This window comes from Nocardiopsis mangrovi (genome assembly GCF_042653925.1).
Taxonomy (GTDB): domain Bacteria; phylum Actinomycetota; class Actinomycetes; order Streptosporangiales; family Streptosporangiaceae; genus Nocardiopsis_B; species Nocardiopsis_B mangrovi.
This window is the reverse complement of the sequence record NZ_JBHSFQ010000028.1, coordinates 1-95781: the sequence shown is the minus strand read 5'-3', so window position 1 is coordinate 95781 and position 95781 is coordinate 1. Positions and strand designations below refer to the sequence as shown.

Below are 95781 nucleotides of genomic sequence, written 5' to 3'. Positions count from 1 at the left end.
TGTTCCGTGATCTTCCCTCCCCCCTTTTTCGGGGCGCCGGCGGCGTGCTGGTGGGCGCGTATGACGGTGGAGTCGACCCCGACGTCCCAGGTGATCAGCCCGCCGGCGTCGGCGTGTGCCTGGAGTCCGGCGAGGATGCGGGCCCAGGTGCCGTCCTGTTTCCAGCGGCGGAACAGGTCGTAGACGGTCTGCCAGGGCCCATAGCCTGCGGGGAGGTCGCGCCAGGGCGCCCCGGTACGGGTTCGCCAGCGGGCGGCGTCGATGAGGGTCCGCTTGCAGCGCACCGGCGGCCGGCCGGTGGCCGCCGGTGCGGGGAGCAGGGGTTCGAGCAGGGCCCACTGGGCGTCGGTGAGGTCACCGCGCCCGGGGCCGGGTAGGGTCGGCACGAAGCCTCCGGCTGACAAGGTCTTCTTGGTCGTTGACCCGTCTACCGGAGGCTTCGCTCATCTGCGGGGTGACACGCCCGACTATGCCGTTGTGATGCCGTTCATCCCTACATGACCCGGTTTCCAGACACGACCTAGGCCACGGTGGGCGTCGCCGCGGACGCCCGGAGGCGCTTCAGCTCCGCAAGGTCGGCGGCCTGGCGCTCCACAGGCCCCGGTGTCTCGCAGACCAACGGCACCCCGGCGCTCACGGGGTGGCGGAACAGCTCGGCGAACGGTTCGGCGCCGATCTCGCCGGCACCGATGTTCTGGTGCCGGTCCTTGTTGCTCCCGCACACGGAGGCGGAGTCGTTCGCGTGGATCAGCCGCAGCCGGTCCGCGCCCACCACCTCGCCGAAGCGGTCGAGCACGGCGCCCAGGAGCGGTGCCGTCGAGATGTCGTGGCCGGCGGCGAACAGGTGCGCGGTGTCCAGGCACACGCCCACGTGGGGGTGGTGGCCGAGCGCGCCGAGGTAGGCCGCGAGGTCGTCCACCGTCGCGCACAGCACCTGCCCCTGCCCGGCCATGGGCTCCAGCAGCACCGGCGGGACGCGGTCGCCCAGCTTCTCCAGGAGCGGCAGCAGCCGGGCGCGCACCCGGTCCAGCCCCTCGGCGCGCGTGCCGCGCACCGCCGACCCCGTGTGCACCACCACGCCGCGCGCCCCGATCTCGCCGCCGCGGCGCAGCGAGTGCTCCAGCGACGCCGTGGACTTCGCCGCGATCGCGTCGTCGGGGGAGCCGAGGTTGATGAGGTAGGGCGCGTGCACGAACACGGGCAGGTCCGCCCGGGCGCGCAGCAGCGCGTCCTGCGCGGGGTCGCCGTCGTTGACGGCCCACCCGCGCGGATTGCCGACGAAGACCTGGATCGTTTCGGCGCCGATCCGCGCGGCGTTGTCGAGCCCGCGGGTGGCCAGGCCGCCGGCGACGGGCACGTGCGCCCCGACGGGGGAGATGGGAAGTCCGCTCATGATCACCGTTCAGCCTAGTGGGCGGTCGCGGGCGGCCGCCCGCCGGGGCCGGGCCGGGCGCAGTGCCCGGCGTGCGCGGGCCTGCCGCGCGGCGGCCGCGGATGTCAGGATGGACGCATGACGACGACACACCGGTTGGCCCCGCGCTGGGGCGAGATCGTCCGCGGCGCGGCCGCCGGGGCCGGCGCGACCCTCGCCGTTGGCTTGGCCGCGCTGGGTGCCGGAGCCGTCATCGGCCCGCTGGCCGCCGGCGACGTTATCGGCGCCAACATCGGCCTGGGACTGGCCCTGCTGGCGGTGCGGCTGGTGGGGACCGCGCTGCTGTTCTGGTGGCTGGTGCGCCGGCTGGGGGTGCCGCGGCCGGGCCCGGCCACGGCGGCCGGGCTGGTCGTCTACCTGCTGCTGGGGGTGGTCAGCCCCCTCGACCCCGCGCCGCCGGGGGCCGTTCTCGCCTGGGCGGTGCAGGGCGGCCTGGCCGGCGCTCTGGGCGTCTACATCGCCGGGGCCAGCGTCGCCCGGGGGGACACCGGCCCGCTGTAGGCCGGCCGGGCGACCGCGGACGCGCCCCGACGGCAGGGCCGGCCCGGGGCGCCGGCGCCGTCCCACACGTGCGGATCCCACCCCCGGAGGGAACGAGGGGGGACCCCGGCCGGCCCGGGGCCGGGGGCCGGTCGGCGTGCAACGGGGATCGGCCCCTACTCGTCGTCGCCGTCCTCCCCGTCCTCGCCGTCGTCCTCGGTCAGGGAGTCGACGCAGACGGCGACGCCGATCACCAGCGGCACGTCGCCCCCGGCGTCCTGGCGGAAGGTGTTGACGTCCACGGCATAGGTGTCGCGGATCCGGAACCACTTGCGGGAGATGTGCGCGATGGGGCCGTCCTCGTCGCCGACCACGTACTCCTTGCCGAGGAAGTCCCCGGTGATCTCCCATTCCCGGTCGTCGGCGAGCTCGACGATCAGTTTGTCCTTGATGGGGTTGAACATCCGCTTGCGGACCGTGGCGACGGTCTCGCCGTCGCGCTCGATGCGCATGGTGTCGCGCACCGCGAGCAGCTTCTTGCGGATCACCAGCAGTTCGTTGCCCTCGGTGTCCTTCAGCTCGAAGGTGGTGCGCAGCCGCAGCGCCTTGCCGTCGACCAGGAAGACCCGGTTCCCCTCTTCGTCCTCGACCCAGAAGTCGTCACCGATGTCGAAGAGCCGTTCGCGCACCAGGAATTTCACGGCGGGATACCTTCCACGCTCTCCGCATCCCCGAGTGGGATGCGTGGAAAGACGACGGTATTGGACGCCATGGGCGCGGGGCCACTCGGCCGCGCCCGCGCGGCCCCGCGGCGGTCCGCGCCGTCCGGGGGGCGGGGCGGCGGCGGTTCGCGCGAGCGCCCCGATGACGGTCGCCGGCGCCTGCCGCGCGATCATCGCCAATGGTGAGATGTCCTGTCGAGTCGGATTCGATGCCGGAGGGGTCCGGCGCGACCCTGCGCCGGGCCGGAAACCGCTAATCTGCCCTGCGTGACTACCGCAGACGCCCCGTTGACCTTGCACGACGTGACCGCCGCGTTCGAGTCGGTCTACGACCCCGCGTGGGCCGCCCCCTGGGACGCCGTCGGCCTCGTATGCGGCGACCCCGATCAGCCCGTCAGGCGGGTCCTGTTCGCGGTCGACCCGGTCGCCGCGGTCGTCGACGAGGCCGTCGCGTGGGGCGCCGACCTCGTCATCACCCACCACCCGCTCCTGCTGCGCGGGGTCACCACCGTCGCCGCCACCACCCCCAAGGGCCGCGTGGTGCACCGGCTGATCGGCTCCGGTACCGCCCTCTACACCGCCCACACCAACGCCGACACCGCCGACCCGGGGGTCTCCGACGCGCTGGCCGCCGCCGTCGGCCTGACCGGCCCCCTGGTGCCCCTCGACCCCGACCCTGCCGACCCGAGCGGACGGCGCGGGATCGGCCGCGTCGGCACCCTGCCGGCCCCGGTGCGGCTGCGCGAGTTCGCCGCTCGCGCCGCCGAGGGGCTCCCGGACACCGCCGCCGGCATCCGCGTCGCCGGCGATCCCGACGCCGAGGTGCGCCGCGTCGCGGTCTCGGGCGGGGCGGGGGACTCCCTGCTCGGCGCGGCCCGGTCCGCCGGCGCCGACGTCTTCCTCACCTCGGACCTGCGCCACCACCCCGCCTCGGAGTTCGCCGAACAGGGCGGCATCGCCCTCGTCGACGTCCCCCATTGGGCCGGGGAGTGGCCCTGGCTGGCGGACGGAGCCGACCGTCTCGCCAGCGCCCTCGGTCCCCGAGGGGCTACCGTGGAGATCCGCGTGTCCACGACCGTCACCGACGCCTGGTCGTGGACGGAGCGGGTTTGAGCGCACCCCCACACCGGCACGACCGTCCCGGGCACACCGCCGCAGAAATGGAGTCCTGAGCCCCAGTGAAAGCAGAACCCGCCCAGCAGATCCGCCTGCTCGACTTGCAGGAGATCGACAGCAGGTTGGCCCAGCTCACACACCGCATCCGCACCCTGCCCGAGCTGACCGAGATCCGCCGGCTCGACGCCCGCCTCACCGAGCTGCGCGACCGCCTCGCGGTGGCCGCCACCGAACTCTCCGACCTCGACCGCGAGCAGCGCAAGGCCGAGTCCGACGTCGACCAGGTCCGCGCCCGCTCCGAGCGCGACACCAAGCGGCTCGACGCCGGCCGGGTCTCCTCCCACAAAGAGCTCGAAGGGCTCCAGTCCGAGATCGCCTCGCTGCGGCGCCGCCAGGCGGAGCTGGAGGAGATCGTGCTGGAGGTGATGGAACGCCGCGAGGCCACCGAGGCCCGCGGCGCCGACCTGGACAAGGAGATCGCGGCCGCCGAAGCCGACCGCGAGGCCGCCGAGGAGCGCCGCTCCTCGGCCGTGCTGGACATCCAGGCCGACCAGGCGACCGAGTCCGACCGCCGCGCGCGGGTCTCGGCCGACGTGCCCGCCGACCTGCTCGCCCTCTACACCAAGCTGCGCGACCAGTACGACGGCGTGGGCGCCGCCGCCCTGCGCTACGGCCGCTGTGAAGGCTGCAAGCTCGCGCTGAGCACGGCCGAACTCGCCCGGCTCCGGGGCGCGCCGGCCGACGAGGTGCTGCGGTGCGAGGACTGCCGGCGCATCCTCATCCGCACCGACGAGTCCGGCCTGTGACGGGCCGGCCGCGGTCGAGAGCGGGGCGCGGATGAGCCGCCGCCTGGTGGTCGAGGCCGACGGCGGCTCCCGGGGCAACCCGGGCCCGGCCGGCTTCGGCGCGGTGGTGCGCGACGCCGCCACCGGCGCGGTGCTGGCCGAGGTCGCCGAGCCGATCGGCGTCGCCACCAACAACGTCGCGGAGTACCGGGGGCTCATCGCGGGCCTGACGGCGGTGGCGGGCATCGATCCCGGCGCCCGCGTCGAGGTCCGCATGGACTCCAAGCTCGTCGTGGAGCAGATGTCGGGCCGGTGGAAGGTCAAGCACCCGGCGATGCGCCCGCTCGCCGACCAGGCGCGCGAACTCGCCGGGGGCCTGGGCGGCGTGACCTACACCTGGATCCCGCGCGCCCGCAACGCCGATGCCGACCGGCTCGCCAACGAGGCGATGGACGCCGCGGCGGAGGGCCGTCCGGTCCGGATCGACTCCGTCCCGGCCTCCCTGTCACCCGATGCGGCCGGTGCCGAGCCCGCCGCATCGGCCGCGGTCACCGCGGCGGCGTCGGCCACCGGGTGGGCGGCGCCCGACTCCACCCCCACGCGGCTGATCCTGCTCCGCCACGGCGAGACCCCGCTGTCGGTGGAGCGCAGGTTCGCGGGGACGGGCGACATCGGGCTGACCCCCGCGGGGCACGACCAGGCGCGCGCGGCGGCCCGCCGGCTCTCGGCGGGCCCCGACCGGATCGACGCCGTCGTCGCCTCGCCGCTGCGGCGTACCCGCGACACCGCCGACCATGTCGCCGGCGCCCTCGGCCTGCCGGTGGAGGTCGACGACGACCTGCGCGAGACCGACTTCGGGGAATGGGAGGGGCTGACCTTCGCTGAGGTCCGCTCCCGCTGGCCCGACCGGATGGACCGGTGGCTCGCCGACCCCGGCGCCGCTCCGGCGGGCGGCGAGAGCTTCGCCGCCGTGGCCGAACGCGTCGCCCGGGCCCGCGACACGCTGCTCGCCCGCCACACTGGGCGGACGGTCCTGGTGGTCAGCCACGTCACGCCCATCAAGACCCTGATCCGCCAGGCGCTGCTGGCCCCGCCCGAGGCGCTGCACCGGATGCACCTGGACGTGGCGTGCCTGTCGCGGATCGACTGCTTCGCCGACGGACCCATGCTGGTCCGGTCGGTCAACGACACCGGCCACCTCGCGCGCACGCCCGCCGCGGCGGACGACGCCGACCGCGGATCACCGTAGAATAGGGGGCGGGAGAGTCGGCCAGGCGGTCGCGGCACCGCGTGCGGTGTCGAGGAAAGTCCGGACTCCACAGGGCAGGGTGGTCGGTAACACCGACCCGGGGCGACCCGCGGGACAGTGCCACAGAAAACAAACCGCCACCGCGCTGCGGTGGTAAGGGTGAAACGGTGGTGTAAGAGACCACCAGCGGCCGGAGCGATCCGGCCGGCTGGGTAAACCCCACCCGGAGCAAGGTCGAAATGGGGGACCCAGGTCCCCTGCGCGGATGTTCGAGGGCGGCCCGCCCGAGTCCGCGGGTAGACCGCACCGAGGTCACCGGCAACGGTGGCCCCAGATGGATGACCGCCCGGCCCGCAAGGGCCGACAGAATCCGGCTTACCGGCCGACTCTCCCCCTGAATCGCGTTTTTCCGCTGTGCCGCCGCCCTGTCCCGGAATCGTCCCGGGCCGCGGCTGAGCGGCGCCTCCGGTACCGCGCCCTCCATGGTCGCCGGCGGGGCGCCGCGCTCATTCGTAGTGCCACAGCTCGACGATCTCCCAGGAGCCTCCTTCGTCGGAGGTCGACACGACGCACGTGTAGCCCTTCGGAGTCACGCGGGAGCCCCAATCGATCGACCCCCGCACCTCGAACTCCCACGCCCACGGGTACGCATGGGCGACGGTGACGCGCGGCGGGCCGATGGGCTCCGGGGCCGGCGGCCCCTGGTCGCTTTGCCGGATGCGGTCCTCGCACGCCGTAGCGGCGCGGGCCGCCCCATCCTCCGCTGCGGGCGCCGAGGGTCCGCCGCATGCGGCGGCGAGGGCGAGCAGCGCGGTACCCGCAACGGGCAGAAACCGGCGCATAGGGCTCCTCCCGCGCGGTGGGGGAGTCCGAGGCTACGGCCGGATCCGCCGGCGGTGCGGGTGGTGGCCGGTCGTGGTCGGCGTGTGCACCGGGCGGCGGTCGGGGCGTCGTCCCTGCTGCCCGCAGACCCGGACGGCGTTCGGGCTCCGGGGCGCCGCAGACCGGGGCGGCGCCGGTTCGCGGGTTCCGGAGTGTCCGGAGGTGTTCCGGTTGCGTGACAAGCCCATTGTGGTCGAACCGGGGGGTGCGCCGGGCGGCGTCGTGCGGGAAACGGCGTTAGATTGGGATGGTCATCTCACCCCCGCGGCCGGAGCGGGGACGAAACGCGGGTGCCCCGGCGCCCGTGCCGCCTGCGAATCGGGTATCGGTCTCATGGAAATGTCCACGATCTGGGTGATCATGTTCGGTGTGCCCATCATCGCGATCGTCGTGATCATCGGGTTCGCCCGCTACCAGTCGTCCGAGGTGCAGTCGGACGAACGCGACGACCGCCCCAAATCGGAATGAGCGGCGCCCCGCCCGGCCCCCGCTGAACGCGGACCGGTCCCGGGGCCCGACCTGAGCGCGGCGGCGCGCCGTCGCACGCCCCATCCGCCCCCGCGTCCCCGAAGAGCCGCATGTGGCGCCCTTCGATGCGGCCCACAGGTGTCCGAAACGCGTTCGCCCCCGCAGGTCCGCGGGGGCGAACGCGTCGATGGGCTAGCGGAAACCGCCGTCGCCGTAGCCGCCCTGGTCGTAGGGGCGGGTCCGGCCGTCGGCGGGGTTGCGTCCGTCATCGGTGCGGAAGGACGGCCACTCGCCCGAGGGGGCGTCGTAGCCGTACCCCTGCTGCGGGGCGGGGGCGCCATTGTGCTCCGGGCCGCGGCCCCCGGCGTGGCCGCCGAAGGCATCGGGCAGGCCGCCGTAGCCGGGTGGCTGCGGTGCCGCCCCGGGCCCGCCCGGCAGGCCGCCGCCCGTCCCGGCCCCGCCGGGCAGGCCGCCCGCTCCGGGCCCGCCCGGGAAGCCGTTTCCGCCGAGCGGTTCGCTCTGCGGGTAGCCCGGCGCGGGCGGCGCGGCGTAGCTCCCGGTGTCGTAGGGGTCGCGGCTGAACGAGCCGGTCGTGTACGACGGCGGGGCGTCGAACGTGTTCCGCGGCGCCGCGGCCGGCTGCTCCCCGGTGGGGGCGCCCCAGACCGGCGGCTGCTCCCACGGGGCTGGGGCGGGGGCGGGGGCGGGGGTGCCGCCGTACCCGAAACCGCCGGAGCCGCCATAGCCCCCTTGCCCGGGCACCCCGCCCCCGCGCGCCGGTGCCGCCGGGTCCTGGGGTGCGGGCACGCCCGTGTGCGGTGCGCCGGGGCCGCCGGTGTCGTAGGGGTCGCGGGCGAACGATCCGGTGGTGTAGGCGGAGTCGGGCCCGCTGCGCGGCGCCGGAGCGGGCTGTTCCCCGGTGAGGGCGCTCCATGCGGGCTGTTCTCCCGTGCCCGCGTTCCACGCCGGCTGCTCCCCGGTCACTCCGCCCCAGGCCGGCTGCCCGGAGTTGGGCGTGCCGAAGGGGGCCGCGGCTCCGTTCTGGCCGGGGGACGGCTGGGTCGGCGGAACAGCGGGACGCTGGTGCGAACCGGTGTCCATGCTCGACCAGATCGGCGACGCGGACTCCGGAGCGGGGCCGAACGCCGGATCGGTCAACGGGTCGCCGCCCGTGGCGCCGCGCTTCCCGGTGTCGTAGGACGGCCGGGTGTGCGACCCGCTGTCGTACGACGACCGCGAGTGCGACCCGGTCTCGTACGAGGACGGCCCGCCGGTGTCGTAGGACGGGCGGGTGTGGTTCCCGGTGTCGTAGGAGGAGCGGCTGTGGTCGCCGGTGTCGAAGGGCGAGGGGGCCGGGGTGCTCCCCGCATGGGGCCGCCGGGTGTGCGATCCGGTGTCATAGGGGTCGTAGGGCGTGCCCGCCGACGCCCCGCCACCGAACGGCGAGCGGCTGTGGTCCCCCGTGTCGAAGGGCGACGACGGGGCCGCGCCGGGCTCGTAGGCCGGGCGGCTGTGCGCGCCCGTGTCGAGCGGCGACGGGGCCGGTCCCGGATCGTAGGCCGGCCGCGAGAGCGACCCGGTGTCGTAGGACGACCGCGCGTGGTTCCCGGTGTCGTAGGAGGAGCGGCTGTGGTCGCCGGTGTCGAAGGGCGAGGGGGCCGGAGCGCCGCCCGCGTAGGGCCGCCGGGTGTGCGATCCGGTGTCGTAGGACGAGCCCGGCGCCTGACCGCTCCCGCTGGGCGTCGAGGGGGCGCCCAGCGGGTCGTCGGCATAGGAGCCGGTGGTGTCCCACGACGGCGACGGCGCCGACCGGCGCGGCGGCGGGTTCCACGACGTGGTGGGGGCCGACGCGGCGGAGTCGCGGGCCGTGGGCACGCCCAGCGGGTCGCCGAGCGGATCGCGCGATGGGGCCGCGGCCGCGGGCGGGAGGGCCGGTGCGGGGGCGGGGGCCGGCGCGGCGGGGGGCAGCGCCGCCGGAGCGGACGGGGTGCCCGAGGCCGGCGTCGACGGCGCGCGGCCGCGGGACGGCGGTTCGGCGGGAGCGGCGTCGTCGGCGGGGGAGGGGCCCTGGCCGAGGCTCGCGAGCATGGCCAGGCCGTTGTCGCCGCCGGCCCGCGCCGCGGCCACCGCGGGGGTGTCGGCCGCGGGCTCGTCGGCGGATCCGTCGCGCGCGTCGCGGTCGGCGGCGCGCGAGCGGCGCCCGCGGGACCGGCGGGGCGGCTCCGGCTCGTCGTCCGCGTCGTCGTCGGCGATGGCCGCCATCGCCGCGGTGGATTCGGCCCGCGTGTCGCGGCGCTCCGAGGCGACGGGCCGGTCGTCGGCGGGCGCCCCGCGCAGCCCGGGCCCGTCGTCATCGTCGGAGAGGCTGGACCAGAAGGCGTTGTCCGACATCCCGCCGGAGTCGTCGTCGTCCCAGTCGTCGTCGCCCCGGCCGCCGCGCCGCTGACGCCGCGCCGGGCGCGGCTCGTCGTCGTCCTCGGGCGCGCGTGAGCGGCGGTTGCGGGAGCGCGGCGCGGGCCGCGGGTCGCGTTCGGCTTCGCGGTCGCGCGGGTCGTCGTCGTACTCGTCGTCGTAGTCGTCGTCACCGGAGTTGCTGACGCTGAGGGCGCGCATGCCCAGCAGGATCAGCACCAGGACGACCAGGACCACGATGATGGCGATGATCGCGATTAGCGCAATGGTCATGGTGAATGCACCAGCCTAGGGCCCGTGGCCTTATAGAGGACAGAGGTGCCGCCGGCAGGGGTGATGTGACTGGCCGGTTCGGGCACGCGCGCGGCATGCGGTCGGCGGTGCGAGGCCGGGGGGACCGGTTCGCATGGGGCGCGCAGGAGGGGTCGTGCCTCCGTGCCGGGTGCCGCCGGAGTGTCCGGACGGACCGAAAGGGGCACGCGGTACCCGCGGGGGCGGGCGGAGTCGGCGTGGCCGAGGGGCGGCCGGCGATCGGCGTCCGCCCTGGACCGGGTGCGGTGGCGCCGGTGCTCTGCTGCGTGCTGCACGGATTCGGTCATCAGAAAATCGACGGGGGGCACGGACCCACTTTATGCATAGATGCGCCATGAGTGCAGAGGGCGACAAGGGGTTCCTTCCGGGTGCATCGCGGGTGGATCGCCATTGATCATCCGATATGCCGGTCGGTGCGGGGAGCTCTCACGTGGCGCATGTCACTACTCGCTGGTAGCCGTCAGCGAGCCCCGCGCGATCGAGCGGTCGGCGATCGCCTGGAGGGAGTCGTCCAGCGGCGCGTCCTCGGGCAGGTCGATCTCGCTGCTGAGCGCGTACAGGCTGAACCGGTACTCGTGGGGGTGGCCCTCCTCGGGGCACGGCGGTTCGAAATCGGCCGTCCCCGCGCTGTTGAGCCCCTGCCGGCCCGGCTGCGGGACCGTGTTCTGCCGGATCTCGGTCGTCTGCGGGTCCAGCCCGTAGATGACCCAGAACACGGTGGCGTCCTCGGGGGCGTCGACGACCACCGCCAGCGACGCGACCCCCTCGCCGCCGGGCAGCCCCGACCACTGGAGGGTCGGCGACAGGCCCTCGCCCTTGCACGTGTAGGCGTCCGGCAGCGGCTCGCCCTCCTGCATCATCGTGCTGGTGAGGTTGATGTCGGGGTTCAACTCCGCGTCGGTTCCCGACGGCAGGGAGACGCAGCCGGCGGCCGCGGCCAGGACGACGGCCGCCCCCGCGCCCGAGGCGGCGGTGCGCACACGCGCGCGGGCGCCCGGGGGCAGGGCCCCGCGGCGCGAGCCGGATGATCGGTGGCGTTCGACCGAGAACATGGGGCTCCTGCGAAAGGGTGGGTCGGATCATGCTCCTGGGGGTCGCCCGCGCGGCCCGGAGCGGCGTGCGCGCCGGCTCCGTGTCGCTCCCGCGGCGACCACCCATGCGACCTTACTGCGGTCCGAGTGGCGATGAGCCGCGTATGCGCGGAGTGTGCGAAGACGTGCGCATAGCGTCGCCATCGTCGCGCCGGCCCTCCGGCCACAACCGGCCGCCGAGGGGCCGCCCCGGAAGAGTTCCCCGGTCACATCAGCGATCATGGGTACGTGCGGTTCTCCATTCTCGGACCCCTGTCGGTGCGCGGTGCCGATGGGCGGCCCCTCACCGTCGGCGGTGCGCGCCTGCGCCGCCTGCTCGTGCTGCTCCTGCGGTCCCCGGGCCGCACCATCGGCACGGCCCGGCTGATCGACGGCGTGTGGGGGGACGACGCCCCCGCGTCGGCCGGCAACGCGCTCCAGGCGCTCGCGTCGCGGCTGCGGCGCACCCTCGGCGCGCCCGGCCTGCTCCACGGCGACGCCACCGGCTACCGGCTCGACGTCGCCCCGGAGCAGATCGACCTGTTCGTGTTCGAGGACCTAGTGCACCGCGGCCGGCAGGCCCGCGCCGACGGCGACCCCGGGACCGCCGTGCGCCTGCTCGGCGAGGCCCTCGACCTGTGGCGCGGCCCGCCACTGGCCGAACTGGGCGAGGCCGGCGCCGACACCGCCGTCCGCCTGGCCGAATCGCGCCGGGGCGCGGCGGCCGACCGGCTCGCCGCCCGGCTCGACCTCGGCGCCCACACCGAGGTCCTGCCCGAGATCGAGGAACTGGCCGCGCGGGAACCGCACGACGAGCGCACGGTGGAACTGCTCATCCGGGCCCTGGCCGCCGCGGGCCGCCAGGCCGACGCCCTCGCCGCCTACGAGCGGCTGCGCGCGGGCCTCGCCGGGGAACTGGGGATCGACCCTTCGGCCCGGCTGCGCGACCTCCACCTGCGGCTGCTGCGCGGTGAACTGGACCCGCCCGCCCGCGCCGCCGCTCCCGCGCCGCCCGCGCGCCCCGCCGCGGCCCACACCCCCACCACCCGGCTGCCGCACACCCTCACCAGCTTCATCGCCCGCGACGGCGAGATCGCCGACGTCGTGGCGCTGCTCGCCGACGAGCGGCTGGTCACCCTCATCGGGCCCGGCGGCGCCGGCAAGACCCGGCTGTCCATCGAGACCGGCGCCCGCTTCGCCGAGCGCCGCCCCGACCTCGCCCACGACGGGGTGTGGTTCGTCGAACTCGCCCCCATCAGCGACGGCGCCGACATCCCGCGCGCCGTACTGACCACCCTCGGCCTGCGCGACCACACCAGGGTGGGCCTGCACGCCACCACCCCCGCGCCGCCCGCCGATGTGATCGACCGCATCGTCGACGGCCTCGGCCACCGCGAACTGCTGGTCATCCTGGACAACTGCGAGCACCTGATCGCCGACGCGGCGGCGGTCGCCGACCGCCTCCTGGCCGCCTGCCCGGGGCTGCGCATCCTCACCACCAGCAGGGAGCCATTGGGCGTGGCCGGCGAACGCCTCCAAGCGGTGCCCTCCCTGGCGCTGCCGCCCGAGGGCACCCCGGCCGACCGCGCCCTCGACTACGCGTCGGTGCGGCTGTTCGCCGAACGGGTCTCCGCGGTGGTGCCCGGGTTCACGGTCGACCCCGCCAACGCCGAGCACGTCGTGCGCATCTGCCGCGAGCTCGACGGCATGCCGCTGGCGCTGGAGCTCGCGGCGGCCCGGGTCCGCGCGATGCCGGTCTCCCGGCTGGCCTCGGGGCTGTCCGACCGCTTCCGGCTGCTCACCAACGGCACCCGCTTCGCCCTTCCCCGGCACCAGACCCTCCAGGCGGTCGTCGACTGGAGCTGGGACCTGCTCGACGCGCCCGAACGCGCCCTCGTGCGCCGGATGTCGGTGTTCAGCGGCGGCGCGACCCTGGAGGCGGCCGAGCGCGTCTGCGCCGACGCCGACGGCACGGTGGGCGGCCGCGACGTGTGGTCGGTGCTGTTCATGCTCGTCGACAAGTCACTGGTCCTGGCCGATCCCGCGGGCAGCGGCACCGAGCCGCGCTACCGGATGCTGGAGACCGTGCGCGCCTACGGGGCCCAGCGGCTCGCCGAGACCGGCGAGGACGCGGCCGTCCGCCGCGCCCACGCCGGCCACGTACTGGCCCTGTGGACCGAGGCCGACACCCACCTGCGCCGCGCCGACCAGCTCACCTGGCTCGACCGGCTGCGTGCCGAGCACGACAACTTCACCGGGGCCCTGCGCTGGGCCGTCGACGCCGGAGAGGCCGCCCTCGCGCTCGACCTCAGCCACAGCGCCATGTGGTACTGGCAGATGATCGACGGGTGGGCCGACGCCACGCGCTGGGCCGCGGAGATCGTCCGGCTCGTGGGCGACGATCCCCCCGAAGGGCGGGCGACCGCCTTCGCCGAGTGCCTGTTCACCATGGGCGCCGGCGAAGTCGCCTCGCCCGAGGGGGAGAAGCGGGTACTGCGCGCCGACGAGATCCTGCGCGCATCGGGGGAGGCGGACCAGAGCCACGCCTCCCTCCTGCTGATCCCCGGCTACCTGGCGATGCTCGGCCACGACCCCTGCGCGATGCGGGACCGGATCGCCGAGACCGCGCAGCACCCCGATCCGTGGGTGCGCGCACTCGGCACGATGACGACGGGGCTGCTGGATCTCGCCTCGGGCGCGATCGCCCCGGGCCGCGACCGGATCGGCGCCGCCCTGGACGGGTTCCGCGCGCTGGGCGACCGCTGGGGCATGTGCCACGCCCTGGTGATCGCCTCCGAACTGGCCCGCCTCGACGACCTCGCGGCCGAGAGCGACATGCTCGCCGAGGGCGCCCGACTGGCCGAGGAGCTGCGCCTCACCGATCTGGGCGCGCTCCTGCGGTCCCGGCGCGCCGTCGCCCACGCCGTCCAGGGTGACATCGAGCGCGCACGCGAGGCGATGGCCAAGGCGTCCGCCGCGGGCGCCGGCCACGGGACGCGGACGATGCTGGGCCTGGCCGAAGCCGAGGTCGAGTGCGAGGCCGGCGCCCCGGCGCGCGGCAAGGCCATCCTGCTCGGCCTGGCCGACGAGGTCGAGGAGGGCACGGACCGGGCGGTGCGCTACCAGATCCGGCTGCTGTGGCTGGGCCTGCTCGCCCGAGTGTCGCTCCGCCTGGGTGAGGACGGCGACGCGCGCCGGTACGCCGCCGCGGCCTGGCGGGCGCTGGCCGGGAAGCGGTCCGCGATCCACCGCGCGGCGGGGATCGAGCTGGTCGCCCAGGTACTGGCCGACGAGGACCCGGAACACGCCGCCGTGCTGCTCGGCCTGGCCGAGGCGTCGCGCGGGCTCGCCAACCGGGCCGAGCCCGCTGTGGCGCGGCTCCGCCGGCGCCTCCGCGCCGAGCTGGGCGACCCCGGTTTCGACCGGGCCTACGCGCGCGGCGCGCGGACCCCGCCGAACGAGGTCGTCCCGGCCGTCGACGCCTGGATCGAGCCCTGGGAGCCCGCCGCGAGCGCGCGGTGAGCGCGCCCGGCGGCGCGGCACCGTTCAGGACCGGCGGCGGTAGGCGCGCGTCGCCAGGGGGAAGAACACCGCGGTCAGACCGACGGTCCACACCACCGTCCACAGCAGCGGCTCGGCGAACGGTCCGCCCTCCAGCAGCCCGCGCATGGCGTCGGTGACGTGGGTGACCGGGTTGATCTCGGCGAAGGCCGCCATCCACCCGGGCATGTTCTCCGGCGAGACGAACGTGGAGCTGGCGAAGGTCAGCGGGAACATCCAGATCGACCCGAAGATGTTGACCGCCATCGGGGTGCGCAGCAGCAGCCCCATGAACGCCGACAGCCAGCACAGCGAGAAGGCGAACACCAGCACGACCGCCGCCGCGGCCACGACCCCGATCGGCCCGCCGGCGGGGCGGTAGCCGATCAGCATCGCCACGAGCAGCACCATGACCACGGTGAGCATGTAGCGCGCGAGGTCGCCGAGGATGGCCCCGATCAGCGGTGCGGAACGGGCGATGGGCAGCGAGCGGAACCGGTCGAAGATGCCCTTCTCGATGTCGGAGTTGAGCGAGACGCCCGTGCCGATCGTCGCGAAGATCACCGACTGCGCGGTGATGCCGGGGATGATGAAGTCGCGGTAGGCCTGCCAGTCGCCCATCATGGCCTGGCCGAACACGAAGACGAACAGCGCGACGAACATCAGCGGCATGAACGTCAGCCCGAGGACCTCCTCGGGGTTGCGCTTGATCTTGACCAGGCTGCGCCACGTGAGCAGCGCGCCGTGCTGGACCGTGCTCAGCGGGGTGATGCGCGGCGCCACCTTCGGCCCGGCCTGGGCGGGCGGGCGGGCGGCGGCGGTGTCCACGGCGCTCATGCGGTCGTCCTTTCGGGGGAGGCCGCGGGATCGGCGGCGGGGACGTCGTCGGCCGGGCGGCCGGTGAGGGCCAGGAACACCTCGTCCAGGCTGGGCTTGCGCAGGGTCAGCTCGGCCACGGCGATGCCGCCGTCATCGAGCCGGCGCACCACCTCGGGCAGGACCGCGGGATCGGTGACCGACGCGCTGGCCGTGCTCTCGCCCGAGCGGACCTCCGACCCGCTGACCGCCTCGACGATCGCGGCGACCCGGGGCAGCAGGCCCGGCTCCACCGGGCTCACCTGGAGCACCTGCGACCCGGCCCGCATCTTCAGCTCGTCGGGGGTGCCGCGGCTGATGACCTTGCCGTGGTCCAGGACCATGATGTCGTCGGCCAGCTGGTCGGCCTCCTCCAGGTACTGGGTGGTCAGCAGCACGGTGACGTCGTCCTGGACCAGCTCGCGCACGACCTCCCACAGCTCGTTGCGGCTGTGCGGGTCGAGCCCGGTGGTGGGCTCGTCCAGGAACAGCAGGCTGGGCCGGCCGACGAGGCTGGCCGCGAGGTCGAGCCTGCGGCGCATGCCCCCCGAATAGGTCTTCGCGGCGCGCTCGGCGGCGTCGGCCAGCCGGAACCGCTCCATCAGCTCGGCCGCGCGCGCCCGCGCGTCAGGGCGCGAGTAGCCGAGCAGCCGGGCGATCAGCACCAGGTTCTGGGTGCCGCTCAGGTCGGCGTCGACGGCCGCGTACTGGCCCGTGAGCCCGATCAGCCGGCGGACGTCGTGCGGGCGCTTGACGACGTCGAACCCGCCGACCGCGGCGTGGCCGGCATCGGGCCGCAGCAGGGTCGCCAGGATGCGCACCGTCGTGGTCTTGCCCGACCCGTTGGGGCCCAGCACCCCCAGGACGGCGCCGGACCGTGCGACGAGGTCGACCCCCGCCAGCGCGGTCTTCCCCTTGAACTCCTTGACCAGGCCCTCCGCGCGGATGGCGTCCGTCATCTACCCCTCCAGCAATGTGCGTTCACGGATCCAGTGTCCGCACGTCCACTGACAAACCGCTGATACACGGTGGTCGCCCTCCCGCCCGCACCGCGCGGCCGCGCACCACCTCCGCACCTCCACCGCTACAGCGTCCGGGGGCGCCGGCCGCATTCCGCGGGAGGCCGTACCGCGAACTTTGCCGGAACTTCGGGCGCGGTTTGGCGGTGCGGGGCAAAGGTGCCGCGTCGCTACAATCGGGCGCGTGACGACCACCCGGATCCGGCCCCCTGAGAATCGCGTCTCACCGCGCGCCGTCCCGATGTGGACGCTGCAGACAGCCCTGGGGGTCGTCGTCCTGGCGGCCGTGCTCAGCGGCGCGGCGTGGGGCGCCACCGCCCTCGACTGGGACTGGATCCCGCAGGTCGTGCGCCGATACGCCTGGGCGGTCCCCGCCGTGTACGGGATCTACGGCATCGCCGAGATCGTCGTCGCGCCCCGCTGGCGCTACCGGGTGCACCGCTGGGAGATCACCGCCGATGTCATCTACACCCGCACCGGGTGGCTCAGCCGCAAATGGCAGCTGGTCCCGGTGAGCCGGATCCAGACCGTCGACCACAGCCAGGGCTGGCTGGAGCGGCTGTTCAAGGTGGCCACGCTCGAAGTGCAGACCGCCTCGCACGCCGGCTCCTCCACCATCGCCGGGCTCGCCGCCGACGACGCCCAGCGCATCTCCGAGGAGCTCGCCGAGCGCGCCGCCGAACTCCGGGACGACGCGACGTGAGCGACACTCCCCACGGACCCCGGCACGACGACGGCGGCGCGCCGGCCACCGGCCACGACGCACCGTCCGGACCCGCCTTCCCCGGACCTCCCCCGGCCCCGGGCGCACCGCCGCCGGACGGCGCCGGTGCGTACCCCCCGGAAGGCGTCCCCGGGGAGCCCCGGGACGCCGGCGGCGCGGCGGCCGCCTCCGCCGGGGAGCCGGGCGAGGAGGACGCGGCGCCGGCCGTCCCCCCGGCCGAGCCCGAGCGCGCGCTGAGCCCGCTGACCCTGGTCACCGCGCCCGTCAACTACCTCAAGAGCTTCATCGTCCCGCTGATCGCCGCCATCGTCGCCGGCAGCTTCAACCCGTGGGTGCTCGCCAGCGCGGGGGTGGCGATCGCCGCCATGCTCATCGGCGGGTTCGTCACCTGGTACACCTTCCGCTACCAGGTGGGCAGCGAGCGGCTGGAGATCCGCCGCGGGCTGATCAGCAGGTCGCGCCGGTCGATCCCGCTGGAGCGCATCCGGGGCGTCGACGTCACCTCCCACCTGCTGCACCGCATGCTCGACCTGGCCGTCGTCAGGATCGAGGCGGCCGCCGGGGGCGGCGGCGAGGGCGAGGAGGGCAAGCTCGACGCGGTCTCCGTCGCCGAGGCCGAGCGGTTGCGCGGGGTCCTGCTGCACCGGCGCGCGGTGCTGCGCGGCGATCCGGCGGGCGCCGTCCTGAACGCATCCGCCGGCGCCCACGCCGCGACGCCGCCGGCCGGCGACACCGCTGAGCGCGCCGAGGCCCCGGGCGCCACCGCCCCGGCCGAGACCGTGTACTTCACGATGCCGCCCGGCTGGTACTTCTACGCCGTCCTCAGCCTGGGCTACCTGCTGACCCCGTTCGTGGCCCTGGCCACGGTGCTCGGCGCGGTCGGGCAGAGCCTGGACGACCTCACCGCCGGCACCGACGCCGGAGACGCCGTCCTCCTGGCCTACGAATGGGCGAGCACGATGAGCGCCCAGGCGCTCACGATCCTGGCGGCCGCGGCGGTGGCGGTGCTCGTGCTGCTGATGCCGCTGTTCGCCGTGGTGTCCTACGCGGTCTCCCACTGGGGCTTCACGCTGCGCCGGCGCGACGCGTCGCTCGTCGTCGAGCGCGGGCTGTTCACCCGGCGCAGCGTCACGCTGGAGCACCGCCGGATCCGCGGGCACGAGTTCCTGGACAACCCGTTGGAGCGGGTGCGCCGCGTCGTGCGCCTGCGCGCGATCGTCACCGGGCTGGGCGACTCCACCACGAGGGCCGTGCTCCTGCCCATCGGCCCGCGGTCCCGCGTGCGGCAGGTGGTCGAGCAGGCGCTCACCCCGTTCCGGGGCTCCCTCACCCCCCACCCCCGCGCCGCGCTGGGCCGCAGGCTGTTCCGCGCCGTGGTGCCGTTCGCCGTTGCGGCGGGCGCCGCCGCCTACGCCGGCGTGCTCTGGCTCGCGGTGCCGCTGGGAGCGGCGGCCCTGCTGGGCGTCCCGCTGGCCTACGACCGCTACCGGGCGCTGGGGCACGGCCACGACGGAGCGCAGGTCAGCGTGCGCTCGGGGTCGCTGCGCCGGGTGCAGCCGGTGGTGCACCGGTCGGCCGTCATCGGCTGGACCTGGACCCAGACGCTGTTCCAGCGCCGGGCCGGCCTGGTCCACGCGAAATTCGCGGTCGGCGCGGGGGAGGGCGGCTACACCGCCGTCGACGCCGACTTCGCCGAGTCGGTCGCCTTCGCCGCGGGGGTCACCCCCGCCATGGTGCGCCCGTTCCTGGTCACCGAGCCCGGCCCCGCCGCCGCGCCCTCGCCCGACCCGGCCTGAACCGGATACGGCGACGGCCCCGCACGCAGGTGCGGGGCCGTCGCCGTATCCGGTTCAGGCGTGCTCAGTCCGGCTTCTTCGCCCCGAACATGATCTCGTCCCACGAGGGGACCGAGGCGCGCCGTCCGCGTCCCTTGCGCCGGGACGGCGCCGCGGCGGAGCCGGGGGCCTGTGCCGCAGCCGGTACCGAGGGCTCCTGCGTGCGCGGGGCGGGCCGCTCGGGGTCGGGGGCCGCGGGGGCGGGCGTGCTCGGCGCCGGGGGCCGGAGCGCGGGGGAGCCGGCGGGATCGGCGGCGGGGTGCCCCAGGCCGGGGCGCTCGGGCCGGACGGGCTCACGCGGGTCGGCGCGGCCGGCGGCCGGGAGCGGTTCGCCGCTCAGCGGCGACCGGGGCGGGCGCGGCGGGGCCTGCGCGTCCTCGCGCGCGGCGGGGTGGGTGCGCTCGGGGACGATCGGGACCCGCCCGGTCACCGGGGTGCGCTCGTGCCGGGCCGCGGGCGCGGGCTCCTCGGGCGGTGCGGCCGGCAGCGGGCCGTCGATGTCGTGGCGCGGGGGCTCGTGGCGCGGCGGGGCCGCGGCCGTCAGCGGTTCAGGGCGCTGCGGCGCGGGAGCGGGCGGGGGCGCCGGTGCCGGGTCCGGGCGCACCGGTTCGGCGGGCGCGCCCTGCCGGCGCGGGACGAAGGGGGTGACGTTGGCGCCGCCGCCGAGGCTCCGCGGGCCGTCGGCCTCGGGAGAGGAGAAGCGGACGGCTTCGTCGTCGGCCGGGGTCACGCTGCGGCGGCGCGGCTCGAAGACCCAGTGGGCCACCTTCTCCTCGCCGGCGGCGAGGAAGGCGAGCTTGAGCTGCCAGGTGTTGTCCTCCCGCTTCCAGGAGTCCCACACGGCGTCGCCGGTCTCCAACTGGTGCGCGCCGATGCGCGCGGCCACGATGTCGCCCAGGACGGGCCCCGGCGCGGACTCGCCCTGCCGCCGGACCGTGGCGCGCTGGGCCTGCTGGGCGATGTACTCGCGCTCTTGCAGCACCGGGCCCTCGAACCAGCGCACCCGCTCGATCGGGATCCCCGCGTGCTCGGCGATCGCCTCCGCTGTCTCACCGGAGCGGATCCGGGCCTGGATTTCCTTGGGGCGCAACGGATTCTCCACTTCGATCTCGTACTGGCCGAGCCGGGAGAACTGGCCGCGAACGGCGGCGCGGAGACGGTCGTCGACGGGCAGCATGAAACGGGTTCCACGGCCGGCACTCGCCAACACCAGGTAGGTGCCGTCCTCGCTGACGGCGACGAGGCGAAGCTCCTGCATCGCCCTCCCTTTCGCGTCCCGTCGAGGGTGGGTCCTCGGCCATCCCCCACGTTCCCAGTCTCATCGGCATCCGGTCGTTCGGCCAGTACCGCGCCCGGCATGTCCGAACTGTGTGGCCCTCCGGGCGCATGCGGCACCGCCCACGGGCATCGTGGCGTTTCCTATCGTGCCATCTTGGCACGGCATCGATCCGTGACCCGAGGCGCGATCAGGGTGCCGGCCGGTTTCCGGCCGGAGCCCTGCCGGTGATGGTATCTCCCGTGGCCGCCGCCGCCCGTGTGCCGGTCCGGTGCGTTCCCGGAGCGGCCGGCGATGTGATCGGGCCCCCAGGACGGTGTCCAGGTAGGGGTTGGCGAACACGCGGCGCGGGTCCACGCGCTCGCGGACCTCCAGGGCGTCGCGGAGCCGCGGGTACACCCCCTCCAGGTAGGCGCGGTCGCGGGTGTGCACCTTGCCCCAGTGGGGGCGCCCGCCCACCGAGGTGAACACGGCCTCCAGATCGGCGAAGTAGCGGTCGTAGGGAGCGCCGCGGTAGACGTGCGCGGCGACGTAGGCGGTGTCGCGGCCGTAGGCCGTGGACAGCCACACGTCGTCGGCCGGCGCGAACCGCACCTCCAACGGGAAGCTGATGCGGTGGCGGCCCGCGCCGATCGCCGCGCGGATCTCGCGCAGGACGTCGGCGAGCGCGGCGGCAGGGACGGCGTACTCCATCTCCACGAACCGCACCCGGCGGGCGCTGGTGAAGACGCGGTGGGAGACGTCGGTGTAGGACCGTGCCGACAGCGCCCGCGCGGACACCTGGTTGACCGCCGGGATCACCGCGGGCGCGCGCCGGCCCAGCCGGTTCACCGCCTCGAACAGGATGTTGGACAGGAACTCGTCGTCCAGCCACGCCCGCAGCGGCGGCACGGGACCGGCCGGCCCCGCGCTCCGGTTGTTGCGCTTGGTGTTGGTCCGGCCGGTGTGCGGGAACCAGTAGAACTCGAAGTGCTCGTTGCCCGCGCGCAGCTCCGGCAGCCGCTCCAGGACCAGGTCCAGCGGCATCGGCTCCTCGCGCGCGTGCAGCAGGAACGACGGGACGACGGCGAGGGTGAGCGCGGTGACCACACCGAACGCGCCCAGCCCGACCCGCGCCGCCTCGAACAGCGCGGTCTCGCGCCCGGCCGAGCACTCCACCACGGTCCCGTCGGCGAGCACGACCTCCATGCCGCGGACCTGTGCCGCCAGGCCCCCGATGTCGCGGCCGGTACCGTGGGTCCCCGTCTGGATCGCCCCCGCCACCGTCTGCACGGCGATGTCGCCCATGTTGGCCAGGGCGAGCCCGCGCGCGTCCAGCGCCGTGTTCAGGTCGCACAGCGGCAGCCCCGCCTCGACGGTCACGGTGCCGGCCCCGGGGTCGGCCGAGCGCACCCGGGTGAGCGAGGTGGGGGAGAGCAGGGTTCCGTCGGTCACGGCGATCCCGGTGAACGAGTGACCGGAGCCGACCATGCGCGCCCGCGACCCCGCGGCCGCGGCGGCGCGGACCGCGGAGACGACGTCGCCGGTTCCATTGGGGACCGCCACGCGGCGCGGCCGCGCCTCCTGGGTCCCCGACCATGTGCGCCACACCACATTCGTCATGGCCCCGAACGCTACCCGCCGGTAGCCCGAGGGGTAAGCGGCCCTCGGCTTCTGTCGCGCAACGGTGACCTGCGCCACGCCGGGGCCGATACGGAGGGTCGCGGCCACCTGGTTTCATGGATCGCATGAGGCCCTACGACGCGTTCCTGCTGATCTCCTTCGGCGGCCCGGAGGCCGCCGGCGACGTCATCCCCTTCCTGGAGAACGTCACCCGCGGGCGCGGCATCCCGCGCGAACGGCTCGCGGAGGTCGGCGAGCACTACTTCCTCTTCGACGGGGTCAGCCCGATCAACGGGCAGTGCCGCGAGCTGATCGCCGCGATCCGCGCCGACTTCGCGGCCAACGGTGTCGACCTGCCGATCTACTGGGGCAACCGGTTCTGGGACCCCATGCTCGCCGACACGGTCGCCCAGATGGCCAAGGACGGCGTGCGCCGGGTGGTCGCGCTGGCCACCTCCGCCTACAGCAACTACTCCAGCCACCGCGCCTACCTCAACGACATCGAGGCCGCGCGCGCGGCGGTGGGCCCCGACGCCCCCGAGATCGAGCTGATCCGGCCCTTCTACGACCACCCGGGGTTCATCGAGCCCCTGGCCGCCTACGCCCGCGAAGCGCTGGACCGGCTCCCCGAGGCCGAGCGGGCCGGCGCGCGCCTGCTGTTCTCGGCGCACTCCATCCCCACCGCCATGGCGGACACGAGCGGAGCGCCCGAGCACGGATTCGGCCCCGGCGGCGCCTACGCGGCGCAGCTCGCCGAGGTGGCGCGGCTGGTCTCCGAGCGCCTGGGCGGCGGCCACGCCTACGACCTCGTCTACCAGAGCCGCAGCGGGCCGCCGAGCCAGCCGTGGCTGGAGCCCGACGTCAACGACCGGCTGGCCGAGCTGGCGGACGAGGGCGTGTCGGCCGTCGTCGTCATCCCCTACGGGTTCGTCTCGGACCACATGGAGGTCAAGTACGACCTCGACCACGAGGCGCGCGACACCGCCGACCGCCTCGGCCTGGCCTTCGAGCGCGCGCTGAGCCCGGGCACCCACCCGCGCTTCGTCGCGATGGTCCGCGAGCTCGTCGCGGAGCGTGCGAGCGGGGCCGGACCCGTGGGCCTGGGCGACCTGCCCCGGTGCCCCGACGGCGGATCCGACTGCTGCATGCCGCGCTGACCCCCCGATCCGGCCGCCCCGGTCCCGCCGGAGCGGCCGTTCCCGCCCGGCGCCGCCGCGACCCGCCCCGATAGGGTCGGTGAAACGGTAGGCACCGTCGCCGAAGTGGGAGGGGAAGTCGTGGTTCGTTCCTGGTATGAGCTGTCGGACTACGTCGGGCTGCGCCGCGTCAACGGGTTGCGCCTGTCACCGGACGGGAGCCGCCTCGTCGCGCCCGTCAGCGAGCTGAAGCCCGACGGCTCCGCGTTCACCACCGCCCTGTGGGAGATCGACCCCCAGGGCGCGGCCGAACCGCGCCGGATCACCCGGTCGGCGACGGGGGAGTCCGCCCCCGGCTTCCTCCCCGACGGATCGCTGCTGTTCACCTCGGCGCGTACCGACCCCGAATCCGCCGACACCGCCAAGGGCGCGCCGCCCGCGGCCCTGTGGCTGCTGCCCGCCGACGGCGGCGAGGCACGCCGCGTGGCCGCCCGCCCCGGCGGGATCACCGGATTCGCCGTCGCCCGCGAATCCGGCACCGTGGTCTACGGCTCCGAGGTGTTCCCGGGCGCGGCCGACGGCGAGGCCGACGACACGGCCCGGACCGGGCGCAAGGACGCGGGCGTCACCGCCATCCTCCACGAGGAGTCCCCGGTGCGCTACTGGGACCGCGACCTCGGCCCCTTCCGCCCGCGCCTCTTCGCCGCGGCGCCGCCGGCCGACCCCGCCGCGGGACTGGGCGACCCCGCCGACCTCACCCCCGACCCCGGGGCGGCGCTGGTCACCCAGTCCTGGGACGTCACCCCCGACGGCGGCACCGTCGTCACCGGCTGGCGCGTGCCCAAGGGCCGCGGGACCGCCCGCAACGAGCTGGTCCTGATCGACGCCGCGACCGGCGAGCGCAGCACCCTCGTCGCGCAGCCCGGCCACGACTTCTCCGGCCCCAGGGTCTCCCCCGACGGCCGCTACGCGGTCGCCGACCGCGGTTTCGACGGCGACATCGACGGCGAGCCGCGCGACCACACCCTGTGGCTGGTGGACCTCGCCACCGGCGAGGGCCGCGACCTGCTCCCCGGCGACCACCTCTGGCCGCGCGAGTACGCCTGGGCCCCCGACTCCTCCGCCGTGCTCTTCACCGCCGACCTCGACGGGCGCCGCCCCGCCTTCCGCGTGGACCTGGAGACCGGCGCCCTCACCCGCCTCACCGCCGACAACGGCGCCTACAGCGCGCTCAACCCCGCCCCCGACGGCCGCACCCTGTACGCGCTGCGCGACTCCTGGGACGAGCCGCCCACCCCGGTCCGGCTCGACGCCGCCGCCGAGAACGCCCCGGTCCGCCTCAAGACGCCCACCCCCGCCCTGGCGGCGCCGGGGACGCTCACCGAGGTCGAGGCCACCGCCGACGACGGCACCCGCGTGCGCTCCTGGCTGGTGCTGCCCGACGGCGCCTCCGCCGACTCGCCCGCCCCTCTCGTCCTGTGGGTGCACGGCGGCCCCTACATGAGCTTCAACGGCTGGTCCTGGCGGTGGAACCCCTGGCTGCTGGCCGCCCGCGGCTTCGCCGTGCTGCTGCCCGACCCCGCCCTGTCGACCGGCTACGGGCCCGACATGCTCCGCCGCGCCTGGGGCAACTGGGGCGAGCGCACCTTCGCCGACCTGATGTCGGTCACCGACGCCGTCTGCGCCCGCGACGACATCGACCCCTCCCGGACCGCCGCCATGGGCGGCTCGTTCGGCGGGTACATGGCGAACTGGATCGCCGGGCACACCGACCGGTTCGACGCCATCGTCACCCACGCCTCGCTGTGGGGGCTCGGCGGATTCATCGGCGCCACCGACTTCCCGGAGGTCTGGGCCGCCGAGTGGGGCGATCCCCGCATCCGGCCCGAGCGCTACGACCGCGCCTCGCCCGACCGCCACGTCGACGACATCACCACCCCCATGCTCGTCATCCACGGCGACAAGGACTACCGGGTGCCCATCGGCGAGGGGCTGCGGCTGTGGTGGGACCTGGTCTCCCGCGAGGTCGACGCGAAGTTCCTGTACTTCCCCGACGAGAACCACTGGATCCTCACCCCCGGCAACATCAAGGTCTGGTACGAGACCGTGTTCGCCTTCCTCGACCACCACGTGCTCGGCAAGGACTGGCGCCGCCCGGAGCACCTGTGACGTCCGCGGCGCGGCAACGAACAAAGGGGAGCGCATGACCACTGCCGATCCGGCCGCACTACTGGCCCTGGCCGCCGCCACCGCCCAGGAGGCCGGCGCGGTCGCCGCCGACGGCCAGGCGGGCATCGGCGTCCTCGACACCAAGTCCTCGCCCACCGATGTCGTCACCGCGATGGACCGCGCCGTCGAGGAGCTGATCCGCAAGCGCCTGCTGGCCGCCCGGCCCGACGACGCCGTCCTCGGCGAGGAGGGCGGCGCGGCCGCGGGCCAGAGCGCGGTCCGGTGGATCGTCGACCCCATCGACGGCACGGTCAACTACCTCTACGGCCGCGAGGACTGGGCGGTGTCGATCGCCGCCGAGGCCGCCGGCGAGGTCGTCGCCGGCGTCGTCGCCGTTCCGGCGCGCGGCGACGTCTACACGGCCGTCCGCGGGGGCGGCGCGTTCTGCAACGGACGGCCGATCACGGTCGCGCCCGCCGTGCCGATCGACTTCGCCCTGGTCGCCACCGGGTTCGGCTACAGCTCCGCGCGCCGCGCCCACCAGGCCGAGGTGCTGCGGCAGGTGCTGCCCCGGGTGCGCGACATCCGGCGCGGCGGTGCCGCGGCGGTCGACCTGTGCGGGGTGGCGCGCGGGCGGAGCAACGCCTACTACGAGCGCGGGCTCAGCCCCTGGGACTGGGCGGCGGCGTCGCTCATCGCCCAGGAGGCGGGCGCGCGCGTGGGCGGCCTCAACGGGGCGCCCGCCGGCCCCGACCTGTTCATCGCGGCGCCGGCGGGGCTGTTCGAGGAGCTGCACGACCTGCTGGAGCCGCTGGGCGCAGACACCGACGGCTGACCGTACGGCGGCGGGCGGCCCGCCGCAAGCGCCCCCGGCCATGGGACGGCGGAGGCCGGCCGGATCCCTGCCGATCCGGCCGGCCTCCGGCGGTCGCCCGCCGCCGCGCCGCCGCGTACCGTCCGCTCGCCGGTCCGATACGGGCGGCCGGGCCGTCAGACGCCGCCGGTGTCGACACCGTTGCGGGCGGCGATCCGGTGCAGGTCCTCCAGCTCCGACGCGTGCGTGTCGGCGAGGAAATCGTCGCCCGCGGCCTGCGCCGCAAGGAGAGACATGCGGGTTTCCTTGATGCGGCCCTGGATCTCCGCGAAGAACTCGCCCATTTCACCTCACTCTGTGGTCATGCGCGCACTACATGTGGTCACGCCGGCGTGGCCACGGGGGGCGCCGAGCGCGCTTCGGCCCGCGTCCCTGCGCCATACCCACCGCGGCCGCGCGGCCAAACCCGGCCGCGGGCCCGATACCGATCCGTGACCGCGCCGCTGTAGGGCGGGCGCCGCGGCAGGTCGGAACGGGTGGTGCCGGAGCCGGGAGGGGCGTGCGGGGGCGGCGGAATGGGACGCGCCGCAAAGTCGGCACCGGCCCTTATTCGGTTCTTACCCGGGTCGTGGCACCTTTGAAATGTGCGGGGTGAACGTCGCTGCCGGCGGTTGGGGGATTCGCCGGCAGCGACGCCTCGCTTTCAGGAGGGACATCGGCGGCCCCGCCCTCCGGGGCCGGCCGCCGACCATCCGCTCCCCGGCGCCCACCGGGTTGCCGCGCATCGCGCACTGGCCCTACGTTGGCCGGTGCGGGGTGGGGTGAACACCGCGTCCGCGCGGTATATCCGCAGCGTAGCCGCTGTGGTGGTTTACTTCATCCTTATTCGGTGTGTGCGACAAAGGTAGGCGCAGCCGGGGGTAAGCGCCGCTGCCGGTGTGTTGGGGGATGCGCCGGCAGCGGCCCACCCGGGCTCGCAGGGAAGCGAAGGACACAGTGCGCGTACTCGTGGTCGAAGACGAGCAGGTGCTCGCCGATGCGGTCGCAGTAGGGCTGCGCCGCGAATCCATGGCGGTCGACGTCGTCTACGACGGCGACAGCGCGCTGGAGCACGCGGGCGTCAACGAGTACGACGTCATCGTCCTCGACCGCGACCTCCCCGGTATCCACGGCGACGACGTCGCGCGCAGCCTCGTCGGCCAGAGCTACGCGGGCCGCATCCTGATGCTCACCGCCTCCGGCGAACTGGAGGACAAGGTCGAAGGCCTCACCCTCGGGGCCGACGACTACATGGCCAAGCCCTTCGCCTTCGCCGAGCTGATCGCGCGCGTGCGCGCCCTCGGCCGCCGGGCGGCCCCGCCGCTGCCGCCGGTCCTGCGCCGCAACGGCATCGAGCTCGACCCCGCCAACCACACCGTGGAGCGCGACGGCCGCCTCATCACCCTGACCCCGAAGGAGTTCGCGGTGCTGGAGGTCCTGATGCGCGCGGGCGGCACGGTCGTCAGCGCCGAAGGGCTGCTGGAGAAGGCATGGGACGAGAACGCCGACCCGTTCACCAACGTCGTACGGGTCACCGTCATGACGCTGCGCAAGAAGCTCGGCGAGCCCCCGGTCATCCAGACGGTCCCGGGAGCGGGGTACCGCATTTGACCGCCCCGGGCGGCGAGCACGCGTCCGCGGTGCCCCCCGGGGAGGTCGCCCCGACCCCGCCCGGCGACACCGGGACCTGGCGCCGCCTGACGACCCCGCCCGCCCCTTCCGCCAAGCAGCAGGGGCCGGTCACCGGCGGCATGGACCGCCTCACCGACAACATCAGCCTGCGCTCGCGGCTCACCCTGATCTACGGCATGCTCTTCTTCGCCGCCGGGTCGCTGCTGGTGCTGCTCAACTACGTGATCGTCGCCGCGCTCCTGGACAACCTCACCTTCACCGTCGCGCCCGACTCCCCGTACTTCGACGACCCCGCGGCCCTCGAAGAGGTCAAGAACACCTACATCGAGACCGTGCTCGCCGAGGTCACCCGGTTCTCGGTCCTCGCGCTGGTCGTCGTCGGGCTCCTCGCCGTGGGCCTGGGCTACGTGGTGGCCGGCCGCGCGCTGTCGCCGCTGCACAAGATCACCCGGATCGCGCGCCGGCTCTCCGAGCGGTCCCTGCACGAGCGCATCGCGCTGGGCGGGCCCGACGACGAGATCCGCGAGCTCGCCGACACCTTCGACGGCATGCTGGAGCGCCTGGACCACGCGTTCGACGGCCAGCGCAGGTTCGTCGCCAACGCCTCGCACGAGCTGCGCACCCCGTTGGCGATCAACCGGACCCTGCTGGAGGTCGCCATCGGCGACCCCGAGGCGTCGCCGGACCTGAGGACCATCGGCCGCACCCTGCTGGAGACCAACGCCCGCCACGAACACCTGATCGACGGCCTGCTCTTCCTCGCCAAGAGCGAACGCGAGCTGGACGTGCGGACCCTGGTCGACCTGGGCGAGGCCGCCGAGACCGTGCTCAGCCAGCTCTCCGCCGAGATCGAGAAGTCCGGGCTCGCCCTGCGCTCCGACCTCCGGGCGGCCCCGGTCAGCGGCGACCCCGTCCTGCTGGAGCGCCTGATCGCCAACCTGGTCGAGAACGCCCTGCGCTACAACGTCGCCGACGGCGAGATCACCGTGCGCTCCGGTATCTACGAGGGCGCGCCCGCGGTGCAGGTGGAGAACTCCGGCCCGGTGATCCCCGGATACGAGATCGAGGGCCTGTTCGAGCCGTTCCGGCGCGGCTCCGGCGATCGGGTGCGCTCCAGCCGCAGCGCCGGGCTGGGGCTGTCCATCGTGCGCTCCGTGGTGCGCGCGCACGGCGGCACAGTGAGCGCGTGGCCGCGCGCCGGCGGGGGACTGGTGGTCACCGTGGCCCTGCCGGCCGAGGGCCGCGACACGCTGCCCGGAAGCCGCTGAGGGCGGCGGCCGCGCCGCGGCGCGCAACGGGCTGCGGGCGCCGCCGCGTCCGTGATATCTATACGTGTCCGATGACACGGCCACCCGGGGGCGGAGCAGCCTTCCGCGGTGGGTATGCTCTCCGGGCGTGAATGCGGCGGGAATGTTTCCCGACGCGGACGTGTCCGTTCCGACCTCGCCCCTCGCGGAGTACCCGCGCTCGGCCGGTGCGAGTAAGGACGAAGAAATAGGTCGGAATCCTTCAGGCGTTGGGTAGCACATGAGAACAGGCGGATCCAGGGCGCGCACGCGTGCGGCCGGGATCGGCCGTTCGATGCCGCCAAGAGGTGTGACGGCACCCGGGAGGGGTCACAGTCCACTTACGCCTTCGGAGTTTTCCACCGTGTACGGGCACAAGAGGCGTCTCTCAAGCGTTACAACCGCGCAACGAGGCATAGATCGAGGGGGATGGAGTTAGCAGAATGGCCACCGATTACGACAGCCCGCGTAAGACCGACGAGGACATCAACGAGGACAGCCTGCAGGAGTTGCAGGCCCGTCGGGTCGACAAGGGCACCAGCACCATCGACGTCGACCCCGACGAGGTCGCCGAAGGGATGGAGCTGCCGGGTGCGGACCTCTCCGGAGAGGAGTTGGCCGTCCGGGTCCTGCCGCGGCAGGCCGACGAGTTCACCTGCTCGCGCTGCTTCCTGGTGCACCACCGCAGCCAGCTCGCGGAGGAGCGGAAGGGAAAGCTCGTGTGCAAGGAGTGCGCCGCCTGACAGGCGTGGACTCCCTCTCACCGTGTGTCTCGACGGCCGGTGCGCCGCGGTATCTGATGCGTCCCCGATGAGGGGGCGCATCGTCCTTTGACCGGGGGCGGCCGGAGCCTTACCCGCGCATTCGATTATCCGCTTCCCTTAGCTTTGTCGTAGAGGATCGGCAAAGACTGGGAAATCGCTGGGAATTGGATGTGGGGGGTCATGGTGCGAAGAAGAGCCCGTCGCCGCGGCGACGGCCACGGGCGGCACACCGACGTCCCGGGCGCCCCGCGCCCGGACGGAACCGCGGAGGACGCGCCGGGGCCCGCGGCGCTCGCCAGTGGCGGGGGCGGCGCCGATGCCCCGGGCACCGATCCGGTGCCCGCGGGCGGTGAGGCCGCGTCCGACGACGTCGGGGAGCTGGTCGGCCGCATCATCGGCGACGAAGGCGCCGATCCCCGCGTCCGCGCCGGGCTCCTGGGGCGGCTCACCCGCGCCCTGGCCGCCGGCGCCCGCTCGGCGGGCGTGCGCGGCGCGGCGGGCGGCCGGTGGCTCACCGAGCTGTTCGCCGACGACATCGCCCCCCGCATCCCGGTGCGCGACCGCGCCACCCTGGTCCGCCACCACAAGGGAATCGACGGCGAGGACCTGGCCGATGCCCTGGTCCGCAACGCCACCAACGCCACCACCGCTGTGGGCGCCGCGGGAGGGGCACTGGCCGCGGTGCAGTTCACCGCGCCCCCGCTACTGCTGACGGCCCCGGCCCAGATCGTCGCCGAGACCGTCGTGGTCGCCGCCATCGAAGTCAAGCTGATCGCCGAGCTGCACGAGGCCTACGGCTCCCCGGCGCCCGGCTCCGGGCTCCAGCGCACGTCGGGCTACCTGGCGGCATGGGCCAAGAAGCGCGGCGTCGACCCCCTCCAGGCGGCCGGCTCGCTCACGGCGGCGCTGGGCGGTGCCGCGAAGGCGGCCCTGCGCAAGCGCCTCATGGCCGTCATGGGCCGCCATCTCACCACCCTGGGCCCCTACCTCACCGGCGCCGTCGCCGGCGGCACGCTGAACCGCGCCGCGACCACGGCCCTCGCGCGCTCGGTCCGCACCGACCTGCGGGCACGGGCGCTCCCGGCCGGACCCGCCCCGCTGCGCGTGATCCGCGGCACGGACCCGGCGGCCGGGCGGCTGCCGGTCGGGGACTGAGCGGTCCCGCGCACCCGGCCGGCCGGCCCGGACGCGCGCGGGGACGGCACCCCCGGCGCCGCCCCCGCGCGTCCCGGCCGGCGCCTCTCAGGCGCCGTCGATCCCGGCCCGGGACGGGCCCAGCCGGCGGTAGGCGGCGCGCACCGCGAGGACGCGGGCCACCTCCATGCCGACCCCGGTCACCACCGCCCAGCCCAGTGCCTCACCGAGCCCGACGTCCAGGGATTCCGGCTCGGTCGGGGGTTCCTTTCCGGTGGCCTGCGTCCAGGCGAAGGTCAGCACTTTGCGGGCCACGAATCCGGCCGCCAGAGCGGCGGCGCCGCCGACGATCTGCGCGGCCAGCCGGCCGTCTTTCTCTGCCATCTGAATCCGATCGCTTCCCATATACGTGGTCATCCGGCTCGCCGAAATACTCCCATGCCGCCGCGCCCGGTGCCCGCGCCCTCGCCAGGGGCCCGGGGCGTCAGGGCCGGTGGCGGGCCGGGCGGGGCGGGCCGCGCCCCCCATGGAAACGGTGAGCGATCAGGGGCGGGCAGCCAATACCATTGCCCCATGACCAACCGCTCTCGTTCCTTCCGCGTGCCCGACAAGCCCTCGCTCGACGGCATCGAGGCGAAATGGGTCGACGTATGGGACGAGTCCGGCGTCTACCGTTTCGACCGCTCCAAGAGCCGCGAGCAGATCTTCTCCATCGACACCCCGCCGCCCACGGTCTCGGGGTCGCTGCACATCGGGCACGTCTTCTCCTACACCCACACCGACACCGTCGCGCGCTTCCAGCGCATGCGCGGGAAGTCGGTCTTCTACCCGATGGGCTGGGACGACAACGGCCTGCCCACCGAGCGCCGGGTGCAGAACTACTACGGTGTCCGCTGCGACCCGTCGGTCCCCTACGACCCCGGCTTCTCGCCGCCCGCCAAGCCCGACCCCAAGCGCCAGGTCCCCATCTCCCGGCGCAACTTCGTCGAGCTGTGCGACCGCCTCACGGTCGAGGACGAGAAGGTCTTCGAGGGCATCTGGCGCCGGCTCGGGCTCAGCGTCGACTGGCGCTACACCTACGCCACGATCGACGACGCCTCGCGGACCGCCGCCCAGCGCGCGTTCCTGCGCAACCTGGCGCGCGGCGAGGCGTACATGGCCGAGGCGCCGACCCTGTGGGACGTCACCTTCCGCACCGCCGTGGCGCAGGCCGAGCTGGAGGACCGCGAGCGCCCCAGCGCCTACCACAAGGTCTCCTTCCACCGCCCCGACGGCGGCACCGTCGAGATCGAGACCACGCGCCCCGAGCTCATCCCCGCCTGCGTGGCGCTGGTGGCCCACCCCGACGACGAGCGCTACGCGGGGCTGTTCGGCTCGACCGTGCGCACCCCGGTCTTCGGTGTCGAGGTCCCGGTCAGGGCGCACCGCCTCGCCGACCCGGAGAAGGGCTCCGGGATCGCCATGATCTGCACCTTCGGCGACACCACCGATGTCACCTGGTGGCGCGAGCTCAATCTGGAGACCCGCCCCATCATCGGCTGGGACGGCCGGATCGTCGCCGAGCCCCCGCCGGGTATCGACTCCGACGACGCCCGCGCGGCCTACGCCGGGCTCGCCGGGGCGACGGTGCACACCGCCCGCGAGCGCGTGGTCGGACTCCTGCGCGCCTCCGGCGACCTGATCGGCGACCCCAAGCCCATCACCCACCCGGTGAAGTTCTACGAAAAGGGCGACAAGCCGCTGGAGATCGTCACCACGCGGCAGTGGTACATCCGCAACGGCGGCCGCGACACCGAGGTGCGCGACGCCCTGCTCGCCCGCGGCGCCGAGCTGACCTGGCACCCCGCGCACATGCGCTCGCGCTACGACCACTGGGTCGGCGGGCTCAACGGCGACTGGCTGATCAGCCGCCAGCGATTCTTCGGCGTGCCCTTCCCGGTCTGGTATCCGCTCGACGCCGACGGCAACCCCGGCTACGACTCCCCGCTGCTGCCCGATGAGGCCGCGCTGCCGGTCGACCCCAGCTCCGAGGCGCCCGCCGGGTACACCGAGGACCAGCGGGGCGTGCCCGGCGGGTTCACCGGCGACCCCGACGTCATGGACACCTGGGCCACCTCCTCGCTGTCGCCGCAGATCGTCGGCGGCTGGGAGCGCGACAACGACCTCTTCGAGCGCGTCTTCCCGATGGACCTGCGCCCCCAGGGCCAGGACATCATCCGCACCTGGCTGTTCTCCACCGTGGTGCGCGCCCACTTCGAGCACGGCAGCCTGCCCTGGCGCACGACCGCGATCTCGGGGTGGATCCTCGACCCCGACCGCAAGAAGATGTCGAAGTCCAAGGGCAACGTCGTCACCCCGATCGACCTGCTGGAGCGGTACAGCTCCGACGCGATCCGCTACTGGGCGGCCAGCGGACGGCTGGGCACCGACACCGCGCTCGACGAGGGCCAGATGAAGGTCGGCCGCCGGCTCTCCATCAAGATCCTCAACGCCAGCAAGTTCGCGCTGTCGGTGGCCGGCGAGGAGACCTCGGCCGACCCCGCCGCGGTCACCGAGCCGCTGGACCGCGCCATGCTCGCCGCGCTGGCCGACGTCGTCGAGGACGCCACCGCCGCCTTCGAGTCCTACGACCACACCCGCGCCCTGGAGCACACCGAGCGGTTCTTCTGGGAGTTCTGCGACGACTACCTGGAACTCGTCAAGGCCCGCGCCTACGACACCGAAACGGCGGCGGGCGCCTCGGCGCGCGGGGCGCTGTTCATCGCGCTGTCGGCGCTGCACCGGCTCTTCGCCCCGTTCCTGCCGTTCGTCGCCGACGAGGTGTGGTCCTGGTGGCGGGACACCTCCGTGCACGCCGAGCCGTGGCCCGACGCCGCGGAGTTCCGGGCCGCCGCCCAGAGCGGCGATCCCGGGGTCCTCAGCGCCACGTCGGCGGTGCTGCGCGCCGTGCGCAAGGCCAAGTCCGAGGCGAAGCTGTCCATGCGCGCCGAGGTCGAGCGCGTGGTCGTCCGCGGCAAGCAGGCGGCCGACGCCCGGGTCGCGGCCGACGACATCGCGGCGGCCGGGCGCGCCGCCGCCCTGGAGTTCGTGGCCGACGACACCGACCTCCGGGTCGACGTCACCCTGCCCGTACCCGCCGAGTGACACCCGCGACGCGCGCGGGCCGCCCCGTCCCGGCGGGGCGGCCCGCGCGTGCGTCCGCCGCGACGGCGGTCCGCGCTAAGCTCGGTGAGTGTGAGTAGCGATACCCTCGGCGGTCGCGTGGAGATCCTGATCCGCCGCCTCGACCCTGATCTGCCCGTCCCCGGTTACGCCCGTCCCGGCGACGCCGGAGCCGACCTCGTCACCGCCGAGGACGCGGTGCTCGACCCCGGGCAGCGGGCGACCGTCCGCACCGGGATCGCGATCGCGCTCCCCGACGGCTACGCGGCGTTCGTCCACCCGCGCTCGGGCCTCGCCGCGCGGCACGGGCTGACCCTCGTCAACGCCCCCGGGACCGTCGATTCCGGGTACCGTGGCGAGATCCGGGTGACCCTGCTCAACACCGACACCGCGGCCCCGGTCAAGCTCACCCGCGGCGACCGCATCGCGCAGCTGGTCGTCCAGCGGGTCGAGTACGCGATCTTCCGCGAGGTCGGGGACCTGCCCGATTCCGTGCGCGGCACGGACGGCTTCGGATCCACCGGCGGCCACGCGGCACACAGATGAGGACCACGGGCCCCGGCGCCACCGGGGCCCGGCTATGGGGAGAGGTGTGAGGCGTGTTCGGACGCCGACGCAAGAAGAACGACGGGGCCGGCGCCGCCGACACCGCCGAGGTCGTCGAACGGCGGAGCGCGCCGCCCGAGCCCGAGAAGGAGGCCGACCGCCACCGGGCCGCGGGCCCCTGGGACGCCTCCGAGGACGCTCCCGACGTGCGCCGGATGGATCTGGGGGCGATCCGGGTGCCGATCCAGCCCGGCACGGAGATCCAGGTGAACGTCGCCAACCAGCGGGGCCAGGGCAGCCGGCGCGGCCAGCAGATCATCGGCGTCACCCTGATCCAGGGCAACTCCGCGCTCCAGATCCAGCCGTTCGCCGCCCCCAAGTCCAGCGGGGTGTGGGACGAGCTGCGCGACGAATTGCGCAGCCAGGTCACCGGGCAGGGCGGCAAGGTCGAGGACTTCGACGGTGCGTTCGGCACCGAGCTGCGCGCGGTCGTCCCCGTCGAGGGGCGCAAGAACGAGCAGGGCCACCAGCTCGGCCAGCGGGTGCGGTTCATCGGTGTTGACGGGCCGCGCTGGGTGCTGCGGGGGGTGGTCCGCGGCGACGCGGCCGTCAAGCCCGAGGCCATGGCGGCGATCGACGCGCTGTTCCAGGGTGTGGTGGTGGTCCGCGGCGACAGCCCGGTCCCCCCGCGCGACCTGCTGGAGATCACCGTCCCGCCGGAGGTCCAGAAGTCCCTGGCCGCTTCGGGCGGCCGCACCGCTGCGCCCCAGGCCGACCCGGCGGTCCAGCCGCCCGGCCCCGGCCCCGCCGCGCCCCCGCCGGCCGACCCCGCCTCGGCCACCCCCGACCCGGGCATCCCGGCGCCGCCGGCGGACCAGGACGAGCCCGGCACCGTGGACGCCGACCGCGCCGAGCCCGGTGGTTCCGGGTCGGCCGCCGCCGACTCGTCCGGGTCGTCCGGCGGCGACTCCGGCGGCGGCGGAGGCGGCGGGTTCTGACCCGCGGCCGGGCGCCCCGCCGGAAAAACCCGTTGCGGGGCGTACCGGGAAGGATCAGCATCTCTCCATGCTGATCAGACGCGAGACACCCGATGACATCCCCGCCATCCGGGCGGTCACGGCCGCCGCGTTCGCGGGGGCCGAGCATTCCGCTCCGCCCGCGGAGCCGGGCGGGGATCCCGGCGAGGCGACGCTCGTGGGGCGGCTGCGGGCCGATCCCGGGTGGATCCCGGAGCTGTCCCTGGTCGCGGTCGAGTCCGGCGGCGGGGTGGTGGGCCACGTCGTGTGCACCCGGGGCGCGGTGGGCGACCTCCCGGCCCTGGGGCTGGGGCCGGTGAGCGTCGACCCCGGCCACCAGGGGGCGGGCGTGGGGTCGGCGCTGATGCACGCGGTGCTGGGCGCCGCCGACGCGCTCGGCGAGCCCCTGGTGGCGCTGCTCGGCGAGCCCGCGTTCTACGCGCGCTTCGGCTTCCGCCCGGCCGCCGACCACGGCGTGGTCGCGCCGGACGCCTCGTGGGGCGCCTACTTCCAGGTGCGCACGCTCACCGCGCACACCGACGCGATGGCGGGCACCTTCCGCTACGCTGCCCCGTTCGGCCGCATCTGACCGCTCCCGCGCCGCGGAGCGGGGCGGCCGGAGGTGCGGTACCCCGCCCGCCCCGGACCAAGGGCGGCCGCTCCGCTCAGCCGGCGGGACCCGGGTCGACCGGGTCGGCCACGATGCCCAGGAAGAGGACCGCCGCGCGGCGGCGCAGGACGAATCCGAAGGGGCGGTCGGCCGTGAAGCCCACCGGCGGCGCGGGCACCATCGCCGCCGTGGGCATGAGCACGGCGGTCGCGGCGGCGCCCTCGGCGCCCTTCTCGTCGACCCGCAGCCGCGCCTCGTGCACGACCTGGTCGATGCGCAGCGGGTGCTCCGAGATACCGCTGAGGTCGGCGGAATCGGTGAAGACCGTGCCCGCCCCGAGCGCGGCGACCGCGGGGGCGAGTTCGGCCCGGTGGGTGAGGTCGAACCGGGGGAGCGCGAGTGCGACCTCGGTGGGGGCGGCCGCGCGGTACAGCGCGGTCAGGGTGTCGGCCTCGGGGAGAGGGGCGGCGCCGGGATCGTCGGGCAGCAGGATGTCGAGCGCGAGGTCGTCGCCGCCCGGCAGGGTGGCCATGCGCCACCCGGCGGTCTGCGCCAGGGGCATCCGCGCGCGGCGGCGCATCATCGGCAGCGAGCGGGTGCCCCTGGGGGCGTGGAAGTCGAGGTCGCGGGTCTCGGCGGGGTCGAAGGGGACGACCCACCGCATCCGCACCCACAGGGCGTTGGCCAGCAGCGCCTGCGTGCCGGTGTCGATCCCGCCGGGCGGCAGCAGTTCGGGGATGAGGTCGCGGGTGGCCTTGGCGATGAAGCCGTTGACCGTTCGGCGCACGGATTCGGGGGCGCCGGCGAAGTCGGCCGTGTGGACGGCGGAGCCGGGGCGGGCGCGCAGGGCGGCCTCGAACCCGGGGCGCAGCGTCAGGGTGTCGCGGACCCACAGGCCGGTGGCGGTGGCGAGTTCGGGGCCGCCGGTGACGGCGTCGTCGAGCGCCGCGAGTTCGGCGTCGATGTCGCCGCCCAGGAGGCGGGCGAGCTCGTCGCGCGTGGTCCCGCGGGCGCCGGTGGCCACCAGGCCCAGTGCGCCGGCGACGGAGTAGGGCGACCACACCAGCCCGGTGCCGGGGGACCGCGCGGCGATCCGGGACTGCAACCGCGAGGCGAATCCGAGGTGGTCGGGGCGCAGGGACACTCGCATCGGGCTCTCCCAGCCGTGGCGGTGGCGGTCTGCGGCCAGCCTACGCGACGGGTTCCGGGTGTGCCGAGCGCAGTGGAGCAGACCGCCGGCGGGGTTCACAGGCGCTCGGCGCCATCCCGCCGCGGACACGGCGAGCGCCCTCCTCGAACCGCTTCACGGGACCGTCAGGAGGGGCCGCCCGGTCGACCGGCCTCGTCCCGCGGGCGCGCCGCCCGGCCCGCGCCCGAAGCGCTCACCGGGGGAGCGGCGGTCGCGACGGGCGCGCCCCGTGCGGCGTGGAAGGATCCCCGTGCCGAGGGTCGGTGACCTAGGGTGGGAAGGACATCCGATGCCGAATTCTGGAGCAGCATGACCGAGCAGCAGCGGTCCGTCGACGCGGCCGCAAACGGGGCCGGCGGCCGCGCACCCGACCCCTCGGGTCCGGCCCGCGAGGGCTCCGGCGCCGCTGCGGCGCCGCAGGCCGCCGCGTCGGACGGGCAGCGCGGGCGGCCCGGTCGGGCGGACCACGAGGAGCACGAGGAGCACGAGGGGCGCGAAGGGCACGAAGGGCAGGACCGCCCCGGCGGCGACGCCACCGCCGAGGCGCCGGTCTCGGAGGACACCGTCGAGGCGGTGGTCCGGGGGCAGCTCGCCAAGGCGCTGGGCGGCAAGCGCGGCATGGTCGAAGCGGCGATCCCCACCCTGACCTTCACCGTCACCTACATGATCGCCCAGGATCTCCGGCTGGCCCTGGCGCTGGGGGTCGGCTTCTCGGTCCTGCTCGCCGTCGCCCGGCTCGTGCAGCGCTCCTCGGTGCAGTTCGTCGTCAACAGCCTCTTCGGCATCGGCATCGCCGCGGTCTTCGCGCTCCGCAGCGGCAACGCCGAGGACTTCGCGCTGCCCGGCATCATCTACAACGCCGTCTACGCGGCGGTGCTGACCCTATCGATCGTCGTCCGCTGGCCCGCCATCGGCCTGCTGATCGGCGCCGTCACCGGCGACCCCACGGGGTGGCGGGAGAACCCCGCCGTTGTCCGGCTCAGCTCCCGGCTGACCTGGCTGCTCATCCTGCCGTGCGTCGTCCGCGTGGCCGTGCAGCTGCCCCTCTGGGCCGCCGAGTCGTTCGGGATCGCCAACACCTTCGCGTGGCTCGGCGTCTCCAAGATCGCCATGGGCTGGCCGCTCCAGGTCGCGGCCCTGGCCGCCATGGTCTGGCTGCTCACCCGCGGCCGCACCCCGATGGAGACCGCCGGCCCCCCGCCCCGAAGCGCATGACCGGCCGGCCGGACCCGAACGGCTCCGGCGGTCCTCCTACGCGCCCGGCGCGAGCAGGGTGTCGAGTTCGTCCACCGAATCCGCGCTGCTGAGGAAGACGAGGTCGTCACCCGGGGCCAGCAGGGTGTCGGGGGACGGCGGGCGCACGCCGCCGCCGCGCACCACCGCGACCAGGACGATGCCCTCGGGCAGCTCCGTCAGCAGGTCGCGCACGTGCCGTCCGGCGTGCGGGGATTCCGGGGGAAGGGTGAATTCCAGCAGGTCGGTCTCCGGCAGCGCCGGATCCCGCGCATCCGGTCCGTCCTCCGCCTCCTCCGCGACGGGCTCGTCGACCAGCGCCGCGATGAGCCGCGGCGGCGACACCGCAACGTCCACGCCCCACGCGTCGGTGAACAGCCACTCGTTGCGCGGATCGTTGATCCGCGCGATCACCCGCCCCACTCCGAACTCCCGCTTGGCCAGCAGCGACACCACCAGGTTCACCTTGTCGTCGCCGCTCGCGGCGACCACGGCGTCGAAGTCGGCCAGCCGGGCGTCCTCCAGCGAGGCCAGTTCGCAGGCGTCGGCCAGCAGCCATTCCGCCCGCGGCAGCTCGTCCACGCCGATGGCCCGGGTGGCGCGGTCGATCAGCAGCACTTCGTGTCCGCTGTCACTCAGCTCGGCGGCGATGGAGCGCCCGACGCCGCCCGCCCCCGCGATCGCGACCCGCATCTACCGGCCCTGCCTCTCCCCGTCGCGGGCGCCCAGCCGCGCCCTCAGCCCCTGGGCGTCGGCGGCGCGCACGAGGACGTGCAGCACGTCGCCCGCGCGCAGCGCCTCATCGCCGCGCGGCAGCAGGATCTCCCCGCCGCGCACCACGTAGGCCACGCGTACCTGCGCGGCGGCCTCCAGCCGTTCCACCCGGTGGTCCACCCAGTCGGCGGTCACCGGGGCCTCGGTCATCACGAGGGTGCCCGAGGGGTCGCGCCACAGCGGACCCACGTCCAGCCCCGCCGACCCCGGGACGAGCCGGCGCAGGATGGTGTCGGCGGTCCAGTGCACGGTGCCCACCGTGGGGATGCCCAGCCGCTGGTAGACCTCGGCGCGCCGCGGGTCGTAGATGCGCGCCACCACGTTCTCGACCCCGAAGGTCTCCCGGGCCACCCGAGCGGAGATGATGTTGGAGTTGTCACCGCTGCTCACGGCGGCGAACGCCGACGCCGTCGCGATGCCGGCGGCCGCCAGGACGTCGCGGTCGTGCCCCACGCCGCGGACCGCGGCCTGCGCCGTGGCCGGCCGCAGCCGCCGGAACGCGTCGGGGTCCTGGTCGATCACGGCGACCGTGTGTCCCATGTCCTCCAGTGTGTGCGCGAGCGTCGACCCCACCCGCCCGCAGCCCAATATGACGATGTGCACCGGCCATCCGCTCCCGAGTGAGTCCGCGTCCGCGGGGACGCGGCGCCCCGCACCCGTCCCGTCAGACGTCTACCCAACCACGGATCAGGCCCGGGCGTTCCCCGCCCCCGCATCCGGCGGGCGGCCGAGGGCGCGGGCTTCGGGCAGCGCCGGGCCCCGGGACGGCCGTCCTCGGCTAGAGTTACCGCTGATGGGCGGTGGCTGTACGCGGGGGTCACCTGCGCGATGCCCGACAGCCCCGTCCACCGGAGGTTCACGTCCATGAGCAGAATCGGTCACCACCTGGAATTGCGGGTCGACAACGTCGCGCACGGCGGGTGGTGTGTGGGGCGCCACGACGACCAGGTCGTCTTCGTCCGCCACGCCCTTCCCGGCGAGCGCGTCCGCGTCCGTGTCACCGAGGAGACCGCGCGGTTCCTGCGCGCCGACGCCGTCGACATCCTGGAGCCCTCGCCCGACCGGGTCGAGCCGCCGTGCCGCTTCGCCGGCCCCGGCCGCTGCGGCGGATGCGACTGGCAGCACGCCTCGCTGCCCGCGCAGCGCCGGATCAAGGCGCAGGTCGTCGCCGAGCAGCTGCGCCGCATCGCCGGCATCGAGCGCGACGTCGACGTCGAAGAGCTTCCCGGCACACCCGACGGCCTGGGCTGGCGCACCCGTGTGCGGTTCGCGGTCGACGCCTCGGGCGCGGCCGGGCTGCGGCGGCACCGCTCCCACGAACTGGAGCACGTCGACGCCTGTGCCATCGCCCACCCCGAGGTCGACCGGCTGGGCGTCACCGACCTGGAGTGGCCCTCGATCGCCGAGGTCGAGACCGTGGTGTCGGGCAGCACCAAGGACAGCGCCGTGATCGTCACGCCGCGCGGGACCAAGCTGCCCGCCCTGCCCGCCCCGAAGGCGTCGGCCGCCGTCCTGCGCCGGTTCAAGGGCGGCAAGACCCAGTCGGTACGGGGCCGCCGCGGTATCCGCGAGAACGTGGGCGGCCGGGAGTTCCGGGTGAGCGCCGGCGGGTTCTGGCAGGTGCACCCCGCCGCCGCGCAGGTCCTCACCGACGCCGTCCTCGACGCCCTTGAGCCGAAGCCGGGCGAGACCGTGCTCGACCTCTACTGCGGGGCGGGCCTGTTCACCGCCCCCCTGGCCGAGGCCGTGGGCGCCGAGGGCCGGGTCCTGGGGGTCGAGAGCAACCCCGAGGCCGTCCGCGACGCCCAGCACAACCTGCGCGACGTGCCGTGGGCGCGGGTGGAGCGTGCCGATGTGGCCACCCAGCTGCGCGAATGGGTCGACATGCGGGTGGACGTCGCCGTGGTCGACCCGCCGCGGGCCGGCGTGGGCCGCGCGGTGGCCGAGCAGCTCGCCGAGCTGCGCAACCGCCGGGTCGCCTACGTCTCCTGCGACCCCGCGACCCTGGCCCGCGACATCGCGGCCTTCGTCGGTGCCGGGTACACGCTCACGTCCCTGCGCGCCTTCGACGCCTTCCCCATGACCCACCACGTGGAGTGCCTGGCGGTGCTGGACCGGGGCTAGCCGCCGGCGGCCGGCCGTGCGTCGACCCTGCGCCGCCGTCACCGGCAGGGCCGGACGGCGCGCATCCGCGGGACCGGGTTCTCCTCGTCGGGCGACTCGAACTCCGAATCGGGGATCGCGGTGCCGCGGAAGGGGGCCAGCAGCGCGTCGGCGTGCTTGAGGTCCATGGCGGTGACCTCCACCCCGAGGAGGCCGGCCGCCTGTTCCGGGGTGGTGGCGGGGGCGACGAGCCGGTCCCAGTTCCGGTGCAGCGCCGCGATGACCTCGTCGTCGGGCGTCTGGGACAGCGCCACGGCGAGCGCGATGTCGAACGTGTGGATGATGGCGCGGTTCTCGTAGGCCGGGTAGACCAGGTCCCGGTAGCCCTCGATGCCGTAGGTCGTCAGCCACAGGTACACCGGGAGCCGGGCCTGCCCGGTGAGTTTGCACGAGTAGAAGCGGTACTCCGGGGCGCCGAGCGCCACGAGGGCCACCTGGTCGGCGAGGTCGACCCGCTGCTCGGGCCGCTCGCTCCAGACGGCTCCGGGGTCGGCCATGCCTTCGGGGGGCCATGTGTCGCCCTCGCTCAGCGGCGGCCACGCCACCACCTGCCGCACGACCGGCAGCCGGTCGTGCTCGGTCTCCGGCACGGCTCGGACCACCGGCTCGACGGCCTCCCGCCAGTAGGGGATCCAGTGCTCGTACCCCTCGTAGGAGCAGTAGGTGACGGCGGTGGGGGTCTGGCACACCCGGCCGGTGTCGGGGGCGGCCATGTCGGCCCACTTCCGGGGGCCGACCCCCAGGAGCTCCCCGTAGCCGAACTGCGCGCTGAACGTCACCGCCGACCCGGTGACGCAGACCGCGGCGGCCAGGGCGATGACGCCGGTGTCCCGCCGTCCCCGGCGGTGGCGCAGCAGCGCCAGGGTCGCGATGGCCCCCAGCAGCAGGAGTACGTAGGCGAGGTGGATGGGCGCGATCCCCCACACGCCGGGATCGTAGACGCCGGCCGGCTGGACGAGGGCGTCGGGCAGCCCGTAGACCTGGTCCACCAGGGGGACGGTGATGAAGCGCGCCGCCCCGAAGGCCACGGTGGCGACGGCGGTGGCGATCATGGCGACCCGCGAGCGCGTCCACAGCCCGGCGAGGACGCCGAGCGCGCCCCCCGCCATCGGCAGGATCAGGGGGACGGTGAACGCGGCCGCGCTGGTACCCCCCGCGATCGCCACCGGGCCCTGGGGGATGAGCAGGACCGCGAACGAGAGCGCCCCCGTCAGGCCGCCGACGAGGACGGTCGCGGCCAGCAGCGCCGCGACGCGCGCCCTGCGGCCCAACGGGGCGACGACGGAGTGGCCGTGGCGGGCCTCGCGCAGCGCGAGGGGGAAGGCGGCGAAGAACATCCCCGCCGAGATGTACTTCGCGCAGGACACCATGTCGTCGACGACGGCGCCCCAGGTCGGCAGCGAGTCCGACGGCCGCATGGTCCACAGGTGGAAGGCGTCCGAGCCGAGCGTGCCCGCGGCCGTGAAGCCGACGACGGTCACCAGGGCGAAGGCGATCGCGACGTACAGCAGGGGGCTGCGCGCCAGGCGCAGCGACTCGAAGCCGACCAGCCGGAGGAAGGACGCCGTCATGGCCGGTCCGGAGCGGCTGCGCCGGCGGACCCGGTGAGGATCAGGTAGCCGTCCTCCAGAGTGGGGGCCACCGGCTCGGCGGACCCCTCGTAGCCCTGCGGCGGCTCCGTCGAGTTCGGGGTGAGGACCCGGTAGCGGCCGTCGGGGCTGCGCCAGGTCGTGGTGCCCCCGATGGGGCGCTCGGGCAGTGACCACACCCGGCCCCGCGCCCCGGCGGTCAGCTCGGCCGGGGTCCCGGCGAAGACGAGCCGCCCCTCGTCGAGGACGAGCACCCGCGTGCACAGCGCCGCGACGTCCTCGATCTGGTGGGTGGACAGCACCGCGGTTCGCGTGGTGGCGAACTCCGCGATCAGGTCGCGGAAGCGGATGCGCTGCTCGGGGTCGAGCCCGATCGTGGGCTCGTCGAGCAGCAGCAGGCGGGGGTCGCCGAGCAGCGCCCCCGCCAGGGCCAGGCGCTGGCGCATGCCGCCGGACAGCCGGCGGATGCGGCTGTGCCGGCGGTCGTAGAGCGCGACCGCCGCCAGCACCCGGCGCACTTCGTCGTGGCGGGCGCGACGCCCGCCCAGCTCCTTGAGCACGGCGAGGTAGTCGAGCAGGCCGAACGCCGTGAAGTGCGGGTACAGCGACGGGTTCTGCGGCAGGTGGCCGAGCTGGCGGCGGATCGTCGTCCGGTCGGCGGTGGTGGCCGCGGACCGTCCGAAGATCCGCAGCTCGCCCGCCCCGGGGTCGAGGTCGGTCGCCAAACAGCGCAGGAGGGTGGTCTTGCCGGCGCCGTTGCGGCCGAGCAGGCCCGTGACACCGTTGCCGATGTCCAGGGTCAGGTCGTTCAGCGCGGTGTGCAGTCCGAAGCGCTTGGTCAGGCCGCGGGCGGTCACGGTGGTGCCCGTCGGCGCGCTCGTCGTCGGCATCGGTGGTCGGTCTTTTCCAGGGGTCAGGCGCGCTTGGCGCGGATGATGACGATCAGGTAGAGCGAGACGGTGGCGGTGAGCGCGACCGCCCACGCCGCCTGGGCCTCGGGCGCGAAGAAGTGCGCGGGCGCGGCCTGGCGCTCGGCGGTGCTGATGGCGAGGGCGGCCAGCCACCCCCCGCCGATCATCGCGCTCGAGACACCGAGGTTGAGCCACCGGCTCAGGGCCAGGGACCCCGCGACCAGGGTGAGCGCCGGCAGCAGCCAGGCCACCGGCCCCCACTCGGCGGGCCCCTTGCCGGGCAGCAGCAGCGCCGCGACCGTGCACAGGACCAGAGCGGGGACCAGGACGGCCAGGGCGCGGACGAACAACAGGCGCTGCCCCGCCATGGGGGTGACGCCGGTGAACTCGTGCGCGGGGTCGACCGTGCGCCCGTAGGCCAGCGCCACCCCGCCCAGGGGCAGGACCGGGGCCAGGAAGTAGAACAGCAGCGACCCGCCGTGCACCGTGTAGGCGGTGGCCACCGCGCAGCCCAGCACGGCCACCATCGCCACCAGCCAGGCGCGGTAGAGCGCGGGGGTGGCCACGAGCAGCCGGGCGGTGGCCTCGTTGATGCCGACCGCCGTCAGCAGGCGCTCCAGCAGACCGCGGCGCGGCCGGTCGACGATGTCGCGCAGGTCGGCCCAGCTCGATTCGAGCCAGTCGTCGTCGCCGGGCAGGGCCGCCCGGCAGATGGCACAGTGCATGAGGTGGGCTTCGGCTGACATGGCGATCGCGTCGTCCGCGTTTCCGGTCGAGTAGTCGGTGAGTTGCCGGGAAGTGAGGTGCCAGGTCATGTCAGCTGCTCCCGGAGCTTGGCCTTGGCGCGCATGACGCGCGTCTTGACGGTTCCTTCGGGGACACCGAGGATCTGCGCGGCCTCGCGGACGGTGAGTCCGTCGAGGATCGTGGCCTGGAGGGCCTTGCGCAGTTCGGGGGAGAGGTTGTTGAGCGCCATCCCCAGGGGGCCGTGCTCGATCCTCAGCAGCACCAGGTCCTCGGCGGACGCCTCGCCGATCGGCTCGTAGGGTTGTGGGTCGGCCTCGGCGATCCAGCGGTTGGCGCTCTTGCGGATCTGGCTGATGAGCTGGCGGATCGCGATCGTCCAGATCCAGGCTCCGGCGTCGCCGTCGGCCGTGCGCGGGGTGAAGGAGCCCGCGTTGCGCCAGACGGCCAGGAACGTCTCCTGGACCGCCGCGTCGACCAGATCGGGGTCGGAACATCGGTAGCGCAGCCGGGCGCGCAGCCATGGGGCGTGGCGGCGGTGCAGGATCTCCAGCGCCGCGGTCTCACCGGATGCGACCGCTGCCAGGAGTTCGGCGTCCGAACCGGCGGGATCGTAGTCGGGCGCGCGCTTGGCGCGGCGGAACAACTTCACGGTGCTCTTATCGCGGGATCGGGGGCGTTCGGTTCACGGTTCGGCGGATCTCGATCTCCACGACGCTATCCCGTCGCGGGACCCGGCCGCGCCCCGGGCGGCGGTGTCCGGCCTGCGAAAGGAGACGCGGGCACGACGCCCCCGGCGGGGAGCGCGGGTTCGGCACCGGGGGTGGGGCGGGGGAGAATGGGGCGCATGCGTTTGAGGATTTTCACCGAGCCGCAGCAGGGCGCGTCCTATGACACGCTCTTGGCGGTGGCCAAGGCGACCGAGGACCTTTCGTTCGACGCTTTTTTCCGGTCGGACCACTACTTGCACATGGGCGACGTCGACGGCCTGCCCGGGCCGACCGACGCCTGGATCACACTGGCCGGGCTGGCGCGGGAGACCTCCCGGGTGCGCCTGGGCACGCTGATGACGGCGGCGACGTTCCGGCACCCCGGGCCGCTGGCGATCAGCGTCGCGCAGGTGGACCGGATGAGCGGCGGGCGGGTGGAGCTGGGCTTCGGCGCCGGGTGGTTCGAGGCCGAGCACACGGCCTACGGCATCCCGTTCCCGGCGTCGGCGCGCGAGCGGTTCGACCGCTTCGAGGAGCAGCTCGACGTCATCACCGGGCTGTGGGGGACCCCGCTCGGCGAGACGTTCGACTACGAGGGCCGCCACTACCGGCTCTCGGGGGCGCCCGGCCTGCCCAAGCCGTCCCAGCCGCGCCCGCCGGTGCTGATCGGCGGAACGGGGCCCACGCGCACCCCGCGGCTGGCCGCGGCGCACGCCGACGAGTACAACGTCCCGTTCTCGTCGGTCGAGGACACCGCCGCCGCTTTCGAGCGCACCCGGTCGGCGGTGAAGGCCGCCGGCCGGACCGCGCCGATGGTGTACTCGGCCGCGCAGGTGCTGTGCTGCGGGCGCGACGACGCCGAGGTCGCCCGGCGCGCCGAGGCGATCGGGCGGGCGCCGGAGGAGCTGCGGCGGAACGGTCTGGCGGGCACCCCGGAGGAGCTGGTCGACAAGATCGGCCGGTTCGCGGAGATCGGCGCCGAGCGCGTGTACCTCCAGGTGCTCGACCTGACCGACCTCGACCACCTGGAACTGGTCGCCGCGCAGGTGGCCCCCCAGGTGGCATAGCGGCGCGCCGCGCACGCCCGCGCCGCACCCGGCCTCAGGGTGCGGCGCGGGCGGCGTTTCCGGAGGCGGATAGCTTGATATCGAGATACCTGTCAGATAGCTTGATATCGAGATAAAACAGAATCACTGGGCGCGCCGCGACGAGGACGGTTCCCCCGGCCGGCGCCGCCGTGGCGGCGCTCCGCGGGCCGAGCGGGAAACCCCGAGCGTGTGAGGTTGGCGGCTGCCGCCCCGGGTAGCCGCGCAGACGGGCCCGGACCGGCAACGGATACGGCGCCGGCACGCCGCACGATGGTCCGGCCGCGCTCTGCGGGTCATCTGCTTAGGGCAGCCTCAGTGATGTCCCGGCACCCCTGTTACGGCAGGATGCTGGGAGAAAGTGGCGAGATCAGGAGGCAATCACCGTGTCCGCGAACAGCTTCGGCAGCCGTGACACGCTCCGCGTTGGCGACGAGTCGTATGAGATCTTCCGCCTGGACGCCGTCGACGGCGCCGGGCGTCTTCCCTACAGCCTGAAGGTGTTGCTGGAGAACCTCCTGCGCACCGAGGACGGCTCGAACGTCACCGCCGAGCACATCCGGGCCCTCGGCAACTGGGACCCCCAGGCCCAGCCGAACCAGGAGATCCAGTTCACCCCCGCGCGGGTGATCATGCAGGACTTCACCGGCGTCCCGTGCGTCGTCGACCTCGCCACCATGCGCGAGGCCGTCAACGACCTCGGGGGCGACGCGGACAAGATCAACCCCTTGGCCCCCGCCGAGCTGGTGATCGACCACTCCGTGATCGTCGACGTCTTCGGCCGTCCCGACGCCTTCGAGCGCAACGTCGAGATCGAGTACGAGCGCAACCGCGAGCGCTACCAGTTCCTGCGCTGGGGCCAGACCGCCTTCGACGAGTTCAAGGTCGTCCCGCCCGGCACCGGGATCGTCCACCAGGCCAACATCGAGCACCTGGCCCGCGTCGCCATGGTCCGCAACGGCCAGGTCTACCCCGACACCTGTGTGGGCACCGACTCCCACACCACCATGCAGAACGGCCTGGGCATCCTGGGCTGGGGCGTGGGCGGCATCGAGGCCGAGGCGGCCATGCTCGGCCAGCCGATCTCCATGCTCATCCCGCGCGTGGTCGGCTTCAAGCTGACCGGCGAGCTCGCGCCCGGCACCACCGCAACCGACCTGGTGCTGACCATCACCGAGATGCTGCGCAAGCACGGCGTCGTCGGCAAGTTCGTGGAGTTCTACGGCGACGGCGTCGCCGCCGTGCCGCTGGCCAACCGCGCCACCATCGGCAACATGAGCCCGGAGTTCGGTTCCACCGCCGCGATCTTCCCGATCGACGACGAGACCGTCCGGTACATGAAGCTCACCGGCCGCAGCGCCGCCCAGACCGCGCTCGTCGAGGCCTACGCCAAGGAGCAGGGCCTCTGGCACGACGCCGCCCACGAGCCGGTCTACTCCGAGTACCTGGAGCTCGACCTCTCCGAGGTCGTGCCCTCCATCGCCGGCCCCAAGCGCCCGCAGGACCGCATCGCCCTGTCGGCCGCCAAGCCGACCTGGCGCCACGACGTCGGCAACTACGTCTCGGACCCGGTCGAGGAGTCCAGCGACGAGTCCTTCCCGGCCTCCGACGCGCCCTCGCACTCCGCCAACGGCGACCAGCGCCCGCACCGGCCGGTCAAGGTCACCCTGGCCGACGGCACCGAGACCGAGATCGACCACGGCGCCGTGGTGATCGCCGCGATCACCTCCTGCACCAACACGTCCAACCCGTCGGTCATGCTCGGCGCCGCGCTGCTCGCCAAGAACGCCGTCGAGAAGGGCCTGACGCGCAAGCCGTGGGTCAAGACCTCGCTCGCGCCCGGGTCCAAGGTCGTCACCGACTACTACGAGCGCTCCGGCCTCACGCCCTACCTGGACAAGCTCGGGTTCAACCTGGTCGGCTACGGCTGCACCACCTGCATCGGCAACTCAGGGCCGCTGCCCGAGGAGATCTCCACCGCCGTCCAGAACAACGACCTCGCGGTCACCGCGGTCCTCTCCGGCAACCGCAACTTCGAGGGCCGGATCAACCCCGACGTCAAGATGAACTACCTCGCGTCGCCGCCGCTGGTCGTGGCCTACGCGCTGGCCGGCTCGCTGGACGTCGACATCACCACCGAGCCGCTGGGCACGGGGACCGACGGCCGGCCGGTGTACCTCGCCGACATCTGGCCCTCGCCCGAGGACGTCCAGACCGTCATGGACGGGGCGATCGCCTCCGACATGTACGAGTCCGCCTACGCCGACGTCTTCGCCGGCGACGAGCGGTGGCGCTCGCTGCCGACCCCGACCGGCGCCACCTTCGAATGGGCGGAGGACTCCACCTACGTCCGCAAGCCCCCGTACTTCGAGGGCATGGCCACGACCCCGGCCCCGGTCACCGACATCTCCGGTGCGCGCGTCCTCGCCAAGCTCGGCGACTCGGTCACCACCGACCACATCTCGCCGGCCGGCGCCATCAAGCCGGGCACCCCGGCCGCCGACTACCTCAAGGGGCACGGCGTCGAGCGCAGGGACTTCAACTCCTACGGGTCCCGGCGGGGCAACCACGAGGTGATGATCCGCGGCACGTTCGCCAACATCCGCCTGCGCAACCAGATCGCGCCGGGCACGGAGGGCGGCTACACCCGCGACTTCACCCAGGAGGGCGCCCCGGTGTCCTTCATCTACGACGCGGCGCAGAACTACGCGGCGCAGGGCACCCCGCTGGTGGTGCTCGGCGGCAAGGAGTACGGATCCGGCTCCTCGCGCGACTGGGCGGCCAAGGGCACCAGCCTGCTGGGCGTCCGCGCGGTGATCACCGAGTCCTACGAGCGCATCCACCGGTCCAACCTGATCGGCATGGGCGTGCTTCCGCTCCAGTTCCCGCAGGGGCAGTCGGCGGACTCCCTCGGCCTCACCGGTGAGGAGACCTTCTCCATCACCGGGGTCACCGAGCTGAACGAGGGCCGCATCCCCGCCACGGTGAAGGTGACCACGGAGACCGGTGTCGAGTTCGACGCCGATGTCCGCATCGACACCCCCGGCGAGGCCGACTACTACCGCAACGGCGGCATCCTCCAGTACGTGCTCCGCCAGCTCATCGCGGAGTAGCCGGGGCCACCGGCCCGCCTTGGGCCCACCAGGCCCGCACAGCGGCATGCGAGCGCCGCCGCGCCCACCCGGCGCGGCGGCGCTCCGCTCGTCCGGGCGGGGCGGCGGCGCCCGCGAAATCCCTGTCGCGTGCGGGGCGCCTTCGCTAGGGTCGCCGGAATGAGACCAGATGACATCGTCCGGCTCCACTCCCTCGGCGCTCCCTCCCTGTCTCCCGACGGCCGCACCGCCGTCGTGGCCCTCACCCGGCCCGATCTCGGCACCGACGACTACCGCGGAGCGTTGTGGTCGGTCCCCGCCGACGGCTCCGCCGACCCCGCGAGGCTGACCAACGGCCCGCTCGACAGCGCGCCGGTGTTCTCGCCCGACGGCCGCCGGCTGGCGTTCCTGCGCGGCGGACCGGGCCCCGCGCAGCTGTACGTGATGGGCACCGGCGGCGGGGAGCCCTGGCAGGTCACCGACCACCCCCTCGGGGTCGGGGAACCGCGGTGGAGCCCCGACTCCCGGCGGATCGCCTACAGCGCCCGCGTGCCGGAGGAGGGGCGGTATGCGGGCGACCCCGGCAAGGAGCCGCCGCGCCGGATCACCGGCCTGCGGTACCGCTACGACGGGGTCGGCTTCACCAACGACCGGCGGTTCCACGTCTTCGTCGCCGATGCCGACCGGGCACGCGACGAAGGCCCGGGAACGCCGGTGCGCGTCACTCATGGGGACGGCGACCACCGGAGCGTCTCCTGGAGCCCCGACGGGACCCTGCTGGCCTTCGAGGCGGCGCTCCACGAGGGCCGCGACCGCGACCACACGTCCGACGTCTGGGTGTGCGCCCCCGACGGATCGGGCCTGCGCCGCCTCACGGGCACCGGCCACATGGTGGAGTCCGTCCGGTTCGCCCCCGACGGCCGCACCGTCTGCTTCACCGGCGTCGACATCAGCGAGAACAGCGCCTGGCACGTCGCCCGCCAGCTGAGCCTGTGGTCGGTTCCCGTCGACGGCTCCGCACCGCCGCTGCGGCTGCTCGCGGAGGAGGACCACCACATCGCGCCCGGAGGGATCCCCGTCCCCGCCGACGACGGTGTCCTGGTCCCGGTGGAGCGGCGCGGATCGGTCGAGCTCGTGAGCGTCCCCTACGGCGGCGGGGAGCCCGCCACCCTGGTCTCGGGGCCGCGGCAGGTCCAGGCGGCGGCGTACGCGGCGGGCACGGCCGTGGTGACGGTCGCCGACGGTGCGAGCTCCGGCGAGCTGGTGCGGATCGACGGCGGGGAGCGGGCGCTGACCGGGTTCGCCGGGGACGGGTCCCCGCGCCCGCTGGAGGAGATCACCACGACCGCTCCCGACGGCCACCCCGTGCACGGCTGGCTGGTCCGCCCCGAAGGGCCGGGGCCCCACCCGGTGCTGCTGATGATCCACGGCGGGCCGTTCCGCATGTACGGCTGGCAGCTCTTCGACGAGGCCCAGGTCTACGCCGGCGCCGGCTACGCCGTCGTCATGGGCAACCCGCGGGGCTCGTCGGGGTACGGGCAGGCGCACGGCAAGGCCGTGGTCGGCGACGTCGGCCGGGTGTCGGCCGCCGACCTCCTCGCGCTCCTGGACGCGGCGCTGGCCGGCGGCGGCCTCGACGCGTCGCGCGCGGGGGTGCTGGGCGGGTCGCACGGCGGGTTCATGACCACGTGGCTGGCGGCCCACCACGGCGACCGGTTCAAGGCCGCCATCAGCGAGCGCGCGGTCAACGCCATCGACAGCTTCCACGGCACCAGCGACGAGGGGTGGGCATTCGCCTTCGACCTCTACGGCGCCGACCCGGCCGGCTGGAGGGAGCAGAGCCCGCTCACCCACGCGGACAAGATCGGCATCCCGATGCTGATCATCCACGCGGAGCAGGACTGGCGCTGCCCCTTGGAGCAGGCACAGCGGCTGTTCGTCGCCCTGCGGCTGCGGGGCGTCGAGACCGAGATGCTCCTCTTCCCGGGAGAGGGCCACGAGATGTCGCGCTCGGGCCTGCCCAGCCACCGCGTCGCCCGGTTCGAGGCCATCCTCGACTGGTGGTCCCGCCACCTGTGACCCCCGCCGGCCCGGAACGCCCGCCGTTCCGGGCCGGGCCGCCTCCGCGACGGGAGTCAGGCGCGGGGGACCCGCCCGCGCGGGAGCCCGGTCCGCTGGAGTATCAGGTCCACGGTCGCCGGCAGGCCGCTCCGCGCGCCGACGACCTCTTCGCCTCCTCCGGGAAGCAGGTCCCGCCACCGGTACCAGCGCCGCATCTCCGGCTCGCCGAAGTCCCGCGCCTGCGGGCGCGTGGCATGGCGCCTCAGGGTCTCGGGGAAGGGGACGTCGAGGTAGAAGAACGCGCTGCGCCCCGCGTGGTCGGCGCGCAGGGCCCCGAGCATCGGCCCGTACCGACCGGCATCGAGGATGCCGTCGATGACGACGTGGTACCCGGAGTCGAGCGCGTACCGCGCGATGGTGTCGATGAGCCCGATGTTGGCCGCGCCGGGGACGTCCTTCTCCCGCAGGATCGAGCGCCGGACGTCGTCCTGGGACACCAGCGCCACGCCCCGCCCGCAACGGGAGCGGATTTCGCGTGCGACGGTGCTCTTGCCCGATCCGGAGTTGCCCCGGACCACGATCAGGACCGTCGCCGGGGATCCGGTCGCCACGCGGCCACGATACCGTCCGCGATCAGGGGCGGGCCCGGTCGCGTGTGCGGCCAACGCCGGGACGTCACCGCGGGGGCGGACCCGCTTCCGGCACCGCGGGGGAATCCGGGGACGCGTGCGGATCCGGGTGGTCGCGGGCGTTGTCGAGGACGAGGTCCGCGTGCGCGTGCGGCTCGTGTGCCGCGTAGAACGCGTCCTCCTGCCGCGCCCACATCCGGCGGTAGGGGGCGTAGGCGGCCGCGTCGGCGCGGTGCGCGAGGCGGCGGGCCCGCACCTGGGCGGGGGCGTCGACCCAGATCAGGGCGGAGAGGTAGGGGCGCAGGTCGCGGGCGCCGGAGCCGCAGCCTTCGAGGATCAGGGTGTCGCGGGCGGCGGTCCCGGCCCATCCGGCGTGCCGGCCCCGTTCCCAGTCGAAGCGGGGCCAGCGCGGGTCGCGTCCCCGGGCCAGGGGGGCCACGACGTGGTCGAGCGCCAGCGGGACGGCGGCCGCCAGGCCCGTCCAGCCCGGGTATAGGTCGTCCATGTGGACCACGGGGCAGCCGATGCGGTCGGCCAGCAGCGAGGCGAGCAGGCTCTTGCCCGATCCGGACCTGCCCTCGACCGCGAGCACGCGGCTGCGTCCGGCCCGTGCCGGGGCGGCGGACAGGATGCCGGCGACCCGGGCGCTCCAGTGCGCGTCGGCGGTGGTCGATCGGGGTGGAACGGGCACGCCACGGAGCCTACCCGCAGCAGGCCGGCGTGCCGGGGCGGCGGAACGGGGGCCGGGTACGGAGGCCGGGCCGCGCGGTGCGCGGGAGGGGCCCGGTCTCCGGCGGGCGGGACGGGCGGGACCCGGCCGCGTACGGGGACGGGCCCGGCCATCCGGCGCGTGCGGGGATGGCCGGATATCGGGTTCGTGTGGGACGCGGGCTGAATTCAACTCTTGTAAGCTCGCTCCCACCAGCGGTGCCCGCCTTCACCGCCGACCGACCGCAGAGCCAGGGAGAGCGCCGTGACCGTCGATGCGACACCGGGGTCCCAGGCCGCGCTGCGGCGCGCGAACCAGCAGCGGGTGGTCGAGGCGCTGCGGGCCGGGGGCACGCTCACCCAGGCCGAGATCGCGCGGGTCACGGGGCTGTCGCCGGCCAGCGTCTCCAACATCGTGCGCACACTGCGCGGCACCGGCACCATCACGGTACGCGAGACCTCCTCCAACGGGCGCCGGGCGCGCGCCATCACGCTGGTCCGCCCGCCCGGCGCGGTGGTCGCCGTCGACTTCTCGACGAACCGCCTGGCCGTGGCCCTCGGCGACAGCCACGGCGGGCTGCTCGCGCGCGAGACCATCGCCTACGACGTCGCCGCCGATCCGGAGCGCGGGGTGCGGCGCGCGGTGTGGCTGGTGGAGACGGTGCTCGCCGCGGCCCGGGTCGACCATTCCACGGTGGTCTCCGTCGCGGCCTCCGTCCCCGGCCCGGTCGACCTCGCGACCGGCGAGATCGGGACGGTCACCTGCATGCCGCGCTGGGCGGGGTTCCGCCCCGCGGCCGCGCTGGCCGAGCGCCTGTCGCTGCCGGTCACGGCCGAGAACGACGCCAACCTCAGCGTGCTCGCCGAGACCGCCGCCGGAGCCGGCGCCGACCGGGAGCACGTCATCTACGTGCAGCTCGGCGAGGGCGTCGGCGCCGGCATCGTCCTGGGCGGGCGGCTGTTCCGCGGGGCGGGCGGCACCGCGGGCGAGATCGGGCACATCGGCCTGGACGAACGCGGGCAGGTCTGCCGCTGCGGCAACCGCGGCTGCCTGGAGACCCAGGTCGGGGCGCCGTACCTGCTGGGCATGCTGCCGCAGCAGGGCACCGCCGCCGCGCCCACCACGGTGGCCGAGCTGGTGCGCGCCGCCGACGACGGCGACCCGGGGTGCCGCCGTATCGTCGCGGAGGCCGGGACGGCCCTGGGGCGGGGGCTGGCGATCCTGGCCAACACGGTCAACCCGGAGATGGTGATCGTCGGCGGGGAACTCGCCGGCGCCGGCGACGCGCTGCTGGAGCCCCTCCGCCGGACCATGGAGCTGGGCACGCTCGGCAGCGCGCTGCGGGATCTGCGGATCGTACCGGGCGCGCTCGGCGACCAGGCGGCGCTCCGGGGCGCGTTGCGCCTGGCAGCGGCCGCGGTCGAGTAACGGGGGCGGCCGGGTCCGGACGTCGTCACGCGCACCGGAAACACTATTTCCGGTGCCGTGGTCGGCTTGAGCTGCGCGGATTCTGAATACACGCTGTGAAGTCAATGAACGTGACATTTCTGCGATGTGTTCAAGGCTTGACGTCAAGCCCAACGAGGGGTTTGACTTCCGGCAACGGTCCACCGAGTGACCCAGCACACGTTGCGGTGCCGGGGTCCCCCATACATCCAGCTCGGTGGCCTTCCGGAGGAGGTCGGACCTTGAACAAGCGAAGCGGAAGCGCGTCCCGTGCCGCGGTCGGCGCCGCGGCGGCGCTGGTGCTGCTCGCGACCGGCTGCGGCGCCGTCACGACGAACGGTGCGGCCGAGGGCGGCGACAACAGTGTGGAGGAGGGCTTCAGCGTCGGTCTGCTGCTGCCCGAATCCAAGACCGCGCGATACGAGAAGTTCGACCGCCCCTATTTCGAAGAGGCGCTGGCCGAGCTCTGTGCCGAGTGCGACCTGCTGTACCAGAACGCCGACCAGGAGACCGCCAAGCAGCAGTCCCAGGCCGAGGCCATGCTCACCGACGGCGTCGACGTCCTCGTCCTGGACGCGGTCGACTCCGCCGCCGCGGCCACCATCGTCACCCAGGCGCAGAACCAGGGCGTGCCCGTGGTCGCCTACGACCGGCTCGCCGAGGGCGGCGTCGACTACTACACCTCCTTCGACAACCGGCGGGTCGGCGAGGTGCAGGCGGAGTCGCTGCTGGAGGCGCTGGAGGCGGAGGAGGCCGGCGACGACGCCCAGATCGTCATGATCAACGGCTCGCCGACCGACCCCAACGCCGGCGACTTCAAGGCCGGCGCGCACGAGGTGCTGGACGGCCAGGTGGAGATCGCCGCCGAGTACGACACCCCCGACTGGTCGCCCGACCGCGCCCAGACCCAGATGGACCAGGCCATCACCTCGGTCGGCGCCGACGACATCGCGGGCGTCTACTCCGCCAACGACGGTATGTCCGCCGGCATCGTCGCGGCGCTCAAGAGCGCCGGCGTCGACGACCTCCCGCCCATCACCGGCCAGGACGCCGAGATCGCCGGCATCCAGCGCGTCATCGCCGGCGAGCAGTACATGACCATCTACAAGATGATCCGCCCCGAGGCCGAAGCCGCCGCCGGCATGGCCGTGGCAGCCGCCACGGGCGAGGAGTACGACGGCGGCGAGATCGGGCTCACCGAGGTCGAGGACGAGGCCGGCAACGCCATCCCCTCCGTGCTGATCGACCCGATCGCCGTCACCGCGGACGAGGTCGAGGAGACCGTCATCGCCGACGGCGTCTACACGATCGAGGAGATCTGCACCGACGCCTACGCCGACACCGACTTCTGCACCGAGGCCGCCGGTTCCGGCGGCGAGTAGGCCGGGCGCCGGCCCGGAGCCCCCGCCCGGGCCGGCCCGCCGGCCGCGACGGACCACCACACGACCACCACGCAAGGGCCGCTGACCACCGGCCGCCCCCCGGCCGCTGCCGGTCCCGCCGTGGGCGACGTCCAAGGGACACCACATTGAGCACACCCGTCCTGGAGCTGTCCGGGATTTCCAAGAGATTCGGCGCCGTGCAGGCGCTCAGCGAGGTCGACCTCAGCGTCGCCCCCGGTGAGGTGGTCGCCCTGCTCGGCGACAACGGCGCGGGGAAGTCCACCCTCGTCAAGGTCATCGCCGGGGTGAACCCGGCCGACACCGGCGACATCCTCTGGGAGGGCGCCCCGGTCACCATCGCCAAGCCCAACGACGCCCAGCGGCTGGGGATCGCCACGATCTACCAGGACCTCGCGCTCTGCGACAACCTGGACATCGTCGCCAACCTCTTCCTCGGCGCCGAGCACACCTCCTTCGGCGCGCTCGACGAGGTCGAGATGGAGCGGCGCGCCCAGGACCTGCTCGACTCGCTCTCGGTCAGCATCCCCAGCCTGCGCGTCCCCGTGGCCTCGCTGTCCGGCGGCCAGCGCCAGATCATCGCCATCGCCCGGTCGCTGCTGGGCGACCCCAAGATCGTCATGCTCGACGAGCCCACCGCCGCCCTCGGCGTCGCCCAGACAGCCCAGGTGCTCGACCTCATCGAGCGCCTGCGCGACCAGGGCCTCGGCGTGCTGCTGATCAGCCACAACATGGCCGACGTCCGTGCGGTCGCCGACCGCGCCATGGTCCTGCGCCTCGGGCGCAACGCCGGCGACTTCCGGGTCGAGGACACCGGTTACGAAGAGATCGTGGCGGCCATCACCGGCGCCGCCGACAACCCGGTGTCACGCCGGTCCGGGCGCGTCTCGGTGTCCGGGACGGAGGAAGCGTGATGGCACAGCAGACACCGGTTTCCAAGAGCGCCGAGGCACCGGCGCCGCCCGCCGACCGCGACCCCCGGCTGATCGTCACCGCCACCTCGCCGCGCGGCCTGCTCACGGCCGCCTTCCGCCGCCTGCGCGGCGGCGAACTGGGGCCCTTCCCGGTGATCGTCGGCCTGCTCGTGATCTGCGTGATCTTCCAGCTCTACCACGAGCGCTTCCTGTCGCCGCAGAACCTCTCCAACCTCACCGTGCAGATCGCCGCCGTGGGCCTCATGACCACCGGCGTGATCATGGTGCTGCTGCTCGGCGAGATCGACCTGTCGATCGGATCGGTCGCCGGCGCCTCGGCCGCCGTCCTGGCGGTCCTGTCGGTGAACCAGGGCGTCCCCGAATGGCTGGCCATCCTCGCCGCGATCGGCACCGGCGTGGTGATCGGCATCGTCCACGGCACGGTCTTCGCCAAGATCGGGGTGCCCGCGTTCATCGTGACCCTCGCCGGCCTCCTCGGCTGGCAGGGGGTGCAGATCTACCTGCTCGGCGACGCCGGCACCATCAACATCCGCGACGGCGGGCCCATCGCCGCCCTCACCCAGACCTACTTCGTGCCCGCCATCGGCTGGGGGGTCGGGGCGCTCGCCGTGGCCGCCTACGCGATCTCCGGGCTGCTCGGCGAACGGCGCCGCGCAGCGGCGGGCCTGCCCGCCAAACCGCCCGTCGAGACGGTCGTCCGCACCGTGCTGCTGGCCGTCCCGGTGTTCGCCGCCGTCGCCGTGTTCAACAGCTTCATGGGCGTCCCGCTGTCGTTCCTCATCTTCGTGGGGTTCGTGGTGGTGTTCGACCTGATGCTGCGCAAGACGCGGTACGGGCGCATGGTGTTCGCGGTCGGCGGCAGCGCCGAGGCGGCCCGCCGCGCGGGTATCAACGTCGACGTCATCCGGATCTCGGTGTTCGCGCTGTCGTCCACGCTGGCCGCGGTCGGCGGCGTCCTCATGGTCTCGCGCTCGTTCTCGGCCAGCCTCGACACGGCCGGCGGCGACGAGCTGATGCTCGCGATCGCCGCGGCGGTCATCGGCGGGACCAGCCTCTTCGGCGGGCGCGGCAACGCCTACTCCGCCCTCCTGGGCGGCCTGGTCCTCGGGGCCATCACATCGGGGCTGTACCTGCTGGAGATGCCGTCGTCGGTCCGGTACATGATCACCGCCCTCGTGCTGCTGATCGCGGTGATCCTGGACGCGGTCTCCCGGCGCAGCCGCAAGACCCACGCCCGCGGCTGACCCGCCGCCCCCGGCGCGCGCACCAGCGCACGCCGTCCCCGGCCCCGCCCGCCATGCCCTCCCCCCGGGCGGGCGCGGCCGGACCGGCGCCCCCGGAGCCCTCGCCTCCGGGGGCGCCGCCACGCCCGGACCCGGGTCAGCCGATGTCGGCGCAGGTGGCGTACCGGTAGTCGGGGGAGTCGGGCGTGGTCACCAGGAGGTCGCGCAGCACCACCGACACCCCGTCGGCCTCGGCCGCGCAGGCCGTGTCCATGTCCTGCTCGCGGTACTCCACGTCGAGCACCCGGTCGGGGTAGGCGCCGGCGTAGACCCCGCACTCGTCCCACCGGCCGCACTCCTCGGCGACCGCGAAGTCGAAGCCCGCGACGGGTCCGCCGGCCTCGTCGATCATCTCCGCCGCGTTCTTCTGCCCGGCCGCGAGCCCCTCGGCGTGCGCGCGGTCGGTCAGCAGCTCGGCGAAGGCCAGCGCGTGCTCGGCGGTGAGCAGGGACTCCGAGCGGTCCCAGGAGTCCAGGTTGTCCAGCTCCACGGCGTCGAATCCGGAGTCCGCGCAGCCCGCCATCCAGTCGCCGACGATGCCGGCGGCGTCGGCGCGCTTGTCCGCGGTCGAGATGTCGATGATGGCCTCGTCCCAGTCCGGGTCGATGACGAGGTCGCCGCCGGCGTCGCGCAGCAGCAGGCCGGGGTGCTCGCTCTCCCACCAGTCGAGCTCCTGGGGCTGCACCTGGAAGCCGTTGACGTAGCAGATGTTGTAGAAGCCGTCGGCGGGGTCCGCCTCGCGGTCGCGGATCACGGCCTCGACCCCGTCCGGGGGCGTGTAGGCGCCGCCGATCTGGTAGTCGAAGACGGCGCGCTCGGGCGGTGCGGCCGCGGCGGACGCCTCGGAGGGGGCGTCGGCCGAGACGGGGCTCGCGGATTCCGCGGAGTCGGGGGCCGCGCAGGCGGCGAGCAGGGCGAGAGCGGCCAGGGGGGTGACGCGCAGTGCGCGAATCGGCTTCATGTAGCCGAATTTACCCGGACGCGGCGGATGGTCTCACCCTCTGTGACCGGAACGACCCGCGGCGCTCCCGCCTCGGGAGCCGGCCGGCGCGCGCTGAGGGCGGTCCCGCGTGTTCTTCTCACCGCGTTTTAGCGTGCGCCCGACCCTCTTTTCGCCTTCGGATGTGCATGCTGGGCACAGGCCCCGGGCGGCTCGGGGCCCGGACATGGACGAGGGGGAGCGATGGGGATCTCACAGAGGCTGTTCCGGGAGGGCGGCCAGGGCATCGACGTCGTCTTCGAGCCGGCGGGCGACCGGCGGGGCGAGCCGGAGCCGGCGGCGGCGCCGCCCGACTCCGCGGGCGCCGCGGGCGAACCGGTGACCGAGGTCCCGGTCGACGCGGCCCTGCCCGCCTGGCGCTGGGAGGTGCCCGGCGTGCGGCCCGCCCTCACACCGTCCGGCCGGCGGTGACCAGGAGGCGGAGCCGTTCCCCCGAGGGGGAGCCGGGCTCGGCGGTGTAGGTGAGGAGGGTCTGGCCCGGGTCGGCCGGCAGCGGCATCTTCTCGAAGTACAGGGAGAGCACGCCCGCCCGGGGGTGGCGGAACCGGTGGATCCCGTGCGGCTGCTCCCGGACCTCCCGTTCCTCCCAGAGCCGCCGGAACGCGGCGCTGCCGTCGCGCAGGTCCCGCACCACGCCGCACAGCCGCGGCTCATCGGGATCGCGGCCGGAGTCGGCCCGCAGCTTGGCCACCACTTCGCGGCGCAGCACCCCGACATCGAGGTGGAGGTCCGCGGCACGGGGGTCGAGGAAGAGCAGCCGCGCCAGGTTCAGGTCGTCGTCGCCGAGCAGGTCCAGGCCGGGCCAGAGCCGCCCGAGCGGCTCGTTCCAGGCCAGCAGGTCCAGCGCGCTCCCCATGACCAGCGCCGGGACGCGCTCCATCGCGTCCAGCAGGGCGCGCAGCTCGGGGCGGACCCGCGGGCGGGGCACGGCGGGGGGCGCGCACGCCCCCTCGGCCCCGGGCGCTGCGGCGGAGCGCCGCGCGTGCCGCCCCGCCAGGTTGGACAGGTAGGCGCGTTCGGTATCGGAGAGCCGGAGCGCGTCGGCGAGGGCGCCCAGTACCTCGGCCGAGACGGCGCCGCCGCGCCCCTGCTCGATGCGCGTGTAGTAGTCCACGCTGACGCCCGCCAGCTGGGCCACCTCCTCCCGCCGCAGCCCGCGCACCCGGCGCCGGTTGAGCGTGGGGGCCACCTCCACCTGCTCCGGGGCGAGAGCGGCGCGGCGTGCCTTGAGGAAGAGGCTGAGCTCGGCCTCGCTGTGCATCATGCGCGCAAGTGTATGCAGCCTGGTCCTCGCGGACCCGGGCTACAGCGGGCCTGGGCCGCCCGGGCCCCGCGCAGGAGGGTGGTGGACACAGGGACACGACGAGGACGAGGACCCAGCATGGAACGACGCATTCTCGGGGGGACCGGGATCTCCGTCAGCGAATACGCACTCGGGACGATGATGCTCGGCGCCTGGGGCAACACCGACCACCGGGACGCGATCCGGATGGTGCACACCGCGCTGGACGCGGGGGTCAACCTCGTGGACACCGCCGACATGTACTCCGGGGGCGAGTCCGAGGAGATCGTGGGCAAGGCGCTCCAGGGGCGGCGCGACGACGTCGTCCTGGCGACCAAGTTCCACAATCCCATGGGCCCCGACGCCAACCACCGGGGCAACTCGCGGCGGTGGATCGTGCGCGCGGTGGAGGACAGCCTGCGGCGCCTGGACACCGAGTGGGTCGACCTCTACCAGATCCACCGGCCCGACCCGGACACCGACATCGATGAGACGCTGTCCGCTCTCTCCGACCTGGTGCGCTCGGGCAAGGTCCGGGCGGTCGGGAGCTCCGCGTTCCCCGCCGGGGACATCGTGGAGGCGCAGTGGACGGCGGAGCGGCGCGGGCACGTCCGGCTCCGCAGCGAACAGCCGCCCTACTCGCTGCTGGCCCGGGGTATCGAGGCCGATGTGCTGCCCACCGCGCAGCGGCACGGCATGGGGGTGCTCACCTGGAGCCCGCTGAGCGCGGGCTGGCTGTCCGGCAGGTACGGGGGCGCCGAGGGAGCGAACCCGATGTCCGCCCACCGCAGCGTCATGCTGGCCCCAATGTACGACCCGGCGCTGCCGGGCAACGCGGCCAAGCTGGCGGCGGTCACGGAACTGGCCGCGGTGGCGGCCGACCTCGGGGTGCCGCTGCCCCGCCTGGCGACGGCGTTCGTCCGCAACCACCCCGCCGTCACGTCGGTGATCATCGGGCCCCGCACCCACGACCAGCTGACGAGCCTGCTGGAGGGGGCGGACCTGGCGCTGGACGGCGCCGTCCTGGACCGGATCGACGAGATCGTGCCGCCGGGCACCGACGTCGCGCGCGACTTGACCTTCCACCGTCCCCAATCCCTCACCGACCCGCACCTCCGCCGCCGCTGACAGCGGGCCCCGGCATCGCCGGGGCCCGTCCCGCGCGTCAGGGAGGGCCGAGCGGTGGCGGGTGCCGGCGTCCTGGAGGACGGTCCGGCGGCCCGGCGGGCGGGGACGCGGGGGGCCGGCGGCCGGCCATCCGGCGCTCCGGCCCAGCTGAACGGTGAATCTCCCCATTCCGACCGGAATGCCGGGGTTATAGCGTCGGTCTTCATGCCGGATCCGTTGTTCCTCCTCATCGCCGGCACCGCCGTCATCCTCGGCGCCGTGCTCCAGACCGGTGTCGGCCTCGGTCTCGGACTGGTGGCCGCGCCGGTCGTCGTGGTGCTCGACCCCACGCTGATGCCCGGGGCCCTGCTCATCGCCACTGCGGTGCTGCCGATGCTCACGCTCACCGCCGAGTGGCGCCACATCGACTGGCGCGGGCTGGCCTGGGGGCTGCCCGCCCGCATCCCCGGCTCCGCGGCCGGCGCGTGGGTGGTGGCCGCCGCGGACCCCGCCCAGCTCGGCGTCGTGGTGGGGATCATGGTGCTGGCGGCGGTGGGGCTGTCGCTGTGGTCGGTGCGGGTGCGCATCACCCCCGCCACGCTCATGGCCGCGGGGGCCGTCTCCGGGCTGACGAGCACCGCCACGTCCATCGGCGGGCCGCCGGTCGCCCTGCTCTACCAGCACGAGCCGGGCGAGAAGGTCCGCGGCACCCTCGCCGGATTCTTCCTGTTCGGCGTGGCGATCTCGCTCGGCGTGCTCGCCGCCGCCGGACAGCTGCACGCGCGTGAGGTGCAGGCGGGCCTGTGGCTGGTCCCCTTCGTCGCCGCGGGGTTCGTGACCGGGCGGCGGCTGAACCGGTTCCTGGACGCCGGGCGCATGCGCGCCGCGCTGCTCGCTGTCGTCGCGGTCTCCGGCGCCGCGCTGGTGGCCCAGGCACTGCTCTGAGGGCCGCGGACCCGCGCCGACCGCCCGGGCCCTGCTCCGGGGCAGGGCCCGGTGGGGTAGGCTGCGGGGCCGATGACGGCATCCACCCGCCCCACCCGGGACCAGCTCGCCGCCGCCCACGGGGCCACCGTCCCCGATGTGATCGCGCCCGGCCTGGACGTCCTGTTCTGCGGCATCAACCCCGGCCTGTATTCCGGGTATACCAGGTTGCACTTCGCCCGCCCCGGGAACAGATTCTGGCCCGCCCTGCACCGGTCCGGCTTCACCCCGCGGCCGCTGCGCCCCGACGAGCAGCACCTGCTCACCGGATGGGGACTCGGCATCACCAACATCGTCGCCCGCGCCACGGCGCGCGCCGACGAGCTGAGCCGCGGCGAACTACGCGAGGGCGGCGCCGCGCTCGTCCGCCGCGTCGAGCGGTACCGCCCCGCGATGCTCGCTGTCCTGGGCGTGACCGCCTACCGCGGCGCCTTCGGCCGCCCCAAGGCCGTGGTCGGCCCGCAGCCGGAGGAGCTCGCGGGCACCCCCGTGTGGGTGCTGCCCAACCCCAGCGGGCTCAACGCCCACTGGACCCCCGACGCCATCGCCGCGGAACTGCGCCGGTTGCGGGCGTCCGTGCAGCGGGCCCGGGGCCCGGCAGGGTGAACCGATTCGCGGGATAGGTTCGGTTAAAAGCCGGTTCCCAGGGCTCATAAACTCTGATGACTGGACAGGGCGTGCCCTACAGGGCTCGCACCCGCGCACGCCACGCTGCAACGAGGGGACTGACGAGGGTGACGCTGCTCGCGACGATGCGGAATCCGGACGACCTGAAGAAGCTGCCCGTCGAGCGCGTACCGCAGTTGGCGGCGGAGATCCGCGAGTTCCTCGTCGCGGAGGTGTCGCGCACCGGCGGCCACCTCGGCCCCAACCTGGGCGTGGTCGAGCTGACCATCGCCCTGCACCGGGTCTTCGACTCCCCCGAGGACCCCATCCTCTTCGACACCGGCCACCAGTCCTACGTGCACAAGATCCTCACCGGCCGCCACGACTTCAGCGGGCTGCGGGAGCAGGGCGGGCTGTCCGGCTACCCCTCGCGGGCCGAGTCCGAGCACGACTTCATCGAGAACTCCCACGCCTCCACCGTGCTGTCCTACGCCGACGGCCTGGCCAAGGCGCAGGCCCTGCGCGGGCGCAAGGGCCGCACCGTGGCCGCGGTCATCGGCGACGGCGCCCTCACCGGCGGCATGGCCTGGGAGGCGCTCAACAACATCGCCGAGGGCAAGGACCGCCGGGTCGTCATCGTCGTCAACGACAACGGCCGCTCCTACTCGCCCACCATGGGCGGGCTCGCCGACCACCTGGCGTCGCTGCGCATGACCCAGGGCTACGAGCAGGCGCTCGACCTCGCCAAGACCGCGATCAACAAGGCGCCCGTGGTCGGCCCGCCCATCTACGAGGTGCTGCACGGCCTCAAGAAGGGCCTCAAGGACGCCATCCAGCCCCAGATGATGTTCGAGGACCTCGGCCTGAAGTACGTCGGGCCCATCGACGGCCACGACGCCGCCTCGGTCGAGCATGCGCTGCGCCGCGCCCGCGACTACGGCGGGCCGGTCATCGTCCACTGCATCACCCAGAAGGGCAAGGGCTACACCCCCGCCGAGACCAACGAGGAGGACCAGTTCCACGCCATCGGCGTCATCGACGCCGAGACCGGCGAGGCGCCGCGGTCGGCCCCGGGGGTCGTGAAGTGGACCAAGGTGTTCGGCCAGGTTATGGTCGACATCGGAGCCGAGCGCTCCGACGTCGTGGCCATCACCGCGGCCATGCTGCACCCCACGGGCCTGGCGCCCTTCGCCGAGGCCTACCCCGACCGCGTCTTCGACGTCGGCATCGCCGAGCAGCACGCCGCGACCTCGGCCACCGGCCTGGCCATGGGCGGGATGCACCCCGTCGTGGCCGTCTACGCCACCTTCCTCAACCGCTGTTTCGACCAGGTGCTGATGGACGCCGCGCTGCACCGGCAGGGCGTCACCTTCGCCCTGGACCGCGCCGGCGTCACCGGCGACGACGGCGCCAGCCACAACGGCATGTGGGACCTGTCCATCCTCCAGGTCGTGCCGGGCCTGCGGATCGCGGTGCCCCGCGACGAACCGCGGCTGCGCAGGCAGCTGCGCGAGGCGGTCGCGGTCCGCGACGCCCCCACGGTCGTCCGCTACCCCAAGGGCGCGGTCCCCGACGAGATCCCCGCCATCGGCACGATCGGCACCATGGACGTCCTGCGGCGCGCCACGCGCGACGGCCACTCCGAAGACCTGCTGCTGGTGGCCGTGGGCCCGATGGCCCACACCTGCTGCGAGGTCGCCGACCGCATGGCCGACCAGGGCATCGGCGTCACCGTCGTCGACCCCTGCTGGGTCAAGCCGCTCGACCCCGCTCTGGTCGACGAGGCGTCCCGGCACCGGGTGGTCGCCGTGGTCGAGGACAACGGGCGCGTGGGCGCGGTGGGCGACGCCGTGGCACGGGCGCTGCGCGACGCCGACCTCGACCTGCCCGTCCGCACCTTCGGGGTCGACCAGGAGTTCCTGGACCACGCCAAGCGCGGCACCATTCTGGCCGACATGGGCCTCACCCCCCAGGACCTCGCGCGCAAACTCACCGAGACGGTCTCCCGCCACGCCGAGAAGACCGCCGAAGACGGCCAGCCCGCCCAGAAGTAGCCCCCACCCCCCGACGAAGCCGAACGGCCCGCGGCGCACGAGCGCCGCGGGCCGTTCCCGTGCCTCTCCGCCACGCGCCACGTGGGGTTCCGGGCCGCCCGCCGCCGTGCCGGCACGGCACCGCCACCGGGTCCAGGGCTTCGCACCCCGCCTTGCCCCCGCGATGGCCGACAATAGGGCCATGACCTCTCCCGATCCTTTGCGCGTGGCGGTGATCGGATCCGGCCCCGCGGGCATCTACACCGCCGACTCCCTGACCCGGCAGCGTCGCGAGACCGTGGCCGTCGACGTCATCGACCGGCTGCCCACCCCCTACGGCCTGGTGCGGTACGGTGTCGCCCCCGACCACCTGAAGATCAAGGGGGTCGCCCGCACGCTGCGCCGGGTACTGGAGCACCCTGATGTCCGGTTCATCGGGGGAGTGGAGTTCGGCACCGACCTCGCCCGTGCCGACCTCGCCCGTTCCTACCACGCCGTCGTCTACGCCACCGGCGCCGCGGTCGACCGCCGGATGGGCATCCCCGGCGAGGACCTGCCCGGCAGCGTCGCCGCCACCGACTTCGTCAACTGGTACTGCGGCCACCCCGACTCCGCCGTCGAGCGGTTCCTGCTCGACGCCGACGAGGTCGCCGTCGTCGGTGCGGGCAACGTCGCGGTCGACGTCGCGCGCATCCTCGCCAAGACCGCCGACGAACTGCGCGCCACCGACATCCCGCAGCCCATGCTGGACGTGCTCGCCGCCAGCCGCGTGCGCCGCATCCACCTGCTCGCCCGCCGCGGCCCCCTCCAGGCCAAGTTCACCGCTCCCGAACTGCGCGACCTCGGCGCGCTCGACAACGCCGACATCGCCGTCCGGCCCGACCAGGTCGACATCGACCCCGGCGGCGAGGAGCCGGCGCGGGCGGCCCGCGCCGCACGCACCAACCTGAAGATCCTCGGTGAATGGGCGCGCCGCGGGCCCGGCGACCGCGCCCGACGCATCGACCTCCGGTTCTGGACCCGCCCCGTCGAGGTGCTGGGCGAGGACCGGGTCACCGGGCTGCGCGTCGAGGCCACCCGCCTCGATGCCGACGGCCGCCTGGCGGGCACCGGCGAGCACACCGTGCTCGGGGTCGGCATGGTCTTCCGCTCCATCGGCTACGCGGGGGTGCCCCTGGCGGGGGTGCCCTTCGACCCCGCGTCGCACACGGTGCCCCAGGCCGACGGCCGCGTCCTCGACCCCGCCGGCTCCGGGGGAGCGGTGGTGCCCGGCGACTACGTCGCCGGATGGATCAAGCGGGGGGCCACCGGGGTGATCGGCACCAACAAGTCCGACGCCGCCGGGACCGTACGCTCGCTGCTCGACGACGCGCCCGCCCTGCGGGCCGCGGCCGGCGCCCTGGAGCCCGTGGAGGAGGTGCTGCGCGATTGCGGGGCCGACGTCACCGACTACGGCGACTGGCTGAGCATCGACGCGGCCGAGGCCCGGCGCGCCGAGGAGCTGGGCCGGGGCGAACGCGTGAAGCTGCTCGGCTGGGAGGAGCTGCGCGGCGCGCTCCGCCGCTGAGCCCGGTCCGCCCGCCCGGCGCCCGTGGTGCGGGCGCCGGGACCCGTCAGGACGGCCCCCGGTCCGCCATGGGCGGTGCGGGGAGGCCGGTTCGACCCGCTCCCGCCCCGCGGGCGCCGGGAACCGTCAGCGGACGTCCGCATCCGACGCGCCGTAGGTGTTGCACGCGTCCATGGTGGCGTCCACGGTCCCCTGGTCGAACCAGTACTGCCGGTTGCGGGACGTGCCGTGGGTGGGCAGGTCGCTGCCGCCGTTGAGGTACTCGTTGACGAGGTCGATCTCGGCGGCGTCGAACTCGCCCAGACCGCGCATCGCGACCCCGCCCATGCACTCGGCCTGGAGCTCGGTGCGGCGCAGCGCCTCCAGCTCCTCGCTCTCGTCGGCGGCCCGGCGCTCCATCTCGTAGGACGCGTCCAGGATCCCGGTGGCCTGCTGGACGTGGTGGCCGTACTCGTGGCCCAGCAGCGCGGTCCAGACGGCCTCCTGGCTGTCGTCGGGGACGTCGCGGGACAGTTCGATCACGTTGGGCAGGACGACGGTGATGGTGAGCGTGTCGTACTCGTAGTAGGCGAGGGTCATCCCCTCCTCGGTCGAGCCGATGTCGGGGTTGTCCTCGGTGACGTTGAAGGTCGGCGCGGGCGTCCGCAGGCCCAGTTCGTCCAGGCTCGGCTGCCACAGGTCGTTCAGGCACACGCCGATCTCGTCGCTGAACGCCCGCCATGAGGACTCGGACTCGGGGTCGAGGCCGGGCAGCGCGCAGGACACGGTGTCGGGCATCGGCATGTCATAAGCGGGATGATCGGTGATGTCCAGGTCGATCGCCCGGGGGCGCTCGTACAGCTCCCGGCTGTGGAACTGCGCCGCATCGTAGACGCCGCCCTCCTGAGCCGCGGGCGGGGCGGACGAGGCCGTGTTGGCCATCAGCGCCACCGAGACCAGCAGGGCGACCAGGGCGGCGAAGGACGAGGTGCCCACTGCCACCCACACGGCCGTTCCGGAGCGCCGGGACGGCTGCGGTGGCCGTCCCCACCCGCCCTGCGGCGGGCCCGGGGGCATCGGCGGCGGCCAGGCGCCGGCCGCTGGAGGTGCGCCGTTGCCGGGCGGCATGGGGGCGAACCCCGCGTGCGCGGGCGGCGCTGCGGGGACTCCGGGTGCCGCGGGCCCCGAGAAGGGTGCGGGCCCCGCGAACGGCGCCGCGGGCGCGGCCGGAGGAGGGGGCGCTCCCGCGGGAGCAGCGGCGTCGGCGGGCCCGGCCGGGGCGGAGGGGGTTTCGGGCCCGGCCGCTCCGGGCCCCGATGTCCCGCGGTGCCGGGGCTCAGGGGCCGGGGGGCGGCCGGGGCCGGGCGTCCCCTCGCCGCCTTGGATGGAGTCCACGAGGTCGGTCCTTGTCGTCGGTACGGCGCGCGCAATCGTGATGATCAACCTTATTAGGACACGGGGGTGGAAGGTAGTGCGGATGGTCCCGATCGGACGGCCGGGAACGGTCGCCCGCGCCGCGGCCGCGCCCCCCGCGGGCGGACCGGGGACGGCCCTGGGCGCCGACGGCGACGGCGGGCGCCCGGGCGCGCGGCGGTCGAGACCGCCCGGCTCCGTGACCGGGAGGGGGACCAGTTCGGAGGGCCGGGCGGGTGCCGATGGGCGGTACCCGGGGCGCAGGGGGCGGTTCCGCGGGGCGGTCCCCGGCGGGTCAGGGGGCCCGGTAGGTGACGCCGACGGTGGAGAGGATGTCGCGCAGTTCGTCCTCGAACAGCTCTCCCATGTCGTCGATGGCGAAGGAGAGGTGCCGGAAGACCTCCATGCAGACCAGGCCGTAGAGGCGCACCCAGCACGAGGTGAGGACGCGCAGGGCTCCCTTGGAGACGTCGGTGGCCGAGAAGCCCGTGTGCTCGGCGAAGGATTCGAGCTGGCGGCACAGCCGGGGTGTCAGCTCGGACTCGGCGGGGACGGTGAAGCGCTCCTCGCGCAGCAGGGTGTCGAACAGCGCGAAGAAGATCGCGGCGAACTCGCGGCCCGCCTCGACCGCCGGGCCGCCGTCGGCCTCGTGCGCGGGGCCCGGGGGCCCGAACAGCAGCGTGAACTCGGCCGGGTTGGCCAGCGCCCAGGCGCGGAACGCGCGCAGCGCGGCGGAGATGCGCCCGTCGACGTCGTCGGCGGGCAGGGAGGAGTCGGCGGCGCGCACCGCCGCGGACAGCTCGCCGAAGAAGTCGGCCTGGAGCGACATGATCAGGTCGTCGTGGCTGGCGAAGTAGCGGTACAGTCCCGGCGCGGTCATGCCCATCTCACGGGCGATGGCGCGCAGCGAGACCCCGGGAGCGCCCTGCGCGTCGAGGTGGCGCCGCGCGATGTCCTTGATCTCACGCAGGGTGGCCTCGCGCACGCGCTCGCGCCGCGAGGGTGCCGGGGACTCCGGCGGGTTCGCCGCCTCCTGCGCTGGTACTGCCTTCTCGGCCACGGCCGCCCTTCGCTCCGCCCGATGTGGTTCCGGGATGTCGGAGATCATATTGACATAGTTAACGGTGTCAGCTTTAGTGAACGAGTGTTGCCCGGGTTGGTCGCCGGGGGTGCTTCAGGGCGCCGGCCCGGCCGGTTCCGTCCTTGCCGCGGGCCGCTCTTCGTATCGGCGGCGCCGCGCCCGGTGGCCCTGGTGGCCCCGGTGAAAGCTAACACCGTTTACTCTCCTGATCTCCCTTCACACTACGTTAACACCATGCCAAGGGGCGGATTCATGTTCGCAAGCCTAGGGCGGTTCGGCTATCGCGGGCGCGTCTGGGTGCTCGTGGCCACCGCGGTCTTCGTCGCCTTCTCCGCCGTGTGGGGAACCGGCGTCTTCAACGCCGTGAGCGACGGCGGGTTCGAGGACCCCGGCGCCGAGTCCACGCGCGCCGCCGAGGTGCTGGCCGAGGAGCTCGGCCACGACGAGGTCGACGTCGTGGCCGTGTACAGCAGCGTGGACCTGCCCATCGACAACCAGATGTTCGCGTTCTCGGTCGAGCAGATGCGCGACGACCTCCCCGAGGACCGCGTCGCGTCGGTCACCACCTACCTCGACGAGGGCCTCACCGACATCGAGCGCGGCGTCCTCATCTCCGAGGACCGCCACTCCACCTACGTCCCCATCACCCTCGCCGGCGACACCGACGCCGAGCGCATGGAGAACTTCGAGGCCATCGCCGACGACCTCGACGCCGGGCAGCTGGAGACCCACCTCGGCGGGCCCGTCGCCATCGAGAGCGAGCTGTCGGCCCAGGCCGAGGGCGACGTCGTGCGCGCCGAGCTGATCTCGCTGCCGGTGCTGCTCGTCCTGCTGGTGGCCATCTTCGGCGGCGTGGTCGCCGCGCTCATGCCCCTGGCGGTGGGCGGCCTGGCCATCCTCGGCTCCCTCACGCTGCTGCACGCCCTCACCTACGTCACCGAGGTGTCGGTCTTCGCGGTCAACGTCGCGACCATCCTCGGCCTGGGCCTGGCCATCGACTACGGGCTGTTCATGGTCAACCGGTTCCGCGAGGAGCTGGGCCGCGGCGCCGAGATCGCCGACGCCATCCCGCGGACCCTGGCCACCGCCGGGCGCACGGTCGCGTTCTCCGGCGTCACCGTGATGATCGCCTTCGCCGGCCTGCTCTTCTTCCCGCAGCCCATCCTGCGCTCCATCGGCCTCGGCGGCATCGCCGTCGTCCTGTTCGACGTCCTGGCCGCGCTGATCGTCCTGCCCGCGCTGCTGGGCGTCGTGGGGCGGCGCATCGACGCGCTGCGGCTGTTCCGCCGCCGGAGCCGGGCCGCCGTCCCCACGGTCACCGGCGCCATCGAGGCCCGCGCGGGCGCCTGGGCCCGGCTCGCCCACAGCGTCATGCGCCGGCCCGTCCTCTACGCCGCGGGCGTGGGCGCGGTCCTCCTGGCCTTCTCCTCGGCTCTGGTGTTCACCGATGTCGGCTCCACCGACCAGCGCTACCTGCCCGAGGACGCCCCGAGCCGCATCGCCACCGAATCGCTGCGCGACGACTTCCCGGCCGGCGGCATCAGCGTGATCGACGTCGCCGTCACCGGCGACGCGGCAGAGGACGACCTGCGCGACTACACCGACCGCCTGGCGGACCTCGACGGCGCGGTCTCCGCCGACGTCGAGCGCACGGGCGACGGCATCGCCCACGTCACGGTGGCCTACGAGGGCGACACCGACGACCCGGCCACCCAGGACCTGGTCCGCGACGTGCGCGCCGAGACCGGCCCGGCCGGCACCGAGACGCTGGTCGGCGGCGTCGCCGCCCTCCAGCTCGACAACGTCCGGGCCATCGTCGACGCGGTGCCCGCGACCCTGGCCTTCGTCATCGCCGTGACACTGGTGCTGCTCTTCCTGGCGTTCGGCTCGCTGGTCCTGCCGGTCAAGGCGGTGCTGATGGGCTTCCTGTCGCTGGGCGCCTCGCTGGGCGTGGTGATCTGGGGCTTCCAGGAGGGACACCTGGGGACGCCGCTCGGCTTCACCGCGGTCGGCACCATCGACCCCACCTACCTCGTGCTGATCATCATCGTGGCCTTCGGCCTGGCCATGGACTACGAGCTGTTCCTGCTCAGCCGGGTGCGCGAGGAGTACCTCGCGACCGGGGACAACTCCCACTCCGTCGCCGTGGGGCTCCAGCGCACCGGCGGCATCATCACCAGCGCGGCCCTGCTGCTGGTCGTGGTCCTCGGCGCGATGGGGTCGTCGTCGCTGCTCTTCCTCAAGATCATCGGCATCGGCCTGGCCATGGCGGTGGTCGTCGACGCCACCCTGGTGCGCGCGCTCCTGGTCCCGGCCACCATGCGGCTGCTGGGGGGCGCCAACTGGTGGCTGCCCGCCCCGCTGCGGCGGCTGCACGACCGCGTGGGCATCACCGAGTCCGGGGAGGACCCCTCGGCCGCCGGCGCGGCGGACGCGGGCCGGGACGGCGCGGGGCACGAGCGCCCCTCGGTCCCCGTGGGCTGAGGCCCCGGACCCGAGCCGCACCGTCCGGCCCGCCCCGCACCGCGGGACGGGCCGGACAGCGGAGGGCCTCTGTTCCCGGACCTCCGGGAACAGAGGCCCTCGTGCCGTCGCCGGGCGCGGCCCGCCCGCCGGAGGCCCGTGCTAGAGCGCCTGGAGCCCGTGCGGGTGGAACGGCGCGCCGTTGACCTTCTCCGCGATGCCGGTGCGGTCCAGATACGGCGTGATCCCGCCCAGGTGGAACGGCCAGCCGGCACCGCTGATCAGGCACAGGTCGATGTCGGCGGGCTCGGCCACCACGCCCTCGTCGAGCATGATCCGGATCTCGCGCGCCAGCGCCCGCAGCGCCCGGTCGAGGATCTCCGCCTCGTCGGACGGCCGGTCGCCGCCGGAGAACAGCTCCGCCACCTCCGGGTCGATCGTGAAGTCCGGCGCGTACACCGCCGTCTTGCCCGCCTCGACCAGCCGGCGGTGCTGCGCCGAGACCGCGAACCGGTCCGGGAACGCCCCGTGCAGGGTCTCCGATACGTGCAGCGCCACGGCCGGGCCCACCAGCTGGAGCAGCAGCAGCGGCGGCATCGGCAGTCCCAGCGGCGCCACGGCGCGGTCGGCGGCCTCGGGGGCGGTGCCCTCCTCGATCGCCTTCAGTACCTCGCCCATGAACAGGGTGAGCAGCCGGTTCACCACGAACGCCGGCGCGTCCCGGCACAGCACCGCGGTCTTCTTCAGCCCCTTGGCGGCGGCGAACGCCGTGGCCAGGGTGGCGTCGTCGGTCTGCTCGCCGCGGACGATCTCCAGCAGCGGCAGCACCGCGACCGGGTTGAAGAAGTGGAAGCCGACGACGCGCTCGGGGTGGCGCAGCTTGCCCGCCATCTCCGAGACCGACAGCGAGGAGGTGTTGGTCGCGATCACGGCCTCGGGCGAGACGACCGCCTCGACCTCGGCGAACACCTGCTGCTTGACGTCCATCCGCTCGAAGACGGCCTCGATGACGAAGTCGGCGTCGGCGAACGCGTCCTTGGTGAGCGACCCCGACACCTGGTGCTTGAGCCGGTTGGCCGCATCGGGGGAGACGCGGCCCTTGGCCAGCAGCCGGTCGACCTCGCCGTGCACATAGCCGACGCCCTTGTCCAAGCGCTCCTGGTCGAGGTCGGTCATGACCACCGGCACCCCGAGGCGGCGCGCGAACAGCAGCGCGAGCTGCCCGGCCATCAGGCCGGCGCCGACGACGCCGACCTTGGTCACCGGCCGCGCCAGCGCCTTGTCGGGGGCGCCGGCGGGGCGCCGGGCGCGCTTCTGCACCAGGTCGAAGGAGTAGAGGCCGGCTTTCAGCTCGTCGCCCATGATGAGGTCGGCCAGCGCGTCGTCCTCGGCCGCGAAGCCCTCGTCGCGGGTGCGGGTCCGCGCCTGCGCGACGAGCTCCAGGGCGCGGACCGGGGCGGGCGCGGCACCGTGCAGCTTGCCCTCCAGGACGAACCCGGCGGTGTCCACCGCCCGCTGCCACGCCTCGCCGGTGTCGACCTCGGGGCGCTCGACGGTGACCTCTCCGGTGAGGACCCGCGCCGCCCAGGCCAGCGACTCCTCGACGAAGTCGGCGGGCTCGAAGACGGCGTCGGCGATCCCCATCTCGAACACCTGGGGGCCCTTGATCGTCTTGTTCTGGGCCAGCGGGTTGTCGATGATCAGTTTCAGCGCCTTCTCGGCGCCGATCAGACGGGGGAGCAGGTAGGTGCCGCCCCATCCGGGGACCAGGCCGAGGAACGCCTCGGGAAGGGAGAACGCCGGCACGCCCGAGGACACGGTGCGGTAGGTGCAGTGCAGCGCCACCTCCACGCCGCCGCCCATGGCGGCGCCGTTGACGAACGCGAACGTGGGCACGTCCAGCTCGCCCAGCTTGCGGAACACGTCGTGGCCGAGGCGGCCGATGGCGTGGGCCTGCGCCCGGTCGCGCAGCAGGGGGATCCCGGTGAGGTCGGCGCCCACGGCGAAGATGAACGGCTTGCCGGTGATGGCCACCGCGGCGATGTCGGTGCGCGCCCGGGCCGCCTCGATGGCGGCGTCGAGGCTGAGCAGCCCGGCCGGGCCGAACGTGTTCGGCTTGGTGTGGTCGTGCCCGTTGTCCAGGGTGATCAGCACGGCGGTGCCCGCTCCGCCGGGCAGCCGCACGTCGCGCGCGAGGGCGCGGGTGACGACCTCGTCGGCGAACATGTCCCCGAGGCCGCCGCGCGCCGCGGTGCCGGCGCCCGAGGAGGCGGGGGCCGGGTGGGGCTGGTCGATGGCGCTGCTCACTGGTCGTTCCCTTCCCAGTTCGTGTTCTCCCACAGGACGGTCCCGCCCATGCCCAGGCCCACGCACATGGTGGTCAGGCCGTAGCGGACCTCGGGGCGGTCGGCGAAGTGCCGCGCCAGCTGCGTCATCAGCCGCACGCCGGAGGACGCCAGCGGGTGGCCGAGCGCGATCGCGCCGCCCCACGGGTTGACGCGGGGGTCGTCGTCGGCCAGGCCGAAGTGCTCCAGGAAGGCCAGCACCTGGACGGCGAACGCCTCGTTGATCTCGATGAGGCCGATGTCGCCGATCCCCAGGCCCTGGCGGTCCAGCAGCCGTTCGGTCGCGGGCACCGGGCCCACGCCCATCACCTCGGGCTCCACACCCGCGAACGAGAAGTCGACCAGGCGCATGCGGGCGTTCAGGCCCAGCTCGGCGGCGACGTCCTCGGCGGCCAGGATCGCCCCGGTGGCGCCGTCGTTGAGCCCCGCCGCGTTGCCGGGGGTGACGTTCCCGTGCGGCCGGAACGGGGTCTTGAGCCCGGCCAGTCCCTCCATGGTGGTCCCCGGCCGGGGCGGTTCGTCGGCGGTGGCCAGGCCGTAGCCCTGTTCGGCGGAGCGCACCAGCACGTCGACCAGGTCCTGCTGGATCCGGCCGTCGGCGTAGGCCTTGGCGACCTTTTCCTGGCTGCGCACCGCGTAGGCGTCGGCGCGCTCCTTGGTGATGGCGGGGTAGCGGTCGTGCAGGTTCTCGGCGGTGTTGCCCATGACCAGGGCGGAGGGGTCGACCAGCTTCTCGGAGAGGAAGCGCGGGTTGGGGTCGATGCCCTCGCCCATGGGGTGGCGGCCCATGTGCTCGACGCCGCCCGCGATGACCACGTCGTAGGCGCCGAAGGCGATCCCGGCCCCGGAGGTGGTGACGGCCGTGAGCGCGCCGGCGCACATGCGGTCGATGGCGTAGCCGGGAACGCTGCGGGGGAGGCCGGCCAGGAGGGCGGCGCTGCGGCCGATCGTCAGCCCCTGGTCGCCGATCTGGGTGGTGGCGGCGATCGCGACCTCGTCGATGCGTTCGGGCGGCAGTCCGGGGTTGCGGCGCAGCAGTTCGCGGATGACCCGGACGACCATGTCGTCGGCGCGGGTCTCGGCGTAGAGGCCCTTGCCGGACTTGCCGAACGGGGTCCGGGCCCCGTCGACGAAAACGACTTCGCGGGCGGTTCGCGGCACGGTTCGCCCTCCTTAATCGCGCAGTGGGTGGCGTGACGACTCTCATGCTACTGGTCGGTAACCAATGTGTGGGGAGCAGTCTGCCACATCCGCCCGCGCGGCGGCCCGCCGCATGCCGGAGGGCCCGGCGCAGGGCGCGTCCGTGCCGGTGGCCGGCAAGGGGAGGCCGGGCGACCGGGTGGCCGGACGGGCGCCGGGACGCGCCCGCGGTGCCGCGGTCCGTGGTCAGAAGAGGGCGGCCGCGTCGCGGTGCCGGCCCATCGCGCTGAGTGCGCCGGCGAGGTCGCGGCGCATCTTCAGGGTGAGCATGCGGATCTCGGGGTCGCCCGCGGCGGCCAGGCCGTTGCGGTAGGCCGCCCGCAGCGTCTCGACGGCCTCCTCGGGCCGTCCGGCCTGGGTGTAGGCGCGGCCCAGCCGGTGGTGGACCAGCAGGGTGTCGAGGTGCCGGCCGCCCAGCCGGCGGCGGCGCTGGGCGAGGACCATGCGCAACTGCTGGGTGGTGTCGTCGTAGCGCCCGACCGCGGCGTAGGCCGTGCTCAGGCCGATGCGCAGGTGCTCGCGCTCCTCGGGGACCCCGGAGTCCTCGACGGCGCGCTCGAAGTGCGCGATGGCGGCGTCGTGGTGCCCGCAGCGGCGGTAGCAGATCGCCAGCCGGCTGCGCGCCGCCACGGTGTCGGCGGCCACCGGCCCCAGCCGGGAGTCGCGGTGCTCCAGCAGGACCTCCCAGATGGCCGCGGCCTCGGCGGGGCGGCCGGAGTCCTCCAGGCTCCAGGCGAGGTTCTCCCGGATGGTGTCGGTCTGCTCGTGGTCCTCGCCGAACACGCGCACGGCGGAGTCGAGGGTGCGCTCGAACTGGGCGACCGCCGCCTCGCGCCGGCCGATCTGGGCGTACTTGCTGGCGAGGTTGTTCCCGGCGGTGATGGTGCGCTCGTCGTCGGGGCCGAAGGCGTCGGCGGTCTCGTGCAGGGTGCGCTCCAGGGCCGCGGCGCGCTGCCCCGGGGTGTGGCCCTGCTCCGGAGATGTGGCGGGAGACGGCAGCCCGCCGGAGGCGAGCCCTGTCTTCCGCAGCAGGGATCGCCACATCGACACCAGACTCACCACCTCTGCACGGCCGCGGCCCACCGCGCCCCGAAACTTGCCACCCCGCATCAACAACAGCACGATTCAATAACTTAATCCGTGAACCTGTGGCGGGGAAGTGCCTAGGGGGTGTGCCGTCAGGGTGAATCGTGTCACTTGTGCCATTTTTTGGCCATGATCAGGTTTAAAGCCATCCAACGGCGTGATGTGGGTCCTATCGACCGCTCAGGCGGACGTCCCGGCGGCCTTCGCCAGCGCCCCCGCGAGCGCCTCGGCGGTCAGCGCCACCTGCCAATCGCGCGCCCCGTGCGCCCGCAGGTGGGCGGCGACCGCATCCGTGCCGGCCGCCGCGGGCGGACTCCACGACAGCCGCCGCACCGCGTCGGGCTGGAGCAGGTTCTCGGTGGGCATGGTGACCCGCTCGGCGATGGCGCTCACCGCCGCCCGGGCGGCCTCCAGCCGCCGCGCGGCCGCCGGATCGCGGTCGGCCCACCGGTTGGTGGGCGGCGGGCCGTCGCCCGGCGCGCTGGGCTGCGGCAGGTCCGCGGCCGAGAGGTCGCGGGCCCGGCTGATCGCCTTGATCCAGTTCTGCGCGTAGCGGCGGGCCAGCCGTACGCTGAACGGCTTGAGCGCGGTCAGCTCCTGGGCGGTGCGCGGCATCGCGGTGGCGGCTTCGACGATCCCGGCGTCGGGCAGCACCCGCCCCGGGGAGATGTCGCGCTCCTGGGCGATCCGGTCGCGCTCCTGCCACAGCTCGCGCACCACGCCCAGCGCACGCTGGTTGCGCACCCGGTGGATGCCCGATGTGCGGCGCCAGGGATCGGTGCGCGGCTCCTTGGGCGGAGCGGCCAGCACCGAAGCGAACTCCTCGCGCGCCCATTCGAGCTTGCCGGCCTCGGCGAGCTCGGCCTCAAGGGCGTCGCGCAGCTCGACCAGGATCTCCACGTCCAGCGCCGCGTAGGTCAGCCAGTCGGCCGGCAGCGGGCGCACCGACCAGTCGACGGCCGAGTGCTCCTTGGCCAGCCGCAGGCCCAGGACGCGCTCGACCATGGAGCCCAGCCCCACCCGCTGGTAGCCCAGCAGCCGCCCGGCCAGCTCGGTGTCGAAGAGAACGGCGGGGCGCAGGTTGACCTCGCTCAGGCACGGCAGGTCCTGGTGGGCGGCGTGCAGCACCGTCTCGGCGCCGGCCAGCGCCTCGCTCAGCGGGGTGAGGTCGGGGCAGGCGATCGGGTCGATGAGCGCCGAACCCGCTCCCGCGCGGCGCAGCTGGACCAGATACGCGCGCTGGCCGTAGCGGTACCCCGACGCCCGCTCGGCGTCGACGGCCACCGGGCCGCTGCCCGCACCGAACGCCTCGACCACCCGGGCCAGGTGTGCGGCGTCGGCCACCACGGGCGGCAGCCCTTCACGGGGTTCGCGCAACAGGGGGGCTTCGGGCCCGTTCTGCTCCGGCGGATGCTCCGGTTCGGGGGTACCTGTCTTCGAGTTCAGCACGTTCGCCACCCCACCACGGTATGTCCTTCCGCCGTCGGCCGCCGCAGGGAGGGCCGCGGACGGCGCCGCGCCGTCGTCCCGCGGGGCGCTCCGCGGGACCGGTGGCGGCGGCTCAGCCCTCGGTCCGCGATCGGCGCTGGGCGATGTCGGCCACGTCGATGGGCGGCAGCCCCGCCGCCGACGACAGGAGCTCCAGCCACACCTCCATGTGCGCCGACAGGTCGTCGGACTCCGGCGACCACGACGCGCGCAGCTCCAGCTCCGTCGACATGGCCTGGTCGGCCTTCGCGGCGAAGCCCTCGGTCGTGGCGCGTGTCACAGTTCCGCTGAGCTCGCGGTGCTCGGCCCCGTGCCCGGTGAGCGCCTCGGCCAGCCAGCTCCACGCGACCTGGCCCAGCAGCGGGTCGGCCGCGATCTCCGACTCCAGATCGGCGCTGACCCACGCGACGACCCGGAACGGGCCGGGCCATTCGCGCGTGCCCTCGGGGTCGTACAGGACGATCAGCCGGCCGAAGGCGGCGTCGTCGCCGTCGACGCCGACACTGGCCGACATGGCGACGGCATAGGGGGCCAGGCGCTGGGGGGCGGGAATGTCCTCGACCGTGATCTCGGGCCGGACCGCGGGCGTACGCAGACTCTCGACCGCTCGCCTGAACGCGGGGGGCGCGTCATCGACCCTACCGAGAGGGGGCATGGTGGAAACGTCAGCCTTAATCTTGTGATGGAGCATGTCGCACCGCAGGCCGCGGCGGCCGCGCGCGTCGCGACGCGCCCGTGCCGGCCACGGCCGCACCGTCGCGGCAGAGCGCGCCGGCGGTTGCGGCGCGTGACGGTGGGCACCCCATGACGGTGGCACGAGTCACGTCCGCGGACGCGGAGTTTTTCCGGCGTGTCGGCCTTTTGTAATGATCTTGGGATCGCTGCCGCGATGAAGTCGTTATCAGGTTCACCCTCCCCATCATCCCCGCACACGGCGGGCTCCAATGATGGCCGATCCGGGCCGCCTCCGGGGCGGTAACGACACGCCCGCGCCGCATACATGGCACGATCAGGGGTGTGACGCTGCACGACTCTCCCTTCCTCCGCGCCTGCCGGCGCCTCCCGGTGTCGCACACACCGGTGTGGTTCATGCGCCAGGCCGGGCGCTCACTGCCCGAATACCGCAGGGTCCGCGCCGATGTCCCCATGCTGGAGGCGTGCGCGCGGCCCGACATGATCGTCGAGATCACCATGCAGCCGGTGCGCCGCCACGGGGTCGACGCCGCCATCTACTTCAGCGACATCGTCGTCCCGCTGAAGGCCATCGGCGTCGACCTCGACATCAAGGCGGGCGTCGGCCCGGTCGTGGCCGATCCGATCCGCGACGCCGAGGGCGTCAAGCGGCTGCGCGACCTCGAACCCGGCGACGTGCACTACGTGACCGAGGCGGTCGGCGAACTCGTCGGCGAGCTCGGCGAGACCCCGCTCATCGGCTTCGCCGGGGCGCCCTTCACGCTCGCGTCCTACCTCATCGAGGGCGGCCCCTCGAAGAACCACGAGCGGACCAAGGCGCTGATGTACGGCGAGCCGGAGCTGTGGGACGAGCTGATGCGCCGCCTGTCGGCCATCACCCTGGAGTTCCTGCGCGTGCAGATCGCGGCCGGCGCCTCCGCGGTGCAGCTCTTCGACTCCTGGGCGGGGGCGCTCAGCGCCGAGGACTACCGCGCGTCGGTACTGCCGCACAGCACGTGGATCTTCGAACGGCTCCGCGACGCCGATGTGCCGCGCATCCACTTCGGCGTCGGGACCGGCGAACTGCTCAGCCTGCTCAGCGAGGCCGGCGCCGACGTCGTGGGCGTCGACTGGCGGGTGCCGCTGGACAAGGCGGCGCAACGGGTCCAGCCCGGCACCGCCCTCCAGGGCAACCTGGACCCGGCCACGCTCTTCGCGCCGTGGGAGGTCGTCGCCGACCGCACCCGCGACGTGCTCTCCCGCGGCGCCGCCGCCGAGGGCCACGTGTTCAACCTGGGCCACGGCGTCCTGCCCACCACCGACCCCGACGTCCTCACGCGGCTCACCCACCTCGTCCACGAGGAGACCGAGCGCTAGTCCCGCACCTGCGCGGACTGCCGAGCGAGGATCTTCCGGCAGGCAGGCGGACGACGCCAGCCGGGCGGGACCGCCGGTGCGCAGGCCGTGCCCCGTCGTTCCCGCACCGGATCGGCGGGCGGGTCCGGCGTCGCGGTGCCGGGGCGCTCCGGCGCGACCGCTGCGGCGCCCCCGCACCATGGCGTACGCCAGATGAGGGGATGCCTCAGCGAGCCACACGGGGTGAGCAAGGTGTGCGGTGCGGAGGCCGCCGCCGTGCCTTGTCGTTCCGGCACCCGGCCAGTGGGCGAAAGCAAGGACATCCCGCCGGGACACTCCAGCGGGATGTCCCTGGTGCTCGAACGGCATGGCGCGCGCCAACCGCGCGCCCGCGCGCCGCGCGGTCCTCACGTGCGGGGTCCGGGCCCGCGGGAGGTTCCGCGGGCCCGCACCCGGGGGTCACGCCGCAGGCGTGCCGTCGTCGCGGGACGAGGCGTCGCCGGCTCCGCCCGTGCTCGCCGCGTCGCCCGGGTCCGCGTCCGTACCCGCGTCCGCTCCGGTGCCGGGGGCGCCGTCCGCCTCCGGCGTGTCCGCCGCCGCGGCCGGCGTATCCGCGGCTTCGGCCGGGGCGGCCGCCGCCGCGGCGGACGCCCGGCGGCGGCGCCACCAGACCAGGGCCGGCACCCCCGGAACCGCGAGGACCAGGAGGAACGGCAGCAGCCAGCCGACACCCGCGGCGATGCCCTGCCCCACCGCCACGAGCGCGAGCCAGCCGCGCTCCAGGCCGCCGAGGAAGCCGATCGAGCCGCCGCTGTCGGGGCCCACATAGCTCTCCGGCGGCATCAGCCGCAGGTGCACGGTGCCCATGGCGGTCTGCCCGGCCAGCGACTCCTGGCGCGCCAGCAGCGCTTCCAGGTCCGCCTGACGAGTGCTGATCTCCTCCTCCACCGCGAGCACGTCCGCGACCCTGTCCGCGTCGTCGAGCAGGTCCCGCAGCCGCTCCAGCGACGCCTCGGCCGATTCCACCCGGCTGTCGACGTCGGCGACCTCCTCGGTCACGTCCTCCACCGAGCGGTCCAGGTCGGAGCGCGTTCCCAGGGCGCCCAGCTCGTCGAGGCCGTCCTCGTAGCGGTCCTGCGGGATGCGCAGGGTGAGCGACGCTTCGGGCACCCGGCCGCGGGCGGTCGTGATGCTCTCGGCCGCGACGAAACCGCCCGCGGCGTCGACCCACGCGGCGGCGTCCTCCGCCGCCGCCTCGACATCGTCGACCTCCACGCTCAGATCGGCGGTGTGAATCCGTGTGCGGTCACTCACATCGACATCGGCGGTGGAGCCCGGTGCGCCCTGTTCCGCCGACTGCTCCTGGGCCTCCGGCGCCACCGCCGCCTCGCCGTCGGCCGCGCGGTCCGCGACCCCGGCCGACATCTCCCCGTTCGCTCCGGAACACCCCGCCAGCAGGACGGTCGCCAGGACCACAGCGGCCCCGGCGGCCACCCGGCGGCGCGGGCCCCCGGTCACCCATTCCGTTTCCATGGGAATCCGACGCGGCGGGTCCCCGCCCCGTTGCGGCCGCGAGGTCTCACCTCGGTCACGGCCGTGCCCGCGCGGATGGCAACAACCTGTCGGCACCCCCGCCCCGGGCATCTGGAAAGCTGGGTCCATGCAGCGTGAACCGCATGTCGTGGTCGTGGGTGGCGGTGTCTCCGGGCTGACCGCCGCCTACCGGCTGACCAGGAGCGGGGCCAGGGTCACCGTCCTGGAATCGGCCCCGCGGACGGGCGGCAAGCTCGACGCGTCGGATGTGGCGGGGGTCCCGGTCGACTCCGGAGCCGAATCCGTCCTGGCGCGGCGCCCCGAGGCCCTCGACCTCATCCGCGAACTGGGGCTCGGCGACCGCCTGGTCCACCCGGCGCGGGTCCCCGCCGCCATCTACAGCCGCGGGCGGCTGCGCGCCTTCCCCGCGGGCCACGTGATGGGCGTCCCGGGCGGCCTCAGGGCGCTCGCCCGCAGCGGGGTGGTCTCCCCGGCCGGCACCCTGCGGGCGGCGCTCGACCTGGTGCGGCCGCGGACCCCGGTGCGCGGCGACGTGCCCGTCGGCGCCTATGTCGGGGCCCGGCTGGGCCGCGAGGTCGTCGACCGGCTGGTGGAGCCCATGCTCGGCGGCGTCTACGCGGGCCGGGCCGACCGCCTCTCGCTGGACAGCACGCTGCCGCAGATCGCCGCGGTCGCGGGGGCGGACCGCTCCCTCATACGCGCGGTCCGCGCGATCACCGCGCGCGCCGCGGGTACACCCGGGGGCCCGGTCTTCGCCACCCTGGACGGCGGGCTGGCCACCCTGGCCGACGCGCTGGTCGAGCGCTCCGGGGCGGCCGTGGCCACCTCCACCACCGTCCGCGGGCTCGCCCCCGAAGGCGCCGGGTGGCGCCTGACCACCGGTTCGGCCGCCGGCGGCCGAACCGGGCGGACCCACGACGCCGACGCCGTCGTGCTCGCCTGCCCCGCGCCCGCGGCCGGCCGCCTGCTGCGCCCCTTCGCCCCCGCCGCGGCGGAGGAGCTGGCCGGCATCGCCTACGCGAGCATGGCCATCGTCACCCTGGCCTACCCGGCGTCGGCCTTCGCCCGGCCGCCCGCCGGCAGCGGGTTCCTCGTGCCCGCTCGCGAGGGCCGCGCCATCAAGGCCGCCACGTTCAGCAGCGTCAAGTGGCCGTGGCTGGCCGAGCGGCTCGCCGCCCGCCCCGGCCCCGAGACCGTCGTCATCCGCTGCTCGATCGGCCGTGTCGGCGAGGAGGCCGTGCTCCAGCGGCCCGACGACGACCTCGCCGCGCTCGCCGTCGCCGACCTCGCCGACATCTGCGGCATCAGCGGCCCCCCGGCCGACATCCGGGTCACCCGCTGGGGCGGCGGCCTGCCGCAGTACGACGCCGGGCACGCCGCCCGCGTCGGCCGCGCCCGCGCGGCGCTCGCCGGCCACCCCGCGCTCGCGCTCTGCGGCGCCGCCTACGACGGCGTGGGAATCCCCGCCTGCATCGCCGGGGCCACCGGCGCCGCCGAGCGGATCGCGGCGGCCCTGCCCGTTCCCGCTGCCGGCGCCGCCCGCACCGGCACCCACCACGCGCGCCGCTCCGAGCAGGCGCCGTCCGACACACAAGGAGAATCCGCATGACCACGGGCCAGAACGGCACGGCCGACCCCGAGGAACTGAACAAGCTCATCCGCTACACCATGTGGTCGGTGTTCTCGGCGGGCGACCTGGCCGGCCTCGACCGCGCCGCGGCCGGCGGCGAGCTGACCGCTCTGCTCGACGGGGCGGCCCAGAAGGGCGTCACCACGCGCGGCGCCTACGACCTCCAGGGCTTCCGCGCCGACGCCGACCTCATGTTCTGGTGGATCGCCGACACCCCCGAACAGCTCCAGGAGGTCTACGCCGGTTTCCGCCGCACCGCGCTGGGCCGCGCGGCGACCCCGGTGTGGTCGGTGATGGGCCTGCACCGCCCGGCGGAGTTCAACCGGGGCCACGTCCCCGCGTTCCTGGCCGGCGAGGAGCCGCGCGAGCACATCTGCGTCTACCCCTTCGTCCGGTCGCTGGAGTGGTACCTGCTGCCCGACGAGGAGCGCCGCGCGATGCTCGCCGAGCACGGCCGGATGGCCGCCGGGTTCGGCGACGTGCGCGCCAACACCGTCTCGACGTTCGCCCTCAGCGACTACGAGTGGATGCTCGCGTTCGAGGCCGACGAGCTGCACCGCATCGTCGACCTGATGCGCCACCTGCGCGGCGCCAAGGCGCGCCGGCACACCCGGCTGGAGGTGCCGTTCTACACCGGGCGCCGCAAGAGCCCGGCCGAGCTCGTCGAGGCCCTGCCCTAGACGGGGGCGCGGGGGCCCGCAGGCCCCTGTACGACGCCGAAGGGGCGCACACCCGTGTGTGCGCCCCTTCGGCGTCTCCCGTGTCCCCTGCGGCCGGTTCAGCCCTCGCGCGCGGTGGGGACGGCGGGCTCCTCGCCCGGACCGCGGTCGCGCCGCCCGGTGAGCAGCAGGTGCACCGGGATCGCCAGGATCAGCACCAGCACCAGGCTGGCGCCGGAGTACAGCAGGGCACCGCCCGCGGGGGCGTCGGCCGCCCACGCGGTCAGGCAGGCGACGCTGCCCAGGATCCAGGCCAGGACGGCGAACGCCACGCGCCCGCGCGGCTTGGGGTACTCCACCTGGCTCACCATGAGCCAGGCCACCACGAGCACCGCCGCGGCCCCGACGTAGACCGGCGGGTCGAGCAGCACGATGGTGATGACCGCCATGGCCCCGAAGGGGCTGGGCAGCCCCGAGAAGTAGTCCGATCCCGGAGCCTGGCAGGAGAACCGGGCCAGCCGCACCACGACCGCCAGGAGCACGGCCGCCGCGGCCACGATCGGCACGGCGCCGCCCCCGCCGGAGAGCGTGCCCCAGGCGACGACGAAGAAGGCCGGCGCGAACCCGAAGCTGATGACGTCGGCGAGGTTGTCCAGTTCGGCGCCCATGCCGCTGCCGCCGAACCGGCGTGCCACCCGGCCGTCGAACAGGTCGCAGGCCGCGGCGATGAGCAGCAGCACCACCGAGGTGGCGATGGCGCCGCGCTGCAGCGGGCCCTCGATGCCCGCCGACAGCTGGGCGGACTGCGCCGCGGCGAGCTGCCACACCGCCATGAACCCGCACAGGGCGTTGCCGAGTGTCAGGTAGTCGGCCGCCGCCAGGCGCAGCCGCGGGGCGGGCTCGGTGCGCTCGGCCAGAGCGGGGCCGGGCAGGAGACCCGCCTTAGTCGCGGTCAAGGCGCGTTTCTCCCGCTCGGACCTTCTGGCCGACCTCCACCGCCGGGGCGATCCCGGCCGGAAGGTAGACGTCGACCCGTGAGCCGAAGCGGATGAGGCCGATCCTCTCGCCCTGTTCCACCTTCTGCCCTTGAGCGAAATACGGGACGATACGCCGGACCATCGCGCCGGCGATTTGAACGACCGTGATCTCACCGATCTCGGTTTCGAAGGTCCAGATGACGCGTTCATTACGCTCGCTGTCCTTGTCGAATGCGGGACGGAAGCCCCCGGGCCGGTGTTCCACGCGGGTCACGGCGCCCGCCGCGGGCGCGCGGTTGACGTGCACATTGAGGGGGTTCATGAAGACCGCCACCCGCGTGCGGCCGTCGGGCTGGGCGTCGACGCTCTGCACGACGCCGTCGGCCGCCGATATGAGCCTCCCGGTGGCCGGCCCGCGGTCGGGGTCGCGGAAGAACCAGGCCATCGCGGCCGCCAGCCCCACCGCGGGAACGGCGAGGGCGGTGCGGGTCCGTGATCCCCTGGCCGCGAGCACGGCGGCGCCGGCCACCACGCACGCGGGGACCAGCCAGGGGGCGGAACCGCGGGCCATGCGCGGCGGGGAGGACGCCGCGGATCGATAGAGATCGGTCATTGGGAGCTTTCGTGGAGATGCCTTGCGGCGGTGGGACCTTCGAGGGGGCAGGCCCGGAGGTTCGTTCGGACGCGCCCGTCCGAGCGAGCGCCGGGTACGGAGGGCCTGACGGGGGAGGTCGTCCCCCGGCCGACGGCACCCATGAAGGAGGATGCTATGCCACTCAGTCGTCGGCCTCCAGGGTGAGCGCGATGGAGTTGATGCAGTAGCGCTCGTCGGTGGGGGTGGGATACCCCTCCCCGCGGAAGACGTGACCGAGGTGGGAGTCGCAACGGGCGCAGCGGACCTCGGTACGTATCATGCCAAGCGAGCTGTCCTCGTGCAGGGTTACCGCCGAGGTGTCCGAAGGATCATAGAAACTCGGCCAGCCGCAATGCGAATCGAACTTCTCGCCGGACCGGAAGAGTTCGGCGCCGCACGCGCGGCACCGGTAGACCCCGGCCGTCTTCGTCGATGTGTACTCGCCCGTCCAGGGGCGCTCGGTGGCGCCTTGGCGCAGGACCGCGAAGGATTCGGGGTCCAGGCGCGCCCGCCACTCCTCCTCGGTCCGGCGGACCGGAGCGGTTGATTCGTCCATGTAAGGGACGCTACCCCCATTCGGGGATGTTCGCCGCTGGCGACCCACGCATCGCCGTCCCTGTCGAGGAAATGGCCGATGGTGGTTACGAGCCGATTTCTTCGCACATGGGAAGTTCGCGGGGATGCGGGCCGGGTACGGGGTTGTGGAGTCAGGCAGCCGGGGGTCATCCATGCTCGTACCGCTTGTCACGTACAGAAACCCGCTGGAACCAACCCGACAGCCGCTCCGTGTGGGACGGGTCCGCTACGGCCTCCTATGGCTGGACCACCACGCCGTCCGCCTCGGCCGCCGCGCCCGCCCCGTCGGGGACGCGTTCGCCGGCGCGGCGTCCGAGGTCCGCTGGGCCGTCCGGCTGACCGCCGCCTCGGCGGCGGCCCGCCTGGAACGGGCGCGGCCGGAACCGTGGAACGACCGCAGGCTCCTGGTGGCGGCACTGGTCACCGGGCTCGGCGCCCTCGCCGTCTCGTCGCTGCTGGGGGTCGCCCTGGCGCGGTGGATGGCGACCCGCCCCGGCGACGCCCTCCCCGCCGCCGGCGGGGCGGTCGTGGTCGCGGCGGTGCTGTGCGCGCTGGCCTACCTGGTCTTCGCGTCGAGGCCGCGCCGCGCACCAACACGGAAGGGCTGACCCGGCGGTCCCGGCGCGCGCGGCGGGCCGGGACCGCCTTCTCTCCGCGGCCCCGATCCGGTCCGGTCAGGTCCGCGGACGATCAGGCGTCGAAGTCGTACTGGAGGATGTAGGCGGATCCGTCGAGGGTCATCTCGTTGACCTCGACGGCGGTGTGGGCGGCGGTCAGCGCGGTGCGCAGCACGTCGAGCACCGGGGTGCCCGCGCTGAGGTGCAGCCGGTCGATCTCGGACGGCGTGGGCATCCGGACCCGGATCTCCTCGGTGAAGTGCGCGGGGGCGTGGCCCAGTTCGGCCAGGCGGGCGTAGATCCCCCCGGGCCCGGTGTCGGCCTCGCCGATCGCCGTCCCGGCCGCCAGCTCCGCGGGCAGGTAGGACGTCGCGAGCTGCATCGGGCGGCCGTCGAGCCGGTAGCGGCGGCACCGGCGCAGGACGGAGGCCGCGGTGGGCAGGCCGAGGGCGCGGGAGATGTGCTCGGGTGCCGCGATGTTGCCGATCTCGATGCTGTCGGTCTCGAACCCGCGGTCGGCGGCGTCGGCCTGCCAGATGGCGCGCCCGGAGGACCATAACTCGCGGGACAGCCGCCGCGGCCCGTGCCGCCGCAGCGGGCGGAAGGTGCGGACGTAGACGCCCGATCCCCGGATCGCCACCACGATGCCTTCGTTGATGAGGACCGACAGGGCCTGTCGCGCGGTGGCCCGGGCGACCCTGTACTGCTTCATGAGGTCGTTCTCGCCCGGCACCCGGTCGCCGTGCGAGAGCTCGCCGGAGGCGATCGCGGACCGCAGGTCCTCGGCGATTTCACGGTAGACCGGGGGTGAGTCGTTTTCGGACGTCGGCACTACGTTCATCCTCTCGCCCGGAATGCGGGGTCACACTGATCCAGATGTCACTCGTCCGTCCTTCTCTCGGCGCCACCGCACGCTTTCGGGGTGAATACCGGATTGTTTCACGTCCTACCCCGTCCGGAAGGTGCCCGCCGCGGAAGCCCCACTCGGGGTATGTCCCGTCGGGGGGTCTTTATGCGCGGACGGGGGGCTGCCGAAACCGGCCACTTCCGGCGCGTAACGCGCCGGAATAGGCGGCGATCACGCGCGCGTGTATCTCAGGAACAGCGATCCGGAGGATTCCAGGACCCCGTCGAGCCGCAGTTCGCGGGTGTGCGCCGGGGAGTCCCCCGCGACGATCCGCGACGCGGCCGGTCCCAGCAGGTGCGGGCTGACCGTCAGGCACAATTCGTCCAGCAGCCCGGCCGAGGCGAATTCGGCGAGCAGGTGCGGCCCGCCCTCGGTCAGCACGCGCGGCAGGCCCCGGTCCGCCAATGCGGTCAGCACCGCCTCGGGCCGCACGGAATCCTCCCCGGCCACGACCACATCGGCCACGCGCTCCGCGGCGCGGCGCCGGTCGGCCGGGGCCGACTCCGTCGTGAACACGATCGTCCGGGCGTCGCCGGGCGCCTCCGCGAGCAGATCGGGGTGGACCTCCAGGGTGCGGGTGACCACCGCCACCGGCGGCGTCGCCGGCCGGCCGGCGCGCAGCGCGCCCCACACCTCGCGCGGACGCACCGGGCGGTACCCCTCGATCCGCGCGGTCGCCGCGCCGGCCAGCACGACGTCGGCCAGCGCGCGCAGCACGCCCATCACCGCGCGGTCCGGCGGTGACGAGAGCTCGGCGGTGCGCCCGGAGGGGCCCCAGGCGCCGCCATCGGCGCTGGCGACCATGTTGCCGCGCAGCCAGGGCCGTTCCAGGCCCTCGGGGTAGGCGTAGGCGGCGGCGAGGTCGGCGTCCGGGGCGGTGTCGCCGCCGGACGGAAGCAGCGAGCGGAAGCGCGGCGCGGTGTCGGAAATGGAACTCATGGCTTCCGAGGTTAGACGGCAGCGCCCGCCGAACGCGCGCGGCGCGACACGCGCCGGACCGCGGGCCCGCCGGGGGCGCCCCGCCCGGCGCGGATCGGGCCCCGCGGCGCGCGGCACCGGAAAACGCGCAATTCCGCGCGCGCACCGGCCCCGTGAACGCGTCGCGGAGGGCAATGGGAAATCGATCCCCGAACCGTCCGCGACCGCCCGGCGGATAGCGGGGGAGCCGCCCCGGATTTCCGGCGGGCCCCGGCTGCGCCCATTCGCCGCACGGTCAGTTCTTCCGTTCCGGTGAGGAAGGTATTCCTGACCTTGTCGAATCGCGCGCCGCTACCTTCGCGGCGCACCGGGTGACCGGGATCCGCGGGCGCGGCGTATTGCGGGGCGGCGAAGGGACCCGGCCCGGAGCGAATTCGCGTGTGCGCCCGCCCCGGATCGCGGCCCCTGACCGCGCGGCGCACCCCGGCGGCGCGGGCCGCGCGGCCCGGAATTCCCCCGGGAGAGGGCGGTGGCCGCCGTCCGATTCCGCTCCGGCCGCCGACCGGAACCCCCGCCGCGGCCGCGGCCCCGGCCTCAGCCGCGCGGGCGGCTGCGGTCGATGATGGCCGCGGTGTCGGTCCCGGCGGGCAGGGTGCCGAAGACGGCACCGCCGTCGCCGCCCAGGCGCGACCCCACGAACGCGTCGGCGACCGGCGCCGGGCTGTGGCGGATCAGCAGCGACGCCTGGAGCGTGAGCGCCATCAGCTCGACGACCCGGCGGGCCCGCGCCTCCAGGTGGCCGGAGTCGGCGAACTCCGCGTGCAGCCGCTTGAGCGCGGCGTCGAACCGGCGGTCGGCCCCTTCGGCGAGCGCCAGTTCGGCCGTGAATGCCTCGACGCCGTCGGGCCGCGTGGCCATGGCGCGCAGGACGTCCAGCGCGGCGACGTTGCCCGAGCCCTCCCAGATGGAGTTCAGCGGCGATTCGCGGAACAGCCGCGGCATCCCCGACTCCTCGATGTACCCGTTGCCGCCCAGGCACTCCAGGGCCTCGGCGGCATGGGCGGGCTGCCGCTTGGTGACCCAGAACTTGCCCACGGCCACCGCCAGGCGGCGGAACGCGGTCTCGGCGGCGTCGCCGCGGACGGAGCGGTCCACCGCGCCGGCCAGGCGCATCATCAGGGCCGTTGCCGCCTCGGACTCCACCGCGAGGTCGGCCAGCACGTTGCGCATCAGGGGCTGGTCGATGAGCGCGCGGCCGAAGGCGTGCCGCCCGCCGGCGTGGTGCACCGCCTGGGCCAGCCCGGCGCGCATGCCGGCGGCGGAACCGATGACGCAGTCGAGGCGCGTGCAGTTGACCATCTCGATGATGGTCCGCACGCCGTCGCCGGGGTCGCCCACCGCCCAGCCCGCCGCACCGTCGTACTCCAGCTCGGCGGACGCGTTGGAGCGGTTGCCCAGCTTGTTCTTCAGGCGCTGGATGTGCAGCGTGTTGCGGGTGCCATCGTCGAGGACGCGGGGGACCAGGAAGCAGGTCAGCCCCTCGGGCGCCTGGGCGAGAGTGAGGAAGACGTCGCCCATGGGGCCGGAGGTGAACCACTTGTGCCCGGTCAGCCGGTAGGTGCCGTCGGCCCCCGGGACGGCGCGGGTGGTGTTCGCCCGGACATCGGAGCCGCCCTGCTTCTCGGTCATCGACATTCCCGCGAGCAGGCCCTCCTTGGCCAGCGGCGGGCGCAGGCCGAAATCGTAGCTGCGCGCTGTCAGCAGCGGCTCGAACCGGGCGGCCAGGGCGGGGGAGCGGCGCAGCGCGGGCACGGCGGCGTAGGTCATGGAGATCGGGCAGCCGTGCCCGTTCTCCACCTGGGACCACGCGTAGAACTTGGCCGTGCGGGCGACGTGCGCGCCGGGCCGGTCGTCGGCCCAGGGGGCGGCGTGCAGCCCGTGGGTCACGGCGGTGTCGGTGAGGACGTGCCAGGCGGGGTGGAAGTCGACCTCGTCGACGCGGTGCCCGTAGCGGTCGTGGGTCCGCAGCACCGGGCCGTAGGTGTCGGCCTGCTCGGCCCACCCGCGCACGCGCGCGGTCCCGGCCAGCCGCCCCAGCTCGTGCAGCTCCGCCCCGGCCCAGCCCGCCCCCTCGCGCTCCAGCCCCTCGGTCAGCGCGGCATCGGCGGCGACGTCGTGCCCCTCCAGCGGTCCCGGCTGGTTGAACACCTCATGGGTGGCTGGCATCGGCACGCCCTTCCGGTTGAAACCGAACGCGATTCGGTCGGGTGGTGGGATCCAGCGTAGCCGCCCGGTCAGGGGCATCCGACAGCCCTCCGGACCGACCGCGCAGGCGGGCGCCATCCGCGTGTACCGCCCCGGCGCGAGTGCCCCCGGCCACCCGCGCGTACCGGCCCGGCGGTCCCGTGGACGCGTGTCGGTGCCCGTCGGTTCGGCCGGAAGGAGCCGGGCCGCGGGCCCGCGCCACCACGGTGGTGGCGCGGGCCCACGCGGCCTGTCCGGCCTCCCGGGTCAGCCGGTCCGGATGCGGGACAGCGGGGCGCGGTCCCGGGCGGCGTCGTAGCGGGACAGGGCGACCCGCGCCAGTTGCGGAGCGTCGCCCAGCGCCGGGGACACGGCGAAGGCGCCCGCTGCGAGCGCCCGGCCGGCCACGCGGTCGGCGAAGAAGCCGGGGGCGAGGAGGTAGGAGGCGACGGCCACCCGCTCCGCACCCGCGGCGCGCAGCCGCGCGACCGCCTGCCCCGGGGAGGGGGAGGCCGCCGACGCGTACGCCGGGACCACCCGCAGCCACGGCCCGCGCCGTGCCAGCGCCCGGGCCGCCCCCTCGATCACCGCGGTGGCGGCCGGGTCGCCGGACCCGGCCGAGGCCAGGACCAGTGCGGTCCCGGGCTCCGCCACCGCGCCGGCCTCCGCCAGCCGCTGCTCCACCGCGTCCAGCAGCAGGGGATCGGGACCGAGGGGGTCGCCGTAGCGCACCTGGAGCCACGGGGCCCCGGCGCGGACCCTGTCGAGGACCCCCGGAAGGTCGACCTTGCTGTGGTAGGCGGCGGTGAGCAGCACGGGCAGGACCACGGCCGCCCCCGCACCCTCCGCCGCCAGCGCGGTCAGCGCCTCCTCCGCACTCGGGGAGGCGTGGTCCAGGTAGGCCACCCGCACGTCGAGGCCCGGCCGCAGCCGCCGCACGCGCGCGAAGATCCGCTCGACCTCCCGGGCCGACCGCCCGTCGCGGCTGCCGTGCGCGACGGCGACCAGAGGCGGCCCCGACTCCGATCCGTCCGGCGCCCCCGGCCCCGATCCCGGTGCGCCCTGCTCCGCCGCGGTCACAGGTGGATTCCGCATTCGGTCTTGCCGGTGCCCGCCCAGCGTCCGCTGCGCGGGTCGTCTCCGGGAGCAACGCGGCGGGTGCAGGGCGCGCAGCCGATCGAGGGGTAGCCGTCGTACTGCAACGGGTTGACCAGCACCCCCTTCTCGGCGATGTAGGTGTCCACGTCCTCCTGCGTCCACCGCGCGATGGGGTTGACCTTGACCATCCCGCGGCGGGCGCTCCACTCCACCACGCCGGCACCGCGGCGGGTGGCGGACTCGTCGCGGCGCACCCCGCTGACCCACGCGTCATAGGGCTCCAGCGCCCGTTGCAGCGGTTCCACCTTGCGCAGGTGGCAGCAGATGTCCGGATTGCGCCCGTGCAGCCGCGGGCCGAGGTCGCGGTCCTGCTCGGCGACCGTGCGCCGCGGGGTGACGTTGACGAGGGTGATCGGGTACACCGACGCGACCGCGTCGCGGGTGCCGATCGTCTCGGCGAAGTGGTACCCGGTGTCGAGGAAGATCACGTCGACCCCCGGCCGGACCCCGGAGACCAGGTCGACCATGAGCGCGTCGGCCATGGAGGAGGTCAGGCACAGCCGGTCGCCGAAGGTCTCCGCCGCCCAGCGGATGATCTCGGTGGCCGGGGCCTCCTCCAGTTCGGCCGCCGCCCGTTCGGCCAGCGCCTTGCCGTCCAGTGTGACGTTCATGTTGTCCCGTCCGTTCCGCTCGTGGCGCGGCCCTGCGCGGCGGCGCCGCGCAGGCCGACGAACTTCACCCGGAAGACCCGTGTGCACGACAGGCACGCCCAGGCGTACCCGGCGCCCTTCTCGGCGTCGCCCTCGTAGGGGACCAGGTCCTCGTCGCCGCAGTAGGGGCAGTAGTAAGGGGCCGCCCGCTCGCTCATGGCGCCTCCCGCCTCACGCCAGGTCCGCCTCGGCGGCCCGGGCCGCCCACTGCGCGAACGCCTCTCCGTCCGCCTTCTGCTCCAGGAAGCGGCGCAGCACCCGCTCCACGTAGTCGGGCAGCTCGGCGGCCGTGGTCTTGAGCCCGCGCACCTTGCGGCCGAACCCCGCGTTGAGCCCCATGCCCCCGCCCAGGTGCACCTGGAACCCCTCGACCTGCTCGCCGGTGCCGCGGTCGGTCACCAACTGGCCCTTGAGCCCGATGTCGGCGACCTGGATGCGCGCGCACGAGTTGGGGCAGCCGTTGATGTTGACGGTGATCGGCTCGGGGAAGTCCGGCAGCCGCCGCTCCAGCTCGTCGATCAGCGAGATACCGCGCGCCTTGGTCTCGACGATCGCGAGCTTGCAGTACTCGATGCCGGTGCAGGCCATGGTCTGGCGCCGGAACGTGCTCGGCCGCACCTGCAGGTCCTCGGCCTCCAGTGCGTCGACGAGGGAGTCGACGCGGTCGTCGGCGACGTCCAGGACGACCAGCTTCTGGTCGGCGGTCGTGCGGACGCGGTCCGAGCCGTGCGCCTCTGCGAGGTCGGCGATGCGCGCCAGCTTGGTCCCCGAGACCCGGCCCACGCGCGGGGCGAACCCCACGTAGTTGCGGCCGTCGCGCTGCCGGTGCACGCCGACGTGGTCGCGGCGGGTGCCGGGGTCCAGCTCGGGGGCGGGGCCGTCGGGCAGCGCGTAGCCGAGGTAGTCCTTCTCCAGGACCTCGCGGAACTTCGCCGCTCCCCAGTCCTTGACCAGGAACTTGATCCGGGCGCGGTGCCGCAGCCGCCGGTAGCCGTAGTCGCGGAAGACCGAGCAGACGCCCGCCCACACCTCGCTCAGCTGGTCGGGGCGGACGAACGTGCCCAGCCGCTGGGCGAACATCGGGTTGGTGGACAGCCCGCCGCCGACGAACAGGTCGTAGCCGGGGGCGCCGTCGGGACCGGTGACCCCCACGAACGCCACGTCGTTGATCTCGTGGTTGGTGCAGTGGACGGAGCAGCCCGCGATGGAGGTCTTGAACTTGCGCGGCAGGTTGGAGAAGAGCGGGCTGCCGATGTGGTCGTCGTGGACCCGCTGGATCTCGGGGGTGGCGTCGATGACCTCGTCGTCGGCGATTCCGGCCAGCGGGCAGCCCAAGATCACGCGGGGGGTGTCGCCGCAGGCCTCAGTGGTGGACAGCCCCACCGCCTCCAGCTTCTCCCAGATCGCCGGGACGTCCTCGATGCGCACCCAGTGCAGTTGCACGTTCTGGCGGTCGGTGATGTCGGCGGTGTCGCGGCCGTAGGCGGTGGAGATCTCCGCGACGGCGCGGAGCTGCGCCACGCTGAGCTGCCCGCCGTCGATGCGCACCCGCAGCATGAAGTAGCGGTCGTCGAGCTCCTCGGGCTCCAGGACCGCGGTCTTGCCGCCGTCGATGCCGGGGGCCCGCTGGGTGTACAGCCCGTACCAGCGGAGGCGGCCGCGCAGGTCGGCGGGGTCGATGGAGTCGAAGCCGGCCTTGGCGTAGATGTCGATGATGCGGCGGCGGACGTTGAGCCCGTCGTCGTTCTTCTTGTTCTCTTCGTTCTTGTTCAGCGGCTCGCGGTAGCCGAGGGCCCATTGGCCCTCGCCTCGGCGGGGCCGCCGGGACGCGGCGGCGCCGGTCGATGCGGACGTGGGAGGCATCGCGGGGTCCTCCGAGCGGTTGCGGGGCGCGCGGGCCGGCGCGCACCACACCGCACCCCGCGTTTCCGGCACGGCGCTGTACCGGGACGCGAAGAGGACAGGAAGGGTGGTGTGGGACGTCGGCGCCGCTCACGCCCTGAGAATGGGCGGAACACAGATGTGCGGCGAAGTCAGCCGACGTTGCGACAGATGGCACTGCGGACCCGAAGGAAGTCCACGTGCCGGCGCACGCAGAGCATCGGGTCCAGGGCAGCGATCATGTTCACGACAATGTCACGCCGGAGCGCCTATGTCCAGGCGTGCGTTCGCGCGCGCGGCGGTGAAGCACGTCACGTAAAGCGGACATTATCTACGGGGCAACTAGGAAATTCCGGTCACGGTTGGCCATCGAATCGACCGGATCCGGCCCCCTTGGGGCCGGTGCCCGCACACGGGCGCCCGCGCGCCTTTAGCGTTGTCATTCGTGAGCAGAATGCGGGAGCGTACCCGGCGTGCCGCCGAGGCATGGCGGCGGCGCCACCCGCGCCTGGGAACCCCCGCCCTCATCGTCGTCCGCACCGTCCGCTCGGTCGTGCGCTCCCGCGTCGTCGGGCTCTCCGCCGAGGCCGCCTTCTTCTCCCTGCTGTCCCTGCCGGCGCTCCTGCTCGGCGTCGCCGGAACCCTCGGCCACCTCGCCCCCGTCCTGGGGGCCGGGACCGTGCTCGACATCCGCGGCTGGCTGCTCGACCTCGCGGCCAAGGCCCTCACCCCCGATGCCGTCGACTCCGTGGTGGCGCCGATGGTCGACGAGTTCCTGGGCGGCGCGCAGGGCGGGGTCCTGTCGGTGACGTTCCTGGTGTCCCTGTGGTCGGGGTCGCGGGCCATGAGCGTGTTCATCGAGGCCATCACCATCGCCTACGGGCTCGACGACCTGCGCGGCTACGTCCGGCAGCGCGTCCTCGCCTTCCTCGGCTACATCGGGGCGCTGCTCTTCGCGCTGATCGTGCTGCCGGTCATGGTCGCCGGGCCCGAGGCGGTGCGCGAGCTGCTGCCGATGACCGCGGGGCACCTCGGCACCGCCTACTGGCCGGCGGTGGCCTTCCTGTCGACCGGCGCGGTCACCCTGCTCTACCTCCTGGCGACCCCGGTGCGCCCCCCGCTCTGGCGCTACCTGCCGGGCTCGCTGCTGGCCACGGCCATCCTGCTCCTGGGCTCGGTCCTGCTCCGGGCCTACCTCGGCGCCTCGTTCGGGCAGGTCACGATCTACGGTTCGCTCGCGGCCCCGATCGCCATCCTGACCTGGCTGTGGCTGATGGCGCTGGCCGTGCTCATCGGCTCGGCGCTCAACGCCGAGATCGACGCCGCATGGCCCACCGCGCGTACCGCCGCGGCACGGGCGCGCATCGCGGCCCGCCGCCACGAGCGCGCCGCCCTGATGGTCGAGCGGCGCGAAGAGGCGCTGCGCACCGTCGCCGAGCCCGGGGAAGAGCCCGACCCCGGCCCCGACCCCGAGCCCGAGGCCGCGGGCGGCGCGGCGAAGGCGGCGGACCCGGCCGGGGGAGAAGCCGGCGGCGGGTCGGGCGCGCCTGACCGCGACGGCGGCGCGCCCGCCGATCGCGTCCCGTCCCGACCGGAGCCGGGCGGGCCCGGCACGGCCGTGGCGCCGCGCCGGGCAAGTCGGAGGCCAAGCGGTCTTAGGAAGACAAGCAACGA

Annotated in this window: 79 protein-coding genes, 1 other RNA gene and 1 pseudogene; 41 read left to right on the top strand and 40 right to left on the bottom strand. The window is 74.3% G+C overall.

Annotated features, from left to right (window positions below):
• Together ACFO4E_RS23375 and ACFO4E_RS23370 are read right to left on the bottom strand one after the other, a co-directional pair.
• Positions 1-386: IS5 family transposase (locus ACFO4E_RS23375; protein ID WP_378578270.1), on the bottom strand; the 386-nt coding region annotated here is incomplete at its 3' end.
• A gap of 134 nt (positions 387-520) precedes the next feature.
• Positions 521-1393: a deoxyribonuclease IV gene (locus ACFO4E_RS23370; protein WP_378578268.1), complete on the bottom strand. Its 873-nt coding sequence runs from the start codon at positions 1391-1393 to the stop codon at positions 521-523.
• 117 nt (positions 1394-1510) lie between these two features.
• Here ACFO4E_RS23370 and ACFO4E_RS23365 point away from each other — a divergent pair, with 117 nt between their 5' ends.
• On the top strand, positions 1511-1933 hold the full coding sequence (locus ACFO4E_RS23365) for a hypothetical protein (RefSeq protein WP_378578266.1): 423 nt from the start codon (positions 1511-1513) through the stop codon (positions 1931-1933).
• A 155-nt stretch (positions 1934-2088) separates the two neighbouring features.
• Here the strand turns inward: ACFO4E_RS23365 and ACFO4E_RS23360 are convergent, their stop codons facing one another.
• Positions 2089-2613, bottom strand: coding sequence for an LURP-one-related/scramblase family protein (locus ACFO4E_RS23360; protein WP_378578264.1), 525 nt, complete (start codon positions 2611-2613; stop codon positions 2089-2091).
• A 309-nt stretch (positions 2614-2922) separates the two neighbouring features.
• Here ACFO4E_RS23360 and ACFO4E_RS23355 point away from each other — a divergent pair, with 309 nt between their 5' ends.
• From ACFO4E_RS23355 to rnpB, 4 genes are all read left to right on the top strand, one after another.
• Positions 2923-3747, top strand: a complete 825-nt coding sequence (locus ACFO4E_RS23355; RefSeq protein WP_378578279.1) for a Nif3-like dinuclear metal center hexameric protein — start codon at positions 2923-2925, stop codon at positions 3745-3747.
• Positions 3748-3812: 65 nt separating this feature from the next.
• Positions 3813-4556, top strand: a complete 744-nt coding sequence (locus ACFO4E_RS23350) for a zinc ribbon domain-containing protein (RefSeq protein WP_378578262.1) — start codon at positions 3813-3815, stop codon at positions 4554-4556.
• A 31-nt stretch (positions 4557-4587) separates the two neighbouring features.
• Positions 4588-5784, top strand: coding sequence for a bifunctional RNase H/acid phosphatase (locus tag ACFO4E_RS23345; protein WP_378578260.1), 1197 nt, complete (start codon positions 4588-4590; stop codon positions 5782-5784).
• Between the two features lie 13 nt (positions 5785-5797).
• Positions 5798-6178, top strand: an RNA gene (gene rnpB / locus ACFO4E_RS23340) — RNase P RNA component class A.
• A gap of 112 nt (positions 6179-6290) precedes the next feature.
• Here the strand turns inward: rnpB and ACFO4E_RS23335 are convergent.
• Positions 6291-6626 (bottom strand): hypothetical protein, encoded by a 336-nt coding sequence (locus ACFO4E_RS23335; RefSeq protein ID WP_378578258.1) that lies wholly within the window; start codon positions 6624-6626, stop codon positions 6291-6293.
• A gap of 379 nt (positions 6627-7005) precedes the next feature.
• Between ACFO4E_RS23335 and ACFO4E_RS23330 the strand changes: the two genes are divergently transcribed.
• On the top strand, positions 7006-7134 hold the full coding sequence (locus tag ACFO4E_RS23330; RefSeq protein WP_378578256.1) for a hypothetical protein: 129 nt from the start codon (positions 7006-7008) through the stop codon (positions 7132-7134).
• A gap of 192 nt (positions 7135-7326) precedes the next feature.
• Here the strand turns inward: ACFO4E_RS23330 and ACFO4E_RS23325 are convergent, their stop codons facing one another.
• Together ACFO4E_RS23325 and ACFO4E_RS23320 are read right to left on the bottom strand one after the other, a co-directional pair.
• On the bottom strand, positions 7327-9819 hold the full coding sequence (locus tag ACFO4E_RS23325) for a hypothetical protein (protein WP_378578253.1): 2493 nt from the start codon (positions 9817-9819) through the stop codon (positions 7327-7329).
• A gap of 482 nt (positions 9820-10301) precedes the next feature.
• On the bottom strand, positions 10302-10910 hold the full coding sequence (locus ACFO4E_RS23320; protein ID WP_378578251.1) for a YbhB/YbcL family Raf kinase inhibitor-like protein: 609 nt from the start codon (positions 10908-10910) through the stop codon (positions 10302-10304).
• Between the two features lie 267 nt (positions 10911-11177).
• Here ACFO4E_RS23320 and ACFO4E_RS23315 point away from each other — a divergent pair, with 267 nt between their 5' ends.
• The gene (locus ACFO4E_RS23315) at positions 11178-14450 is read left to right on the top strand and encodes an AfsR/SARP family transcriptional regulator (protein WP_378578249.1); all 3273 of its coding nucleotides are present in this window, start codon (positions 11178-11180) and stop codon (positions 14448-14450) included.
• Between the two features lie 24 nt (positions 14451-14474).
• On the opposite strand, the gene ACFO4E_RS23310 is transcribed toward ACFO4E_RS23315, so the two are convergent.
• Positions 14475-15305: an ABC transporter permease gene (locus tag ACFO4E_RS23310; protein ID WP_378578247.1), complete on the bottom strand. Its 831-nt coding sequence runs from the start codon at positions 15303-15305 to the stop codon at positions 14475-14477.
• The gene (locus tag ACFO4E_RS23305) at positions 15302-16282 is read right to left on the bottom strand and encodes an ATP-binding cassette domain-containing protein (protein ID WP_378578245.1); all 981 of its coding nucleotides are present in this window, start codon (positions 16280-16282) and stop codon (positions 15302-15304) included. Before ACFO4E_RS23305 ends, ACFO4E_RS23310 begins: the two co-directional genes overlap by 4 nt.
• Before the next feature lie 244 nt (positions 16283-16526).
• Here ACFO4E_RS23305 and ACFO4E_RS23300 point away from each other — a divergent pair, with 244 nt between their 5' ends.
• Both ACFO4E_RS23300 and ACFO4E_RS23295 read left to right on the top strand, forming a co-directional pair.
• Positions 16527-17045 carry a PH domain-containing protein gene (locus tag ACFO4E_RS23300; protein WP_378578242.1) on the top strand — a complete coding sequence of 173 codons (519 nt, stop codon included), beginning with the start codon at positions 16527-16529 and terminating at the stop codon, positions 17043-17045.
• The gene (locus ACFO4E_RS23295; RefSeq protein ID WP_378578240.1) at positions 17042-18862 is read left to right on the top strand and encodes a PH domain-containing protein; all 1821 of its coding nucleotides are present in this window, start codon (positions 17042-17044) and stop codon (positions 18860-18862) included. The genes ACFO4E_RS23300 and ACFO4E_RS23295 overlap by 4 nt, the downstream gene beginning before the upstream one ends.
• A 64-nt stretch (positions 18863-18926) precedes the next feature.
• On the opposite strand, the gene sepH is transcribed toward ACFO4E_RS23295, so the two are convergent.
• Both sepH and ACFO4E_RS23285 read right to left on the bottom strand, forming a co-directional pair.
• The gene (gene sepH / locus ACFO4E_RS23290) at positions 18927-20159 is read right to left on the bottom strand and encodes a septation protein SepH (RefSeq protein ID WP_378578238.1); all 1233 of its coding nucleotides are present in this window, start codon (positions 20157-20159) and stop codon (positions 18927-18929) included.
• Between the two features lie 324 nt (positions 20160-20483).
• Positions 20484-21779 (bottom strand): annotated as a pseudogene (locus ACFO4E_RS23285) (D-arabinono-1,4-lactone oxidase); the annotation flags it as partial.
• A 125-nt stretch (positions 21780-21904) separates the two neighbouring features.
• On the opposite strand from ACFO4E_RS23285, the gene ACFO4E_RS23280 reads away from it, so the two are divergent.
• The 7 genes from ACFO4E_RS23280 to ACFO4E_RS23250 all read left to right on the top strand — a co-directional run bounded on the left by ACFO4E_RS23280 (position 21905) and on the right by ACFO4E_RS23250 (position 30774).
• Positions 21905-22936 (top strand): ferrochelatase, encoded by a 1032-nt coding sequence (locus ACFO4E_RS23280; protein ID WP_378578236.1) that lies wholly within the window; start codon positions 21905-21907, stop codon positions 22934-22936.
• Between the two features lie 120 nt (positions 22937-23056).
• A complete protein-coding gene (locus tag ACFO4E_RS23275) occupies positions 23057-25084 on the top strand; it encodes a S9 family peptidase (RefSeq protein ID WP_378578234.1) in 2028 nt (675 codons plus the stop codon).
• 34 nt (positions 25085-25118) lie between these two features.
• Complete coding sequence (locus tag ACFO4E_RS23270) at positions 25119-25919, top strand: inositol monophosphatase family protein (RefSeq protein WP_378578232.1); 801 nt, start codon at positions 25119-25121, stop codon at positions 25917-25919.
• Positions 25920-26894: 975 nt separating this feature from the next.
• Positions 26895-27548 (top strand): response regulator transcription factor, encoded by a 654-nt coding sequence (locus ACFO4E_RS23265; protein WP_378578230.1) that lies wholly within the window; start codon positions 26895-26897, stop codon positions 27546-27548.
• On the top strand, positions 27545-28837 hold the full coding sequence (locus tag ACFO4E_RS23260; protein WP_378578228.1) for a sensor histidine kinase: 1293 nt from the start codon (positions 27545-27547) through the stop codon (positions 28835-28837). Before ACFO4E_RS23265 ends, ACFO4E_RS23260 begins: the two co-directional genes overlap by 4 nt.
• Positions 28838-29298: 461 nt before the next feature.
• On the top strand, positions 29299-29598 hold the full coding sequence (locus tag ACFO4E_RS23255) for a DUF4193 domain-containing protein (RefSeq protein ID WP_378535007.1): 300 nt from the start codon (positions 29299-29301) through the stop codon (positions 29596-29598).
• Between the two features lie 201 nt (positions 29599-29799).
• Positions 29800-30774, top strand: coding sequence for a hypothetical protein (locus ACFO4E_RS23250; protein ID WP_378578226.1), 975 nt, complete (start codon positions 29800-29802; stop codon positions 30772-30774).
• A gap of 87 nt (positions 30775-30861) precedes the next feature.
• On the opposite strand, the gene ACFO4E_RS23245 is transcribed toward ACFO4E_RS23250, so the two are convergent.
• Positions 30862-31137 carry a DUF4235 domain-containing protein gene (locus ACFO4E_RS23245; RefSeq protein WP_378578224.1) on the bottom strand — a complete coding sequence of 92 codons (276 nt, stop codon included), beginning with the start codon at positions 31135-31137 and terminating at the stop codon, positions 30862-30864.
• A gap of 189 nt (positions 31138-31326) precedes the next feature.
• Here ACFO4E_RS23245 and valS point away from each other — a divergent pair, with 189 nt between their 5' ends.
• The 4 genes from valS to ACFO4E_RS23225 all read left to right on the top strand — a co-directional run bounded on the left by valS (position 31327) and on the right by ACFO4E_RS23225 (position 36066).
• Positions 31327-33897, top strand: coding sequence for a valine--tRNA ligase (gene valS, locus ACFO4E_RS23240; protein ID WP_378578222.1), 2571 nt, complete (start codon positions 31327-31329; stop codon positions 33895-33897).
• Between the two features lie 90 nt (positions 33898-33987).
• Positions 33988-34461: a dUTP diphosphatase gene (gene dut / locus ACFO4E_RS23235; protein ID WP_378578220.1), complete on the top strand. Its 474-nt coding sequence runs from the start codon at positions 33988-33990 to the stop codon at positions 34459-34461.
• A 53-nt stretch (positions 34462-34514) separates the two neighbouring features.
• Entirely contained in the window at positions 34515-35459 is a 945-nt protein-coding gene (locus ACFO4E_RS23230) for a DUF3710 domain-containing protein (RefSeq protein WP_378578218.1), read from the top strand.
• 67 nt (positions 35460-35526) lie between these two features.
• Entirely contained in the window at positions 35527-36066 is a 540-nt protein-coding gene (locus ACFO4E_RS23225; RefSeq protein WP_378578216.1) for a GNAT family N-acetyltransferase, read from the top strand.
• Between the two features lie 76 nt (positions 36067-36142).
• On the opposite strand, the gene ACFO4E_RS23220 is transcribed toward ACFO4E_RS23225, so the two are convergent.
• A complete protein-coding gene (locus ACFO4E_RS23220; RefSeq protein ID WP_378578214.1) occupies positions 36143-37237 on the bottom strand; it encodes a serpin family protein in 1095 nt (364 codons plus the stop codon).
• Between the two features lie 348 nt (positions 37238-37585).
• Between ACFO4E_RS23220 and ACFO4E_RS23215 the strand changes: the two genes are divergently transcribed.
• Positions 37586-38491, top strand: coding sequence for a DUF3159 domain-containing protein (locus ACFO4E_RS23215; protein ID WP_378578212.1), 906 nt, complete (start codon positions 37586-37588; stop codon positions 38489-38491).
• A 36-nt stretch (positions 38492-38527) separates the two neighbouring features.
• On the opposite strand, the gene ACFO4E_RS23210 is transcribed toward ACFO4E_RS23215, so the two are convergent.
• Both ACFO4E_RS23210 and ACFO4E_RS23205 read right to left on the bottom strand, forming a co-directional pair.
• Positions 38528-39202, bottom strand: a complete 675-nt coding sequence (locus ACFO4E_RS23210) for a potassium channel family protein (protein WP_378578210.1) — start codon at positions 39200-39202, stop codon at positions 38528-38530.
• On the bottom strand, positions 39203-39886 hold the full coding sequence (locus ACFO4E_RS23205) for a potassium channel family protein (protein WP_378578208.1): 684 nt from the start codon (positions 39884-39886) through the stop codon (positions 39203-39205).
• Between the two features lie 261 nt (positions 39887-40147).
• On the opposite strand from ACFO4E_RS23205, the gene ACFO4E_RS23200 reads away from it, so the two are divergent.
• Positions 40148-41407, top strand: coding sequence for a class I SAM-dependent RNA methyltransferase (locus ACFO4E_RS23200; RefSeq protein WP_378578206.1), 1260 nt, complete (start codon positions 40148-40150; stop codon positions 41405-41407).
• Positions 41408-41445: 38 nt separating this feature from the next.
• Here the strand turns inward: ACFO4E_RS23200 and ACFO4E_RS23195 are convergent, their stop codons facing one another.
• From ACFO4E_RS23195 to ACFO4E_RS23180, 4 genes are read right to left on the bottom strand one after another with little or no spacing between them, the layout of a single operon-like run.
• Positions 41446-43017, bottom strand: a complete 1572-nt coding sequence (locus ACFO4E_RS23195) for a hypothetical protein (RefSeq protein ID WP_378578204.1) — start codon at positions 43015-43017, stop codon at positions 41446-41448.
• Positions 43014-43925 (bottom strand): ATP-binding cassette domain-containing protein, encoded by a 912-nt coding sequence (locus tag ACFO4E_RS23190; protein WP_378578202.1) that lies wholly within the window; start codon positions 43923-43925, stop codon positions 43014-43016. The genes ACFO4E_RS23195 and ACFO4E_RS23190 overlap by 4 nt, the downstream gene beginning before the upstream one ends.
• Before the next feature lie 23 nt (positions 43926-43948).
• Positions 43949-44761, bottom strand: coding sequence for a zf-HC2 domain-containing protein (locus tag ACFO4E_RS23185; protein ID WP_378578200.1), 813 nt, complete (start codon positions 44759-44761; stop codon positions 43949-43951).
• The gene (locus tag ACFO4E_RS23180; protein WP_378578198.1) at positions 44758-45342 is read right to left on the bottom strand and encodes an RNA polymerase sigma factor; all 585 of its coding nucleotides are present in this window, start codon (positions 45340-45342) and stop codon (positions 44758-44760) included. The genes ACFO4E_RS23185 and ACFO4E_RS23180 overlap by 4 nt, the downstream gene beginning before the upstream one ends.
• A gap of 195 nt (positions 45343-45537) precedes the next feature.
• On the opposite strand from ACFO4E_RS23180, the gene ACFO4E_RS23175 reads away from it, so the two are divergent.
• The 3 genes from ACFO4E_RS23175 (at position 45538) to ACFO4E_RS23165 (ending at position 51656) form a co-directional block, all read left to right on the top strand.
• Positions 45538-46467, top strand: a complete 930-nt coding sequence (locus ACFO4E_RS23175; protein WP_378578196.1) for an LLM class F420-dependent oxidoreductase — start codon at positions 45538-45540, stop codon at positions 46465-46467.
• Positions 46468-46871: 404 nt separating this feature from the next.
• Entirely contained in the window at positions 46872-49598 is a 2727-nt protein-coding gene (gene acnA, locus ACFO4E_RS23170; RefSeq protein ID WP_378578194.1) for an aconitate hydratase AcnA, read from the top strand.
• Positions 49599-49757: 159 nt separating this feature from the next.
• The gene (locus ACFO4E_RS23165; RefSeq protein ID WP_378578192.1) at positions 49758-51656 is read left to right on the top strand and encodes a S9 family peptidase; all 1899 of its coding nucleotides are present in this window, start codon (positions 49758-49760) and stop codon (positions 51654-51656) included.
• Positions 51657-51712: 56 nt separating this feature from the next.
• On the opposite strand, the gene ACFO4E_RS23160 is transcribed toward ACFO4E_RS23165, so the two are convergent.
• A complete protein-coding gene (locus ACFO4E_RS23160) occupies positions 51713-52249 on the bottom strand; it encodes a kinase (protein WP_378578191.1) in 537 nt (178 codons plus the stop codon).
• A gap of 64 nt (positions 52250-52313) precedes the next feature.
• A complete protein-coding gene (locus ACFO4E_RS23155; protein ID WP_378578189.1) occupies positions 52314-52958 on the bottom strand; it encodes a nucleoside/nucleotide kinase family protein in 645 nt (214 codons plus the stop codon).
• A gap of 282 nt (positions 52959-53240) precedes the next feature.
• On the opposite strand from ACFO4E_RS23155, the gene ACFO4E_RS23150 reads away from it, so the two are divergent.
• The 4 genes from ACFO4E_RS23150 (at position 53241) to ACFO4E_RS23135 (ending at position 58001) form a co-directional block, all read left to right on the top strand.
• Positions 53241-54404, top strand: coding sequence for an ROK family transcriptional regulator (locus ACFO4E_RS23150; protein ID WP_378578187.1), 1164 nt, complete (start codon positions 53241-53243; stop codon positions 54402-54404).
• 260 nt (positions 54405-54664) lie between these two features.
• The gene (locus ACFO4E_RS23145; RefSeq protein WP_378578185.1) at positions 54665-55804 is read left to right on the top strand and encodes a substrate-binding domain-containing protein; all 1140 of its coding nucleotides are present in this window, start codon (positions 54665-54667) and stop codon (positions 55802-55804) included.
• A 146-nt stretch (positions 55805-55950) separates the two neighbouring features.
• Positions 55951-56736, top strand: coding sequence for an ATP-binding cassette domain-containing protein (locus tag ACFO4E_RS23140; protein ID WP_378578183.1), 786 nt, complete (start codon positions 55951-55953; stop codon positions 56734-56736).
• On the top strand, positions 56736-58001 hold the full coding sequence (locus tag ACFO4E_RS23135; protein WP_378578181.1) for a sugar ABC transporter permease: 1266 nt from the start codon (positions 56736-56738) through the stop codon (positions 57999-58001). The genes ACFO4E_RS23140 and ACFO4E_RS23135 overlap by 1 nt, the downstream gene beginning before the upstream one ends.
• Positions 58002-58137: 136 nt before the next feature.
• On the opposite strand, the gene ACFO4E_RS23130 is transcribed toward ACFO4E_RS23135, so the two are convergent.
• Positions 58138-59001, bottom strand: a complete 864-nt coding sequence (locus ACFO4E_RS23130; protein ID WP_378578179.1) for an endo alpha-1,4 polygalactosaminidase — start codon at positions 58999-59001, stop codon at positions 58138-58140.
• Positions 59002-59223: 222 nt separating this feature from the next.
• On the opposite strand from ACFO4E_RS23130, the gene ACFO4E_RS23125 reads away from it, so the two are divergent.
• A complete protein-coding gene (locus tag ACFO4E_RS23125; RefSeq protein WP_378578177.1) occupies positions 59224-59451 on the top strand; it encodes a hypothetical protein in 228 nt (75 codons plus the stop codon).
• Here ACFO4E_RS23125 and ACFO4E_RS23120 read toward each other — a convergent pair.
• The gene (locus ACFO4E_RS23120) at positions 59429-60304 is read right to left on the bottom strand and encodes a helix-turn-helix transcriptional regulator (RefSeq protein ID WP_378578175.1); all 876 of its coding nucleotides are present in this window, start codon (positions 60302-60304) and stop codon (positions 59429-59431) included. The genes ACFO4E_RS23125 and ACFO4E_RS23120 overlap by 23 nt on opposite strands.
• 117 nt (positions 60305-60421) lie before the next feature.
• On the opposite strand from ACFO4E_RS23120, the gene ACFO4E_RS23115 reads away from it, so the two are divergent.
• The 5 genes from ACFO4E_RS23115 (at position 60422) to ACFO4E_RS23095 (ending at position 66619) form a co-directional block, all read left to right on the top strand.
• Positions 60422-61450: an aldo/keto reductase gene (locus ACFO4E_RS23115; RefSeq protein WP_378578173.1), complete on the top strand. Its 1029-nt coding sequence runs from the start codon at positions 60422-60424 to the stop codon at positions 61448-61450.
• 204 nt (positions 61451-61654) lie between these two features.
• Complete coding sequence (locus ACFO4E_RS23110) at positions 61655-62374, top strand: TSUP family transporter (protein ID WP_378578171.1); 720 nt, start codon at positions 61655-61657, stop codon at positions 62372-62374.
• A 72-nt stretch (positions 62375-62446) separates the two neighbouring features.
• Positions 62447-63019 carry a G/U mismatch-specific DNA glycosylase gene (gene mug, locus ACFO4E_RS23105; protein ID WP_378578169.1) on the top strand — a complete coding sequence of 191 codons (573 nt, stop codon included), beginning with the start codon at positions 62447-62449 and terminating at the stop codon, positions 63017-63019.
• Positions 63020-63147: 128 nt separating this feature from the next.
• Positions 63148-65073, top strand: a complete 1926-nt coding sequence (gene dxs / locus ACFO4E_RS23100; RefSeq protein ID WP_378578167.1) for a 1-deoxy-D-xylulose-5-phosphate synthase — start codon at positions 63148-63150, stop codon at positions 65071-65073.
• 181 nt (positions 65074-65254) lie between these two features.
• Positions 65255-66619 (top strand): FAD-dependent oxidoreductase, encoded by a 1365-nt coding sequence (locus tag ACFO4E_RS23095; RefSeq protein WP_378578165.1) that lies wholly within the window; start codon positions 65255-65257, stop codon positions 66617-66619.
• Positions 66620-66745: 126 nt separating this feature from the next.
• Here ACFO4E_RS23095 and ACFO4E_RS23090 read toward each other — a convergent pair whose 3' ends face one another.
• Together ACFO4E_RS23090 and ACFO4E_RS23085 are read right to left on the bottom strand one after the other, a co-directional pair.
• The gene (locus ACFO4E_RS23090; protein WP_378578163.1) at positions 66746-67600 is read right to left on the bottom strand and encodes a neutral zinc metallopeptidase; all 855 of its coding nucleotides are present in this window, start codon (positions 67598-67600) and stop codon (positions 66746-66748) included.
• Between the two features lie 706 nt (positions 67601-68306).
• The gene (locus tag ACFO4E_RS23085) at positions 68307-69071 is read right to left on the bottom strand and encodes a TetR/AcrR family transcriptional regulator (RefSeq protein ID WP_378578161.1); all 765 of its coding nucleotides are present in this window, start codon (positions 69069-69071) and stop codon (positions 68307-68309) included.
• Between the two features lie 273 nt (positions 69072-69344).
• Here ACFO4E_RS23085 and ACFO4E_RS23080 point away from each other — a divergent pair, with 273 nt between their 5' ends.
• Positions 69345-71576, top strand: coding sequence for an MMPL family transporter (locus ACFO4E_RS23080; RefSeq protein WP_378578159.1), 2232 nt, complete (start codon positions 69345-69347; stop codon positions 71574-71576).
• A gap of 141 nt (positions 71577-71717) precedes the next feature.
• On the opposite strand, the gene ACFO4E_RS23075 is transcribed toward ACFO4E_RS23080, so the two are convergent.
• The 5 genes from ACFO4E_RS23075 to ACFO4E_RS23055 form a co-directional block, all read right to left on the bottom strand.
• Positions 71718-73781 (bottom strand): 3-hydroxyacyl-CoA dehydrogenase NAD-binding domain-containing protein, encoded by a 2064-nt coding sequence (locus ACFO4E_RS23075; RefSeq protein WP_378578277.1) that lies wholly within the window; start codon positions 73779-73781, stop codon positions 71718-71720.
• Between the two features lie 77 nt (positions 73782-73858).
• Positions 73859-75061, bottom strand: coding sequence for a thiolase family protein (locus ACFO4E_RS23070; protein WP_378578157.1), 1203 nt, complete (start codon positions 75059-75061; stop codon positions 73859-73861).
• Between the two features lie 225 nt (positions 75062-75286).
• On the bottom strand, positions 75287-76144 hold the full coding sequence (locus ACFO4E_RS23065; protein WP_378578276.1) for a tetratricopeptide repeat protein: 858 nt from the start codon (positions 76142-76144) through the stop codon (positions 75287-75289).
• 222 nt (positions 76145-76366) lie between these two features.
• Positions 76367-77644: an HRDC domain-containing protein gene (locus ACFO4E_RS23060; RefSeq protein ID WP_378578155.1), complete on the bottom strand. Its 1278-nt coding sequence runs from the start codon at positions 77642-77644 to the stop codon at positions 76367-76369.
• A 103-nt stretch (positions 77645-77747) separates the two neighbouring features.
• The gene (locus ACFO4E_RS23055) at positions 77748-78329 is read right to left on the bottom strand and encodes a DUF3000 domain-containing protein (protein ID WP_378578153.1); all 582 of its coding nucleotides are present in this window, start codon (positions 78327-78329) and stop codon (positions 77748-77750) included.
• A 425-nt stretch (positions 78330-78754) separates the two neighbouring features.
• Here ACFO4E_RS23055 and hemE point away from each other — a divergent pair, with 425 nt between their 5' ends.
• The gene (hemE, locus tag ACFO4E_RS23050) at positions 78755-79723 is read left to right on the top strand and encodes a uroporphyrinogen decarboxylase (RefSeq protein WP_378578274.1); all 969 of its coding nucleotides are present in this window, start codon (positions 78755-78757) and stop codon (positions 79721-79723) included.
• 438 nt (positions 79724-80161) lie between these two features.
• On the opposite strand, the gene ACFO4E_RS23045 is transcribed toward hemE, so the two are convergent.
• Positions 80162-81220, bottom strand: a complete 1059-nt coding sequence (locus ACFO4E_RS23045) for a DUF4349 domain-containing protein (RefSeq protein ID WP_378578151.1) — start codon at positions 81218-81220, stop codon at positions 80162-80164.
• 142 nt (positions 81221-81362) lie between these two features.
• On the opposite strand from ACFO4E_RS23045, the gene hemG reads away from it, so the two are divergent.
• Both hemG and hemQ read left to right on the top strand, forming a co-directional pair.
• Complete coding sequence (gene hemG / locus ACFO4E_RS23040) at positions 81363-82865, top strand: protoporphyrinogen oxidase (protein ID WP_378578149.1); 1503 nt, start codon at positions 81363-81365, stop codon at positions 82863-82865.
• A complete protein-coding gene (gene hemQ, locus ACFO4E_RS23035; protein WP_378578147.1) occupies positions 82862-83566 on the top strand; it encodes a hydrogen peroxide-dependent heme synthase in 705 nt (234 codons plus the stop codon). The genes hemG and hemQ overlap by 4 nt, the downstream gene beginning before the upstream one ends.
• A gap of 98 nt (positions 83567-83664) precedes the next feature.
• Here hemQ and ACFO4E_RS23030 read toward each other — a convergent pair whose 3' ends face one another.
• The 3 genes from ACFO4E_RS23030 to msrB form a co-directional block, all read right to left on the bottom strand.
• On the bottom strand, positions 83665-84501 hold the full coding sequence (locus tag ACFO4E_RS23030; RefSeq protein WP_378578145.1) for a CDP-alcohol phosphatidyltransferase family protein: 837 nt from the start codon (positions 84499-84501) through the stop codon (positions 83665-83667).
• Positions 84488-85135: a phosphatidylserine decarboxylase gene (locus ACFO4E_RS23025; RefSeq protein WP_378578143.1), complete on the bottom strand. Its 648-nt coding sequence runs from the start codon at positions 85133-85135 to the stop codon at positions 84488-84490. Before ACFO4E_RS23025 ends, ACFO4E_RS23030 begins: the two co-directional genes overlap by 14 nt.
• 163 nt (positions 85136-85298) lie before the next feature.
• A complete protein-coding gene (msrB, locus tag ACFO4E_RS23020) occupies positions 85299-85712 on the bottom strand; it encodes a peptide-methionine (R)-S-oxide reductase MsrB (protein WP_378578140.1) in 414 nt (137 codons plus the stop codon).
• 232 nt (positions 85713-85944) lie between these two features.
• Between msrB and ACFO4E_RS23015 the strand changes: the two genes are divergently transcribed.
• Positions 85945-86340: a hypothetical protein gene (locus ACFO4E_RS23015; protein ID WP_378578138.1), complete on the top strand. Its 396-nt coding sequence runs from the start codon at positions 85945-85947 to the stop codon at positions 86338-86340.
• 82 nt (positions 86341-86422) lie between these two features.
• Here ACFO4E_RS23015 and ACFO4E_RS23010 read toward each other — a convergent pair whose 3' ends face one another.
• The 7 genes from ACFO4E_RS23010 to ACFO4E_RS22980 all read right to left on the bottom strand — a co-directional run bounded on the left by ACFO4E_RS23010 (position 86423) and on the right by ACFO4E_RS22980 (position 94089).
• Positions 86423-87181 (bottom strand): GntR family transcriptional regulator, encoded by a 759-nt coding sequence (locus ACFO4E_RS23010; protein WP_378578136.1) that lies wholly within the window; start codon positions 87179-87181, stop codon positions 86423-86425.
• A 246-nt stretch (positions 87182-87427) separates the two neighbouring features.
• Positions 87428-88195 carry a dihydrofolate reductase family protein gene (locus ACFO4E_RS23005; protein ID WP_378578134.1) on the bottom strand — a complete coding sequence of 256 codons (768 nt, stop codon included), beginning with the start codon at positions 88193-88195 and terminating at the stop codon, positions 87428-87430.
• 573 nt (positions 88196-88768) lie between these two features.
• Positions 88769-90400: an acyl-CoA dehydrogenase family protein gene (locus ACFO4E_RS23000; protein WP_378578132.1), complete on the bottom strand. Its 1632-nt coding sequence runs from the start codon at positions 90398-90400 to the stop codon at positions 88769-88771.
• Positions 90401-90685: 285 nt separating this feature from the next.
• Positions 90686-91498 (bottom strand): sirohydrochlorin chelatase, encoded by an 813-nt coding sequence (locus tag ACFO4E_RS22995; RefSeq protein ID WP_378578130.1) that lies wholly within the window; start codon positions 91496-91498, stop codon positions 90686-90688.
• The gene (locus ACFO4E_RS22990) at positions 91495-92187 is read right to left on the bottom strand and encodes a phosphoadenylyl-sulfate reductase (RefSeq protein WP_378578128.1); all 693 of its coding nucleotides are present in this window, start codon (positions 92185-92187) and stop codon (positions 91495-91497) included. Before ACFO4E_RS22990 ends, ACFO4E_RS22995 begins: the two co-directional genes overlap by 4 nt.
• Complete coding sequence (locus ACFO4E_RS22985) at positions 92184-92384, bottom strand: hypothetical protein (RefSeq protein WP_378578126.1); 201 nt, start codon at positions 92382-92384, stop codon at positions 92184-92186. Before ACFO4E_RS22985 ends, ACFO4E_RS22990 begins: the two co-directional genes overlap by 4 nt.
• A 13-nt stretch (positions 92385-92397) precedes the next feature.
• Complete coding sequence (locus tag ACFO4E_RS22980; protein WP_378578124.1) at positions 92398-94089, bottom strand: nitrite/sulfite reductase; 1692 nt, start codon at positions 94087-94089, stop codon at positions 92398-92400.
• 472 nt (positions 94090-94561) lie between these two features.
• Here ACFO4E_RS22980 and ACFO4E_RS22975 point away from each other — a divergent pair.
• Positions 94562-95781: YihY/virulence factor BrkB family protein (locus tag ACFO4E_RS22975; RefSeq protein WP_378578272.1), on the top strand; the 1220-nt coding region annotated here is incomplete at its 3' end.

Coding starts and splice junctions, on each gene's coding strand:
- ACFO4E_RS23370 (WP_378578268.1), bottom strand. CDS start 1,393: ATGAGCGGACTTCCCATCTCCCCCGTCGGGGCGCACGTGCCCGTCGCC.
- ACFO4E_RS23365 (WP_378578266.1), top strand. CDS start 1,511: ATGACGACGACACACCGGTTGGCCCCGCGCTGGGGCGAGATCGTCCGC.
- ACFO4E_RS23345 (WP_378578260.1), top strand. CDS start 4,588: ATGAGCCGCCGCCTGGTGGTCGAGGCCGACGGCGGCTCCCGGGGCAAC.
- ACFO4E_RS23335 (WP_378578258.1), bottom strand. CDS start 6,626: ATGCGCCGGTTTCTGCCCGTTGCGGGTACCGCGCTGCTCGCCCTCGCC.
- ACFO4E_RS23330 (WP_378578256.1), top strand. CDS start 7,006: ATGTCCACGATCTGGGTGATCATGTTCGGTGTGCCCATCATCGCGATC.
- ACFO4E_RS23325 (WP_378578253.1), bottom strand. CDS start 9,819: ATGACCATTGCGCTAATCGCGATCATCGCCATCATCGTGGTCCTGGTC.
- ACFO4E_RS23320 (WP_378578251.1), bottom strand. CDS start 10,910: ATGTTCTCGGTCGAACGCCACCGATCATCCGGCTCGCGCCGCGGGGCC.
- ACFO4E_RS23310 (WP_378578247.1), bottom strand. CDS start 15,305: ATGAGCGCCGTGGACACCGCCGCCGCCCGCCCGCCCGCCCAGGCCGGG.
- ACFO4E_RS23305 (WP_378578245.1), bottom strand. CDS start 16,282: ATGACGGACGCCATCCGCGCGGAGGGCCTGGTCAAGGAGTTCAAGGGG.
- sepH (WP_378578238.1), bottom strand. CDS start 20,159: ATGCAGGAGCTTCGCCTCGTCGCCGTCAGCGAGGACGGCACCTACCTG.
- ACFO4E_RS23280 (WP_378578236.1), top strand. CDS start 21,905: ATGAGGCCCTACGACGCGTTCCTGCTGATCTCCTTCGGCGGCCCGGAG.
- ACFO4E_RS23270 (WP_378578232.1), top strand. CDS start 25,119: ATGACCACTGCCGATCCGGCCGCACTACTGGCCCTGGCCGCCGCCACC.
- ACFO4E_RS23255 (WP_378535007.1), top strand. CDS start 29,299: ATGGCCACCGATTACGACAGCCCGCGTAAGACCGACGAGGACATCAAC.
- ACFO4E_RS23250 (WP_378578226.1), top strand. CDS start 29,800: ATGGTGCGAAGAAGAGCCCGTCGCCGCGGCGACGGCCACGGGCGGCAC.
- ACFO4E_RS23245 (WP_378578224.1), bottom strand. CDS start 31,137: ATGGCAGAGAAAGACGGCCGGCTGGCCGCGCAGATCGTCGGCGGCGCC.
- valS (WP_378578222.1), top strand. CDS start 31,327: ATGACCAACCGCTCTCGTTCCTTCCGCGTGCCCGACAAGCCCTCGCTC.
- ACFO4E_RS23225 (WP_378578216.1), top strand. CDS start 35,527: ATGCTGATCAGACGCGAGACACCCGATGACATCCCCGCCATCCGGGCG.
- ACFO4E_RS23220 (WP_378578214.1), bottom strand. CDS start 37,237: ATGCGAGTGTCCCTGCGCCCCGACCACCTCGGATTCGCCTCGCGGTTG.
- ACFO4E_RS23215 (WP_378578212.1), top strand. CDS start 37,586: ATGACCGAGCAGCAGCGGTCCGTCGACGCGGCCGCAAACGGGGCCGGC.
- ACFO4E_RS23210 (WP_378578210.1), bottom strand. CDS start 39,202: ATGCGGGTCGCGATCGCGGGGGCGGGCGGCGTCGGGCGCTCCATCGCC.
- ACFO4E_RS23200 (WP_378578206.1), top strand. CDS start 40,148: ATGAGCAGAATCGGTCACCACCTGGAATTGCGGGTCGACAACGTCGCG.
- ACFO4E_RS23195 (WP_378578204.1), bottom strand. CDS start 43,017: ATGACGGCGTCCTTCCTCCGGCTGGTCGGCTTCGAGTCGCTGCGCCTG.
- ACFO4E_RS23190 (WP_378578202.1), bottom strand. CDS start 43,925: ATGCCGACGACGAGCGCGCCGACGGGCACCACCGTGACCGCCCGCGGC.
- ACFO4E_RS23185 (WP_378578200.1), bottom strand. CDS start 44,761: ATGACCTGGCACCTCACTTCCCGGCAACTCACCGACTACTCGACCGGA.
- ACFO4E_RS23175 (WP_378578196.1), top strand. CDS start 45,538: ATGCGTTTGAGGATTTTCACCGAGCCGCAGCAGGGCGCGTCCTATGAC.
- ACFO4E_RS23165 (WP_378578192.1), top strand. CDS start 49,758: ATGAGACCAGATGACATCGTCCGGCTCCACTCCCTCGGCGCTCCCTCC.
- ACFO4E_RS23135 (WP_378578181.1), top strand. CDS start 56,736: ATGGCACAGCAGACACCGGTTTCCAAGAGCGCCGAGGCACCGGCGCCG.
- ACFO4E_RS23130 (WP_378578179.1), bottom strand. CDS start 59,001: ATGAAGCCGATTCGCGCACTGCGCGTCACCCCCCTGGCCGCTCTCGCC.
- ACFO4E_RS23125 (WP_378578177.1), top strand. CDS start 59,224: ATGGGGATCTCACAGAGGCTGTTCCGGGAGGGCGGCCAGGGCATCGAC.
- ACFO4E_RS23120 (WP_378578175.1), bottom strand. CDS start 60,304: ATGATGCACAGCGAGGCCGAGCTCAGCCTCTTCCTCAAGGCACGCCGC.
- ACFO4E_RS23115 (WP_378578173.1), top strand. CDS start 60,422: ATGGAACGACGCATTCTCGGGGGGACCGGGATCTCCGTCAGCGAATAC.
- ACFO4E_RS23110 (WP_378578171.1), top strand. CDS start 61,655: ATGCCGGATCCGTTGTTCCTCCTCATCGCCGGCACCGCCGTCATCCTC.
- mug (WP_378578169.1), top strand. CDS start 62,447: ATGACGGCATCCACCCGCCCCACCCGGGACCAGCTCGCCGCCGCCCAC.
- ACFO4E_RS23095 (WP_378578165.1), top strand. CDS start 65,255: ATGACCTCTCCCGATCCTTTGCGCGTGGCGGTGATCGGATCCGGCCCC.
- ACFO4E_RS23080 (WP_378578159.1), top strand. CDS start 69,345: ATGTTCGCAAGCCTAGGGCGGTTCGGCTATCGCGGGCGCGTCTGGGTG.
- ACFO4E_RS23075 (WP_378578277.1), bottom strand. CDS start 73,781: ATGTTCGCCGACGAGGTCGTCACCCGCGCCCTCGCGCGCGACGTGCGG.
- ACFO4E_RS23065 (WP_378578276.1), bottom strand. CDS start 76,144: ATGTGGCGATCCCTGCTGCGGAAGACAGGGCTCGCCTCCGGCGGGCTG.
- ACFO4E_RS23055 (WP_378578153.1), bottom strand. CDS start 78,329: ATGCCCCCTCTCGGTAGGGTCGATGACGCGCCCCCCGCGTTCAGGCGA.
- hemG (WP_378578149.1), top strand. CDS start 81,363: ATGCAGCGTGAACCGCATGTCGTGGTCGTGGGTGGCGGTGTCTCCGGG.
- hemQ (WP_378578147.1), top strand. CDS start 82,862: ATGACCACGGGCCAGAACGGCACGGCCGACCCCGAGGAACTGAACAAG.
- ACFO4E_RS23025 (WP_378578143.1), bottom strand. CDS start 85,135: ATGACCGATCTCTATCGATCCGCGGCGTCCTCCCCGCCGCGCATGGCC.
- msrB (WP_378578140.1), bottom strand. CDS start 85,712: ATGGACGAATCAACCGCTCCGGTCCGCCGGACCGAGGAGGAGTGGCGG.
- ACFO4E_RS23005 (WP_378578134.1), bottom strand. CDS start 88,195: ATGAGTTCCATTTCCGACACCGCGCCGCGCTTCCGCTCGCTGCTTCCG.
- ACFO4E_RS23000 (WP_378578132.1), bottom strand. CDS start 90,400: ATGCCAGCCACCCATGAGGTGTTCAACCAGCCGGGACCGCTGGAGGGG.
- ACFO4E_RS22990 (WP_378578128.1), bottom strand. CDS start 92,187: ATGAACGTCACACTGGACGGCAAGGCGCTGGCCGAACGGGCGGCGGCC.
- ACFO4E_RS22985 (WP_378578126.1), bottom strand. CDS start 92,384: ATGAGCGAGCGGGCGGCCCCTTACTACTGCCCCTACTGCGGCGACGAG.
- ACFO4E_RS22980 (WP_378578124.1), bottom strand. CDS start 94,089: ATGCCTCCCACGTCCGCATCGACCGGCGCCGCCGCGTCCCGGCGGCCC.